103 protein-coding genes and 1 pseudogene (1 of these 104 running past the window's edge) are annotated in these 115,343 nt (G+C 34.6%); 56 read left to right on the top strand and 48 right to left on the bottom strand.

Features of this window, described 5'->3' with window-relative positions:
- From ACSV4D_RS13925 to ACSV4D_RS13910, 4 genes are all read right to left on the bottom strand, one after another.
- Window positions 1–913, bottom strand: the 5' portion of a protein-coding gene (locus ACSV4D_RS13925) for an RsmB/NOP family class I SAM-dependent RNA methyltransferase (protein WP_439228730.1). Its footprint begins 347 nt before the window's first position; the window shows 913 of its 1,260 coding nt (coding positions 1–913); it begins with the start codon at window positions 911–913; its stop codon lies off the left edge, out of view.
- 187 nt (window positions 914–1,100) lie between these two features.
- Window positions 1,101–1,988 carry a dienelactone hydrolase family protein gene (locus ACSV4D_RS13920; protein ID WP_439228729.1) on the bottom strand — a complete coding sequence of 296 codons (888 nt, stop codon included), beginning with the start codon at window positions 1,986–1,988 and terminating at the stop codon, window positions 1,101–1,103.
- Window positions 1,989–2,100: 112 nt separating this feature from the next.
- Complete coding sequence (locus ACSV4D_RS13915) at window positions 2,101–4,344, bottom strand: TonB-dependent siderophore receptor (protein ID WP_439228728.1); 2,244 nt, start codon at window positions 4,342–4,344, stop codon at window positions 2,101–2,103.
- Between the two features lie 176 nt (window positions 4,345–4,520).
- Window positions 4,521–5,906 (bottom strand): alpha/beta hydrolase family protein, encoded by a 1,386-nt coding sequence (locus ACSV4D_RS13910; RefSeq protein WP_439228727.1) that lies wholly within the window; start codon window positions 5,904–5,906, stop codon window positions 4,521–4,523.
- Between the two features lie 216 nt (window positions 5,907–6,122).
- On the opposite strand from ACSV4D_RS13910, the gene pafA reads away from it, so the two are divergent.
- Window positions 6,123–7,736, top strand: a complete 1,614-nt coding sequence (gene pafA, locus ACSV4D_RS13905) for an alkaline phosphatase PafA (RefSeq protein ID WP_439228726.1) — start codon at window positions 6,123–6,125, stop codon at window positions 7,734–7,736.
- Window positions 7,737–7,795: 59 nt separating this feature from the next.
- Here pafA and lysA read toward each other — a convergent pair whose 3' ends face one another.
- From lysA to gltB, 3 genes are all read right to left on the bottom strand, one after another.
- Window positions 7,796–9,016, bottom strand: coding sequence for a diaminopimelate decarboxylase (gene lysA, locus ACSV4D_RS13900; RefSeq protein WP_408082560.1), 1,221 nt, complete (start codon window positions 9,014–9,016; stop codon window positions 7,796–7,798).
- A 209-nt stretch (window positions 9,017–9,225) separates the two neighbouring features.
- A complete protein-coding gene (locus tag ACSV4D_RS13895; RefSeq protein ID WP_408082559.1) occupies window positions 9,226–10,680 on the bottom strand; it encodes a glutamate synthase subunit beta in 1,455 nt (484 codons plus the stop codon).
- 4 nt (window positions 10,681–10,684) lie between these two features.
- Complete coding sequence (gene gltB / locus ACSV4D_RS13890; RefSeq protein WP_439228725.1) at window positions 10,685–15,199, bottom strand: glutamate synthase large subunit; 4,515 nt, start codon at window positions 15,197–15,199, stop codon at window positions 10,685–10,687.
- A gap of 423 nt (window positions 15,200–15,622) precedes the next feature.
- Between gltB and sucC the strand changes: the two genes are divergently transcribed.
- From sucC to ACSV4D_RS13875, 3 genes are all read left to right on the top strand, one after another.
- Window positions 15,623–16,816 (top strand): ADP-forming succinate--CoA ligase subunit beta, encoded by a 1,194-nt coding sequence (sucC, locus tag ACSV4D_RS13885; RefSeq protein WP_408082557.1) that lies wholly within the window; start codon window positions 15,623–15,625, stop codon window positions 16,814–16,816.
- A gap of 323 nt (window positions 16,817–17,139) precedes the next feature.
- Window positions 17,140–17,478: a hypothetical protein gene (locus ACSV4D_RS13880; RefSeq protein ID WP_408082556.1), complete on the top strand. Its 339-nt coding sequence runs from the start codon at window positions 17,140–17,142 to the stop codon at window positions 17,476–17,478.
- Window positions 17,479–17,801: 323 nt separating this feature from the next.
- On the top strand, window positions 17,802–18,143 hold the full coding sequence (locus ACSV4D_RS13875) for a hypothetical protein (RefSeq protein WP_408082555.1): 342 nt from the start codon (window positions 17,802–17,804) through the stop codon (window positions 18,141–18,143).
- Window positions 18,144–18,223: 80 nt separating this feature from the next.
- On the opposite strand, the gene ACSV4D_RS13870 is transcribed toward ACSV4D_RS13875, so the two are convergent.
- Genes ACSV4D_RS13870 through ACSV4D_RS13860 form a run of 3 tightly spaced genes read right to left on the bottom strand, consistent with a single transcriptional unit; the run spans window position 18,224 to window position 20,788 of the window.
- Complete coding sequence (locus tag ACSV4D_RS13870; RefSeq protein WP_439228724.1) at window positions 18,224–18,694, bottom strand: DUF1456 family protein; 471 nt, start codon at window positions 18,692–18,694, stop codon at window positions 18,224–18,226.
- Between the two features lie 54 nt (window positions 18,695–18,748).
- Window positions 18,749–19,771, bottom strand: coding sequence for an aminotransferase class I/II-fold pyridoxal phosphate-dependent enzyme (locus ACSV4D_RS13865; RefSeq protein ID WP_439228723.1), 1,023 nt, complete (start codon window positions 19,769–19,771; stop codon window positions 18,749–18,751).
- A gap of 6 nt (window positions 19,772–19,777) precedes the next feature.
- Complete coding sequence (locus ACSV4D_RS13860) at window positions 19,778–20,788, bottom strand: dipeptide epimerase (protein WP_439228722.1); 1,011 nt, start codon at window positions 20,786–20,788, stop codon at window positions 19,778–19,780.
- A 320-nt stretch (window positions 20,789–21,108) separates the two neighbouring features.
- On the opposite strand from ACSV4D_RS13860, the gene ACSV4D_RS13855 reads away from it, so the two are divergent.
- The gene (locus tag ACSV4D_RS13855) at window positions 21,109–21,513 is read left to right on the top strand and encodes an excinuclease ABC subunit B (RefSeq protein ID WP_439228721.1); all 405 of its coding nucleotides are present in this window, start codon (window positions 21,109–21,111) and stop codon (window positions 21,511–21,513) included.
- Here ACSV4D_RS13855 and uvrB read toward each other — a convergent pair.
- The 13 genes and pseudogenes from uvrB to trmD form a co-directional block, all read right to left on the bottom strand.
- Window positions 21,510–23,501: an excinuclease ABC subunit UvrB gene (uvrB, locus tag ACSV4D_RS13850; protein ID WP_408082550.1), complete on the bottom strand. Its 1,992-nt coding sequence runs from the start codon at window positions 23,499–23,501 to the stop codon at window positions 21,510–21,512. The genes ACSV4D_RS13855 and uvrB overlap by 4 nt on opposite strands.
- Before the next feature lie 115 nt (window positions 23,502–23,616).
- Window positions 23,617–24,198 (bottom strand): YdeI/OmpD-associated family protein, encoded by a 582-nt coding sequence (locus tag ACSV4D_RS13845; protein WP_439228720.1) that lies wholly within the window; start codon window positions 24,196–24,198, stop codon window positions 23,617–23,619.
- 51 nt (window positions 24,199–24,249) lie between these two features.
- Entirely contained in the window at window positions 24,250–25,539 is a 1,290-nt protein-coding gene (locus tag ACSV4D_RS13840; RefSeq protein ID WP_439228719.1) for a nucleoside hydrolase-like domain-containing protein, read from the bottom strand.
- Between the two features lie 165 nt (window positions 25,540–25,704).
- Window positions 25,705–26,679 (bottom strand): 23S rRNA (adenine(1618)-N(6))-methyltransferase RlmF, encoded by a 975-nt coding sequence (rlmF, locus tag ACSV4D_RS13835; protein ID WP_439228718.1) that lies wholly within the window; start codon window positions 26,677–26,679, stop codon window positions 25,705–25,707.
- A gap of 136 nt (window positions 26,680–26,815) precedes the next feature.
- Window positions 26,816–27,478, bottom strand: coding sequence for a thiamine diphosphokinase (locus ACSV4D_RS13830; protein WP_439228717.1), 663 nt, complete (start codon window positions 27,476–27,478; stop codon window positions 26,816–26,818).
- Between the two features lie 199 nt (window positions 27,479–27,677).
- A complete protein-coding gene (locus ACSV4D_RS13825) occupies window positions 27,678–28,496 on the bottom strand; it encodes a DUF4249 domain-containing protein (protein WP_439228716.1) in 819 nt (272 codons plus the stop codon).
- An 18-nt stretch (window positions 28,497–28,514) separates the two neighbouring features.
- Window positions 28,515–30,896 carry a TonB-dependent receptor gene (locus ACSV4D_RS13820; protein ID WP_439228715.1) on the bottom strand — a complete coding sequence of 794 codons (2,382 nt, stop codon included), beginning with the start codon at window positions 30,894–30,896 and terminating at the stop codon, window positions 28,515–28,517.
- A gap of 74 nt (window positions 30,897–30,970) precedes the next feature.
- A pseudogene (locus ACSV4D_RS13815) lies at window positions 30,971–31,213 on the bottom strand (hypothetical protein); the annotation flags it as partial.
- Window positions 31,214–31,215: 2 nt separating this feature from the next.
- Complete coding sequence (locus tag ACSV4D_RS13810) at window positions 31,216–31,440, bottom strand: hypothetical protein (RefSeq protein ID WP_439228714.1); 225 nt, start codon at window positions 31,438–31,440, stop codon at window positions 31,216–31,218.
- A gap of 11 nt (window positions 31,441–31,451) precedes the next feature.
- Window positions 31,452–32,045: a TetR/AcrR family transcriptional regulator gene (locus ACSV4D_RS13805; RefSeq protein WP_439228713.1), complete on the bottom strand. Its 594-nt coding sequence runs from the start codon at window positions 32,043–32,045 to the stop codon at window positions 31,452–31,454.
- A 123-nt stretch (window positions 32,046–32,168) separates the two neighbouring features.
- Window positions 32,169–34,406, bottom strand: coding sequence for an NADP-dependent isocitrate dehydrogenase (locus ACSV4D_RS13800; RefSeq protein WP_439228712.1), 2,238 nt, complete (start codon window positions 34,404–34,406; stop codon window positions 32,169–32,171).
- 282 nt (window positions 34,407–34,688) lie between these two features.
- Window positions 34,689–35,039 (bottom strand): 50S ribosomal protein L19, encoded by a 351-nt coding sequence (rplS, locus tag ACSV4D_RS13795; protein WP_408082540.1) that lies wholly within the window; start codon window positions 35,037–35,039, stop codon window positions 34,689–34,691.
- A gap of 218 nt (window positions 35,040–35,257) precedes the next feature.
- On the bottom strand, window positions 35,258–35,935 hold the full coding sequence (gene trmD, locus ACSV4D_RS13790; protein ID WP_408082539.1) for a tRNA (guanosine(37)-N1)-methyltransferase TrmD: 678 nt from the start codon (window positions 35,933–35,935) through the stop codon (window positions 35,258–35,260).
- Between the two features lie 199 nt (window positions 35,936–36,134).
- Here trmD and ACSV4D_RS13785 point away from each other — a divergent pair, with 199 nt between their 5' ends.
- From ACSV4D_RS13785 to ACSV4D_RS13775, 3 genes are read left to right on the top strand one after another with little or no spacing between them, the layout of a single operon-like run.
- The gene (locus ACSV4D_RS13785) at window positions 36,135–37,142 is read left to right on the top strand and encodes an alpha/beta fold hydrolase (RefSeq protein WP_439228711.1); all 1,008 of its coding nucleotides are present in this window, start codon (window positions 36,135–36,137) and stop codon (window positions 37,140–37,142) included.
- A 43-nt stretch (window positions 37,143–37,185) separates the two neighbouring features.
- Window positions 37,186–38,370, top strand: a complete 1,185-nt coding sequence (locus ACSV4D_RS13780) for an MFS transporter (protein ID WP_439228710.1) — start codon at window positions 37,186–37,188, stop codon at window positions 38,368–38,370.
- A gap of 44 nt (window positions 38,371–38,414) precedes the next feature.
- Window positions 38,415–39,347 (top strand): peptidylprolyl isomerase, encoded by a 933-nt coding sequence (locus ACSV4D_RS13775; protein ID WP_439228709.1) that lies wholly within the window; start codon window positions 38,415–38,417, stop codon window positions 39,345–39,347.
- Between the two features lie 123 nt (window positions 39,348–39,470).
- Here the strand turns inward: ACSV4D_RS13775 and ACSV4D_RS13770 are convergent, their stop codons facing one another.
- Window positions 39,471–40,034 carry a thioredoxin family protein gene (locus ACSV4D_RS13770; RefSeq protein WP_439228708.1) on the bottom strand — a complete coding sequence of 188 codons (564 nt, stop codon included), beginning with the start codon at window positions 40,032–40,034 and terminating at the stop codon, window positions 39,471–39,473.
- An 81-nt stretch (window positions 40,035–40,115) separates the two neighbouring features.
- On the opposite strand from ACSV4D_RS13770, the gene ACSV4D_RS13765 reads away from it, so the two are divergent.
- Window positions 40,116–40,457 (top strand): tRNA-binding protein, encoded by a 342-nt coding sequence (locus tag ACSV4D_RS13765; protein ID WP_408082534.1) that lies wholly within the window; start codon window positions 40,116–40,118, stop codon window positions 40,455–40,457.
- A gap of 86 nt (window positions 40,458–40,543) precedes the next feature.
- Here ACSV4D_RS13765 and ACSV4D_RS13760 read toward each other — a convergent pair whose 3' ends face one another.
- The 4 genes from ACSV4D_RS13760 to ACSV4D_RS13745 form a co-directional block, all read right to left on the bottom strand.
- Window positions 40,544–41,347 (bottom strand): sulfurtransferase, encoded by an 804-nt coding sequence (locus ACSV4D_RS13760; RefSeq protein ID WP_439228707.1) that lies wholly within the window; start codon window positions 41,345–41,347, stop codon window positions 40,544–40,546.
- A 41-nt stretch (window positions 41,348–41,388) separates the two neighbouring features.
- Window positions 41,389–42,312 (bottom strand): mechanosensitive ion channel family protein, encoded by a 924-nt coding sequence (locus tag ACSV4D_RS13755; RefSeq protein ID WP_439228706.1) that lies wholly within the window; start codon window positions 42,310–42,312, stop codon window positions 41,389–41,391.
- 95 nt (window positions 42,313–42,407) lie between these two features.
- Window positions 42,408–42,791 carry a PUR family DNA/RNA-binding protein gene (locus tag ACSV4D_RS13750; RefSeq protein WP_408082531.1) on the bottom strand — a complete coding sequence of 128 codons (384 nt, stop codon included), beginning with the start codon at window positions 42,789–42,791 and terminating at the stop codon, window positions 42,408–42,410.
- A gap of 72 nt (window positions 42,792–42,863) precedes the next feature.
- Window positions 42,864–44,624, bottom strand: a complete 1,761-nt coding sequence (locus ACSV4D_RS13745) for an ABC transporter ATP-binding protein (protein ID WP_439228705.1) — start codon at window positions 44,622–44,624, stop codon at window positions 42,864–42,866.
- Window positions 44,625–44,885: 261 nt separating this feature from the next.
- Here ACSV4D_RS13745 and nusB point away from each other — a divergent pair, with 261 nt between their 5' ends.
- Together nusB and yajC are read left to right on the top strand one after the other, a co-directional pair.
- A complete protein-coding gene (gene nusB / locus ACSV4D_RS13740; RefSeq protein WP_408082529.1) occupies window positions 44,886–45,797 on the top strand; it encodes a transcription antitermination factor NusB in 912 nt (303 codons plus the stop codon).
- Window positions 45,798–45,829: 32 nt separating this feature from the next.
- A complete protein-coding gene (gene yajC / locus ACSV4D_RS13735) occupies window positions 45,830–46,102 on the top strand; it encodes a preprotein translocase subunit YajC (protein WP_408082528.1) in 273 nt (90 codons plus the stop codon).
- A 72-nt stretch (window positions 46,103–46,174) separates the two neighbouring features.
- Here the strand turns inward: yajC and ACSV4D_RS13730 are convergent, their stop codons facing one another.
- From ACSV4D_RS13730 to ACSV4D_RS13715, 4 genes are all read right to left on the bottom strand, one after another.
- The gene (locus ACSV4D_RS13730) at window positions 46,175–46,777 is read right to left on the bottom strand and encodes a hypothetical protein (protein ID WP_439228704.1); all 603 of its coding nucleotides are present in this window, start codon (window positions 46,775–46,777) and stop codon (window positions 46,175–46,177) included.
- A gap of 200 nt (window positions 46,778–46,977) precedes the next feature.
- Window positions 46,978–48,255 carry a peptidase T gene (pepT, locus tag ACSV4D_RS13725; protein ID WP_408082526.1) on the bottom strand — a complete coding sequence of 426 codons (1,278 nt, stop codon included), beginning with the start codon at window positions 48,253–48,255 and terminating at the stop codon, window positions 46,978–46,980.
- Window positions 48,256–48,407: 152 nt separating this feature from the next.
- On the bottom strand, window positions 48,408–50,858 hold the full coding sequence (locus ACSV4D_RS13720) for a TonB-dependent siderophore receptor (protein ID WP_439228703.1): 2,451 nt from the start codon (window positions 50,856–50,858) through the stop codon (window positions 48,408–48,410).
- A gap of 188 nt (window positions 50,859–51,046) precedes the next feature.
- On the bottom strand, window positions 51,047–51,454 hold the full coding sequence (locus ACSV4D_RS13715) for a DUF1003 domain-containing protein (RefSeq protein WP_408082524.1): 408 nt from the start codon (window positions 51,452–51,454) through the stop codon (window positions 51,047–51,049).
- Window positions 51,455–51,627: 173 nt separating this feature from the next.
- Here ACSV4D_RS13715 and ACSV4D_RS13710 point away from each other — a divergent pair, with 173 nt between their 5' ends.
- The 5 genes from ACSV4D_RS13710 (at window position 51,628) to guaB (ending at window position 57,210) form a co-directional block, all read left to right on the top strand.
- A complete protein-coding gene (locus tag ACSV4D_RS13710) occupies window positions 51,628–52,647 on the top strand; it encodes a quinone-dependent dihydroorotate dehydrogenase (protein ID WP_439228702.1) in 1,020 nt (339 codons plus the stop codon).
- Between the two features lie 108 nt (window positions 52,648–52,755).
- On the top strand, window positions 52,756–53,619 hold the full coding sequence (locus ACSV4D_RS13705; protein ID WP_439228701.1) for a hydroxymethylglutaryl-CoA lyase: 864 nt from the start codon (window positions 52,756–52,758) through the stop codon (window positions 53,617–53,619).
- A 116-nt stretch (window positions 53,620–53,735) separates the two neighbouring features.
- Window positions 53,736–54,242: a hypothetical protein gene (locus ACSV4D_RS13700; RefSeq protein WP_439228700.1), complete on the top strand. Its 507-nt coding sequence runs from the start codon at window positions 53,736–53,738 to the stop codon at window positions 54,240–54,242.
- Entirely contained in the window at window positions 54,239–55,639 is a 1,401-nt protein-coding gene (locus tag ACSV4D_RS13695) for a DUF5723 family protein (RefSeq protein WP_439228699.1), read from the top strand. Before ACSV4D_RS13700 ends, ACSV4D_RS13695 begins: the two co-directional genes overlap by 4 nt.
- Window positions 55,640–55,737: 98 nt before the next feature.
- Window positions 55,738–57,210 carry an IMP dehydrogenase gene (gene guaB / locus ACSV4D_RS13690; RefSeq protein ID WP_439228698.1) on the top strand — a complete coding sequence of 491 codons (1,473 nt, stop codon included), beginning with the start codon at window positions 55,738–55,740 and terminating at the stop codon, window positions 57,208–57,210.
- A 90-nt stretch (window positions 57,211–57,300) separates the two neighbouring features.
- Here the strand turns inward: guaB and ACSV4D_RS13685 are convergent, their stop codons facing one another.
- Together ACSV4D_RS13685 and ACSV4D_RS13680 are read right to left on the bottom strand one after the other, a co-directional pair.
- The gene (locus ACSV4D_RS13685) at window positions 57,301–57,681 is read right to left on the bottom strand and encodes a PH domain-containing protein (RefSeq protein ID WP_408082518.1); all 381 of its coding nucleotides are present in this window, start codon (window positions 57,679–57,681) and stop codon (window positions 57,301–57,303) included.
- A 64-nt stretch (window positions 57,682–57,745) separates the two neighbouring features.
- Entirely contained in the window at window positions 57,746–58,351 is a 606-nt protein-coding gene (locus tag ACSV4D_RS13680) for an NUDIX hydrolase (protein WP_439228697.1), read from the bottom strand.
- A gap of 7 nt (window positions 58,352–58,358) precedes the next feature.
- Here ACSV4D_RS13680 and pyrE point away from each other — a divergent pair, with 7 nt between their 5' ends.
- The 19 genes from pyrE (at window position 58,359) to ACSV4D_RS13585 (ending at window position 77,425) form a co-directional block, all read left to right on the top strand.
- Entirely contained in the window at window positions 58,359–59,012 is a 654-nt protein-coding gene (gene pyrE / locus ACSV4D_RS13675) for an orotate phosphoribosyltransferase (protein ID WP_408082516.1), read from the top strand.
- A 10-nt stretch (window positions 59,013–59,022) separates the two neighbouring features.
- Window positions 59,023–59,415: an SRPBCC family protein gene (locus ACSV4D_RS13670; RefSeq protein ID WP_439228696.1), complete on the top strand. Its 393-nt coding sequence runs from the start codon at window positions 59,023–59,025 to the stop codon at window positions 59,413–59,415.
- A gap of 755 nt (window positions 59,416–60,170) precedes the next feature.
- Window positions 60,171–60,509, top strand: a complete 339-nt coding sequence (locus tag ACSV4D_RS13665) for a P-II family nitrogen regulator (RefSeq protein ID WP_408082514.1) — start codon at window positions 60,171–60,173, stop codon at window positions 60,507–60,509.
- A 36-nt stretch (window positions 60,510–60,545) separates the two neighbouring features.
- Window positions 60,546–61,748 carry an ammonium transporter gene (locus ACSV4D_RS13660; RefSeq protein ID WP_408082513.1) on the top strand — a complete coding sequence of 401 codons (1,203 nt, stop codon included), beginning with the start codon at window positions 60,546–60,548 and terminating at the stop codon, window positions 61,746–61,748.
- A gap of 228 nt (window positions 61,749–61,976) precedes the next feature.
- The gene (locus tag ACSV4D_RS13655) at window positions 61,977–62,231 is read left to right on the top strand and encodes a heavy-metal-associated domain-containing protein (RefSeq protein WP_408082512.1); all 255 of its coding nucleotides are present in this window, start codon (window positions 61,977–61,979) and stop codon (window positions 62,229–62,231) included.
- 109 nt (window positions 62,232–62,340) lie between these two features.
- Complete coding sequence (locus ACSV4D_RS13650; protein ID WP_408082511.1) at window positions 62,341–62,670, top strand: ArsR/SmtB family transcription factor; 330 nt, start codon at window positions 62,341–62,343, stop codon at window positions 62,668–62,670.
- Window positions 62,671–62,688: 18 nt separating this feature from the next.
- Window positions 62,689–63,159 carry a DUF6428 family protein gene (locus ACSV4D_RS13645; RefSeq protein ID WP_439228695.1) on the top strand — a complete coding sequence of 157 codons (471 nt, stop codon included), beginning with the start codon at window positions 62,689–62,691 and terminating at the stop codon, window positions 63,157–63,159.
- 31 nt (window positions 63,160–63,190) lie between these two features.
- Window positions 63,191–63,823 (top strand): low molecular weight phosphatase family protein, encoded by a 633-nt coding sequence (locus ACSV4D_RS13640; protein ID WP_439228694.1) that lies wholly within the window; start codon window positions 63,191–63,193, stop codon window positions 63,821–63,823.
- Window position 63,824: 1 nt separating this feature from the next.
- On the top strand, window positions 63,825–64,892 hold the full coding sequence (gene arsB / locus ACSV4D_RS13635; protein WP_439228693.1) for an ACR3 family arsenite efflux transporter: 1,068 nt from the start codon (window positions 63,825–63,827) through the stop codon (window positions 64,890–64,892).
- Between the two features lie 335 nt (window positions 64,893–65,227).
- Window positions 65,228–67,735 carry a nitrite reductase large subunit NirB gene (nirB, locus tag ACSV4D_RS13630; RefSeq protein ID WP_439228692.1) on the top strand — a complete coding sequence of 836 codons (2,508 nt, stop codon included), beginning with the start codon at window positions 65,228–65,230 and terminating at the stop codon, window positions 67,733–67,735.
- Between the two features lie 90 nt (window positions 67,736–67,825).
- Window positions 67,826–68,203 carry a nitrite reductase small subunit NirD gene (gene nirD, locus ACSV4D_RS13625; protein WP_408082506.1) on the top strand — a complete coding sequence of 126 codons (378 nt, stop codon included), beginning with the start codon at window positions 67,826–67,828 and terminating at the stop codon, window positions 68,201–68,203.
- A gap of 33 nt (window positions 68,204–68,236) precedes the next feature.
- The gene (locus ACSV4D_RS13620; protein WP_439228691.1) at window positions 68,237–68,824 is read left to right on the top strand and encodes a DUF4202 domain-containing protein; all 588 of its coding nucleotides are present in this window, start codon (window positions 68,237–68,239) and stop codon (window positions 68,822–68,824) included.
- A 12-nt stretch (window positions 68,825–68,836) separates the two neighbouring features.
- Complete coding sequence (locus ACSV4D_RS13615) at window positions 68,837–70,648, top strand: ATP-binding protein (protein ID WP_439228690.1); 1,812 nt, start codon at window positions 68,837–68,839, stop codon at window positions 70,646–70,648.
- Between the two features lie 84 nt (window positions 70,649–70,732).
- Window positions 70,733–71,392: a response regulator gene (locus ACSV4D_RS13610; protein ID WP_439228689.1), complete on the top strand. Its 660-nt coding sequence runs from the start codon at window positions 70,733–70,735 to the stop codon at window positions 71,390–71,392.
- 364 nt (window positions 71,393–71,756) lie between these two features.
- Window positions 71,757–73,241: an MFS transporter gene (locus ACSV4D_RS13605; RefSeq protein WP_439228688.1), complete on the top strand. Its 1,485-nt coding sequence runs from the start codon at window positions 71,757–71,759 to the stop codon at window positions 73,239–73,241.
- Between the two features lie 382 nt (window positions 73,242–73,623).
- A complete protein-coding gene (locus ACSV4D_RS13600; RefSeq protein WP_439228687.1) occupies window positions 73,624–74,214 on the top strand; it encodes a hypothetical protein in 591 nt (196 codons plus the stop codon).
- Between the two features lie 175 nt (window positions 74,215–74,389).
- On the top strand, window positions 74,390–75,190 hold the full coding sequence (locus tag ACSV4D_RS13595) for a hypothetical protein (RefSeq protein ID WP_408082498.1): 801 nt from the start codon (window positions 74,390–74,392) through the stop codon (window positions 75,188–75,190).
- A 168-nt stretch (window positions 75,191–75,358) separates the two neighbouring features.
- Window positions 75,359–75,964 (top strand): hypothetical protein, encoded by a 606-nt coding sequence (locus ACSV4D_RS13590; protein ID WP_439228686.1) that lies wholly within the window; start codon window positions 75,359–75,361, stop codon window positions 75,962–75,964.
- A 111-nt stretch (window positions 75,965–76,075) separates the two neighbouring features.
- A complete protein-coding gene (locus ACSV4D_RS13585) occupies window positions 76,076–77,425 on the top strand; it encodes a DEAD/DEAH box helicase (protein ID WP_439228685.1) in 1,350 nt (449 codons plus the stop codon).
- 132 nt (window positions 77,426–77,557) lie between these two features.
- Here the strand turns inward: ACSV4D_RS13585 and ACSV4D_RS13580 are convergent, their stop codons facing one another.
- The 6 genes from ACSV4D_RS13580 to ACSV4D_RS13555 form a co-directional block, all read right to left on the bottom strand.
- On the bottom strand, window positions 77,558–78,136 hold the full coding sequence (locus ACSV4D_RS13580) for a PhnA domain-containing protein (protein ID WP_439228684.1): 579 nt from the start codon (window positions 78,134–78,136) through the stop codon (window positions 77,558–77,560).
- A 145-nt stretch (window positions 78,137–78,281) separates the two neighbouring features.
- Window positions 78,282–78,737 (bottom strand): pantetheine-phosphate adenylyltransferase, encoded by a 456-nt coding sequence (coaD, locus tag ACSV4D_RS13575; RefSeq protein WP_073246388.1) that lies wholly within the window; start codon window positions 78,735–78,737, stop codon window positions 78,282–78,284.
- Window positions 78,738–78,775: 38 nt separating this feature from the next.
- Window positions 78,776–79,468: a DUF421 domain-containing protein gene (locus ACSV4D_RS13570; RefSeq protein WP_408082491.1), complete on the bottom strand. Its 693-nt coding sequence runs from the start codon at window positions 79,466–79,468 to the stop codon at window positions 78,776–78,778.
- A 252-nt stretch (window positions 79,469–79,720) separates the two neighbouring features.
- Window positions 79,721–80,062, bottom strand: coding sequence for a DUF5615 family PIN-like protein (locus ACSV4D_RS13565; protein ID WP_439228683.1), 342 nt, complete (start codon window positions 80,060–80,062; stop codon window positions 79,721–79,723).
- Complete coding sequence (locus ACSV4D_RS13560; protein ID WP_026714493.1) at window positions 80,059–80,283, bottom strand: DUF433 domain-containing protein; 225 nt, start codon at window positions 80,281–80,283, stop codon at window positions 80,059–80,061. The genes ACSV4D_RS13565 and ACSV4D_RS13560 overlap by 4 nt, the downstream gene beginning before the upstream one ends.
- A gap of 215 nt (window positions 80,284–80,498) precedes the next feature.
- The gene (locus ACSV4D_RS13555; protein ID WP_439228682.1) at window positions 80,499–81,470 is read right to left on the bottom strand and encodes a D-alanine--D-alanine ligase; all 972 of its coding nucleotides are present in this window, start codon (window positions 81,468–81,470) and stop codon (window positions 80,499–80,501) included.
- Window positions 81,471–81,631: 161 nt separating this feature from the next.
- Here ACSV4D_RS13555 and ACSV4D_RS13550 point away from each other — a divergent pair, with 161 nt between their 5' ends.
- Window positions 81,632–82,252, top strand: a complete 621-nt coding sequence (locus ACSV4D_RS13550; protein WP_408082488.1) for a PASTA domain-containing protein — start codon at window positions 81,632–81,634, stop codon at window positions 82,250–82,252.
- On the top strand, window positions 82,242–83,285 hold the full coding sequence (locus tag ACSV4D_RS13545; RefSeq protein WP_439228681.1) for an RluA family pseudouridine synthase: 1,044 nt from the start codon (window positions 82,242–82,244) through the stop codon (window positions 83,283–83,285). The genes ACSV4D_RS13550 and ACSV4D_RS13545 overlap by 11 nt, the downstream gene beginning before the upstream one ends.
- A 78-nt stretch (window positions 83,286–83,363) precedes the next feature.
- Here the strand turns inward: ACSV4D_RS13545 and ACSV4D_RS13540 are convergent, their stop codons facing one another.
- From ACSV4D_RS13540 to ACSV4D_RS13525, 4 genes are all read right to left on the bottom strand, one after another.
- Complete coding sequence (locus tag ACSV4D_RS13540; RefSeq protein WP_408082486.1) at window positions 83,364–83,798, bottom strand: carboxymuconolactone decarboxylase family protein; 435 nt, start codon at window positions 83,796–83,798, stop codon at window positions 83,364–83,366.
- Window positions 83,799–83,866: 68 nt separating this feature from the next.
- Window positions 83,867–84,442 (bottom strand): Crp/Fnr family transcriptional regulator, encoded by a 576-nt coding sequence (locus ACSV4D_RS13535; RefSeq protein WP_408082485.1) that lies wholly within the window; start codon window positions 84,440–84,442, stop codon window positions 83,867–83,869.
- A 120-nt stretch (window positions 84,443–84,562) separates the two neighbouring features.
- A complete protein-coding gene (gene trxA / locus ACSV4D_RS13530; RefSeq protein ID WP_439228680.1) occupies window positions 84,563–84,868 on the bottom strand; it encodes a thioredoxin in 306 nt (101 codons plus the stop codon).
- A 14-nt stretch (window positions 84,869–84,882) separates the two neighbouring features.
- The gene (locus tag ACSV4D_RS13525) at window positions 84,883–86,301 is read right to left on the bottom strand and encodes an MBL fold metallo-hydrolase (protein WP_439228679.1); all 1,419 of its coding nucleotides are present in this window, start codon (window positions 86,299–86,301) and stop codon (window positions 84,883–84,885) included.
- Window positions 86,302–86,492: 191 nt separating this feature from the next.
- Between ACSV4D_RS13525 and ACSV4D_RS13520 the strand changes: the two genes are divergently transcribed.
- From ACSV4D_RS13520 to ACSV4D_RS13505, 4 genes are read left to right on the top strand one after another with little or no spacing between them, the layout of a single operon-like run.
- On the top strand, window positions 86,493–87,824 hold the full coding sequence (locus ACSV4D_RS13520) for a cytochrome ubiquinol oxidase subunit I (RefSeq protein WP_439228678.1): 1,332 nt from the start codon (window positions 86,493–86,495) through the stop codon (window positions 87,822–87,824).
- Between the two features lie 3 nt (window positions 87,825–87,827).
- A complete protein-coding gene (gene cydB / locus ACSV4D_RS13515) occupies window positions 87,828–88,904 on the top strand; it encodes a cytochrome d ubiquinol oxidase subunit II (RefSeq protein ID WP_408082481.1) in 1,077 nt (358 codons plus the stop codon).
- Between the two features lie 59 nt (window positions 88,905–88,963).
- Window positions 88,964–89,182 (top strand): hypothetical protein, encoded by a 219-nt coding sequence (locus ACSV4D_RS13510; RefSeq protein ID WP_439228677.1) that lies wholly within the window; start codon window positions 88,964–88,966, stop codon window positions 89,180–89,182.
- The gene (locus ACSV4D_RS13505) at window positions 89,183–89,488 is read left to right on the top strand and encodes a type II toxin-antitoxin system RelE/ParE family toxin (RefSeq protein ID WP_439228676.1); all 306 of its coding nucleotides are present in this window, start codon (window positions 89,183–89,185) and stop codon (window positions 89,486–89,488) included. It abuts the gene before it with no gap.
- Window positions 89,489–89,613: 125 nt separating this feature from the next.
- Here ACSV4D_RS13505 and ACSV4D_RS13500 read toward each other — a convergent pair whose 3' ends face one another.
- Window positions 89,614–90,399, bottom strand: coding sequence for a sulfite exporter TauE/SafE family protein (locus ACSV4D_RS13500; RefSeq protein ID WP_439228675.1), 786 nt, complete (start codon window positions 90,397–90,399; stop codon window positions 89,614–89,616).
- Window positions 90,400–90,469: 70 nt separating this feature from the next.
- Window positions 90,470–91,105, bottom strand: coding sequence for a Crp/Fnr family transcriptional regulator (locus tag ACSV4D_RS13495; protein WP_439228674.1), 636 nt, complete (start codon window positions 91,103–91,105; stop codon window positions 90,470–90,472).
- A 325-nt stretch (window positions 91,106–91,430) separates the two neighbouring features.
- On the opposite strand from ACSV4D_RS13495, the gene ACSV4D_RS13490 reads away from it, so the two are divergent.
- Both ACSV4D_RS13490 and ACSV4D_RS13485 read left to right on the top strand, forming a co-directional pair.
- Window positions 91,431–91,742, top strand: coding sequence for a rhodanese-like domain-containing protein (locus tag ACSV4D_RS13490; RefSeq protein WP_439228673.1), 312 nt, complete (start codon window positions 91,431–91,433; stop codon window positions 91,740–91,742).
- Window positions 91,743–91,783: 41 nt separating this feature from the next.
- A complete protein-coding gene (locus ACSV4D_RS13485) occupies window positions 91,784–93,364 on the top strand; it encodes an NADP-dependent glyceraldehyde-3-phosphate dehydrogenase (protein ID WP_439228672.1) in 1,581 nt (526 codons plus the stop codon).
- A gap of 82 nt (window positions 93,365–93,446) precedes the next feature.
- Here ACSV4D_RS13485 and ACSV4D_RS13480 read toward each other — a convergent pair whose 3' ends face one another.
- Both ACSV4D_RS13480 and ACSV4D_RS13475 read right to left on the bottom strand, forming a co-directional pair.
- Window positions 93,447–94,136, bottom strand: coding sequence for an NUDIX hydrolase (locus ACSV4D_RS13480; RefSeq protein WP_408082474.1), 690 nt, complete (start codon window positions 94,134–94,136; stop codon window positions 93,447–93,449).
- A 162-nt stretch (window positions 94,137–94,298) separates the two neighbouring features.
- Window positions 94,299–94,883 (bottom strand): RNA polymerase sigma factor, encoded by a 585-nt coding sequence (locus ACSV4D_RS13475; protein WP_439228671.1) that lies wholly within the window; start codon window positions 94,881–94,883, stop codon window positions 94,299–94,301.
- A gap of 111 nt (window positions 94,884–94,994) precedes the next feature.
- On the opposite strand from ACSV4D_RS13475, the gene ACSV4D_RS13470 reads away from it, so the two are divergent.
- From ACSV4D_RS13470 to ACSV4D_RS13410, 13 genes are all read left to right on the top strand, one after another.
- Window positions 94,995–96,164, top strand: coding sequence for a FecR family protein (locus tag ACSV4D_RS13470; protein WP_439228670.1), 1,170 nt, complete (start codon window positions 94,995–94,997; stop codon window positions 96,162–96,164).
- A 153-nt stretch (window positions 96,165–96,317) separates the two neighbouring features.
- Window positions 96,318–99,611, top strand: coding sequence for a SusC/RagA family TonB-linked outer membrane protein (locus ACSV4D_RS13465; RefSeq protein WP_439228669.1), 3,294 nt, complete (start codon window positions 96,318–96,320; stop codon window positions 99,609–99,611).
- A 27-nt stretch (window positions 99,612–99,638) separates the two neighbouring features.
- On the top strand, window positions 99,639–101,201 hold the full coding sequence (locus ACSV4D_RS13460) for a RagB/SusD family nutrient uptake outer membrane protein (RefSeq protein ID WP_439228668.1): 1,563 nt from the start codon (window positions 99,639–99,641) through the stop codon (window positions 101,199–101,201).
- A gap of 95 nt (window positions 101,202–101,296) precedes the next feature.
- Window positions 101,297–102,916, top strand: coding sequence for an arabinan endo-1,5-alpha-L-arabinosidase (locus tag ACSV4D_RS13455; protein ID WP_439228667.1), 1,620 nt, complete (start codon window positions 101,297–101,299; stop codon window positions 102,914–102,916).
- Between the two features lie 146 nt (window positions 102,917–103,062).
- Complete coding sequence (locus ACSV4D_RS13450) at window positions 103,063–104,610, top strand: alpha-N-arabinofuranosidase (protein ID WP_439228666.1); 1,548 nt, start codon at window positions 103,063–103,065, stop codon at window positions 104,608–104,610.
- A gap of 9 nt (window positions 104,611–104,619) precedes the next feature.
- Complete coding sequence (locus tag ACSV4D_RS13445) at window positions 104,620–105,612, top strand: glycoside hydrolase family 43 protein (RefSeq protein WP_439228665.1); 993 nt, start codon at window positions 104,620–104,622, stop codon at window positions 105,610–105,612.
- Between the two features lie 6 nt (window positions 105,613–105,618).
- Window positions 105,619–106,587 carry an arabinan endo-1,5-alpha-L-arabinosidase gene (locus tag ACSV4D_RS13440; RefSeq protein WP_439228664.1) on the top strand — a complete coding sequence of 323 codons (969 nt, stop codon included), beginning with the start codon at window positions 105,619–105,621 and terminating at the stop codon, window positions 106,585–106,587.
- Window positions 106,588–106,681: 94 nt separating this feature from the next.
- On the top strand, window positions 106,682–107,800 hold the full coding sequence (locus tag ACSV4D_RS13435) for a glycoside hydrolase family 43 protein (protein ID WP_439228663.1): 1,119 nt from the start codon (window positions 106,682–106,684) through the stop codon (window positions 107,798–107,800).
- Between the two features lie 58 nt (window positions 107,801–107,858).
- Window positions 107,859–109,844 carry an alpha-L-arabinofuranosidase C-terminal domain-containing protein gene (locus ACSV4D_RS13430; protein WP_439228662.1) on the top strand — a complete coding sequence of 662 codons (1,986 nt, stop codon included), beginning with the start codon at window positions 107,859–107,861 and terminating at the stop codon, window positions 109,842–109,844.
- 124 nt (window positions 109,845–109,968) lie between these two features.
- The gene (locus ACSV4D_RS13425) at window positions 109,969–111,636 is read left to right on the top strand and encodes a ribulokinase (RefSeq protein WP_408082463.1); all 1,668 of its coding nucleotides are present in this window, start codon (window positions 109,969–109,971) and stop codon (window positions 111,634–111,636) included.
- A 9-nt stretch (window positions 111,637–111,645) separates the two neighbouring features.
- Window positions 111,646–112,344: an L-ribulose-5-phosphate 4-epimerase gene (locus ACSV4D_RS13420; protein ID WP_408082462.1), complete on the top strand. Its 699-nt coding sequence runs from the start codon at window positions 111,646–111,648 to the stop codon at window positions 112,342–112,344.
- A 28-nt stretch (window positions 112,345–112,372) separates the two neighbouring features.
- Window positions 112,373–113,881, top strand: a complete 1,509-nt coding sequence (araA, locus tag ACSV4D_RS13415; RefSeq protein ID WP_439228661.1) for an L-arabinose isomerase — start codon at window positions 112,373–112,375, stop codon at window positions 113,879–113,881.
- Window positions 113,882–113,976: 95 nt separating this feature from the next.
- Entirely contained in the window at window positions 113,977–115,155 is a 1,179-nt protein-coding gene (locus ACSV4D_RS13410; RefSeq protein WP_408082460.1) for an aldose epimerase family protein, read from the top strand.
- Window positions 115,156–115,343 lie beyond the last annotated feature (188 nt).

Here is a 115,343-nt window from a genome sequence, read left to right as displayed (position 1 = left end):
TACAAGGAGCATCAATCAATACGCGATCTGCTTTTTCATGTAGTTTTTTAATCACTTTTGTAGTGTCTATAATGCGGTATTCGATGTTGAAGGCACCGTCACGTTTGGCTCTTAATTTTAATTGCTTTAATTTACTTTCATATAAATCCATTGCAATTAATTGACCTTTATTTTCCATTAAGGCTGCCATGTGTAATGTTTTTCCACCCGCCCCGGCGCAAGTGTCTACCACCCGCATTCCGGGCTTTACATCAAGAAAAGCAGCGACTAACTGGGAATTAGCGTCCTGAACTTCAAATAAACCCTGTTTAAAAGCATCGGTCATAAAAACATTTGCACGTTCTTTTAAAACCAAAGCATCTGGTTGGTCTTTTAAATATTCGGTTTCGATATCTAAATCCATCAAAGTAGCTCTAAGACTTTCTTTATTGGTTTTTAGGGTGTTGGTTCGCAGGATAACTTTGGCAGGTTGGTTTTGCGCAGCGATTTCTTTAGCCCATACTTTTTCGCCTAATTCTTTAACGCCCAGCTCATCCATCCAGTCCGGAATCGATTCTTTAAGCGGTCTTATTTTTGAAAGTTCGTCAAAACGGCCTTTAATTTTTCTCTCCGGAGTGCCTTCTAATTGGCGCCAGTCAGGTATTGGATAACCTCTTAAAACCGCCCAAACAGCAAACATTCTCCAAAGATTATCTCTGTCAAAAGGTTCTTTTACTTCGGCAATTTCAGCGTATAATCTTTTCCAGCGAACAATTTCGTAAATGGTTTCAGCAACAAATTTCCTGTCGGAGCTTCCCCAACGCTTGTCTTTTTTTAATGCTCTTGCTACTACTTTATCCGCATATTCTCCTTCGTTAAATATTGCATTTAGAGAATCGATAGTAGTATATACTAAGTTTCTGTGTAATCTCATTGTATTTATTTGAGCTGCAAAGGTACTATTAAATGATTTGAAATTAAATTAATACCATTTATTATTTCAAATTAGTAGATTAATTTCGATAGATTGGGAGAATTAAAAAATTACCGCAAATTCGCAAATTATTTAAGAATAACTATTCTATAAAATTTGCGAATTTGCGGTAAAAAGCAGGTGTATTTTATTTTAAATTTTCTTTAAAAAAATCAATGGTTCGTGCCCATGCTAATGTTGCTGCTTTTTCATCATATCTCGGTGTAGTGTTATTGTGAAATCCATGATTAACATTCGGGTAAATATGTGCGGTGTTTTCGACTTTATTCTGATTCAGTATGGTTTCGAAAGCTGGCCAGCCTGCATTGACTCTGGTGTCTAAACCTGCATATTGTAATAATAAAGGTGTTTTAATCTGTTCGGCTTCTTCGGCTGTAGGTTGTCCCCCGTAAAAAGGAACTGCCGCTTTTAAGCTTGGTATTTTTACTGCCATTAAATTAGCAATCCATCCGCCGAAACAAAATCCCACCACACCAATGTTACCATCGCAATCCTGATGATTTTTTAAATAATAATAAGCAGCAATAAAATCTTCGAGCATTTCATAACGGTCTCTTTTTTTCTGCATTTCCCTTCCTTCGTCATCATTGCCGGGATAGCCACCTAACGGAGTCAGGGCATCCGGTGCCAAACTGATAAAACCATCCACAGCAGTGCGACGTCCCACATCTTCTATGTAGGGATTTAAACCACGGTTTTCGTGAACCACGATTACTCCGGGTAATTTTTTATTTATTTTAGCCGGTTTAGAAAGTAAACCTTTGATTTTTCCTCCGCCTTTTGGTGATTCGTAAGTAATGTAATCCGAATCGATTCTGGGATCATCAGGCTGAATTGTGATTGAATTCACATAATCGGGTGTTATAAAACTCAATAATGACGGAAGTGTAAGTGTACCAACAGCAAATACAGATAGTTTTTCTATAAACTGTCTTCTTTCGATTTTGTTATGAGCATAATCATCGTATAAGTCAAATATTTCCTGACTGATGTCTTCTTTGGTTATTTTCTTCATTTCTGTTGTGGTTGATTTAGAATAGTTTAAATATAAGTAATATTTTAATTACTCTTAAAACAAAAAAAGCTCCTGGATTAAGAGGAGCTTTTAGAAAATAACCGGAAAGGTTTTATAATTTGTATTTTAAACTAGCCATTATTTGACGAGGAGCGATTGGATTTACACTGTAATTTTCGTGTACGGTATAGTTCAATTCGTTAGTAATATTTGATAATTTGCATAAAACGGAGATTTTTTTCCATTCATAACCTACAGAGGCATCTACTGTAGCATAACCTTTTAACGGAATGTCTCTGTCTTCAATAGTTACTGTATATGTTTTCGGAGTGGTTGCGGGTTTATTTTCTGTCCAGACATAACGGTCATTCCATCCTCCGGTTCTGTCTCCGATATAATTTGCGATAGCTCCAAAACTTAATCCTTTTAACATACCCCCAGGGAGTTTGTAGAAAAAGCTTAAATTAGCAGTGTGTTTTGGTGTTCGGGCTAAAATATCACCTACTACAAGACTCCCGTTGGTTCCTGAAGATTTAGAAATTTTTGTTTCATTAAAACTATAACCTGCCAGAATGTTTAACCCTTCAACAGGTTTAGCAGTAACATCAATCTCGAAACCTTTTCCTTTTGTAGCTCCTACTAATTCTTTTAAGTTGTTGTTTACGTTCAGTGTCACTCCGTCGGCCTGAAATTGAGCTGTCTGAGCTAAATTATTGTTGGTTATTTGGTATAAAGTAACATTTGTACTTAAAATTCCTTTCCAGAAATCTTTTTTGATTCCCACTTCATATTGATCAATAATTGTAGGTTCTAATGGTTGTAAATCAACTGTTGTCCCTGTATTTGGAGTAAAAGAATTCGAATAACTGGCAAATAAGGATGTTTCTTTATCAGGTTGAATAACCAGTCCTCCTTTTGGAGAATAAGCTCTGTTGAATGTTTTAGCACTAGTTGTTGTAACTCCGGTAGCATAAACTTCGGTATCAACTTCTGCTTCTTGCCAAGACCAACGAATGCCTCCCAAAACTTTAATATAATCAGTAATTGATATTAAATCCTGTGCATATGCTCCAAAACGCTGTGTATTAGTAGTCGCTAGTTGTGTAGATTGTGAGAAAGGAATGTCGGTACTTTGTGTGCTGTAATCATAATCAAAAAGATTAATTGTACCATAATCTGCTAAAGCAAAAGCAAAGCTATAACTTGGTGCAATCGAATTTTCATAATCAACGCCTGTAAATATTTGGTGTTTGATGCTTCCTGTGTAAAATGTTCCTTGTAAGCTTAATTGATCTCCAAAAATTCTTTCGGCTGCATCGGCTTGAGTTAATCCACGTTTCCAGTCTCCACTAGAAGTGACACCATTCATCTGAGCTGTAGATTTTTGTGTTCTTCTGTACGATTGAAATGAACTGTTGAAACTTAATTTCCAGTTTTTATTAAAATCATGATTGAATAATATAGAAGCACTGGCTGACTTCGTATTTCCGGTTGACCATAATGCTCCAAAGTAAATGTTTCGCGGAAGATCTAAAACAGTTTCTCCAATAATTCCGGTACCAAAATCAGGAGTCCAATCGGCACTTAAATAATCTCCCTGAACTGTAATATGTGTTTTTTCAGAGATGTTAAATAAAAAGGAAGGGTTAAAATAGATACGATCGTTTTTCACGTAATCTCTAAAACTTTTTGAGTTTTCATAAGATCCGTTAAAACGATAAGCAATATGCTTATTCAACGGACCATAAAAATCAATGGAAGGCTTGTAGAAATCATAGCTTCCAATCTGCATGGAAATCTCACCGCCTTTTGTAAATTGAGGGGTTTTAGTAACTAGATTTAAAATCCCTCCAGGGGCAACATTACCATACAATAATGCAGAGCCTCCTTTTAAGAATTCTACTCTTTCTAACGATGAAACCTCCGGAATTGAACCGGCATTATAACGAAATCCATTTTTAAACATATTATTGGCTCCCATATCATAACCTCTTGACCAAAAAGATTCCTGAGTTCCGCCACGTGCAGAACCTACATAGACACCATTGGCATTTTTAATCACCTCACTTAAGCGGATAGCCTGTTGTTGTGTGATGATTTGATTGTCTATGACCTGAACACTTTGTGGTAAGTCCATAGGTTTAATTCCAGATCTTGCTGCTGATACCGGTTTTTGTGGTTTGTTTCCGGTAACGATAATCTCATTTAAGATTTCTCCTTTTTTGTTTTTAATAGTGTCAAAAGGAGTAGAGTTAATTTGTATTGAACTTTGATGTTCCTGTGCAGAAGCTACTTCCTGAGCTTGAGCAGATAGAGAAAATAATAGTGTTATTGAAGGCAGAAAAAATCTTTTCATTATTATTTGGATTTATTTAAAATAACGGTGCAAATGTATGAGCTAAATTTGGTTTTACAATGTGTTATTTGGAATAAATTAAAATAATAATTAACAAAATAGTTAGAAGTTGTTTGGTTTTTTTTAACGGTGTTTTTGGACTTAAAAAAAGACAGAATTTTTTTATATGTCTCAATTTACTCATTCTGGTTTTTTATCAACCTTGGAGGGTTCAGATAATTTTTAAAGAAACTGTAAAGAGTGTTTAAAGCAAAAGCTGTTTCCGGTACAGCATGTCCTTTTCCGTAATTTACTAATGTAGCAGTGGGAACATTCAGCTTGTCTAATTTATTTTTAAGATGTGCTATCTGATCCTGATAATAAAGGTCGTCATCAGTATTGTAAAAAAACAGCGTAGGAGCAGTGGCAGCTGTTTCAACCAAAGAATAAGATCCCATAGACTCCCATAGTTCACGGTTTTTTTCTAAAGATCCCCAAATCCAGGGACATCTTAATTCCATATTTTTATCCCCGTCATTGGTTTTGTCGTAAATAAGTGTGTAATCAAAAACTCCGGGACCCAGCGCTGCAGCTTGTACAGCATCTGAAACACCAACATTAAATCCGGCATTTTCCAGTGCTGGTACTTCTTTGTCGCCAATAGCCATAGAACCTGCAGTAGAACCTCTTGAAAAACCGAAAATACCTATTTTGTCCGAAAGTCCCATTTTATTAGTAAAAGCACGTAAGGTTCTGACGGCTGATTTAACTTTTTGAGCTGCGTCAGGGTTAGTTTGATATGATTTATAAGTGTCATTAGCCCCATTAATTGGTTTCCCTTTGCCCCACGGACAATATTTAGGATGATCGGCAATAGCCCAGGCCATCCCATGAGCAGGAGTTCCTTCAAGAAAAGAGTCATTAAATCCTCCAAACGTGTAAGCAAGATTTACTCTTTGATCTTTGTACGCATCGGTTAATTTTCCTTTTTCCTGATCGTAATTTGCATAGCTGTTGCTGTAAGAAAAGGATAAAATAGTAGGTACTTTTACCTTTGGATTCGCCGGATAAATAATATCCATATGCAATGAATCTCCAACTGTATATTGTTCCGGTGTATTATAAACAGTTGGGTCATCAACAAAATAGCTGACATCTCTGGCTATACGATAACCTTCAAATAAAACATATGATTTGTATTGTGAGCAGTTTTTTAAATTACAAAAACTTCCTGCCGAAATAGAGTCATTTATAGCAATAATGTCTTCGTTTATTTTTAAAGCTTTTGCATTTTTATTTTTTTTATAATCCAGTTCGATTACACGGTATCCCTGAGAGAGTAACCACTGAACATCTTTTTTTATGCTGTTTTGTCCAATTTTTTTAAAAGAAAGATTTTTTAAATACACTACTGTTACATAATTGCCGGCGTAATCTTTTATTGGATTTTTGGATTCGGTTGCTTTGTATGCAATAGTAGTCGCTGTAGCCTTGCTATTCCATTTACCGGTAGCAGCACAGGAACTAAAGCTTATCAGAATACCAAATAAAATTATAAAAAATAGTGGATAAGGGTATTTCATTATATGCTTGTTTCGATTTTTTTTTTTTAATCTCAGAGGATTATCACTTTTATAATTACAAAAATAACTTTTTAAAACATGATTTGTATAAGCAAGCGTATAATTTGGTTCCATATTACTGTTGTTTTTTTTCTTCATTTAATGGTTTCCATAACTATTTGATAATATTAGCTCTTGGTTTAATTTGTATTTTTGCTTTTATATCTAAATTTTATTATGAAAAGAATATTTTTACTTTTTGCCTCACTGGCAATATTTAATGGCTCTGCGCAGCAAAGACCCAAACTGGTAGTAGGAATTGTGGTGGACCAGATGAAGATGGAATACCTCTATCGTTTCTCGGATGATTTTTCAGCGAATGGTTTTAAGAGATTAATGAATGATGGTTATGTATTTCATAATACGCATTATAATTATATGCCTACTTATACAGGTCCGGGTCATGCATCAATTTATACCGGAACAACTCCGGCAATACACGGGATTGTTGGGAATACCTGGTTTGATAAATCTATTGGAAAATCAAGATATTGTACAGATGATGCTTCGGTTACAATTTTAGGAACCGGAGATTCAGATGAAGGTAAAATGTCTCCGCTTAATTTAGAAAGCACAACCGTAACGGATGAATTAAGGATGGCTACTAATTTTAAAGGAAAAGTTATCGGCATCAGTGTTAAAGATCGTGGGGCAATACTTCCTGCGGGACATTTTGCTAACTGGGCTTTTTGGATGAGTGATTCAGGAAATTTTATTTCCAGTACTTTCTACGGAAAACAACTACCTGATTGGGTTTCTGAATTCAATGCAAAAAAGACGTATGAAACTTATTTAAGTAATGAATGGACTTTGTTTAAACCGGAATCTGTTTACAGCAAAAGTTTAGCAGATGATAATCCGTATGAAGGTCTTTTGTACGGAAGTAAAAAACCGGTTTTTCCTTATAATCTAAAAGCAATGTATGCTGAAAAAGGAGCAAAAGTGATTAAATCTACTCCTTTTGGAAACAATATCGTTGCTGACTTTGCCAAAGAAGCCATTGCAAAAGAGAATTTAGGTCTGGATAACGATACTGATTTTTTAGCTGTTAGCTTTTCTTCAACGGATTATATCGGGCATTTAACCGGACCACGTTCCAGAGAAGTTCAGGATACTTATTTGCGTTTGGATGAAACTATTGCCGATTTTCTGGCTTATTTGGATAAAAAAGTGGGTAAAGATAATTACCTGTTGTTTTTGACAGCTGACCATGCGGCTGCAGAAAATGTGAATTTCTTAAAAGACAATAAATATGCAGTTGAAGCTGTAGACTATAAAAAGTTATCCACTCAATTACGTGAATTCTCACAAGCTACTTTTGGAACTGATTTGGTTTTGAATTACTCTAATTTTAATCTGTTTTTCGATCAGAAACAAATTCAGGAAAAAGGACTTTCATTAGATAAAGTGAAAGTAGCTTTTAAAGATTTTTTAATGAAAATGCCACAGGTAAAACGTGTATATACCGAAGAAGAAATTCTGGCAGGAACAACTGCAGATTATTTTTTAAATTATATTACTAAAGGTTATGATCCTAAACAAAATGGAGATTTGGTTATTTTAGATAAGCCGGGTTATATTGAACATGAAGGAAAAGGAACTTCTCACGGAACTCCTTATAGCTATGATACGCATGTACCTTTGTTATTTTATGGCTGGAATATTAAAAAAGGTGAATCTTTTGATAAAAAAGTAATTACTCAGATAGCACCAACCATTGCTCAGAAGATTAAAATTGATTTTCCTAATGGTACAGAAGCGAATTTGCTCACAGAGGTTTTAGGAAACTAAAAGACATGAAAAAAGGGGATTTTAAAGTCCCCTTTTTTTTATGATTTTAATTCTTGTATTTACTGTTTTGTTACAGATTCCGGCAATGGAATTTGATTTTTTAATAAATCTTCAAATGTTTCATGAGCTCTGATTAAGTGACCTTCTCCGTTAATCCATAAAACCTCTGCTGGTTTGTATCTGGAATTGTAGTTAGAAGACATAGAATAACAGTATGCTCCGGCATTTCTGAAACAAAGAATGTCGCCTTCGGCAATTTCCTGAATTCTGCGGTTGCTTGCAAAAGTATCGGTTTCACAGATGTATCCTACTACAGAGTAAAAACGCTCTTTTCCTTTTGGATTCGAAATGTTTTCGATATGGTGCTGTGAACCGTAAAACATAGGACGAATTAAATGATTGAAACCAGAATCAATTCCTGCAAAAACAGTGGATGTAGTTTGTTTTACTACGTTTACCTTAGCCAGAAAATAACCTGCCTCACTCACTAAAAATTTCCCTGGTTCAAAAATCAATGTTAATTCTTTACCGTATTCATCACAAAAAGCATTGAATCTTTTCGATAATTTCTTTCCTAATTCTTCGATATCGGTCTCAATATCATCTTTTTTGTAAGGCACTTTAAATCCACTACCAAAATCTAAGAACTCAAGATTTTTGAAATTTCTTGCAGCATCAAATAAAATTTCAGCAGCATACAAAAATACTTCGATATCTAAAATATCAGATCCGGTATGCATGTGAATACCCACAATGTTCATATTGGTGTTTTCAACAATGCGTACTAAGTGTGGCAATTGGTGTACTGAAATACCAAATTTACTGTCAATGTGTCCTACTGAAATGTTTTCGTTACCACCCGCCATAACGTGAGGGTTAATTCGGATACACACAGGAACTGTTGGGTGTTTTGTACCAAATTGTTCCAGAATAGATAAATTATCAATATTAATTTGAACTCCTAAAGCGTGTACTTCTTCAATTTCTTCAAGAGAAACACCATTTGGAGTAAAGAATATCTGATCCGGAGAATAACCTGCATGAAGTCCTAATTGTACTTCCTGAATAGAAACAGCATCCAGACATGATCCCAATTCTCTCAACAATTGAAGAATAGAAACGTTAGACAATGCCTTCATAGCATAATTGATACGTAGTTTTTCTACTTTAGAAAAAGCTTTTGTTAATCTATTGTACTGTGATTTTATTTTTTCAGCATCATACACATATAATGGGCTGCCAAATTGTTCTGCTAATTGAAGTAAGTCTTTTGATTGCATTGTTGTTATTTTTACACAAATTTATTATTCTTTATTGATACCACAATAGATAAAAATATTTCTAACAAATTGTAACAAATTGTTTTAAAATAAACATACAACGTTGTAATTATTACTATTTAAACAAAAGGAGAGTTTGAATTATCACAAAAACAAAAAAGGCTATCTGAAATTGCTTTCGGATAGCCTTTTTTAAAGATTTATAAGTATTATAATGGAGGTAAATCTCCACCTTCTTTAGTAGGAAGGTTAGTAGTTCCCATTAAATACAAATCAACTTCTCTTGCAGCCTCACGACCTTCAGAGATTGCCCATACAATTAATGATTGTCCTCTTCTCATATCTCCCGCAGTAAATATGTTAGGAACATTTGTTTGGTAATTGTTTGCTTTGTAATTGCTTCTGAAATCAGTTTCAAGACCTAATTGTTCTGCTAAGTTTTTCTCTGGTCCTGTAAATCCAAGTGCTAATAAAGCTAAATCACAAGGCCATGTTTTTTCAGAACCTTCAATTTCGATTAATTCAGGACGTTGTCCCGGAACCATTTTCCATTCTACATTAACCGTTTTTAAAGCGATTAATTTACCATTAGCATCCTTAATGAATTCTTTAGTATTGATTAACCAGTTTCTTTCAACACCTTCTTTGTGAGAAGAAGAAGTTTTTAACTGTAACGGCCAGAAAGGCCATGGAGTAGATTCGCTTCTTCCCACTGGTGGTTTAGGCATAATCTCAAAGTTAGTTACTGATTTTGCTCCGTGACGGTTAGATGTACCCACACAGTCAGAACCTGTATCTCCACCACCAATAACGATCACATCTTTACCGGTAGCCATAACTTGGTTTTCAATTTTTTCACCAAAAACTACTTTAGTCTGTTGTGTTAAGAAATCCATCGCCTGAACCACTCCGTCAGCATCTGCTCCAGGAGTAGGTAAGCTTCTTCTTTCAGTAGCTCCACCGCAAAGAACGATAGAATCAAATGCTTTTAAATCTTCTATTGAGTAGTTAACCCCAACATTTGTATTTACTTTAAATGTGATTCCTTCTGCTTCCAGAATGGCAACTCTACGGTCGATAATTTCCTTTTCCATTTTGAAGTTAGGAATTCCGTAACGAAGTAGTCCACCAATTGCATTATCTCTTTCAAAAACAGTAACAGTATGACCTGCTCTGTTTAATTGTTGTGCAGCAGCTAAACCTGCAGGACCTGATCCTACTACAGCAACTGTTTTTCCGGTTCTTACTTTTGGTGGTTGAGGTTTAATCCATCCTTCAGCAAAAGCACGCTCCACAATATTTTTTTCTATATTTTCAATAGAAATCGGATCAGCAATAATTCCTAATACACATGCTTTTTCACATGGTGCCGGACATAAGCGTCCTGTAAATTCAGGGAAGTTATTTGTTGAATGTAGTATCCAGGAAGCTTTTTGCCATTCACCCTGGTGTACCATGTGGTTGAAATCAGGAATTAAATTCCCTAATGGACATCCACTGTGGCAAAAAGGAATACCACAATCCATACAACGTGATCCTTGTTCAGTAATTTCAGCTTCACTCAAAGGAACTGTAAATTCTTTATAATGTCCTACACGCTCTTGTACTGCTGTGTATGATTCATCTTTTCTTTCGAATTCTTTAAAACCTGTTACTTTTCCCATTGTATTATGCTGTTAATTCTTCTACCATTTGTACCTCTGTTTCCAAACGCTTTAATGCTTTTTTGTACTCTGTAGGCATTACTTTTACAAAATTTTCTAAGCTTGTATTCCAATCATTTAATAATTCGATACCCTTTGTACTGTTTGTGTACGCCACGTGTCTTTCAATTAAATGTTTTAATTCATCAGCTTCGTTTCCTTCAACTGTTTCAAATTCGATGGTTTCAGTATTACATAAACCATTTTTGAATTTGTGTTCAGGATCATAGATATAAGCGATACCTCCACTCATACCTGCAGCAAAGTTTCTTCCTGTTTTACCCAGAACAACTACTTTTCCACCAGTCATGTATTCACATCCGTGGTCTCCAACTCCCTCAACTACAGCTACTGCTCCTGAGTTACGAACTGCAAAACGCTCTCCGGCAATACCGTTGATGAAAGCTTCTCCTTCAATTGCTCCAAATAGACAAACGTTTCCTACGATGATGTTTTCAGAGGCAACAAATGTTGCTTTTGCAGGTTTTTTGATGATTAATTTAGCTCCGGATAAACCTTTTCCTAAATAATCATTCGTATTTCCTTCAACAGTGAAAGTTAATCCATGAGCACTAAATGCTCCTAAACTTTGTCCTGCAGATCCTGTAAAATGAATATTTAAAGTGTCTTCTGGTAGACCTAAATGACCATATATTTTTGAAATCTCGTTACTAACAATAGCTCCCACTGAACGGTCGGTATTTTTAATAGGATATTCTAAAGACATTTTTTCTTTTCTGTATAAAGCACGGTGAGAATCTTTTAAGATTTGGAAATCCATCACGTTGTCTAATCCATGATCTTGTTTCTCAGTGTTACGAACGGTCATTTCTTTGTAAGATGCCGGACGGTGCAGGATAGATGATAAATCTAGACCTCTTGCTTTATAGTGTGTAATGGCTTTGTTAGAGTTGATTTTGTGAGTCTGGCCAATCATTTCTTCCATAGTTCTGAAACCTAAAGAAGCCATAATTCCTCTTAATTCTTCCGCTACATAGTAGAAGAAGTTAATTACGTGCTCAGGAGTTCCTTTAAAGTTTTTACGCAATTCTTTATCCTGAGTTGCAATACCTACCGGACAAGTGTTCAAGTGGCATTTACGCATCATGATACATCCGGAAGCTACAAGTGGAGCAGTGGCAAAACCAAATTCTTCAGCTCCTAATAAAGCTGCAATAGCTACATCACGACCTGTTTTTAACTGTCCGTCACATTCTACAACAATACGGCTTCTTAAGTTATTTAATACCAAAGTTTGTTGTGCTTCGGCTAATCCAAGTTCCCAAGGAAGACCTGCGTGTTTCAATGAAGTTAATGGAGAAGCTCCGGTACCACCATCATAACCAGCAATTAATACTACGTCAGCTTTTGCTTTAGCAACACCGGCAGCAATTGTTCCAACACCAACTTCAGAAACCAGTTTCACGTTGATACGTGCTTCTCTGTTAGCATTTTTCAAGTCGAAGATTAATTGTGCTAAATCTTCAATTGAGTAGATATCGTGGTGTGGCGGAGGTGAAATCAATCCTACGAAAGGAGTGGAGTTACGAGCCGATGCAATCCAAGGCAATACTTTTTCACCTGGTAATTGTCCACCTTCTCCAGGTTTTGCGCCCTGAGCCATTTTAATCTGAATCTCTTTTGCACTGGATAAGTAGTGAGAAGTTACTCCAAAACGTCCCGAAGCTACTTGTTTGATAGCTGAGTTACGGCTGTCTCCGTTTACATCTGGCTGGAAACGGGTTCTGTCTTCTCCCCCTTCACCTGAATTAGATTTACCTCCAATACGGTTCATAGCGATAGCTAAGTTCTCATGTGCTTCTCTGGAAATAGATCCGTAAGACATCGCTCCGGTTTTGAAACGTTTTACGATATCAGTCCATGGTTCTACTTCGTCTAATGGAATTGGATCCAGATTATCGAATTCAAATAGACCACGGATAGTCATTAAACTCTTAGCCTGATCGTTTACGCTTTTTGAATAAACATCATAACTGTCCTGATCACTTAAACGTACTGCCTGTTGCAATTTAGCAATAGTAGTAGGATTGAACATATGTCTTTCCCCATTACGTCTCCATCTGTATTCTCCTCCAATGTTTAATCCCAAACGGTTTGGAACTAATACATCCGGATAAGCATATTTATATCTTTCGTTTATTTCTTTTTCAATTTCGTACAATCCAATACCTTCAATTCTTGAAGCTGTATAAGGGAAGTATTTTTCAACAAATTTAGAGTTGAAACCAACGATTTCAAAAATTTGAGAACCTCTGTAAGAATGTAACGTAGAGATTCCAATTTTATTCATGATTTTTAAAATACCTGAACCAATAGCTTTGTTGAAGTTATCAACTGCTTTTTGTTCGCTAATTCCGGTAATAAATCCTTCCTGTACCTGTACGCGAATGATTTCATTAACCATGTAAGGGTTAATCGCACTGGCTCCATATCCGAACAATGTGGCAAAATGATGTGGCTCACGTGGTTCAGCTGATTCGATGATGATATCAAAATAAGAACGTTTGCGTAGACGGTTCATCTGATGATTTACATAAGAACAAGCTAATAATGCAGGGATTGGGGCAAACTCTTTGTTTACACCTCTGTCTGATAAGATTATTAAGTTTGTTCCTCTTTCTACAGCTTTTGTAATCTGGATAATAATATCTTCTAAGGCATTTTCTAAACCATTTAAACCTTTGTCTTTTGCATAAAGGATTTCAATAGTTTCTGCTTTGAAGTGATCGATATCAATATTTCTGATTTTTTCTAAGTCGTCGTTAGAAATAACCGGATTCTGAATTCTTAATTTTCTGCATTGTTTGCTGGAAATATCAAAAATATTTCTGTCTTGACCTAATGCTAAACTAATATCAGTTACAATTTCTTCACGGATACCATCCAAAGGTGGGTTAGTTACCTGCGCAAATAATTGTTTGAAATAGTTAGGGATTAATTGAGGTCTGTCTGATAATACAGCAAGAGGAGTGTCGATACCCATAGAACCCAAAGCTTCTTTTCCAGCTTGAGCCATTGGAGTAATCATATCCTGAATATCCTCTAATGTATAGTTGAATAAACGCTCTCTGGTCTTTAAATCGATAGTTTCAATTGGACAAGCTTTAGTTGTAGTAGGAACGTCTTTTAGGTTCAAACGATATTGTTTCAACCATTCTTGGTAAGGTCTTTCAGAAACAATTTTGCTTTTAATTTCCTCATCATTAATAATACGTCCTTCGTTCATGTCAACCAGGAACATTTTACCAGGTTCTAATCTACCGTGGCTTTCTACATCTTCAGGATCAACTGTTACAACACCAATTTCTGATGCCATAATCAATTTACCACTTTTAGTAACAGTATAACGGGAAGGTCTTAAACCATTACGGTCTAATAAAGCTCCTACGTAATCTCCGTCAGAGAATGGTACAGATGCTGGTCCGTCCCATGGCTCCATGATACAGGCATTGTATTCGTAGAAAGCTTTTCTTTCGTCAGACATGGTTTTATGTTTTTCCCATGCTTCAGGAATCATCATCATCATTACTTCCGGTAATGAACGTCCGGTGTGAGTTAATAACTCCACAACCATATCCATAGAAGCAGAATCTGATTTTCCTGGAAGAATGATTGGGAATAATTTTTCTATTTGTGGACCAAAGACATCACTTTTCATGATTTCTTCACGTACACGCATTCTACTCACGTTACCTCTTAAAGTGTTAATCTCACCATTTTGACACATATATCTAAATGGTTGGGATAACTCCCATGTAGGCATTGTATTCGTAGAGAAACGCTGGTGTACCAATGCAAGACGGGTAACCAAATCCGTTTGTTGTAAGTCAGTATAATATGGACCAATATCCTCAGGCATGATAATACCCTTATATATTAAGGTAGTAGTAGATAAACTTGGAACATAAAAATAAGAACTTTGCGATATTTTTGAATTAGCAATAGTGTGTTCTGTAATTTTACGGGCTGCATATAATTTAGCTTTAAAAGTAGCCTCATCTATAGATTCACTCTGACCAACAAAAATTTGTTCGATAGTAGGTTCAGATGCTAAAGCAATCTCTCCTAACTGAGAAGAATCTACAGGAACTTCTCTCCATCCTAAAATAGTAAGTCCTTGTGCTTTAATTTCTTTTTCAAATATGTCTTTACAAAAAACGTACTGATTCTGGATTTTAGGCAAAAACACCATTCCTACAGCATATTCACGTGGAGCAGGCAATTTGAAATCACAAACTCTGTTGAAATATTCGTGAGGAATGTCAATCAAAAGTCCAGCTCCATCTCCCGTTTTTCCGTCAGCACTTACACCACCACGGTGCTCTAGTTTTACTAGAATTTCTAATGCGTCGTGTATAATTTGATTCGTTTTCTCACCTTTAAGGTTGCAAATAAAACCAGCTCCACAGTTTTCATGCTCGAATTCTGGCAAATAAAGGCCTTGTTCTTTAAGTTTCATGCTTGATAATTTTTTCTACAAAAATAGATATTTCATTAAATATAATCCATCCATTGAGGCTATTATGGGCTACTTTTACAGGAATAATAGAAAAATGTATAATAAATAATAATAATTGCATTATTTACCTCATGTATTAACAAATCGTTAATATAGTCTTGTTTTTTGGGTGATATTTTGACAATTATTTCTGATTTTTTTAAATTGAATATTGTAAAATTCCATGTAAAAACGTCAGTTTGCTTCTTTTTTCGCTACAAAATCTTTTTTTTGCTGAAAAAATGAACGCAAAAGCATTTTTTTTTAACTTTATTTATAAGATATTTTAAATCGCTAAAAAGATTTCAGATTTAAGTTCATTTTTGCTACTTTTGTCGCACTCATATTTTGAAATAACTTCAGAATCCAGACAAATTCTATATTATGAACATACACGAATATCAAGGAAAAGAGATTTTAGCAAGCTACGGAGTTCGCGTTCAACGCGGAATCGTTGCCAATAATGCGGTTGAAGCTGTTGCTGCTGCAAAACAATTAACTACCGAAACAGGAACAAGTTGGTACGTTGTAAAAGCCCAAATTCACGCAGGTGGACGTGGTAAAGGCGGCGGGGTGAAACTTGCTAAAGGAATCGATAAAGTGGAAGGAATTGCTAGCGAAATTATCGGAATGCAATTAATCACTCCTCAAACTTCTGCAGAGGGTAAAAAAGTACATAAAGTTTTAATTGCTGAAGATGTGTACTACCCTGGAGAATCTGAAACTTCTGAGTTTTATGTATCTGTTTTGTTAAACAGAGCTACAGGACGTAACATGATTATGTATTCTACTGAAGGTGGAATGGATATTGAAGAAGTTGCTGAGCATACACCTCATTTAATTTTTACTGAAGAAATTGACCCGACTGTTGGACTACAAGGTTTTCAGGCAAGAAGAGTTGCTTTTAACTTAGGTCTTTCAGGAAACGCATTCAAAGAAATGGTGAAATTCATCGATGCATTATACAAAGCTTATATTGGTTCTGATGCTTCAATGTTTGAAATTAACCCGGTATTAAAAACATCTGATAATAAAATTTTAGCGGTTGATGCTAAAGTAAATATTGATGATAACGCATTATACAGACAAAAAGCTTATGCTGAAATGCGTGATATTCTTGAAGAAAATCCAATTGAAGTAGAAGCTAAAGAAGTAGGATTGAACTATGTAGATCTTGACGGTACTGTAGGTTGTATGGTGAATGGTGCGGGTCTTGCTATGGCAACTATGGATTTAATTAAATATGCAGGTTTTGAACCGGCTAACTTCCTTGACGTAGGAGGAACTGCTGATGCTAAACGTGTGGAAACGGCTTTCCGTATTATTCTTAAAGATCCAAACGTAAAAGCGATTTTAATTAACATCTTTGGAGGAATCGTTCGTTGTGACCGTGTTGCTCAGGGTGTAGTTGATGCTTATAAAAACATGGGTGATGCTATTAAAGTACCAATCATTGTTCGTTTACAAGGTACGAATGCTGAAATTGCAAAAGAATTAATTGACAACTCTGGTATGCCAATTTTATCTGCAGTGCAATTCCAGGAAGCTGCTGATCAGGTACAGGCTGCACTTTCTTAATAAAGAAACTTAGTTATATATTAGAATCCTGTCTCGTTGCAAAACGAGACAGGATTTTTTTTTGTTTAATCATTTATAATTGTGTTAATTTAATATTATCAGGCTAATTAGTATTTTTTATTTACTGTTTTTTCTGTTTTTATGAGATTAATTAAAAATTAGTTCTCCATTTTTATAGAGCTCCTATTTTTTAAGCGGATAGTTTTCATACTTGATAAAAAGTAAAAAATAAAGGTTTTTATGATTGGGTTAAGTAATTGTTTTTGTGGTTTTTATGTTGATAAACAGTAGTAATTTTGAACTGTAATTAAAAACTAAAAATCATGAAAAAATTATTTTTATCTGTTATTGTTGCTTTGTTTATGAGTACAGCATTTGCTGCTAATAAGTCTCCCAATACAGCAAAAAATTTTGATGAGACTTACAGAGAACTAACTAGAATGTTAAATACGTATCCAAACTTTGGAGGATTAGATCAGGATGTTGTTGTAAAAGTAAAAATTGCTATTAATGAGAAACATGAAATTGTAGTGATGAGTACGAATACAACAAATGAAGAGTTAAACTACTACATCAAGAATACTTTAAATTATCAAAAGTTGTTAGCTGATGAATTAGAAGTAGGGAAAGGACTTGTTTTTCTGGTGAAGTTTACCAAGTAAATTTTTAAACTAAAAAAAGCAAAAATCCCGGGTTCATATCCAGGATTTTTTTGTTTTAGACGTTTTTTTAGATAAATTATTCGCAAATTTTTGTTTGTTTTGGCTGTTTTAACTAATTTTTTTTCGTAGAAAAAGCTTTTTTTATATGAATAATGAAAAATAAGATATTTTTTTTTATCGGACTTCTATTTTTTGTGCTGTAATATTTTGTGTCTCGTAAAACTTACTATATCAGTCAATTAGGTATTTTTTGTACAACGCTTTTTTTTACTTTTACAATGAAATCTTGAAACAATTTAATTCTAATTAAAAACTAAGAAATCATGAAAAAACTAATTCTATCAGTTGTTGTTACTTTATTTTTAACAACAGCATTTGCAGCAGAAAAATCACCTAATAACTCAACAGCTTCTTTAAGTGAAACTTACAAGGAAATAACTAAGATGCTTAATAGTTATCCAACATTTACAGGGTTGGATCAGGATGTTTTGGTAAAAGTAAGAATTGCAATTAATGAAAATCACGAAATTGTAGTGATGAGTACTAATACCTCTAATGAAAGTTTAAATTATTTTATTAAAAACACCTTAAATTATCGAAAATTATCTACAGATGAACTGGAAGTTGGTAAAGGACTTGTTTTTCTGGTTAAATTCACTAAATAAATGAAAATACATAGAAAATAAAATCCCGGATGCTGTCCGGGATTTTTGTTTTAAGTTACTTAAAGAATTATAAAAAAACTTTATTTAGTTTTTTTATTTTTACCGTTATTGAACTTTACTTTTTCTACAATCTGTACTTTTGGAGTCGCTTTTGAATTGTTGTTCTTAAAAGGTTTTTTAGCTGTCGAAACTGATTTGGCAGGCTTTTGATCTGCTCTTCCTTTTTCGGCATCTTTAGCAGCAGCTTTAAATTCAGTTCGCTCTTTAGTACTTTCTTTTTTAGGAATCTGTGCTTTATGTTTTGCTAAAATATCATTTGGGTTTTTAGGATTTTCTTTTGTTCCACGCAAATGAATAACTAGTCCATTTAAGAAATTGCGTAATACCTGATCGCCACATTCCATATAATTGGGGTGTTTTTCATCACGAAAAAAAGCTCCTAATTCTGATTTGGAAATTCTGAAATCAACTAATTCCAGTATTTCTACAATTTGGTCATCACGCAACATTAATGCCACGCGTAATTTTTTAAAGATATCGTTGTTTGTCATTGATGTGTTTTTTACAAATGTACGTTTTTATGACATTAGCTTATCAATTTCGTTTTAGTATTGATTGAGGATTTTTATTATTCTGTCTAAATCTTTCTTTTTATGATTTGCTGTAATTATTATCCGGTTCAAATCTGTATCAGAAGTATATTTGAAATGCGTAATAATAATTTTATTTGAAACTAAAACTGAATTGATATTTTCAATGCGTGGATAAATCACAGGGTAATTTTTATCAAAAAGAATATTAATATTTGAAATCAATTTTGAATCCAGATAATCCAGGTTTTGTTTTAATTTTTTGTTTTGGGCAAAATAGAGTTTTTTTGCATCAACGATAGTTTTTACAAATGCAGGATTCATTCCGGCACTGGATACAAAAATATCATTTTCTTTCAGTTCCGAAATAAAACTGGAATCAGCAGCAATTACGCCACCGGATAATCCCATGGCTTTTCCCAGCGAAGCAAGCGAAATTTTGCGTTTAATGTTGGGGTGATGTAACATCGAAAAAATTCCGCTGCCATTATTACCTAAGATTCCGAGTGAATGTGACTCATCAATAACAACGGTTATTTCTTTATGCGCCGGAATTTGTTTTAAAACAGAAAAATTTACGGGAGTAACAGCATTAGCATTTACTGCATCTGTAAGAATGGTTATTTTTTCAGGTTTTTCGTCTGATAAACGCGGATTTAATTGGTTATTTATAAAAAAAGGGAGACTTTTTTTGTGGCTTATTGCGACGTGTGTATCAGGAAAATGAAAAAAAACATCCGTTTGAGATTCTAAAGTTTTAAGTACTAATTGTCCGGCAAGCATTCCGGATGAAACTGTAAGAGCTGCTTCGGCCTGAATATACTGAGCTAAAAAACGTTCTCCTTTCTCATAAGCGGTTAATTGAATATTGGCATTTCGCGAACTTCCGTATGCCGTTCCCCAGCGGGCAATATTTTTAAAAAGTATTTTTTGAAATTTTTTATTTGGCGGTAAACCTAAATAAGCCGTACCGCCAAAATACAAATAGTTATCACCATTAACTTTTAATATCCGGTTCGGAAATTGTGTTACTTTCATTAATTGTTATTTAAGAACAACTCCTGTTCCATTTAAATTAGAGTATCCAATGACTCCTTTTTCAATCTGTACACCGTTTGCAATATCTTCAGATAAAAGTAATGCTCCATCCATGTCTACATAATCCAATTGTGGTAATAAATGGGCAATTGCCGAAATACCAACAGAGGATTCTGTCATGCAGCCTACCATTGTTTTCAATCCTAATTTTTTGGCTTGTTGTATCATTCTTCGTGCAGGTGTCAGCCCGCCGCATTTTACTAATTTAATATTCACACCATGAAAATGATTGTAGCATTTGGAGATATCCTGTTCAACAATACAGCTTTCATCAGCTATAACAGGTAATACGGAATGCTTAAAGATAATTTCATGTCCTTTCCAGTCATCGGCTTTTAGTGGCTGTTCCAAAAATTCGACCCCAAGCTTTTTTAATTCTACTGCATTAGTCAGTGTTTCTTCTATACCCCATCCGCAATTTGCATCGATTCTAAAAACAGCATCAGTATGTTCTCTTAGAGCTTTAACAATAGCTATATCTTCGCTGGTGCCTAATTTGATTTTATATATTGGCCACGGTAATTCTTTCATTTTTGATACCATTTTATCGATAGAATCAATTCCTATGGTATAATTTGTTAATGGATTTTTCTCAATATTATAATCCCATAGTTCGTGGAGTTTTTGTCCTTTTTTTCGGGCGTATAAATCGGTGTAAGCCATATCTAGTGCACATAAAGCAAACATATCGTGCTTTAAATAAGGATATATTTTTGCCCAAAAATCTTCAGGAGTTTCTTCAGTGGTAGTTTCTATTAGGTTTCGGATTGCTTCTAAATCCTGTTTCATCATAGAGACACTGATGTTGTAATAAGGATTAGAGGTTGCTTCGCCATATCCTGAGAATCCGCCATTTTTTAACTGTACAATTAAGGAAGGCTGAATATCAATAGATTCTCTGGAAATTGTGAAAGTATGCTTTAATTGTAGCTCGTATTCTTTAATAATCAATTCCATAATAGCGCGTTTGATGATAAAATTAAGCTATAAAAATGAATATTTTTTCACGATATAGCAGAATTTTGATTTTCTGATTTTTTTAATCTCATTTTGCTTATATGATAAAAAAGGATATTGATAAAAGTGTTATCTGTAAAAGAGGGTTTTTCAGATTGACTTTTTTTAAACTAAAAGTTAAAATATTTCAATATATGAATGTTTTTTAACTTTTTTACTGTATGAAAAAAATGTGATTTTTCAATTAAATTGTTTAATAAAGGAGTTTTCTTTGGGTTATTATCATAAAAAATGATATTTTAGCTAAAATTATTTATGATATGGATACTTGTGAACAAAAGAAGAAATTGCTTTTAGAAATGATCGCCTTCGCTTCAGTTGATGGTCAATTGAGTAAAAAAGGGTATGATTTTTTATTTTTGATAGCCAATGAACTCAATTTTGAAAAAGGAGGATTTATAGATTTATTAAGTCATGAATTGCCTCCATTGCCGGATAATTTAAAGCTGCACAGAATCAAGCAATTTTATCAGCTGGTGTTATTTTTTCAGGATGACGGTATTTTATACAAGCAGGATCCGGATTTAATTATCCATATTGCCATTAGTATGAGCTTAGATACAGATGCTGTAAGGATTTTGTTGAAAAAAATGAAAAATGCACCTAATACCATCATTACGGATGATGCTTTATGGAATATTTTTCATGATGAATCTGTGTATTAAACCAGCTGTTCTTGTAATTTTTTTATTTCATCTCGTAATTTTGCGGCTTGCATAAAGTCGAGTTCTTTTGCGGCTTTTTCCATTGATTTTCGTTTTTCACGAATTCGTTTTTCTATTTCGTCTTTGGATAAATATTCGTTTACCGGTTCTGCTGCCGTATTTAGCGTGTGTCCCAATTCGTATTCCACCAGTGGGTTTTTGGTAAAGGCACTGTCTATTTTCTTATTCAATGCCTGCGGAATTATGTTATTAGCGGTATTGAAATTAATCTGTTTTGTTCTGCGATAATTGGTTTCGTCAATCGTTTTTTGCATGCTATCTGTAATTTTATCGGCATACATAATAGCTTTTCCATTTAAGTTACGTGCTGCACGACCAATAGTTTGCGTTAACGAACGATGACTGCGCAAGAATCCTTCTTTATCAGCATCTAAAATAGCTACAAGCGAAACTTCAGGTAAATCCAAGCCTTCACGCAATAAGTTGACACCGATGAGAACATCAAAAATTCCTTTTCGTAAATCCTGCATGATTTCAATTCGCTCCAGCGTATCGACATCAGAGTGAATATAGCGGCAACGAATACTGACTTTAGTTAAGTATTTTGCTAATTCTTCAGCCATTCTTTTGGTTAAAGTGGTCACTAAAACACGTTCATCCAGTTCGCATCGTTGCTGAATTTCTTCAATTAAATCATCAATTTGATTCAAACTGGGACGAATTTCGATAATAGGATCTAATAATCCCGTAGGACGAATCACTTGTTCTACATATACACCATCGCTTTTTTGTAATTCATAATCAGCCGGAGTTGCCGATACATATATGACTTGGTTTTGCATGGCCTCAAATTCCTCAAACTTTAAAGGACGGTTGTCCATAGCGGCCGGAAGTCTGAAACCGTATTCCACTAAATTTTCTTTCCGGCTTCTGTCGCCTCCATACATAGCATGAACCTGAGAAAGCGTTACGTGACTTTCGTCAACTACCATTAAATAATCTTTTGGGAAATAATCCAATAAACAGAAAGGACGCGTTCCTGCCAATCTGCCGTCCAGATAACGGGAATAATTTTCGATACCGGAACAATAACCCAATTCGCGAATCATTTCTAAGTCGAAATTAGTTCGTTCTTCCAGTCTTTTGGCTTCCAGATGTTTGCCTATTTCTTTAAAATAATCTACTTGTTTAACTAAATCTTGCTGAATTTCCCAAATAGCGCCTTGTAGCACATCCGGAGAAGTCACGAACATATTAGCCGGATAAATAGTGAGTTTGTCAAATCGTTCAATCACTTGAGCCGTTTGAACATCAAAGCTTTCAATTTCCTCGATTTCATCACCAAAAAAGTGAATCCGATAGGCGTCATCTGCATAACTTGGGAAAATTTCCACAGTATCCCCTTTGATTCTGAAATTACCAGGTGTAAAATCGGCTTCGGTTCTGGAATACAAACTTTGCACCAAGCTATGCAATAATTTGGTTCTGGAAATTTCCTGATCTCTTTCTAAAGCAATGACATTTTTTTGAAATTCGACAGGGTTTCCGATACCATACAAACAAGAAACAGAAGCTACCACAAGAATGTCTCTACGACCAGAAAGTAGGGAAGAAGTGGTGCTTAAACGCATTTTTTCCAACTCTTCGTTGATAGATAAATCTTTTTCGATAAAAACCCCTGTAACCGGCATAAATGCTTCGGGTTGGTAATAATCGTAGTAGGAAACGAAATATTCTACTGCATTATTAGGGAAAAACTGTTTGAATTCCGAATACAACTGAGCCGCCAGGGTTTTGTTGTGTGCCAAAACTAAAGTTGGACGTTGTACTTCCTGAATAACATTGGCTACTGTAAAGGTTTTTCCGGAACCCGTAACCCCTAAAAGCGTTTGAAACTTTTCGCCATCTATGATACCTTGCGAGAGTTTGTCAATAGCCTGGGGTTGGTCTCCCATTGGTTTGTAATCCGATACGACTTGGAAATTCATTTGTTTTTTGTTGCAAAGTTTTTGAAGTTGCAAAGTTACAAAGTTTATTGGCAATCTGTTTTAATTGTCGTTAAAGCTATGTTGAAGTTTAAAAGAAACAAATATAGTATGCTTGTTAATCATCATCTAATCCCTTTCCATTAAGAATTTTTTCAAGATACTTTTCAATTCGGGCTTCACGGGTTTTAGCTTGTTTTGCCGAAGAAAAATATAATAAATAGGCTTTTTGACGACCAGGAGTTAAAGTTTGGAACGCTTTTTTTAGTTCGGGCATATCTTCTAAAACAGTCTGGAATTCTTCCGGCATATTGAATTCTGCGGTGGTTTTCATTACGACTTTTAAACCTGCTTTTTCTATAGCAATCGCTTCCTGTATGTAAGCTTTGATAACTGATTCTAATTTTTCAATTTCTGCTACATTTTTAAACCGAAGTTGTCTTCGATCCTGAACATTCTCCGTTTGTTGAATCAGAATTTTTTTTTCGTCCTTCATTAAAACCCCTTTGAAAAATAGTAAGGCGCAATAGTCTTTGAAACCGTGAATTAATACCACGTTAGCATTGTCTAAGGTATAACAGGGATGCATCCATTTGAAATCTTCCTCTAGTTTGCATTCTGTAATTATTTCTCTTAACAGTGTCATTTCATCCTGCCACTTTTTTGCTTTGCTTAAAAATTGGGCTACTTTAGGATTCATATTTTTTTTATGTAAGAGTTACTATTCAGGTACGAAAAAAATATTATTCCATTATTTTAACCAATCCCAACGTTTAGTCCAATCTTCCAGAATGGCATTGCGCCATTTTAAAATGGTTTTTCCACCTTGAATTTTTCCATCAAATAAAGAGCTGTCTGATTTGTCACTGTACCAGTTGTTGCCTAAAATATAACTGTCTTTTTGTTGTTTTCCAGGCCATAAATTAGTCACTACAATATCGCCTTCAAGACCATTGAGTTCGGCAATTTCGGAACGAATTTGATAATGTATGTTTTCTGCTTTTTTAGGAATGTATCTTATGGCATAATCGCCATTTCCTAAATAGTAACCAGACCATTTTTGGATATTATTTCCGTATGGTATTTCCATGGTAAAACAAACAGTATTGATAGGGAGTTCTTTTTTTGGGCCTTTTAAATGCATTTCAATAATGGAACAATAAGCGACAGTGTCTTTTAGAGTTGTTGTACCGTGGTAGATAGTTCTAGGGCTATGTGTTATTTTTTCAAAGCTGCCTCCCCAGCTTTCTCTGCCTGGATTATCAGGATTTCCATCCATCAGGTAAAATAGAGAAGGAGAGTCACCCATTTTGATTTCTCCGTCATAATAGCTTTTAAAGTCTTTTCCAAGATGACCTGCACCCTGAATGGCAGTATCAAAATAGTCAGAGGTTTTAACAGTATCGGGTTCGTTATTGTGAGAAAAGAATCCGTAATAACTAGAGTTTACTTCGATAAAGAACAAATTAGGAAAGTTTTTTACGATGTAGGCATAGCTGTTAGCGCTCCATTTTTTGTTGGGTCCGCCTATCCAGTATATTTTGATTTTATTCTGAATTTCAGGTGCATCGTGCAAAGCTTGTGCAATATCTTCAAGACCGCCCCAGCCTAAAACCCATAAAGGTTGATCGCTTTGTTTTTTGGCACATTTAATAATCCAGTCGGAACCTTCGGTTGCTTTGGTGAATCCTGAAAAAGAAGCGTTGCCTTTAAGCCCCTGTTTGGTAATGGAGCGTAAATATTTTGGCTGAGCCAGCTTTTTATTGTGTTTTTTTAGTTTTGGAAGATCTTTTTCATAAAGGTCAATCATTCTAAGAATTTCTTCTTTATTTCCGTCGCCATAGGAAGGAGATGAAACCAGACCTTCTAATTGAAACAAATCACTGTACATAAGTAAATGCGTCATAGACTGATTGTCATCAGGATCAGTACCTCCTATATCAGTACTTATAAGAACCCTGGGCTTTGTAGGTGTTGGATTTTGTGCTACAATTGAAAATTGTACAAAACAAATAAATGTCAGTAAAAACAGCTTTTTCATATTTTTTTGTTTATAATCGATGTTGGTTTTTTTTCTAGCTGACTAATATTTCAATTAAAAACTGTTTAATTGAAAAAAAAGATGCGTTAAAGATATTTTTTTTTGATAAAAAAAACAAGTAAAAGAAAATAAAAGAAAACAAAAGAAAATAATAAAAAGAATTTTTTAAAAAACAGAGGGTTTTATTTCAAATTCCCAATCCTGTTGTTGAGTTTCGGTTAGGAAAGACCAGGCCAGAATACGGCTTATTTTTTGCCCTTGAGTCATATCTATGGTTCTTATCTGGGCAGCATTAACTTTGTTTAAAGTTTTGTATAAACTTTTCAGATGTGATTGTTTTGAAACAAGTGTGGTAAACCAAAGACACTGCATGGGGTAACGGGCGCTTTCATAAATCATTTGGGTAATAAAACCCAGTTCGCCGCCTTCGCACCACAGCTCTGTATTTTGTCCACCAAAATTTAAAACGGCTTTGGTGTTTTTTTTATCTTCCAGATTATTTACTTTTCGCAGACTGCCTTTGCCGGCCTCTTCGGCTGATTTATGAAAAGGTGGGTTACAAATCGTGAAAGCAAATTTATCTTCGGGAGTGATGATGTTTTTAAAGATATAACGTGATTCTAATTGTTGCTGTAGACTAATTGCATCAGTCAGTTCAGGATTTGCTTCGATTATTTTAGTACAATTGTTCAGCGCATTGTCATCAATATCGGTTCCTACAAAACTCCAGTCATAGACTGCATTACCAATTATAGGATAAATACAATTAGCTCCCACACCAATATCTAAACCTTCTACTTCATTTCCTGTTGGTATGATTCCGTTATTGCTTTCGGCTAATAAGTCCGCTATGTAATGAATGTAATCTGCTCGTCCGGGGATGGGAGGACAAAGGTAATCCTGAGGGATATCCCAGTTTTGAATATTATAATAAGTATGTAATAATGCTTTGTTTAATGCCTTTACCGCTTTCGGATTGCTAAAATCAATAGTTTCTCCCAAAGTGCCGGGATGATGTTCATTGCGATGGACAAAAGATTTTAGTTCGGGACAATTTTCAATCAGCAACATAAAATCATAGCGTGATCGATGTTGGTTTCTGGGATGTAAATTGATTTTCTCCTTGATTGCTTTAGACATCTTTATTTTTTAATTTCGGTGCAAAGGTACAATTTTCAAATTTGTTTTCGCTTTCCAAAGTGTTATTTTAGAATGAATTAGCTGTTAAATTTTTGCAATCTGAATTTAAGGTAAATAAAAAAGTTTTCTCTGTGTATTAATCCGTACATTCCATTAATAACAAATCGCCTTGTTGGTGTTCTATCATTACTAAGCCATCCTGAGCCACATGATTGCTGCTTCCGGTTCGGTACCCAATAGTGAGACTGTCTCCTTTAAGCGGATAGAATAAATTTTCAGAATAAATTCCGCTTACATGACCTATAGGGATTAATGAAATAGGTGTATTGGCTGTATACCATTTTTCGAATTTACGGGGTAATAAAAACACTTTAGAATGATCGTCTAATATGACGATTTTTAGTTTGTCACGATAGCGTACAATATTAGTTATATTTGTAATGGTGTGATCAGTACGTTTTCCTGTTGCCCAAACTACATTAACAGCCGTAAAGTTTTTTTCATACAAATAATCAAAAGCTTTTTCTAAGTCGGTCTTATCCTGATCCGGAGTATGTACAATTTCCAGCGGATATTGTTTTTCTTTGTAATGGTCAGGGTCAAAATCCCTATCGAAATCCCCCAATAAAACATCAATTTTTATGTCGAGTTGCATTACCCTGTCAATGGCTGAATCTAATACAATTACCAGCGGCGACCATTCCAGTAACTGACCTAAGAGCTCAGGGCTGCAGGAAGCGCCATTGGCAATAATTAAAGCCGGTTCCTGATCGTCGCGAACAATATGGTGTGATGACAAAAGAATGTAGATTTAAATTTATGAGTGAACAAATATAACTAATTTTTTTTGCCACAGCTTATAAGCTTTATACAGATTAATTGTTGAAAATCTGTGTAATCAGCGGTAAAAAAGTATTTGCTGTTAGTATAATTTTATTGGTGTGAATCAATTGCTTTTGGCTTTAGCCAATTGCATTTTGCTTTTAGATTAAAACCTGTTACTGAATTACAAATCTGCGTAAATCAGCTTCGCCTAAGTAAAAATAACCCAAAGGATAATTTTCAGGATTCGTTATGTTTTTGATATTTCCTCTTACTGTTGCCGGAGGTGTCTGAAAAGGACCTCCGGAATTTCCTCCAATAATCCCAATTAAGATATTCATGTAATTGTAATATTGCTTAGAAATACCAAAATGTGTTAATTCGATCTCATCTCCTGCTTTTAAATCATCTTTTTGGGAACGGCTGAAAAATTCGTTGCCCTGAAAAAATTTATCTTCATCAACGTTATAATCAACTGTAGCTTCATTAGAATAAATGTATTTGTAGAGATAATAATTATCTTCATTGGCAGGATCAGTAAAATAGGTTTTTATTTCAATGTCTTTTCCGGTGAAGCCGCCTTCATTGTTTTGTTCAATCCGGTTAATTAGAGCCAGCGACTGAAATACTTCCGATCCTGTATATGTTTCGCCATTATTTATGATAGTGAGTGTATATGTTTCTCCTATTTTAGGAATAAAACTGGTACAGGCATATTCTCCGGTTTCCGGAATTTCTTCAAAAATAAAAGTAGTATTCTGACTATTAGTTATTGAAACATTTGCTCCTGTTACAATGGGAACTTCGGTATCATAATATCCGGTGGTGGTAGTAAGTTTGATTTTTTGAGCATTTCCGCTACTGCCTTTTGCCCATACAATTGAAGCATCAATTACTAATTTAGGAGCTGCTGTGTCTAATTTTAAATCCACTACTTCTTCGCAGCTGCTTAGCAAACTGATTAAAATTAGAAAAGGGAAGAGTATTTTTTTCATGATGTTTTTTTATTAACCTTAGAATTTAAAATTATAAGTTACAGCCGGTACAATACCAAAAATAGAAGTCTTTACCGCTTCATTCATTGCAGTATCTGTATTTTGTCTGAAAGCGATGGAAGCCGCATTTTGGCGGTTGTATATATTGTAAATACTAAAAACCCATTCGCCTTTCCAGTTTCGGTTATTGTTTTTTGAAGGGGTTAAAGTTGCTGAAAGGTCCAGATGATGGTAAACAGGGAGAAGATTTCCATTTCGCAAGCCGTAACTTGGGACAAAAACATCTCCATAGCTGTATTTACTGTCCGGATACGTAACGGGTTGTCCGGATTGCAGCATAAAATTAGCTCCAAAATCCCATTTTTTATTCAGCTGATAAGCAGCAGTGATGGCTAAATTATGTGTTTTATCATAAGCAGAATTATACCATTTACCATAATTAATACCTATTTCTTCAGGTGTTCTTCCCGGAGTTTGTTGTTCAGACTTGGATAAAGTATATGAAATCCATCCGTTTAACCGGCCTGCATTTTTTTTGAACATCATTTCTAAACCATACGCACGCATCCGTCCATTTAGAACGACTTGCTCTATAGCATCATTGGCAATCAAATCGGCACCATCAATATAATCCATCCGGTTTTGGATTTTCTTGTAAAAACTTTCTATTTCAACAGAATAATCGCCGTTGCGAATGTTTTTAAAATACCCCAGTGCAACCTGATCAGCAATTTGCGGTTTGATATATGTATCACTCGGCATCCAAACGTCCAAAGGAGTAGGAGAAGAGGTGTTAGAAACTAATTGCAGGTATTGTACCATGCGGTTGTAGCTGGCTTTAATAGCCTGGTTTTCTTTTAACTGATAAGAAACAGAAAATCTCGGCTCAAAATTGTTGAAGCTTTTTATAGTTTTATTTTTACCATAATATTTGCTGCCTGTGGGAATAGCTTTTTCATAAATCTGAAAATCAGAATTAAAAACTACCGGATTATCATTTTCATATAAATTAATAGTGGAATTTCCTAAGCGGTAAAACATGCTGTAGCGCAATCCATAGTTAACAGCGATTTTTTTAGTCAGTTTGTTTTCTGCTTCTATATAAAGAGAGGGTTCAAAAGCATATTTTCGGTCTAACTGATCCGGATTAATTCCGGAATCAGTATCTGATGGTTTAATCGTTCCGGGATTAAAGTTGTAATAAATGGCATTGGCACCATAACTTAATTTGAAATTATCAGAAATGTAATTCTTAAAATCATATTTGATATTGTAATTTTTAATTCCAGAATCCCAGGTGAAACCTACAAAGTCTAAATCCAGTCCGTAATAATAATCACTGTAGATAAGAGATAGGTTTGAAAATAATTTATCTGAAAACAAGTGATTCCAGCGTAAATTTAAAGTTGTATTTCCGTAGGTATTACTGAAAGTTTTGTTAATAGCAAAAACGTCACGACCAAAATATCCTGATAAATAGATATTGTTATTGTCGTTAATCTTATAACTCAGCTTGGTGTTTAAGTCATAAAAATAAGCGGAATTGTCTTTTTGTTCAGGTGAAAGTTTTAGGAATAAATGCGCATAAGAAGCTCTGCCTCCAATTAAAAAAGAACCACGATCTTTTACAAGAGGTCCTTCGGCAAGAATACGGCTCGAAATCAATCCGATTCCTCCATTCATATGAAAATCATTGCTGTTTCCTTCTTTTTGATAAATATCTAAAACCGAAGAAGCTCTCCCTCCAAAACGTGCCGGAATTCCGCCTTTATATAATTTTAAATCCTTAATAGCATCAGGATTAAATACGGAGAAGAATCCAAAAACATGTGAAGAATTATAAATGGTAGCTTCGTCAAGAAGAATCAAATTTTGATCAGCACCGCCGCCACGCACATTAAATCCTGAGGCACCTTCACCTGCATTCGTAACTCCGGGTAAAAGTAAAATGGATTTTATTACATCGACTTCTCCAAGAACAACAGGCATTTTTTTTATAGCCGAAATTGACAATCTGTTAACGCTCATTTCCGGAGTTCTGGTATTGGCTTTTCCCTGATTATCGGTAATGATAACTTCATTCAGTAATTCTCCGTTTTCAGTAAGTTCCCAGTTCATTTTGGTACTCTGAGTCAGTGAAATATTTTTTTCAATACTTTGATACCCAATGTAACTAATAGTTAAATTATGGTTTCCCTGCGGGATACTTATCGAATAAAATCCATATTCATTAGTGGTTGTTCCTGTTTTTAAATCAGGGAAATAAATATTCACACCAATCAGGGTTTCGTTATTTTTAAGATCTGTAACAATTCCGCTCAGGGTAAATTTGCCCTGCGAAAAAACAGAGAAGCTGATGAGAAGAAGGATAAAAAGATAACTGTTTTTTTTTGAAATCATTAGAGAGAGTTTGTGATACAAATGTCTATTATTTGTAAAAGAATAGCAATTGAACAACTGTTAATTAATGTTTATATTGTATCCATGACACGACCGCGTTGCTGTATTGAAAACAAATCAGTTACAATTGCCATTGAAATAGAACCAATAACTCCAAAGTGAGAAGGTTTAAGTTGCATGCTTTTTATTAGTATATCTCCCAATGGCGACATAACCATAAAATCCAGAATAACTGTAAATTGGGTAATTGCTAAAATAAAAACAGCAAATTTTTGATAAGAAGTAAAAGGAATTACTTTGGATTCTTTGTTTTTCATTATTAGCTTAATTCAGTGCATTTATAATCCTGTTCAGCTATTATTTTTATGATGTCCTCTGTATTGAGAGTTTTAGTCTCAATGCGTAAAACCGAATCGATATCTTCTAAATCAATATTCCATTTTTCAATTTTGGGATGTGCATTCAATACGGGGCTTACCAGCTTTTTGTCTTTCTCTGTTTTAATGTTAGTTGCAAAAATCAAAATGTTGCTATTCGTTTCCATAAGTTTTTAGTTTAGGGCGTTAATGCTTTTATCACGAACTGAAATGCTTCGTCTGTAATTTTTTTATTGAGTTTAAAGGGGCCTCCGCCAAAATTTTTACCGTCTCTTTCAAATCGGAGTAAGGAATATAATGGACCATAGGCAATACTCCAGAATACTTCTTTAGAAATAGTAGGTATAAGTTCTTTTCTTTGTATGGCATTGTTAAAAAATTCTCCCATTGTAATTTTAAATTCAGTCAGACTTTCATTTAAAATGGTTTCACCGTAACTGGAATGAGTCAATACTTCCCAGCAATTTACTTCAAGTGGTTTTTCTTGCGTAAAACGACTTCTGTTTTCCCATTGTTTGTATAATCCTTCTTTAAAAGGCATTGATGGTGAAAAATCTTTAGACATTTCAGCAAAGAATTCTTTTCCAATTTCGATGCCTATTTTTTTTATCAATTCCTCTTTGTCGGAATAATAAATGTATAAAGTAGCTACCGAAATGTTACTTTCCTTTGCCAGACGGTTCATGCTAAAACCTTCAATACCTTTTTCAACTAGAAGCGCTATGGCTTTTTGTTTTACAATTTCCTCTTTATTGGTGTCTCTGGTTCTCATCTTTATTATTTGTCACAGCAAAAATATAGATTATAAATGAATGTTCGTTTATTTATAGATAAAAAAGCAAAAAAAAGACAACCCTGTCGAGTTGTCTTTTTTAATATTTATAAAATAAGATAATTAAGCAGTTTTTAAAGCAGCAATTTTATCTAAAATTGTATTTAAAGTTGCGCTTGGACGCATTGCTTTACTTACTAAAGCAGGGTTTGGCTGGTAGTAACCTCCAATTTCCTGCGCTTTACCCTGAGCACCAATTAACTCAGCATCAATTTTAGCTTCGTTTTCAGTCAATTCTTTAGCGATAGGAGTAAAGATAGCTTTTAAATCAGCATCTTTATCCTGAGCAGCTAAAGCCTGAGCCCAGTATAAAGCTAAATAAAAGTGAGAACCACGGTTGTCAATTTGGCCTACTTTTCTAGCCGGAGATTTATCGTTTTGCAAGAAAGCATCGTTAGCCTGATCTAAAGTTTCAGAAAGAACGATTGCTTTTTCATTGTTTAAACTTTGTCCTAAATGTTCCAAAGATGCACCTAAAGCTAAAAATTCTCCTAAGGAATCCCAACGTAAGTAACCTTCTTGAGTAAATTGCTCCACGTGTTTAGGAGCTGATCCACCTGCACCCGTTTCGAACAATCCGCCACCGTTCATTAATGGAACGATAGATAACATTTTAGCAGAAGTACCAACTTCTAAAATAGGGAATAAATCAGTAAGGTAATCACGCAATACGTTTCCGGTTACTGAGATAGTATCTAAACCTTTAATAATTCTTTCTAATGTAAATTGAGTTGCAGCAATCGGATTTAAGATACGGATGTCTAATCCGGTTGTATCGTAATCTTTCAAGTAAGTGTTTACTTTTTCGATTAATTGTCTGTCGTGAGCTCTGTTTTCATCTAACCAGAATACGGCAGGAGTATCAGATAAACGTGCTCTGTTTACAGCCAGTTTTACCCAGTCTTGGATAGGAGCATCCTTAGCCTGACACATTCTGAAAATATCATTTGCTTCAACAGCTTGTTCCATTAAAACAGTTCCGTTTGTATCAACAACACGAACAACTCCGTTAGCTGACATTTGGAATGTTTTATCATGAGAACCATATTCTTCTGCTTTTTGAGCCATCAGACCTACGTTTGGAACACTTCCCATTGTAGTTGGGTCAAAAGCACCGTGTTTTTTACAGAAATCAATTGTAGCTGTATAAACTCCGGCATAAGAACGGTCTGGGATAATAGCGATAGTATCTTGTGGTTTTCCTTCTTTGTTCCACATTTGTCCGGAAGTACGAATCATTGCCGGCATAGAAGCATCTACAATTACATCTGATGGTACGTGAAGGTTAGTAATTCCTTTATCAGAGTTTACCATAGCAAGGGCTGGTCCGTTTGCAATTGCCTGATTGATAGTGGCTTTTACTTCAGCTTCTTGTGCATTACCTGCAATTTTAGCATAGACATCACCTAAACCATTTTTAGTGTTTACTCCTAATTCAGCAAATAAAGCAGCGTATTTTTCGAAAACATCTTTGAAGTAAACTTCAACGATAGCGCCAAAGATGATTGGGTCAGAAACCTTCATCATAGTCGCTTTCAGGTGAACAGAAAGTAAAACTCCCTGAGCTTTAGCTTCAGCGATTGTTTTAGCAACAAAAGATTTTAAAGCGTTTAAGTGCATTACGGAACTGTCAATAATTTCACCTGCTTTAAGCGGAGTACTTGCTTTAAGGACAGTAGTTGTTCCGTCTTGTCCAACAAATTCGATTTTTACATCAGTAGCATCAGCTACCGTAAGTGATTGCTCGCTTCCGTAGAAATCACCACTTTCCATAGAAGCAACTGCTGTTTTTGAATCAGCAGACCAGGCTCCCATTGAATGTGGGTTTGCTTTAGCGTAGTTTTTTACAGCTTTCGGTGCTCTACGGTCAGAGTTTCCTTCACGTAAAACCGGGTTTACAGCCGAACCTAATATTTTAGCATATTTTGCTTTTATTGCTGCATCAGCATCGTTTTGTGGAGCCTCCGGGTAGTTAGGAACCGCATATCCGTGTGCTTGTAATTCAGCAATAGCTCCTTTTAATTGAGGAACAGATGCAGAAACGTTTGGTAATTTGATAATGTTTGCTTCTGGAGCAGTAGCTAGTTTTCCTAATTCAGCCAATGAATCTTTTACTCTTTGCTCCTCAGTTAAAAACTCAGGAAAATTAGCAAGAATACGAGCGGCAACTGAAATGTCTTCTGTTTCAATTTCGATTCCTGCAGTAGCAGTAAAAGCTTCAACGATAGGTAAAAACGAATAAGTAGCTAACAAAGGTGCTTCGTCAGTTAATGTGTAAACAATCTTTGATTTTTGTGTCATTTTTTTAATTTTATAATCGTAATTCTTTAATAAAGAATGTGAAATGTATTGTTTGCTTTGAATAAAGCGGTGCAAAGATATGTAAATCAGACTAAAATACAGTCCCGTTTGTTATAGAAATACCCGAATTATGGGATAACTAACGACAAGGCTGTAAAATGTTATTTTTTTAAAAGAATATTTCTTTCTTTAATAATGATGATAGTGTTAGGCACAGTCAAAAAAAAATCCCGTCTGTTATAAGTTAACGAGACGAGACTTTTATTGTAAAGAGATAATAAATTATCTTCTTTTGTCTTTAATTTTAGCTTTTTTACCAGTAAGTTCTCTGAAGTAGAAAATTCTAGCTCTACGTACAGCACCTTTCTTGTTGATTTCAATTTTTTGTAAAGCTGGTAAGTTGATAGGGAAGATACGCTCTACACCTACTGAGCCTGACATTTTACGAATTGTAAAAGTTTCAGTAGTTCCAGTACCTCTTCTTTGGATTACCACTCCTTTAAAGAACTGAGTTCTTGTTTTTTCACCCTCTTTAATTTCGTAGTAAACTGTGATTGTGTCTCCAGCTCCGAATTCAGGGAAATCTTTTTTTGTAACAAATTCGCTATTAACGAAATCTACTAAATTTGCCATTTTAATTGCTAATTATGGTTTAAAAATCTAATCAACATTCACGGGTATCGCCAGAGGTTAATTAAATGTGGGTGCAAAAGTAAAAAATAATTATGAATTATGAATTATAAATTGCTTTTTTTTAAAGAGAAGAAAGAACCAAGAAGAAAGAGGCAAAATAAAAAAAGAGCAATACAGATGAAGTCACTATCTTTTCTCTTGTTTCTTTATTCTATTTTCTATTCTTCCAATAAATCCGGACGACGATTTTTAGTGTGTTCGTAGGCCATGTCTTCATTCCATTTGTCTATTTTAGCAAAGTTTCCGCTGGTTAGAACTTCAGGAACTTTCCAACCTTTATAGTCGGCAGGTCTGGTGTAAATAGGTCCTGATAGTAAACCATCCTGAAAACTATCAGTCAATGCAGAGGTTTCATCGCTTAAAACTCCCGGGATTAATCGGATTAAAGCATCTGATAAAACTAAAGCACCCAGTTCACCACCGCTTAAAACATAATCACCAATCGATATTTCCTTTGTAATGAAATGATCGCGAACTCTTTGATCTACTCCTTTATAATGTCCGCATAAAATAATTATGTTTTCGTACATGGACATGGTGTTAGCCATTTTTTGATTTAACGTTTCGCCATCCGGAGACATATATATGATTTCATCATAAGTTCGCTGACCTTTTAAATGTGTAATACAATCGTCAATAGGTTGTACAGTCATCACCATTCCTGCTCCTCCGCCATAGGGATAATCGTCCACACTTTTTTGTCTGTTTGTGGTGTAATCTCTTAAATTATGAATGTGAACTTCTACCAGACCTTTGTCAATGGCGCGTTTCATAATAGAACCCTCAAAGGGACTGCGTAATAATTCAGGTAAAACAGTAATAATATCAATTCGCATGGTAAATCTTCCAAATAGTTAGGCGGCAAAGATACAATTTGAAACTGTTTTTAGAAGTACATTCTGCAATAATGAATTTTAACATGGATGAACTGCTTTTTTTAATATAAAGTCAAAGAAATTGTAAAGTTTTATAAATAGTTTCCTTGTGCAATTCTTTATAACTAAATTTACTTTTCCCAAATAAAAATAATTTAAAATGAAAAAGATGAAATATAAATTTAGCCTTCTGTTGTTTTTAGTCGCTTTATTTTCGTTTGCACAACAAGACCAATTAAAAGAATTAGATATTAATTTAAAGAATTATACTTATCCGTATCCTGTACATTTTATCCGTTTCTCTGTTCAGCAACAGCAGTTACAAATGGGATATATGGATGTTAAACCGGCTAATTATAATGGTAAAAATATAATGTTGCTGCATGGTAAAAATTTTAATGGAGCCTATTGGAAAACTACAATTGCAGCTTTAACAAAGCAGGGTTTCAGGGTCATTGTTCCCGATCAGATTGGTTTTGGTAAATCAGATAAGCCTTTACGTTTTCAGTATACTTTTCAGCAATTAGCCGAAAATACCAAACGTATTCTGGATACTTTAAAGATTCAGAAAACAGCAGTTTTAGGACATTCCATGGGAGGAATGCTGGCCACCCGTTTTACTTTGATGTATCCTAAAATGGTAGAAAAGCTGATTCTGGAAAATCCAATAGGTTTAGAAGACTGGAAATTAAAAGTGCCTTATAAAAATATTGACTGGTGGTATAAAAATGAACTGAATCAGTCTTATGAAAAAATAAAAAAATATCAGATGGAAAGTTATTATGACGGCAAATGGAAATCGGAATATAATGAATGGGTAAACTTATTGGCAGGCTGGACGTTGAATCCTGATTTTAAAAGATATGCCTGGAATGCAGCGTTGACTTATGATATGATTTTCACTCAGCCAGTAGTTTATGAATTTCAAAATATAAAATGTCCTACTTTATTAATTATAGGAACAAGAGACAGAACGGCTTTAGGCAAACCATTAGTGACTGAAGAGGTCAGAAAAACAATGGGATTGTATGAGCATCTAGGTAAAGCTACACAGCAAAAAATAGCAGGTTCTAAATTAGTCGAAATTCCAAATATTGGTCACATGCCTCACATAGAGAGTTTTAATTTGTTTGTAAAACCACTGATTGCTTTTTTAGAAGCTAAATAAGTTTTTTAAAATGCATTTTAATTTATGTTAGTATTTTTGCAAAATGAATTTATCTCAAAAAAATGTCCTTTTTATGGCGGTAGCCACAGGACTAATCGTGGCTAATTTATATTATTGTCAGCCTTTAATTGTTCTTATTGCTAATGAATTTAATATTAAGGATGCCGATGCAGGAACCATTACTTATTTAACTCAGGCGGGTTATGCTATTGGTTTATTTTTTATGGTGCCATTAGGTGATAAAATAGAACGAAAAACCCAAATATTGGCCACTACTTTTGCTACAGTAGTTGCTTTGATTATTGCTGCAACAGCGCAGAGTTTTTTTATTTTAGAACTGGCTTCTCTTTTAATAGGAATCACTTCGATTGTGCCACAGCTTATTTTGCCTTTGGCAGCTTCCCTGAGCGAACCGGAACAAAGAGGAAAAGTAGTGGGAACTATTATGAGTGGTTTATTGGTAGGGATTTTGCTTTCGCGAACATTGAGCGGATTTATTGGAGAAGTTTGGGGCTGGCGTGCTATGTTCTGGATTGCTTCCGGTTTATGTTTGTTGTTGTTTTTTATTATTCAAAAACAGTTCCCATATAATAAACCTGATTTTAAAGGAACTTACGGGCAGTTAATAACTTCTCTTTTTAGCTTAATAAAAGAACAGCCTTTGTTGCGAGAAGCTACTTTAATCAATGTATTTTCTTTTGCTCAGTTTGGTGCTTTCTGGACCACCATGGTTTTATTGCTTTCGGCTGAACCTTTTTCGTTTAATAGTGCTACTATTGGTCTTTTTGGTATTGTTGGTGCTTCGGGAGCTTTAGCTGCTCCGCTGGTAGGAAAGTTAGGGGATAAAGGAAATTCAAGAATTGCGGTAGGTTATGGCTGCTTACTGATTGCTTTGAGTTTTATGATTTTTTATTTTTCTTCAACGAATATTACAGGGATCGTTATTGGTATTGTATTTATTGATATCGGATTACAGGGAGTTCATATTTCCAATCAGACCAGAGTTTATTCTATTGTACCTGAAGCCAGAAACAGAATGAATACGGTTTTTATGTCCTTTAGTTTTTTAGGTACAGCCGCAGGATCTGCTTATGGATTGTTTTTGTGGGAACTTGGTGGATGGTTTGCAGTTACTTCAGGCTGTTTGTTGTTATCTGTTTTGGCTTTTACGGTTTATGGATTGACTTATAAATCCGGACGGAAAGCATTAGAAAGCATCAATGGATAAAAAATTAATTTGTAAATTTGCGCTTCAATAAAAAATTTAAAAGAATGGAAAACGGAATATACGCTAAATTCAATACCTCTAAAGGGAGTGTTTTAGTAAAATTAACTCATGATTTAACTCCAGGAACTGTTGGTAACTTTGTAGCATTAGCTGAAGGGAACTTAGAAAATAAAGTAAAACCGCAAGGAACAAAATATTATGACGGATTAACTTTTCACAGAGTAATTCCTGATTTTATGATTCAGGGAGGTTGTCCTCTTGGTTCAGGAACAGGAGATCCGGGGTATAAGTTTGATGATGAGTTTCATCCAAGTTTGAAACACGATCGTCCGGGTGTTTTGGCTATGGCCAATGCAGGTCCGGGGACTAATGGCTCTCAATTTTACATTACACATGTACCTACTTCCTGGTTAGACGGAAAACATACTGTTTTTGGTCATGTTGTAGAAGGTCAGGATGTAGTTGATGCGGTAGCTCAGGGAGATGCTTTAGAAACTTTAGAGATTATAAGAGTAGGTGAAGAAGCTCAAAAATGGAATGCTGTTGAAGCGTTTAGAGTTTTTGAAGGAAACAGAAAAAAACGTTTAGAAGCAGAGAAAGCAGCTGCTGAAGAAGCAATGGAAAAATTAGCTGCCGGATTTGAGAAAACAGAAAGCGGATTGCGTTACCAGTTTATTCAGAGAGGTGAAGGTAAAAAAGCTGAAAACGGAAAAACAGTTTCTGTACATTATACAGGACAACTTCCTGACGGAAAAGTTTTTGACAGTTCTTATCCGCGTAAAAAACCAATCGAATTTCCTTTAGGTCAAGGAAATGTAATTGAAGGATGGGATGAAGGTATTGCTTTGTTACAGGTAGGAGATAAAGCCCGTTTTGTAATTCCGTCTCATTTAGGATACGGTTCCCGCGGAGCTGGAGGAGTAATTCCGCCAAATGCTACTTTGATTTTTGACGTTGAATTAATGGACGTTAAGTAATTATAGATTTTAAATCTCAGATTGCAGATTTAGATTGCATTATTGATGATATAAAAAAGCGATTTTCAATTTGAAAATCGCTTTTTTTTGTCTAAACTCTTTTATTCTAAATTCTAAATTCTTCTAAACTGTTTTCCATTTAATATTACAGCCGATACTTGGTTTTTGATCCGGATTGATGCTACGGTTGTATAAAATTCCGTCAATAGCGCCACGTAAATCGCTACCGCTTAAAGGAATTCCGTTTCCTGGACGGCTATCATCCAGTTGACCGCGATATACTAATTTGTTTTGATTATCAAATAAATAAAAATCAGGTGTACAGGCTGCGTCATAAGCTTTGGCAACTTCCTGCGTTATGTCGAATAGATATGGAAATTCAAAGTTGTTTTCGAACGCAAATTCGGTCATCAATTCTGGACCATCCTGCGGATAATTTACTACATCATTACTTGAAATAGCAATGATTCCGATTCCCTGAACCCTGTAATCATTGGCTATTCTGACGACTTCTTCAATTACATGATGAACAAAAGGGCAGTGATTGCATATAAAAAATACCAGTGTACCTTTTTCTCCTTTTAAATCAGCAAAAGTGAACCATTTTTTGTTATAAGTAGTGTCTTTTAAATAAAATTCAGGAGCGGTAGTTCCTAATTTCAGCATGTTTGACGGAGTGCGTGCCATTTTTTTTGTTTTAGAGTTTAAAGTTACTAAAATTGCGTCTATATAAACGGCAAAAGTTTTTGAATTAAAAAGATTAAAAATATGGAGAACAATTTAAGTTGGTCTGAATTTGAGAAAGTCGCTATGCATGTTGGTACAATTATAGCGGTTAATGATTTTCCCGAAGCCCGAAAACCAGCACTTCAATTGATTGTTGATTTTGGAAAAATTATTGGAATCAGAAAAACTTCGGCTCAGATTACTAAGAGATATACTAAAGAACAACTATTGAATCGTCAAATTGTTGCCGTTATCAATTTTCCTAAAAAACAAATCGGTAAATTTAGGAGTGAATGTCTGGTTTTAGGTGCTGTAGGTAACGAAGGAGATGTGGTTCTACTGGCTCCCGATTTTCCTGTTGAAAATGGTTTACGGATAGGATGATTATTTGTGCTGTCGAAAAAAAGCCGTAAATGAAGAATTTGAATGCATATCTCATTTACGGCTAACTTTATATTAAGAGTAAATTTTTACTTTTCTATCGGTAAATCATGATCCTGACCCCATTCTGTCCACGAGCCGTCATATACTGCTTTCGGTGTATCAGGAGCAACCAGTTCGTAGGCGATTAAATCAATACAGGCTGTGATACCGGATCCACAGGAAAAATATAAGGGCTGATTCTGGACTGGTAAAATTTGTTCCAGTTCTTCCTTTGATAAAAATTGCCCGTCTTTTAAGACTTTCGAAAAAGGAAGATTTACAGCTCCGGGAATGTGTCCGCTTCTTAAGCCTTCTCTGGGTTCTTCAGTCTCTGCGTGAAAACGATCAGAAGAACGTGCGTCGATAACAACTGCTTCTTTTGAACTGATGTTTTCTAAAAGCTGGGTTTTGTTTTTGAACATTTCAGGATTAAAACGGGCTTCAAAGTTTCCTTTCGGATAACTTTTTTCAACTACTTTTTCTGTTGGCAATTTTGCTTGTGTCCAGGCGGGAAATCCACCGTCAAGAACCCAGACGTTTTCATGTCCCATACTTTTAAATAAATACCAGGCTCTGGGGCTTGAGTAGATTCCTTTGGTATCATACACGACAATTTTACTGTTTTTATTTATGCCTAATTTTTGTGCTTCTGCGGCAAATGCTTCGGGCTTTGGCAATGTATTAGGTAATGGATTTGAAGTATCACTGAATTTATTTTTGATATCAAAGCTGCGGGCACCAGCAATTTGTAAATCATGTGGCGGTGTGTCCAGCACCGCATCCAGAATAATTAATTCAGGATCTTGAAGATTTTCTTTAAGCCATTCTACGGATACAATTGGAGTTGTCATATTGCTTTTTTTAGAAGTTAGTTTCTTGAAAAATAAATAAATTATGAAGTTGTCTCAGTTAATTTTTTATCGATTGCTTCAACAGCATTATGAACCACTAATTGCGGGAAAGGAATTTCGATGCCTTCTTTATCAAAAGTGATTTTGATTCTTTTTCTGAGTTCCCCCGTTACATCCCATTGTTTGCTAGGTTGTGTCTCTCCTAAAATTTTGATGATAATTGAAGAGTCAGCAAATTCATCCACTCTTAAAAACTGAGGTGCCTTTATGATAAATCTGCCTAATTCTTTATCGGTAGCGAGCTCATTACCAATTTTGTTGATTACTGCAATAACATTTTCAATATCACAATTGTAAGAAACTCCAATGTTTAAATTAATTCTTGAGTATTCAGTAGAAAGGTTGGAGACTTTTTTAATTTCGCCATGGGGGATATGATGTACCGTTCCGTCAAGATCCCGTAAAGTTGTTTTTCTTAAACTAATTTGTTCTACAGCTCCCGCAGCAATATCAAAATTGACAACATCCCCCACGCGATACTGGTTTTCAAGGATAATGAATAATCCGGAAATGATATCCCGGATAAGGTATTGTCCACCAAAACCAAAAGCCAGACCTACAATTCCTGCTGCAGCTAAAATAGGTCCTATTTCGATGCCAAACTCTCCCAATATCATTAGAAGGATAATGCATAAAATAGCAATTTTTGAAGTAGTTGTGAAAATCTGAATTAAGGTGTTTTCTCTTTTTTCTTCTGCTTCTTTAGACGAATATCTGTCTGATCTGATAGCTATGCGGACTGCTTTTTCAATAAAACGGTTGAGTACTTTGTTCAGTATAAAAGCAGCAATGAGAATAAAAATTATTTTCACCCCACTTGTTAAAAGCCATGGGACTATTAACTCACTGTATTCAGTTAAATATTTATTAGTAGTTTCCTGCCAGTCGATTGCTGTTAAAGTCATAGTTTACTTGTTTAAAAATTAATAAAAAAAAAGTCCAAAAACCGAACCGATTTTTGGACTTAAAATATTGTTTTAACCTGTTTTGTTTGAAACAATTAAATGTCATCAAAATCAATATCGGTAAAATTTGATATTCCTGTAACTGAACTTTCTGTACTTACTCTTTCAGTAGCGTATTCTTTCTTAAAATCTTTCTGATGTCTTTCAGAGATTACTTCTTCTCCTTTGTGGTTTAAAACATAAGAAGTCATTTCTTCAAGTATTTCTGAAAAAGCAGCAAAATCCTCTTTGTACAAATATATTTTGTGTTTTTTAAAATGAAAAGAACCGTCTTCTTCAGTGAATTTTTTGCTTTCGGTAATGGTAATGTAATAATCATCCGCTTTTGTAGCTCTCACATCAAAGAAATAAGTTCTTCTTCCTGCACGTAAAACTTTAGAAAAGATTTCTTCTTTTTCTAACATGTCATTTTCTCTCATAATCCGTTCTATACAATAATATGGTTGTTAATTGAAACCAAAAATGATAAAAATATATGTATTAAGCAAGATTTAAAGTAATTCTTTTTCAGAAAGTTGTTTTAAATATAACGATGCATAATAGCCTTCCTCATTTATTAACTGGTTATGAGAACCTTGTTGAATAATTCTTCCGTCTTCAAGGATAATAATCTTATCAGCATTTTTGGCTGAGGAAACTCTGTGGCTGACAATGATTGTTGTCTTGTCTTTACAAATAGCATTTAAATTGTTTAAAATAGTTTCTTCGGTCTCTGTATCAACAGCTGATAAGCAGTCGTCAAACAATAAGATAGGAGGGTTTTTTATAATGGCTCTGGCTATAGAAACCCGTTGTTTTTGTCCGCCCGAAAGTGTAATTCCTCTTTCTCCTAAAATGGTATCATATTGTTTGTTGAATCCCATAATGTTGTCATGAACTACAGCGTTTTTGGCTGCGGCCATAACTTCTTCAATCTGTGCATCTTCTTTACCAAATTTTATATTGTTTTTAATACTGTCAGAAAATAAAAAGGCATCCTGAGGTACAATACCAATGCTGTTACGCAGATCAAACAAGTTAAGTTTACTGATTTCCTGTTTATCTATTTTTATAGTACCATCGCTTACATCGTACATTCTGGAAATTAACGAAAGTATGGTTGATTTTCCGGAGCCGGTTTTTCCAAGAATAGCAAGTGTTTCTCCTTTGTTTACCGTAAATGAAACGTTATGAAGTGCTGTAATGTGAGTGTCTTCATAAGTAAAACTAACATTTTCGAATGCTATGGCTCCTGCAATAGTTGATTGTTCAGGATTGTTATTTTTTATTTCAGGTTTTATTTTTAAAAACTCGTTGAGTCTTTTCTGAGAAGCTTCGGCTTCCTGAACCATTGAGGAAACCCAGCCTAAGGATGCAACTGGCCAGGTCAGCATGTTTACATAAAGAATAAATTCGGCAATGGTTCCAATGCTCTCGATACTTCCGTTAATGTACATCAATCCGCCAAAATAAATCACAACAAGGTTACTGATTCCAATCAGAGCCAACATCAATGGGCCAAATAACGATTGTACTTTAGCTAAATCCAAACTTTTACTTTTGCTTTCTAAGGCTAAATCAACCATATTGTTCTGGTGCTGGTTTTCCAGCGAATAAGCTTTTATGACACGAACTCCCGAAAATATTTCCTGTGTAAAACTCGAAACTTTAGAAAGATATTGTTGAAAAGTAGTACTTCGGATATTAATTTCAGTGCTTAATTTAAAAATAGCATACGACAATATCGGTAAAGGTAAAATAGTATATAAAGTTAGTAACGGCGATACTCTGTACATGAAAATAATCACAATTGCAAACCGAATCACGGTATTAATGGTGTACATTACGGCCGGCCCCACATACATTCTAACTTTAGAAACATCTTCACTTATCCGGTTCATTAAATCTCCGGTGCGGTTCTTTTTGTAGAAATTCTGAGACAGGTTTTCATATTGTCTGAATACTTCATTTTTAAGGTCAAATTCAACATGACGCGACATTACAATCAAAGTTTGACGCATCAGGAAAGTTAAAAATCCCGCAATGATAGTAGTAGCGATAATGAGCAGAATATTATTTACTAACTCATCCTGAATAACCGAATTAGGAACTGATTTGTCTTTTGCGAAATTTTCAATAGCAGCAAAAGATTTACTGATTAATTTAGGAGTAAAAAGAGAAAATATCTGAGCGACAATCGTAAATACAATTCCTAAAATAAAACGGTATTTGTATTTAATGAAATATTTATTGAGATAGAGTAATTCTTTCATTTCTGGGCTAGGCTGTATTTAAAAAAACAAAGATAAACTTTAAAAGTAATAATTGTTAGCAATCTGTTTGCTGTTAAGTTGGATTTAACGTTTCATTAATGAAAGTTAAAAAAGAGGAATAAAAACACAAATCAGTGTTATGTTTCTTCTGCTTTTTATAGCTTTAAATTTTATTTTAAAAAAGGAAATCCTTATTTTTGCAGCCTAATTTTATAAAGTTCTTACAAGGTGGTAAATAGAAGACACATTCGCGTTAAAGTTATGCAAACCATTTATGCGATGCATCAAAACGGCTCTGATAACTTGGAAAAGGAAGAAAAATTCCTTTTTTACAGTATCGATAATATTCAGGATTTATACCTTACAATGATTTCTTCTTTGTTGGAAATATGTAAAAAAGAAGCTCAGTTTCTGCATTTATCCAGCCAAAAACATTTAGCTACTGCAGCCGAACGTAATCCCAATGAAAAGTTTATTAAGAACAGTATTTTCGAAATCCTTGCCGAAAACAATTCTTTAAGTATTGCTTTAGAAACCAGAAAAATTGATGCCTGGCATTTACATGAGGATTACATAGCCTTATTATTAGCAGCTATAAAAGAAAGTTCTTATTACCAAAAATATATGAGTAATCCAACTCGTTCTTTTGAAGAAGACCGACAGTTGATTGTTGATTTGTTTACAGAAGTCATTGTTCCAAATGAGAAATTATACGAGTTCTTAGAAGATGATAAATTAACCTGGATTGATGATATTCCAATGGTGAATACGCAAATTATCAAACAATTGAAAGCCATGAAACCTGTCGAAAACGATAATTTTAAAGTGCCAAAATTGTACAAAGACAATGAAGACAGGGATTTTGCTAAAGATTTGTTTCGAAAAACAGTTTTAAATGAAGCTGCATTAGCTAAAGAGTTTGAAGATAAAACTCCTAATTGGGACAGTGAAAGAATTGCTGAGGTAGACACTATTATTTTAAAAATGGCTATTTGCGAATTTTTGAAATTTCCATCCATCCCTGTAAAAGTAACACTGAACGAATATTTAGAATTAGCCAAAGAATATTCTACTCCTAAAAGTAGTATTTTTATCAATGGAATTTTAGATAATCTGGTTAAAGAATTAGAGTCCAGTAAAAAAATGATTAAAGCCGGTCGCGGTTTAATGTAATATTATTAATAAATTAAAAAAGAAGACTAGTTATGGGTCAGTTAAGTCAGTTTGCACCGTTTATTTTAATGTTTGTGGTTATTTATTTCTTTATGATCAGACCACAACAAAAGAGAGCAAAACAGGAAAAAGAATTTGAAGCCAGTTTAAAAGTAGGTGATAAAATCATTACTAAAAGTGGTCTTCACGGCAGAGTAGCAGAATTAGCTGAAACTACTGTAGTTGTGGAAACCATGGCTGGTAAGTTAAAAATGGAACGTTCAGCAATTTCTATGGAAATGAGTGCTTCTTTAGCTAAAAAATAAGATTACAATAAAAATATTGTATAAAAAAGTCCCTCATGCAGGGACTTTTTTTTAGGACTAAAATGGCAGAAATTATTTCTTTTTATTCTTTTTCTTGCTCTTCGCTTTTTTAGCTTTTGCCTTGGCTTTTTTCTCTTTGAGTTTGGCTTTTTCTTTTGCTTTTTTAGCTTTTTCTTTTTTTACCTTCTTGGCTTTGGCTAACTTTTTTTTCTCCTTAAGTTTCGCCTTTGCCTTTTTCTCTTTTTCTTTCTTTTTATCCTTAGCCTTTTTTTTCTTCTTCTTTTTAGTTTTAGAAACTTCTTCGGTATTTGTGGCAGTTACTTCTTTCGGTTCCGGCGTAGCGACAGTTTCATTTTTTACGGTCTGATCCGGATTCATGTCTGGTAAGTCCTTTTTTTCCGGATTTTCAGCAGTTACGGTTTTTTTTTGTCTGACGGTTTTCGGTTCTTCCGGTGTTGTAGTAGCAGCCGTAGTCTTTGTTGCTCTTTGTCTGACAGTTTTAGGTTTATCAGGAGTTACTCTTGTAGCTGCCGGTTTTGTAGCTCTCTGTCTTGCAGTTTTCTGTTCAGAAGGAGTTTCTTTTTTAGCTGTGGGTTTTGTGGTTCTTTGTCTTACTGGCTTTGGGTTTTCAACGTTTTCAGGAACTTTATTTGGTTCTTCTTGTTTTTCATTCATAATAGTACGATTTGGTTATTGTAAATACACTTTTAATACCTCATTGAGTTATCAGAGTAATAAGGTATTGTATTTAAATTTACACAAAATTTACATACCGGAATGTTAAGTTTTTCTATACAAGTACTTAAAAGATTATAAAGAGATAAAAAAAAGCCCCAGATTTTGGGACTTTTTGCTTGAAATAAATGTAATTCTGATTATTTTCTTTTTTTTGTTTTTGTATCTTCCAGTCCATAATCAGGAAGAGCGGTTAGCTCTGCAATTTTTACAATTACAGATACAGCTTTTTGCATACTTTCAACCGGAACATATTCGTATTTACCATGAAAGTTGTGTCCGCCGGCAAAAATGTTGGGACATGGTAATCCCATATACGATAATTGAGAACCATCGGTTCCGCCACGAATAGGTTTTATAATAGGTTTGATCTTTAAATCTCGCATGGCCTTTTCAGCAATATCAACAATGTGTTTTACAGGAAGTACTTTTTCCTTCATGTTGTAATATTGATCTTTGATTTCAGCAATAACAATATCTTCTCCTAATTGTTTTGCATATTGTTTATTGATTTTACGGACTATCTTATTGATTTTTTCTTTTCTTTTTTCGAATTTTTTTCTGTTGTGATCTCTGATGATTAATTCAACAATTGTTTCTTCGATGCTTCCTGTAACATGATGTACATGATAGAATCCCTGATATCCTTTGGTTTTTTCAGGTACTTCGTCAGAAGGTAATTCATTAAGAAAACTATTGGCGACTAACATGGAATTAATCATTTTGCCTTTGGCATAACCGGGATGAACACTTTTTCCTTTGAACGTAATTTTTGCTCCTGCGGCATTAAAGTTTTCATATTCTAATTCGCCTACCTGACTTCCATCCATAGTGTAAGCCCACTGAGCACCAAATTTTTCTACGTCAAAATGATGTGCTCCGCGACCAATTTCTTCATCCGGTGTAAATCCAATTCTGATTTTGCCATGTTTAATATCCGGATTTTTAATCAGGTATTCCATCGCAGTTACAATTTCGGTAATCCCGGCTTTATCATCTGCGCCAAGTAGAGTTGTTCCGTCTGTAGTAATTAAGGTTTGTCCTTTATATTGTAATAAATCTTTGAAATAATTAGGGGATAACACGATGTTTTGTTCTGCATTTAGTACAATATCTTTTCCGTCATAATCTTTCAAGATTTGTGGTTTTACATTAGCTCCGCAAAAATCAGGGGAAGTGTCAAAATGAGAAATAAAACCTATTGTTGGAACTTCATGATCTACATTACCAGGCAATGTCGCCATGATGTATGCTTTATCATCGATGGTTACATCCTGCATTCCTATGGCTTTTAATTCTTCAACTAATTTATGGGCTAAAATCCATTGTTTTTCGGTACTTGGAGTTGTTTCGGAATTTGGGTCAGATTCCGTATCAATAGTTACATAACTAATAAAGCGATCAATGATATCTTGCATAAAGTGGTATTTTTTTATTGGGATGCAAAGATAGAGTAATTTTAAAGCATAAGAAGTCAAACCTAATATTCAAGCTGATTTTTATTTTTTTAAGATATAAAAACACCACTAGTTTGAATTGAACTAGTGGTGTAATTATGATGGTTTGAAAATTAAAATTTAATTGTAAGACCCGCAACGACGGTTCTTGGTGGTTGCGCTGTCAATGTTCCCTGGCCTGTAAAATAAAGTTCATCAGTAAGGTTGTCTACTTTTAATCCAATTCGATATCTGGGTCTGTCATAAAATACGGTAGCAGTTAGTAAAGTATAACTTGGTAAAGTAAATACACCTGTAGTTGCGGAGTTTCCGGTTAGATGTTTTCCAATATAATTTATACCTGTACCGATACCAAGACCTTGAATTTTTCCTTTATGAAAAGCATAACTAACCCATGAATTAACTAAAGTAGCTGGACCTGCTGATGCCGGACGTCTTCCCTCAAGTGCCGTTGTAGATTTTGTAAGTTTACTATCGTTATAACTGTAACCCGCAATTATATTTAATCCTTCAATAGGATTTGCAATCAATTCCAGTTCTACTCCTTTGCTTTTTTGTGTTCCGTTTTGCACCGTAACCACATAATTTTGTCCTCCAATATTTATTTCTTCAGGACGAGTCATATTACTTACCGAAATATCATAATAACTCGCTGTAAAACTCAATTTTCCTTGAAAAAGATCGGTTTTGATACCTCCTTCATATTGATTGGCGTGCTGTGGTTTAAAAGTTCCTGAAACGTTTGGTGCAGTTTGCGTTACTGGTGGTACGTTTGCAAATCCATTCATGTAATTTCCAAATAAGGAAATACGATCCGGAAGGATTTGGTAAACCAAACCAAATTTAGGTGATACAGCAGTTTGCATGTATTCAGAATTCGTCAAAAGAGTTGCAGTTGCTTGATTAATAGTTCCACGATTTTGAAAACGGTCCACTCTAAGACTCAGCATTCCCATTAATCTATCGGTAATATTTAATACATCTGAAGCATATACACTGTAAATATTAGCCTTAGTGTTGTTTTTAGTTGGTGTTGCTGTAGATGTTGCTAGTCTGCTCTCAACAGCTGCTTTAGATATTTTAGTATAGTTTGCATCTTGTGGATTCAAACCACTTACATTGTCAAAAACGATATACGGAGAATTATCATTATTAATAGTTTGATTTAAATAATCAAGACCAATTACCATTCTGTTACGTAATCCTAATAATTTAAAGTCTCCAATAAAATTTTGCTGTAAATCTGTTGCGGTATTAACCGTATTTTGTAATGATACATTGCGTTCTAACATTTCATCGCTTGCAGCTCCTCTTAAGAAAGAATAAAGATAAAATCCGTTTGATCTACGGCTGTTAGCTGAATAAATAGTTTGTGAGTTCCAATTATCTGAAAGTTTATAATTGATTTGCCCTTTGATGTTTACCGTTGGGTTCTTCATAACTAAATCATTACTGGTGAATGATCTTTTCCAGTTAAAATTTAATTCTGCCGGAGTAGTGGCTATATAGGGGCGTACTCTGTTTAGGAATATAGTAGCAGGACTTGTTCCTTCCAGCGAATAAAAGCTTGCAGTTAAACTCAGATTTAAACGCTCGCTGGAACGATATTCCAGCGTAGGAGCTACAAAAAAAGATCTTTTAAAACCGGCATCCTGAAAACTACTTTGATTTTGATAAGCAGTATTGATACGGAAAAATAATTTCTTTTCATTGTTAACAGGTCCGTATACATCAGCACTCAAACGGTTTAATCCATAACTGCCTGTAGTAAAATTAGCTTCTCCACCTAAAGTATCCAAAGGTTTCTTTGTTACGATATTAATTAATCCGCCAAAAGAAACTACTGCACCTCCAAAAAGTGTTCCGGATGGTCCTTTGATTAATTCAACACGCTCAATGTTAGCAGGTTCTATTTCTCCATTAGTTTGCGATGGTACTCCGTCAACAAAAGCGGCTTCTGTTCTGAATCCACGCATGGCATAAAAGGAAGCCCCATCACTGTTAATCCCTCTGTTATTTTGAAGTTTATAGACTCCCGGAGAATTTTTAAGGGATAAACTAAACTCTGTAACCATTTGTTCTGTTAAAAGGGTTTTAGGGATAGTGGTATAAATTTGAGGGTTTTCTAAATTGCTTAAAGGCATTTTAGCGGAAGTAGTGGTTTTTTTGACAGAGAATTTGTTGGTTCGTCCACCATTAATTACTACTTCTTCTAATTGTTGATTGTTTTCTGAAAGAATAAAATCCTGTATTTGATTTTCTCCTTCCTTTAAAATTATTTCACGTTTCTGTTCTTCTAAACCTACATAATTTACTATAAGTACATAATTACCTGCTTGAATATCTTTAAGGATATATTTACCTTTAGTATCTACCTGAGCAGATTTACCTCCTTCGATAGTAACATTTACAAATTCTGCCGGCTTGCCATCCTTTGTCGTAACAGTTCCTCTAATACTACTATTCCTGTGTTGAGCCAGGATAGTCAAATGTCCCATTATAATACTAATGGTTAATGCTAATTTAAATACTTTCTTTGTATTTATAAGACATACTCTTTTCATGTTTTTGTGAAATATTAATTACTATAAAAATACTTGTTAATGATTTCACAAAACTACAGTTTTTATTTAGACTTGTTTTAAATAATATGGTAAATTTTTTAATTTTTTTTATACTAAAAAACTGAAAGAATTAAATTTTCAATTCAATCCCGATATTACCCGATATTATTAAAAGGAAGTAATCAGATTCATGAATTGTTTTCTAACATTTTGATTATCTTATCTAATTTTTCCACTTCAATAGAATTAAGTTTTGCAGCCAATGCCTCAATTTCTATTTTAGCCTCTTTATTTGTTTGGTAATCTTCCTGAGCCTGGATACGGTCTCTTTCGTTTTGGCGGTTTTGCGCCATCATAATTATGGGAGCCGCATAAGCGGCTTGTGTGGAGAATAAAAGATTTAGTAATATAAAAGGATAGGGATCCCAATGTTTGCAATAAGCAATAAGATTAAGTCCCATCCATATCATTACAAATACGGTTTGAATGATTATAAAACTCCAGGAGCCCATTCCTTTTGCCACGCTGTCTGCAATTCTGCTGCCCCAGCTTAGATTATCACTATGTTTTTGATGCCAGTTTTTATTGATGTTCATTCTGTAATATTTTTATTTAAAAGTACTGAAAGTTTTGTTTGAAAACACATTCTGGTTGTTTCAGATCGTTAATTTTAATTTAAAAAATAGTAGAATGAGTTCTTAAAAAAAGCAGACCAATTATTTCTTATTCGTTTATATAATTCTATTTTTGCACCACAAATTAAAATCCTATGTATAAACAGCTTATCCGACCGCTATTTTTTTGTTTTGATCCGGAAAAAATACATCATTTTACATTCTCATTAGTTCGTATTACTTCTAAAATCCCTGGTTTTTCGGCTATTTATAAATCATTGTATGTTGTTAATGACAAAAGATTAGAAACGGAAGTCTTTGGTTTAAAATTTAAAAATCCTGTTGGACTTGCAGCGGGTTTTGATAAGGATGCCAAATTATACAAGGAATTGTCTCATTTTGGTTTTGGTTTTATTGAAATTGGTACCTTAACGCCAAAAGGTCAGGAAGGAAATCCTAAAAAACGCTTGTTCAGACTAAGAGAAGATTCAGCAATTATCAACCGTATGGGATTTAATAACGGTGGCGTAATGGAAGCCGTAGAACGATTAAAATCAAATCCGGGAGTTTTAATAGGGGGGAATATTGGTAAAAATAAAGTAACTCCTAATGAAGAAGCTACTTCGGATTACGAAATCTGTTTTGATGCGCTGTATAATTATGTGGATTATTTTGTGGTAAACGTAAGTTCGCCTAATACGCCAAATTTACGTGCCTTGCAAGACAAAGAGCCACTGACACAGCTGTTGCAGACTTTACAAAATAAAAATCTGGCTAAGCCAAAACAAAAACCAATTTTGCTTAAAATTGCTCCTGATTTGACCGATGAGCAATTATTGGATATCATAGATATTGTAAAAGAAACTCAAATTGCAGGTGTAATTGCAACCAATACGACTATTTCGCGTGAGGGTTTACAGTCAGAAAATAAAGCCGAAATGGGCGGATTATCAGGAAAACCGTTAAGCAAACGTTCTACTGAAGTAATTCGTTTTCTTTCTCAAAAAAGCAATAAAGCCTTTCCAATTATTGGAGTGGGAGGAATTCATTCGGCTGAAGATGCTATTGAAAAGTTAGATGCAGGCGCCAGCTTAGTACAGCTTTACACCGGTTTTATTTATGAAGGTCCGGCCTTAGTAAAAGCTATCAATAAAAAGATTTTGAGCAGGATGTAAACTAACTCAAAAAAAGATAAAAGTAAAAGCGTAATTCTTAATAAGGTTACGCTTTTTTTATGAGTTCTAAATTTTGCCACTTTGCAAGTTTTAGTATCTTTGAAATCTATGGAACCAATAAAAATTATAGAATGTCCACGTGATGCCATGCAGGGCATTAAAACTTTTATTCCTACCGAGAAGAAAGTGGCGTACATTCAGTCTTTATTGCGAGTGGGGTTTGATACCATTGATTTTGGAAGTTTTGTTTCTCCAAAAGCCATTCCGCAAATGCAGGATACCGCGGCGGTTTTAGATCAATTGGATTTGTCAGAAACTAAAAGTAAATTATTAGCAATTATTGCTAATACAAAAGGGGCTGAGATAGCAGCGCAATTTGAAGCAATTCAGTATTTAGGTTTTCCTTTTTCTATTTCCGAAAATTTTCAGATGCGTAATACTCATAAAACCATAGCAGAATCAATTGTGAGTTTACAGGAAATTCTGGAAATAGCATCTAAGAACAATAAAGAGGTTGTTGCTTATTTATCTATGGGGTTTGGGAATCCTTATGGAGATCCATGGAATGTGAATATTGTAGGGGAGTGGACAGAAAAATTAGCCGCAATGGGAGTTAAAATACTTTCGCTGTCCGACACAATTGGAAGTTCAACTCCGGAAGTTATACGGTACTTGTTTTCGAATTTAATACCGGCATATCCTCAGATGGAATTTGGAGCTCATTTACATACTACTTATGATAAATGGTTTGAAAAAATTGAAGCCGCTCATCAATCGGGATGTCGTCGATTTGATGGTGCAATTCAGGGTTTTGGTGGATGCCCTATGGCTAAAGATGAACTGACAGGGAATATGCCAACAGAAAAATTATTATCTTATTTTACCGCTAATAAGGAAAATATAAAACTGAATCCTCTGAGTTTTGAAAGTGCTTATAATGAGGCTTCAAAGTTATTTGGTTCTTTTTATTAATTATGAATTTTTATAATAAAACTTTCTGATTTTCGTTCTCTTAGTCTGAAAGTATTTGAATTCTTATGCTGAAAAAATATTATCTCTTTCAAATAACGTGTTGGGCATTTTTGATAATGTGCTCTTTTTCCTGTTCAAGTGATTTAAATTTTGATCAGGCTAATGATTTGAAATTAGAACCTGTAGTCGAAGGAAATCTGAGCTATTTTAATGTGGCAGCTACTGATTTTCTGGCTGATGATGGTTCAGAATATGATTTGGTTTTTGACTCTCAGGATTTTGATATTTTCAGAGACAGGTATCTCAATGATTATTTACAAAAAGCAGATTGTTATTTTGAAATTACAAATACTATAAACAGGCCTTTTAAAGCCGATATTGTTATGCTGAATAATGATGATAAGGTTTTGTACACTATCCCTTTTAATATTCCTGCTTCAACAGCAGCGCCAATTATAGTCAGCAAAACGGAGATTTTTGAAAATGCTAAATTACAATTGCTCAAAAATACCCGAAAACTTCAATTTGCATTGTCGGTAAAGTCCGGTCAGGCTTTTACCCCAAATACCACAGGAAATTTACAGTTACGTTCCAGTGCAACCGTATATTTAGAAATAGAATGAGAAAAATTGTTGTGGTTGGTTTCTTTTTAATTTCGCTAAATTGTTTCTCACAAAACAAACAATTATTATATAATTTTACGTCAGTTCCGCAATCGTTAATGACAAATCCCGGCGCCGATTTTAAATACAAATATTATTTTGGTATCCCTTTACTTTCCGGTTTTTCCTTTAAAGCCGCTTCATCCGGATTTTCAGCGTATGATTTGTTTGCCAATGACGGAGTCGATTTCAATCAGAAATTAAGAAATGTGGTGTATTCAACCAGCCGACGCGATCATGCAGCGGTAAACGAACAAATAGAAATTCTTAATGGTGGAATAAAACTTGGAGACTGGCTGGATAATAAAGGATATCTTTCTTTTGGTTTGTATCAGGAGTTTGATTTGTTTGCTTATATGCCAAAAGATCTGGCTATTTTAGCTTTAGACGGTAATCAGAATTATATTGGGAAATCTTTTAATCTGGCTGATTTAAGTGTAAAAGCTGAAGTCCTTACCGTTTTGCATTTGGGATTTCATAAAAATGTTTCCGATAAATTAACAGTAGGAGCAAGAGGTAAAATTTATTTTAGCAGTTTTAATGCAACTTCTACACAAAATTCAGGTTCCATAATTACTACTAATTCGAATACCACGGTTTATAATCAGATAATTAATTCAAATCTGGAATTGAAAACTTCAGGAATTTCAAAATATATAGCAGATGAATATGAGGGAGATATAGCCAGAGATATTCAGAAACAAGTATTGTTTGGCGGAGATATGGGTTTAGGTTTTGACTTAGGTTTTACTTATTATCCTAAAAAGAATACTCAGATTACAGCCAGTATTCTTGATGTAGGATTTGTAAATCATAGCAAAGACATTGAAAATTATACCTTGAAAGGGTATTACAACTACGAAGGGATTAATCCTGATTTCTCAAATACCAATGATCCGGAGAGCGTTTATGATGATTTTAGAGAAGCGATTCCTTTAGATACTTTATACAATAAATATACTACCTGGCGTCCTGTAAAATTAAATGCTTCTTATCAATACTCTTTTGGAAGAGCTGCTGATGAAGATTGTCTTTGTGTATCCGGAGAAAAAACATATAAGGATGCTGTAGGGGCTCAGCTTTTTGTGATGAGTACACCCCGAACTCCTATAACTGCATTGACGGGATTTTATCAGCGGCATATTTCTGATCAATTACATCTTAAAGCAACTTATACCTTAGACTCATATTCTTATACGAATGTAGGATTGGGACTGTCAGCTAATTTAGGAAAGTTCAATATGTATTTTATGGCTGATAATTTATTAGAATATCGTGATGTTTCTAAGGCGAATAGTCTTTCGTTCCAATTTGGATTTAATTTTATTTTCAAAGACAGTAATGAACCCCCTTATTGATAATAAGTATAAGCAACTGTTAAATAAATTGGATTTTGAATTATAAAAAGTCAAAATAATTTGCTATATTTGCACGCAATTCAACTAGAAATTGCAACATGATAGCACACAACTCAAAGATTATCGGAGAAGGTTTAACTTACGATGATGTATTATTAGTTCCTAATTACTCGCATGTGCTTCCTCGCGAAGTGAGTATCAAAACAAAATTTTCAAGAAACATAACGCTTAACGTTCCTATTGTATCTGCAGCTATGGATACCGTGACCGAAAGTTCTATGGCAATTGCTATGGCTCAAGAAGGAGGAATTGGTGTTTTACATAAAAACATGACTATTGAGCAGCAAGCTGCTAAAGTAAGAAAAGTAAAGCGTGCCGAATCAGGTATGATTATCGATCCGGTTACTTTGCCACTTAGCGCTACTGTAGCGGATGCTAAATCAGCAATGAAGGAATACGGTATTGGTGGAATCCCGGTTGTTGATGAAAATCAAAAATTAAAAGGAATTGTTACCAATCGTGATTTGCGTTTCGAAAAAAACAGTACCCGACCAATTATTGAAGTTATGACCAGTGAAAATCTGGTTACGGTTGCCGAAGGAACTTCATTGGAGCAGGCAGAAGTTGTTTTACAGGGACATAAAATTGAAAAACTTCCTGTTATAGATAAAGATAACACATTAGTAGGTCTGATTACGTTTAGAGATATTACTAAATTAAATCAACGACCAAATGCTAATAAAGATAAATTTGGACGTTTACGTGTAGCTGCAGCTTTAGGTGTTACTGCCGATGCCGTTGAAAGAGCTACAGCCTTAGTAAATGCTGGTGTTGATGCTGTTATTATTGATACCGCTCATGGACATACTAAAGGTGTGGTAGATGTTTTGAAATTAGTTAAAGCACAATTTCCGGATTTAGATGTTATTGTTGGAAACATTGCTACACCGGAAGCTGCCAAATATTTAGTTGAAAATGGAGCCGATGGAGTAAAAGTAGGAATCGGACCTGGTTCTATTTGTACTACCCGTATTGTGGCAGGTGTTGGATTCCCTCAGTTTTCTGCTGTTTTAGAAGTAGCAGCAGCTATTAAAGGCTCAGGTGTTCCTGTAATTGCTGATGGTGGAATTCGTTATACAGGAGATATTCCTAAAGCGATAGCGGCAGGAGCTGATTGTGTAATGTTAGGTTCGCTTTTAGCCGGTACTAAAGAATCTCCGGGAGAAACAATTATTTTTGAAGGAAGAAAATTCAAATCTTACAGAGGAATGGGTTCTGTGGAAGCAATGCAAACAGGTTCTAAAGACCGTTATTTCCAGGATGTAGAAGATGATGTGAAGAAACTAGTTCCGGAAGGAATTGTAGGTCGTGTACCTTACAAAGGGGAATTAAACGAAAGCATGCTGCAGTTTATTGGTGGACTTCGTGCCGGAATGGGGTATTGTGGTGCTAAAGATATTGCTACATTACAGGAAACGGGACGTTTTGTTCGTTTGACTTCAAGCGGAATTTCTGAAAGTCACCCTCATAATGTTACGATTACTAAAGAAGCTCCAAATTATTCCAGATAATCAGGCTTAAATTATACAAAAAGCTATCTTGAAGTGAGTAACTTTAAGATAGCTTTTTCATTTTCTGTAAAAAAAAAATATCAGAAGTCTTTATTTTAAAACGTGTGTTGCTAAAACATTGTGAACATCATACACATTCACTGATTTGTTGAATTGTTTTCTGATGCTTGGAACTTGTTCACTGGAAACCCAGATTTTCAATTCGGCTTCTAAATCAAAAGTCCCGGCGGTTTCAATGCTAAATCTTGAAATGCTTTTATAACTAATTGATTTGTATTCGACTTTACTTGCTGTTAAACCTTGTTTGTCAACTAAAATAAGCCTTTTGTTGGTGAAAATAAATACGTCCCGGATAAGTTTAAAACCCAGTTCAATTTCTTCGCCATTAATTAATAATTTTCCGTAATCTTTTAGTAAATCTTCCTGGCTGACCGTTCCTGCGTTTCCAAGTAATGCTGAAAATAATCCCATAGTTAAATATATTTAATCGTTAGTTGAAATCATTTATTTGGCAATCTGCTTTGTCCTGATAAAATTACAATTTTAATTCTTCTTCTTTTTCAAATAATAGTTTGATGTTTTCATAGGAGTTTTTCAGGATCTCGGGAATTGCATCAGGATGAATCCAGGCTACTTTTTCAATGCCTTCATCGAGTTGTCCCTGTGGTGTTCCTTCAAAATCAGAATGCATTTCAAACCAATGGGTAACTTTTAATTTATAAACACCATTACGTTTAAAAACATGATAGGTTTTTTGTAATTTATTGGTAATTCGTAACTGATTCACTCCGGTTTCTTCTTCTACTTCACGCATAGCGGTCTGTTCGATTTCTTCCTTTTTTTCGACACCGCCTTTAGGTAAATCCCATTTTCCATTTCGAAAGATAAATAAAACCTCTCCCTTTTTATTATAAACTAAGCCTCCGCCGGCTTTGTTTACAGGGATTTTAGATTTTAGAGTTTTCATAATCTCTTTCTCATCAGGATGGTAGAGATAGGCTTTTTGAATTTTATTTTGAAAGATTTTGATTATAATTTGCTTGATATCAATACTTTCTAATAAAAACAACTGAAAATCTGTCTCTCTGGAGATTTTATTTGTCAAAAAAAGTGGTTTGTCGTTAACAAAAACTTTATACATTTGTACTATGATTTTTAATAAAGATACAGCCGAAAAAACAGCCGAATTGCTTTTACAAATAAATGCAATTAAATTGAATCCTGAAAATTCTTTTACATGGGCTTCCGGATGGAAATCACCGATTTATTGTGATAACCGTCTAATTCTTTCATTTCCAAGCATACGAAATTATGTCAGAGATGAATTTGCAAAAAATATTGAGAAACAATTTGGGAAACCAGATGTAATTGCCGGTGTTGCTACAGGAGCTATCGGTATAGGTATGCTCGTTGCCGAAAGCATGGGGTTGCCTTTTGTGTATGTTCGTCCTGAACCTAAAAAACACGGTCGCCAGAATCAGGTGGAAGGCTTCCTGCAAAAAGGGCAGAATGTTGTAGTGGTTGAAGATTTAATTAGTACCGGGAACAGTAGTTTACTGGCTGTTGAAGCTTTACGTGCAGCAGGAGCAAATATTAAAGGTATGGCGGCTATATTTACGTATGGATTTGATGTTGCTGAAGAAAATTTTAAAAAAGCAAAATTAGATTTATATACATTAAGTAATTATCAGAATCTACTGAATTTGGCTGTGGCTAAAAGTTACATTACTGAAAAAGAAGAAAAAACTTTAAGAGAATGGAGTGTTACTCCTTCGACTTGGGGACAAGTAGAGACTAAATAATAAAACAATCATGAACTTAGAAAGTCCAAAAGTTAACGTTGAAAAATCGGCAGAGGAATTGTTTGAATTGTTGACTGACATGAAGAATTTTGAAAAACTGATGCCGGAAAACATTGCTAAGTTTGAAGTTATCGGAGAAGATTCTTTTTTGTTTGGATTAAAAGGGATGCCTGAAATTCAATTGAAGATTAAAGAAAAGATGGCTCCCAATAAAATTGTCTTTGGTTCTGCATCTGATAAAGTGCCTTTTACTCTTATAACTGTTATTGATCGTGTTTCTGCTAATTCAAGTGCTGTAAAATTAGATTTCGAAGGAAGTTTTAATCCCATGATGGCCATGATGGTAAAAGGTCCTATCAGTAAGTTTATTGAAACGCTGGTTACCAATATGCCAAAACTATAATTTCATTTTTTTAAATAATTTACACAACCCTTTTAGTCTCTGACTGAAAGGGTTTCTTTTTTTTGTAATAAATTAAAGAGATTAAAAAAACGGAAATCAATTCTCTGTTTGTATCGATTACTCTGTAATATGTTTTTTTGCTTTTATTGTTTGCTTCTTAAACAAACTGCTTTTAAAAACGTTTTCTTATATGAGCATTTTTTTTGTTTTTATATACAGAGCTGCTCTTTTTTTTGCTTTAATAGAAAAGCTTGTTTTTTTAAATATTTTGCTCTGTACCCTATTTTTTTTGACTCAAAACGTGTTTTTATGTTTAAAATTGTATTTTTTGCTCTTTTTTAAGTGTTAAAATTATATAATACCCCTATTTTTTAAGGGTGTCTATTCAAAATATATTGTGAATAAATCAAAATACATAAGTTGAAATTAAATTTTATCTATTATTTTGATTTGATTTTCGGTTATTGATAATTCTTTCGGATTTTGAGCAAAAAATATTAATTCTTTGACTTTTTTAAACCAAAAGTTAATAAATTCGCCATTATCAATAACAAAACAACAAAATATTAACAATATTCCAAAAAAGACAAAGCAGTAAAAATTAAAAAACATTCAACCAAAACTAAATTACAAATGAGAAAACAAGCTAATCCGAAAAACAAGTAGAAAATTTAAACCAAAATTTATAATTGAAAGACTATAAATAAATAAACAATAAAAAACTTTTACCATAAATCAATTTAAATCCACTTATTATGAAAAAAATCGAAGCAGTGATACGAAAATCAAAATTTGATGAAGTAAAAAAAGCTTTACACCAAATTGAGGTTAACTTTTTTACCTACTGGGATGTTACCGGTGTTGGTAATGAAAAAGAAGGACATGTATACCGAGGAATTACTTACAGTACTTCTGATATCCAAAGAAGATACATTTCTATTGTTGTTTCTGATCCTTTTTTAGAAAGAACTGTCGATGCTATTTTAAATGCTGCCGGTACCGGAATGGTAGGGGACGGAAAAGTATTCGTTTCTGATGTTATTGAGACATACCGAATCAGAACTAAAGAAAAAGGAACAGACGCTGTTAACTAAAACATTTTTTAAAATTAACTAATAAAAATATATATTATGGATACGAATGCTGTATTAGACTTAATGTGGGTATTGATCTGCGGAATTTTAGTGTTTTTCATGCAAGCTGGTTTTACTTTGGTAGAAGCTGGTTTTACAAGATCTAAAAACACAGGAAATATTATAATGAAAAATTTAATGGATTTCTGTATTGGTAGTGTTGCTTTCTGGGCAATAGGTTACTCTTTAATGTACGGAGATTCAATTAGTGGTTTTATAGGGACACCAAGTTTGTTCTTTGATTCTGCTGCTGATATGCACAGTTTATTCTTTCAGACTGTTTTTGCTGCAACTGCTGCAACTATCGTTTCAGGAGCGATTGCTGAAAGAACAAAATTTACAACATACTTATTTTTCTCTTTATTGATGACATTAGTAATCTATCCTATCTCAGGAAGCTGGGTTTGGAACGGAGGCGGATGGTTAGCTGAAATGGGCTTTACTGATTTTGCGGGATCAACTGTTGTGCACTCTTTAGGAGGATGGGCTTCTTTGGTTGCTGCTGCAATGGTAGGACCTAGAATTGGAAAATATAATGCAGACGGATCTTCAAACGCAATACCTGGGCACAATATTGTTTTAGGTGCTTTGGGAGTGTTTATTCTTTGGTTAGGCTGGTTCGGATTTAATCCGGGTTCTCAGTTAGCTATTTCTGGAGACAATGCTTTAGCAGTTGCAGGAGTATTCATTACAACAAATTTAGCAGGTGCAGCCGGAGCTTTAGCAGCAATGTTTGTTACTTGGATTATTTATAAAAAACCGGATGTTTCAATGACGTTAAACGGTGTTTTAGCAGGACTTGTAGGTGTAACTGCTGGATGTGCTGCTGTAAGTGCGATGGGAGCTTTCTGGATTGGATTGATTTGTGGTATAGCCGTTGTATTCTCTATTGAATTTATTGATAAAAAACTTAAAATTGACGATCCTGTAGGAGCTGTTTCTGTACACGGTGTATGTGGTGCTTTAGGTACTATCCTAGTAGGTGTGTTTGCTACCGATGGAGGTTTGCTTTATGGTGGTGGATTTGAGAAATTAGGTGTTCAGGTAACTGGGGTAGTTGCAATAGGTGCATGGGCGATGGTGACTACTTTTATTATCCTTTTTATCCTTAAAAAATTAATGGGACTAAGAGTTACTAAAGAAGAAGAAATTGACGGATTAGATATTCACGAACATGGTTCAAATGTTTACAATGACTAAAAAGTAATTCCTTTTTAAATACTAAAAAAACCATAACATTTTTATGTTGTGGTTTTTTTATTTTAGAGCAGTTCCTAAGTATAGAAACAGAAAAGAATGTTAATATAACTCGAAAAATTCACAAAAATTTGAGACTGTAATTAAAAGTTAATCCGTGATAAATGTTTAAATTTAACTGATACAAACTATGTCACTACGATAATAGTACTAATTTAAAATATAAAAATCATGAGTTTATTGACAGATAATGTTATTCCCGGAGAACACGGAAAAGTGTTTGGTACTGATGCTAAAGAAGACAGCGAATTAAAGGCAATCAGAGAAAATCTTTTAAAATTGGATGGAATCACTGAGGTACAACTTAATAATTCCATTTTTCCCAGAGAATTTACCGTACTTACAAACAAAGTAATTAGTATTGATGAGATTGAAAAACGCGTTAAATCAATTGGTTTTCATGCCATTCCTAAACAAGTAATCTAACATATACAAACTCCTTTAAAGAATTCATTTTAAAGGAGTTTTTTTATTTTAAAAATTAAAATTGCAGTTTGATTTTATTATCGTAATATTGCAATATAAAAATATAACGATGGGTATTACTAAAAGTGAAAATTTTACAGAAGAGCAAAATCAATTGTCCGGCTTGGCTAAAGCTATTGGTCATCCGGCCAGAATAGCCATTATACAGTATTTAATTAAAGTGAGGAGTTGTATTTGCGGAGATATTGTAAATGAACTGCCACTGGCTCAGCCTACAGTATCCCAACATTTGAAAGAACTGAAAAATGCAGGTTTGATTAAAGGAAATCTTGAAGGAAATGCTATTTGTTATTGTCTGGACGAAGAAGGTTTTAGAAAAATAAAATCTTTTTTTGAAAGCTTAGACAGTTATTTTGATAATACTAATCAATGTTGTTAAATTTAAAATTATAAAGTCATGAACTTATCAGAAATCAAGCATATATTAGGCAGTATAAATCATGTTGATTTTGTGTTAGAAAATGGAACTGCTGTTCCGGAACATTTTCATGTAACTGAAATAGGACTAATAAATAAAAAATTTATTGACTGTGGAGGTATAGTCAGAAATGAAAAGAAAGTTAATTTTCAGCTTTGGGATGCTAATGATTTTGAGCATCGTTTAAAACCTGCGAAACTTTTAAATATTATTGCATTATCTGAAAAGATATTGGGAATTGAAGATTCTGAAATAGAAGTCGAATACCAATCAACTACAATCGGCAAGTACGATTTAGACTTTGATGGAAAAAACTTTATTCTGTTAAACAAAAAGACTGCCTGTTTAGCTGTAGAGCAATGTGGGATTCCTCAGGAAAAACAAAAAGTAAAAGTAGGCGAAATTACAATTCAATCTCAGAGTTGTACACCTGGAGGCAGTTGTTGCTAAATAAATTCACTTTAAACTCAAAACATTAAAAATGACTGCAACTCAAACGGAGCTCTTTTCAAAAATTGAAAAAGTAATTCAGAATTTTAATTTCGAAAATATAGCTGAAGATCGAAAATTGGTATTACAACCTTTGGTAGATTTTATCCAGAATAAAGTAAACAACAATCAGGAAATAAGACTAAATTTAATATGTACCCATAATTCCAGAAGAAGCCATTTATCGCAAGTCTGGGCACAAACAGCTGCGGCTTATTATGATGTTAAAAATGTATTTTGCTATTCCGGCGGAACCGAGGCTACTGCTTTATTCCCAATGGTAGCTCAAACCTTGACCAATCAAGGATTCCAAATTACGATTATTGAAGAAGGAGTGAATCCTGTTTATAGTATTAAATTTTCAGAAAATGCGCATCCCGTTATAGGATTTTCTAAAACCTATGATGATAGCTTTAATCCGCAATCTCAATTTGCTGCAATTATGACCTGTTCTCAGGCCGACGGAGGTTGTCCTTTTATTGCAGGTGCAGAAAAACGTATTCCAATAACTTTTGAAGATCCCAAAGCTTTTGATAATATACCGCAACAGGCTGAGAAGTACGAAGAAAGAAGTATTCAGATTGGTACCGAGCTCTTTTATGTTTTTTCACAAATAAAAAAATAATATGTCAGTTACAAATTGTGCTCCGGCATTTAAAAGAAAAAAACTTAGCTTTTTAGACCGTTATCTGACTCTTTGGATTTTCTTGGCGATGGTTTCTGGGGTTCTTATTGGTAATTTTTTTCCTTCCAGCGGATCGTTTATTAATTTCTTTTCCAGCGGAACAACTAATATTCCGCTGGCTGTCGGATTGATTCTTATGATGTATCCTCCGTTAGCCAAAGTAAAATACGAAGAAATGGGAGCTGTCTTTAAAAATATCAAAATATTGACTGCTTCGCTGTTTCTCAATTGGATTATAGGTCCTGTTTTGATGTTTCTACTGGCACTTGTTTTTCTAAAAGACTATCCGGAATATAGGATTGGTGTCATCTTAATTGGTTTGGCCCGATGTATCGCTATGGTGGTGGTGTGGAATGACCTTGCTGAAGGAAATCGCGAATATGCAGCAGGCCTTATTGCTTTAAACAGTATTTTTCAGGTGGTGCTGTATAGTGTTTATGCCTATGTATTTATCACGGTTTTGCCTCCTTATTTTGGTTTTTCAGGATTTGAAGTTGCTATTAGTATTGCTCAGATTGCCGAAAGTGTTGCTGTTTATTTAGGGATTCCGTTTGCCTTAGGAATCATTAGTCGTTATAGTCTGATTTACTTTAAAGGTAGTGAATGGTTTCAACAGAAATTTATACCTATGATTTCTCCAATAACATTAATCGCTTTGTTGTTTACTATTGTAATTATGTTTAGTTTAAAAGGAGTATTAATTGTTCAGATTCCGATGGATGTGGTTCGAATTGCAATTCCATTGGTGATTTATTTTGTAATTATGTTTATCATAAGTTTTTTTACAGGAAAATATTTTGGAGCCGATTATTCTAAAAGTACCGCTATTGCCTTTACGGCGACGGGAAATAATTTTGAATTGGCTATAGCAGTGGCTATTGGTGTATTTGGTATCAATAGCGGACAGGCTTTTGCAGGTGTTATAGGACCTTTGGTGGAAGTTCCGGCTTTAATCGCATTGGTAAATGTAGCATTCTGGTTCCAAAAGAAATATTTTGTTACCAATTAAGTAGTCGTACTTAATCAGATTTATTTCAGTTATAATAAAAGCATTCGTTAATAAGTATTTTTAGGAGCTTATTTCGAATGCTTTTTGTGTGAAAGTGTTTTTTTAAAGCATTTTTAGGTTTTATTCTTTTGTGAAATCATAAAAACAGCTATACATACAGGATAAACAGCTTTGAATCATTAGAAAATTAAAAAAACAACCACCCTTTTTTACATATTTTATATTTTAACACCTTCCTTTTCATAATATCTTAATTCAGAGCAAAAAATAAAAATTAAGTATATTAGTTAAGTATTTATACGTATATTTGCTTCGTAATACTTAATAATGATATTATGATAAAAATAATTGTAGTCGGAAACGGCATGGTGGGTTTCAAGTTTTGCGAAAAATTCGTTTCAAAATCTGGACAGGAAAAATATCAAATTACCGTATTTGGTGAAGAGCCTAGACGTGCTTATGACCGTGTTCACCTTAGTGAATACTTTGCAGGAAAGTCAGCTGATGATTTATCAATGTCAACTGCAGCATGGTACGAAGAAAATAATATCATATTAAATACCTCTGAATTAGTTACTGATATTCATAAAGAAAACAAAACTATTACAACGCATCTGGAGAAAACGCATTCTTATGATTATCTGGTATTGGCTACCGGTTCAGCTGCTTTTGTTCCGCCAATTGAAGGTGTGGAGAAAGAAGGTGTTTTTGTTTACAGAACAATAGAAGATCTGGATGCTATTATGGCTTACGCCAAAAAAATAAAGCAAAACGGTGCGACTGAAGCTGCGGTTTTAGGAGGAGGCTTGCTTGGACTGGAAGCTGCAAAGGCAGTACGTGATTTAGGATTGAATCCTCACGTGGTGGAATTTGCTCCGCGTTTGATGCCAAGACAATTAGATAAAGGTGCCAGTAATATGCTTCGTTCTAAAATTGAAGAACTGAATATTAAAATACATCTAAGTAAATCTACTCAGTTTATTGACGGTGATGATTACATTACCGGAATGATGTTTGAAGAAGAAGAACTTTTAAAAGTGGATATGCTTGTGATTTCAGCAGGTATCAAACCACGTGATGAACTGGGAAGAGGAGCAGGTCTTGAAGTTGGTGTTCGTGGCGGAGTTGTGGTAAACAACAAAATGCAGACTTCCGACCCAAATATTTTTGCTATTGGAGAAGTTGCTCTATACAACCACATGATTTACGGACTTGTTGCTCCGGGTTATGAAATGGCCGATGTGGCTGCTGAGCAAATTTTGCAAGGAGAGAAAACCATGAGAGAGAGTATTGATATGTCGACTCAGTTAAAATTAATTGGCGTTGAGGTAGCAAGCTTTGGTGATCCATTTATAGAACATCAGGAAGGAACCCCTATTGTTTATGAAAATAAACTAAACGGAATCTACAAAAGAATCAATATTTCTAAAGACGGAACGAAACTTTTGGGTGGGATTTTAGTAGGTGATTCAAGCGATTACAATACTTTATTTCAGATTTACAGCAACGGAATGGCGATTCCTAAAAACCCGGAAGATTTAATTCTGGGTGCCAGAGGAGGAGAGTCTTCTTCTATGGGAAGCGCTATGGATTTGCCGGATACAGCCGTAATCTGTTCTTGTGAGAATGTTACTAAAGGTGCTATTTGCTGTTCTATTACTGACGGAAGCTGTGAAACTTTTGGTGATGTGGTAAAAGCAACCAAAGCAACTTCGGGTTGTGGTGGTTGTAAGCCAATGGTTGCCGACTTAGTAAAAGAAGCTCAGAAATCATTAGGAAAAGAGGTGAAAGATGTAGTTTGTGAGCATTTTGCTTACAGCCGTCAGGAATTATTTGATATTGTAAAAATCAATAAATTCACCAATCATAACGAAGTGTTAGGGACTATAGGAAAAGGAGATGGTTGTGAAATTTGCCGTCCTGTATTATCATCTATTTTCTCCAGTATTTATAATGATACTGCTAACAAACACGTAACTTCTCAGGATTCCAACGATAGATTTTTAGCTAATATTCAAAGAAACGGAACCTATTCTGTTGTGCCAAGAATGGCTGGTGGTGAAGTAACTGCCGAGAAATTAATCGCAATAGGTGAAGTAGCGAAAGAATACAATTTATATACTAAAATAACCGGAGCACAACGTGTGGATTTATTTGGTGCCGAACTAAATGATTTGCCGGCTATCTGGAAAAAATTAATTGACAAAGGTTTCGAAAGTGGTCATGCTTATGGGAAATCTTTAAGAGCAGTAAAAAGTTGTGTAGGAAACGCCTGGTGCCGTTACGGTATGGACGACAGTACCACATTGGCCATCGAACTGGAAAACCGTTACAGAGGAATTCGTTCTCCGCATAAATTAAAAGGAGGTGTTTCTGCCTGTATCAGAGAATGTGCAGAAGCCAGAGGGAAAGATTTTGGAGTGATTGCGGTTGAAGGCGGGTGGAATCTTTATATCTGCGGAAATGGTGGAGCTAACCCAAAGCACGCAGTACTTTTAGCAGAACAAATTGACAAAGAAACTGTCTTTAAATACATGGATCGTTTTCTTATGTACTACATCCGTACTGCGGGACCACTGGTTAGAACTTCTACCTGGTTAGAAAAACTGGAAGGCGGACTTGATTATCTTAAAAATGTAATCATCAACGACAGTCTGGGAATCAACGAAACGCTGGAAGCTGAAATGCAACAATTAGTAGATACTTTCGAATGTGAGTGGAAGCAGGCAATCGAAGATCCGGAAATGATGAAACGTTTCAGACATTTTACAAATTCAGATGATCGTGATGAGACAATTGAATACATCCCGCTTAGAGATCAAAAAATGCCTGTAGCCTGGTAATATTTTCAAAAGAGTAGTTTATAATTTAAGGAATTATTTGTTTTCCTGATGCATTTAAAATCAGGAAAATAAAATCAAAAATAAGATGACATGGAAAATATATTAAACAAATATGAATCAGTAACTCCGGATAATGTAAAAGTATGGTTTAACGCCGGAAAAACTGCCGATTTTCCAGCTGATGGAGGTGGATGTGTGAAATACAAAGACAAACAAATTGCTGTGATAAACTTTGAAAGAAGAAATGAATGGTATGCCTGTCAGAATTTGTGTCCTCATAAAATGGAGATGGTACTTTCAAGAGGAATGATAGGTTCAGTTGATGAATTGCCTAAAATTGCCTGTCCCATCCACAAGAAAACTTTCTCTTTGAAGGACGGAAGTAACTTAAGCGGTGATGATTTAAAAATTGCAACCTACCCTGTGAAAATTGTGGAAGACGAAGTATTGATTGGGTTTATGGATTAAATATGTATCTTTGAAATATCAAAAATACACCAAATGACAACTACACCATTTCAACAGGCAAGCCAATGGATTGATGCCGAAAATGCACAGGATCCAAACATAGAAACACACGAATCCATAAGTTTTCCTAAAGAACTGTTATACTCTGACAGGATGTATAAAAGACTTATGGATTTTTGTCCTGATGCTTCTGAAGAGGTTCAGATTGCTGCCAAAGCGCAACACATTTGCCGTTGGAAAATAGCCAGAGAATCTTACCCTATGGATCGAGTGGGCTATTTAAAATGGCGAGAGGATTTAAAAAAATTCCATGCTAAAACTACAGCAGGAATTCTGGAAAAAGCGGGATACAATGCTGAATTTATTGCCAGGGTTTCTTTCTTAATCGAAAAAAAATTACTTAAAAAAGACGAGGAAACACAATTACTGGAAGATGTAATCTGCCTGGTTTTTTTAGAGTTTTATCTTGAACCTTTTGTCGAAAAACACGATACCGAAAAACTCAAAAATATTATTCTGAAAACCTGGAATAAAATGTCGGACAAAGGACATCAGGCCGCCCTGAAAATTAATTACACTCCTTCTAATCTTCAATTAATTAAAGACGCTCTGGGATTGTAATTAGACTCCATTATGACAAAAGAAGTAAAAGCATTATCGGATAAACTTAATTTTAAAAAACTAAAGCAGATGTATTTGTTTGCATTAGTTACGATTGCTGTTACGGTACTTTTAAGTCAGCTGCTCATCCAGCATAATATCAGCAGTCAGATTAATGATTCCCGGCTGATTAATATTTCCGGAAAACAGCGTATGCTGAGTCAGAAACTGGCTAAAGAAGTATTGATATTACATTCTTTTTCAAAAGATTCCAATCGTGAGGTACAGATTTCGAATATAAAGAAAACGCTGGCACTCTGGAAATTTACGCATCTTGCTTTAGAAAAAGGAAACGACAGTCTTAATTTTCCAAAAGAGAAAAGCACTACACTGCTGTCCTTATTTAAAAATATAAAGTCAAATGTCGATCTTATTGACAGTGCTACAATCCGGTATCTGAACAATAGAAACAACGCTGATTTTCGGTCAGAAAACAATAAAGAAGTACAAATAATTCTTGACAATGTAGCCGTTTTTATTGCTAAAATGAACCGTATTGTAGGGCAGTATGAACATGAAGCTTTAGATAAAGTAACCCGTCAGCGTAATATTGAATACGGAATTCTGAGTTTTACGTTGTTTGTCTTATTTTTAGAGTTTCTTTTTATTTTTAAGCCTACCAATAAAAAAATTGAATTGCTGATTTCTAAATTACTCGTTTCAGAAAGAAGAGCTATCAAGCTGGCACGGGATACAGAAGCGATTAGTATTATTAAAGAAAACTCCGTAAAAGAATTGAAATCGCTCAATTTTGCAATGGAAAATACTTTATTGTATTGCCGCATTACTCCACAGGGAAAAATTATCCACATGGGAGAAAAATTTGCAAAGCTGCTGCAATACAATCCCTCTTTTGATACAGATAAAAGTTTTTCTAAAGCCATTACAGCCGTTGAAAAAGAACAGCAGGCAATTGATCAGATTATAACAGATAAGCAAAGAGGAGGCTGGCAGGGGGAACTCAATACAACTGACAGAAACGGAGATACGCTCTGGCTGGATATGTCTATGATTCCGGTTCGGATTAGAAAGGAAGAGTCTGAATTACTGGTGATATGTTTTAATATTACTGTTAGGAAAAATGCCGAATTAGAAGTAGAGCGACTGAATCGGGAAAATATTGTAGAACGGATTAATCAGCAAAAAATCATTTCGAGCAAAATTGTTGAAAATCAGGAGAACGAGCAAAACCGAATTGCCCGCGAAATACACGACGGAATAGGTCAGATGCTTACCGGATTGAAATTCAGTTTGGAAAGTATCAATTTAGACGATAAAGAAAAATCGACGCAGAAGATAGAATACCTTAAAAAGTTGTCTCTGGATATTATCAAAGGCGTACGTACGGCAACTTTTAATCTGATGCCGCCCGAATTGAGTGATCATGGCATTGTTCCGTCTATTTCTAAACTAGCTTTAGAACTCACTAAGCTTACCGGAAAAAACATTCAGTTCTACAATAAAACCGAATTTGATCAGCGTTTAGACTCTTTAATCGAAATCAATATCTATCGTTTAACACAGGAAGCGATTAATAATGCTATAAAATATGCGGAGTCTTCTCATATTATTGTACAACTTTCACACAGTAATAAAATACTAAGTATTACGGTGGATGATAACGGTAAAGGATTTGATGTTGCCTCTGTAGAAAAAAAGAGAAACAGCGAGTCAGGAATGGGATTATTGTTTATGAAAGAACGGGTAAGGTACATTAACGGAAGGGTGTTTATCAACTCTATTCCGGGCGAAGGTACCCGTATAACCTTTAATATTCCGATATAATTTTAAAATAAAATACGTAAAAAACACGTATATTGCACTACTTTAAACTAAGTAGGTAATTTAATTTATTAAACGCAGTAAGTTATGAACGATACAATTCGAGTGGTACTGGCAGACGATCATTTTTTTGTGAGAGATGGTATTAAATCACTTTTAGAAAGCGAAAAAAACATTGAAGTAGTAGGCGAAGCGACCGATGGATTAGAAGCTTTAGAGGTAGTAACCGCTACTAAGCCTGACTTATTAATTGTGGATATCAGAATGCCGCATCATACCGGTATTGACGTGGTGGAAAAACTGCGCAATCAGAATAACACGGTCAAAATTATTGTGTTATCGATGCATGAATCAGAAGAATATGTGCTGAAATCAATTAAGGCAGGTGCCGATGGTTATTTGTTGAAAGGTTCGAGCAAAGAAGAATTTATGAAAGCTTTGCATGCTGTGGCAAACGGAGGAAAGTATTTCACCGGAGATATTTCTTCTATATTAATCAATCAGTTAACCAGTGCAGCCAGCACATTAGAGCCTAAACCTGTTCTAGCCGAAGATTTAACCATTACCAAAAGAGAAAAAGAAATCCTGACGCTGTTATTATCCGGAAAAGGAAATAAAGAAATAGCCGAAGCTCTGGAAATCAGTAAACGTACTGCCGAAGTACATCGTTTTAACCTGATGAAGAAACTGAAAGTGAAAAACCTGATGGAACTTTCTAATAAAGCCACTGAATATTCATTGATATAAAAATCTAAATAAAAGGATAATTTACCCTTCTGTTTTGAATCCTGTTTTTAGTTACGGCTAAGGACAGGATTTTTTATTACCGTCTTTTTAACCGTAAAGAACACAAAGATTACCGCAAAGAGCATAAAGATTAATCTGTGCTAACTTGCGCAATCTGCGGTGATTTTAACCCTAAAGTTTACAAAGTTTTGGAAGGGGCAAAGATAAATCCTTTTAAATCAGCGTGATCAGCGGTCAAAAAAAAGCATAAGTAATAAATACGTATATAAATACGTATTTTTACTTAATTATTTTGTAAAACCTGCGTTTTCGCAACTTTTTAACCGATGATACTACTTAAATTTGTCAAAAAATATAAGTAGTTATGAAAAACGCAAACTCATTATCCAAATCGCACCGAATGTTATTTCTTAATACATTAGCCTTCACAGTATGTTTTGCCTGCTGGACGCTTAATGGGGTGCTGGTAACTTATTTAGTAGAAAAAGGAATTTTCAACTGGAGTGTTATTCAGGTAGGCTGGCTGCTTGGAATTCCTATTTTAACAGGAGCCGTAATGCGTTTGCCTGTGGGTATTTTAACCGATAAGTTCGGCGGTAAGTATGTTTTTTCATTATTGCTGTTATTGTGTTCCATTCCGTTGTTTTTATTGCCTTTTGCCAGCAGTTTTACCATGTTTGCTCTTTTAAGCTTTTTATTTGGTATGGTAGGAACCAGTTTTGCGGTAGGAGTGGGCTATACCTCGCTGTTGTATCCCAAGGAATGGCAGGGCAGGGCACTGGGGATTTTTGGTATGGGAAATGCCGGAGCCGCAATTACCACCTTTATAGCACCTTCATTACTGAATCAGTTCTCAGCTACTGATCCTGAAAACGGCTGGAAATTATTACCCGTGATTTATGGAGCAGTCTTATTAATTATCGGAGTACTCTTTTTGTTTTTTGCAGAAAATAGAAAAATGGAAAAATCAACTAAGACCATTCCGCAAATGTTAACCACCTTAGGCTGTGTGCGTGTATGGCGCTTTGGTGCTTACTATTTCCTGGTATTTGGCTGTTTTGTGGCTTACTCGCAATGGTTGTTACCTAATTTTATGAATGTGTACCAAACGAGCTTAGTGATGGGCGGAATGTTTGCTACCTTATTCAGTTTACCATCCGGAGTAATTCGTGCTTTTGGAGGTTATTTATCCGATAAGTACGGAGCCCGAAAAGTAATGTACTGGGTACTGGGTTCTTCAGTGGTGTTAAGTGCTTTACTGATGGTTCCTAAAATGGAAGTAACTACTGCAGGTGCGGGAATCATGGCCAAACAAGCCGGTGTTGTTACGGCAGTGTCTCCTACAAATATTAAAATTGACGGCACCGCTATAGCTGTTGAAGCCAAAAAAGAAATTACAAGCGATGGCAGCGGTATTTTTCCAACTAAAACTTCATGGCAGGAAGTAATCGTGGCCGAAAATCAAAGTGTAGCCAAGAAAGAACTGCTGGCCAGAGGAATTACTAAAATCAGGTTTGATGCTAATATGTGGGTATATCTGGTATTGGTAGTGTTAATTGGTATTTCCTGGGGAATAGGTAAGGCAGCGGTGTACAAACACATTCCTGAATATTTCCCAAACGAAGTAGGTATCGTGGGAGGAATGGTAGGATTATTAGGAGGTCTGGGCGGGTTCTTTTGCCCAATTATCTTTAGTTACCTGCTTAATTTCACCGGACTCTGGTCCAGCTCGTGGATGTTTGTATTGTTATTCTCGATAATCTGTCTGATATGGATGCATATCACCATCACTAAGATGATGAATAAAAACGAACCCACTTTATCCAAACAAATCGAAACTAAAAACTAAATTCTAATTTCTATACACAACCGGAAACCATCCTTTTCAATAAGGGTGGTTTTTTTTATGGAGCTATTTCCCGCTGTCCGCTATATCTTTCCTGCCAAACCCTGGCAGGAAAGGATGCCGCTACCATCAGGGCTAGGAGCATCTATTTTCAAAAGAAAAATAAACTCCAAATCCAGCTCCAATCTTTAAAGAAATAATTGACAAATAAAAAGGTTTACAGAAAATATTTGTAAGATTTATTTATATATTAGCTAAAAAAGTAAATTCTGATTTTGTCAGACAAAGCAACCCGATTTGAGGGTAATAAGTCTGATTTTGTCAGACCTATATACTAGTTATGCCTCAGTTTAGAGCTTAACGTAAAACAACAGAAAATATGAATATGAAAATTACAATACTATTACTTTTAGTTTCAATAAATTATGCTTTTTCTCAAGGAAATGGAAAAATAGAAAAGGGAAATTATGTCTGCAACAGATTTGAATGGAAAATAAATATTCCTAAAAACTATAATCTTACCAAAGTGCAAGAACTTGAAACATTAGAAAAAAAAGGAAATACAGAACTCAAAAAAAACCTTCCAAATAATGTAACAATTCAAAATAGAACTCATTTAATTGGATTTTATTTAGACAGTAAAAACACATTTTCCGCAAGTTTTAACCCATTTAATAATAAGAAAATTACGTTTGAAGAAAACGAAAAAATGACTCTTAACCTTTTAAAACAATCTTGCTCAAAAATTAATAATGCAAAGTTTGATTTTAAAACTTCAAATGTTAAAATTGGAAAATATAATTTTCACAAAATAAAAGTAGAGGGATATAATGCAAGTAATAATCAATTAGTCTTAACTCAAATTTATTACAATAGTCTTATTAAAGATCATTTATTTGGAGTCTTAATTAGCTATAATAATGAAAAGGAGGGCAAATTATTAGAAAACAATTTTTTGAATTCATTGAAAAAATAAAAACCGAAGGCATAACAGCCACTACAACGGATTTGGGCATTGGGTTAATGGAAAGATGGTTTTGTATTTGGGCTGATTTGGCAAACCCGAAAATAGGGCTTAATTTAGTCCCAAACCCGCTGTAGTGCCAGAACGTTGGGTGATATATAGCCGTAAAGAACTAAAAATGAAACAAATGAAACCACTTTTAATAATATTTCTATTTAGCATCTCTTCTTGCTTCGGTCAAAACTATTCATTAAATGACTTTGAAGAATGCAAAATTCCCGAAATGGATAGCAAAGAGTGGTATGATTTTAATCATTCATCAAACAAAGAGTTTATTTTTACTTTAGAATCTGGTAAAATAAAAATATCAAAACACAAGAATGAAGCTTCGGTCGAATATGATATTCCTAACGGAAAATTGATTGGTATCGATATGGGAGAATTTGGAGGTGGATTATACTATAGACCAAAAGACTCAACTAAAATATATTATGTTAATGGGAAAAATGGAAAAGATATCAAACCGAGGTGGTTTGGCGGTCTAATGACTAACGAAACGGATCCAATTAATAAGGTTCTTAAAGATTCTAAATTACTGAAAAGCGGGAATGTAAAATTTATTTTTGGGATTAAAGATTCAATTTATTTGCTTGGAGGCTTATCACATATGGCATTAAATTCTGGAGGACTTTATACAATTAATTTCAAGGATAATAATTTTCTTATTTCGGGAGCTTTAAATCTTGAAGACGCTCCTTCTGCTATGTCTATCTATAAAGATTGCATTTATTTAGCAGGTAATAAAGGATTTTATGTAATTGATAAAAACTTGAAGTTAAAGACAATTTTTGACAATTTATTTTGGTATGGACTTTATCCAGCTTCCGTACTTGTAATTGATAAAGAGAATGTATTTGTAACAATTAGAGGTGGCTACGTAAAAATAAATCCTGAAAAGAAAACGATAAAACTTTATAAAGCAAAATAATACATCGCCCAACACACGTCTTGCGCCATTTGCGAATTTAGTGGAATTACCGTTTTTTTTATCGTATTTTCGCTTAGCCGAAAATTGATCGTTTACGCACTTCCAGCCATCTCAAAGCAGCGACACGTTAGTTTTTAACTCATAATGCTAATGAAGCTTTTAAGAAAAATGAAAAAACTAATCTTATTACCATTACTACTGATTTGCGTAAATACATTTTCACAAACTAAAAGTAAAAAAGATACTTTCACTTTATTGGTAACTAAAGTACACGGAGATTTAAACAAAGACAATTTAGAAGATAAGGTTGTAGTTACTCAGGATACAATTAATGAAAATGCTCCCTATAAACTTCAGATATTTTTTGCTCAACCCAACGGTCAATTTAAATTAATTGCAACATCCACTAAAATAATCGCACCACAATATCCTGACGTAAGAGATGGTTATCGAACAGGAGATGGATTTCTGGATGTTACAATTAGTAAAGGAATAGTTAGTGTGAATTTTGGTTTACTAAGAGGACATTTTGAACATAAATTCAGATTCCAAAACGGGAACTTTGAATTAATTGGGTTCTCCTCTGTATCATCTGATGGACACGGAAAAATGTACACTACTGATTTTAATCTTTCTACCGGAATAAGAATTGAAAAAATAGAAAATTATGGTGAAGATGACGATGGAGTTTCATGCAATATAAAAAAGAAAATACTCATAAGACCTTTGCCGAAAATTCAAGACGTTGAACCTTATGAAAACGAATTATACTAAAAAAAAGCAAATTGATAGCATACTTAAAATAAATGAAAATCCCGTTTTGGGAACTTAATTCTACTAAAATCCTACTCTTCATGCTGAAAACTTTTTAATTACCTTTGCCGCATGAATAAGAAACAACATTCCAACAATATACTTTTAAATTTAGGCATCGACAGCCTGAATGAAATGCAGCAGGCAGCACAGGAAACCATCTTAAATGATTCTAATGTTTTGCTTTTATCGCCTACAGGTTCGGGTAAAACACTCGCTTTTTTAATACCCGTTTTAGAAATGTTACAGCCGGAATTTCTTTCGGTGCAATGTTTAATTCTGGTGCCTTCACGAGAATTAGGATTGCAGATTGAACAGGTGTGGAAAAAAATGGGAACTGATTACAAAGTAAATGTCTGCTACGGCGGACATTCGATTGAGACCGAAATTAAGAACTTAAGCAATCCGCCTGCCGTTTTGATAGGAACGCCGGGAAGAATCGCTGATCATATCGAGCGGGGAACTTTCAGAGTCGATAAAATCCAGACGCTGGTTTTAGATGAGTTTGATAAATCGTTGCAACTCGGATTCCACGAGCAAATGTCTTTTATTATTGGAAAATTATCCAAAGTAAACAAACGTGTGCTGGTTTCAGCAACTTCAGATATTGAGATTCCCAAATACACCCGTGTGGTGAACCCAACAATCTTAGATTTTATTCCCGAAAATGAAGAAGCATCGAATCTTTCGACCCAATTAGTTGTTTCTAAAGAAAAAGACAAACTCCATACGTTGTTTCAGTTGCTTTGTTCGTTGCAATCGGAATCGGCAATTGTTTTTTGCAACCACCGTGACGCTGCCGAACGCATCAGCGATACTTTGAACGAAAAAGGTATTTATTCTACGTATTACCACGGCGGAATGGATCAGGAAGAACGCGAACGTGCGCTCATTCAGTTTAGAAACGGCAGTGTCAGTTATTTAATTACGACGGATTTAGCCGCCCGCGGACTCGATATTCCTGAAATGAATCATGTAATTCATTATCATTTACCGTTAAAAGAAGACGAATTCACCCATAGAAACGGACGTACAGCACGTATGACGGCTACGGGAACAGCTTATTTAATAGTACATGAATCTGAGAAAAAAATGGATTATGTAGACTATGAAAACACTCCGGTTCTTTCGGTAGAAAATGCTAAATCCTTACCTAAAGCACCTCAATTCCAAACGATTTATATCAGTGGCGGCAAGAAAAATAAGCTTAATAAAATTGATATCGTAGGTTTCTTTTCCCAAAAAGGAAAACTCGAAAAAGGTGATTTAGGTTTGATAGAAGTAAAAGATTTTATTTCGTTTGCCGCCGTAAAATTCAGCAAAGTAAAAGACTTACTGCGCAACATCCAGGACGAAAAAATGAAAGGCAAGAAATATAAAATTCAGGTTGCCCGAAATGTGATTAAGAAAGATGTTGAGTGAATAGTGATTAGTAAAAAGTGATTAGCAATAAAAAAAAATAAATCGTCAACAGCTAGTTGTTGACGATTTATTTTTTTTTATTGCTCTTAAAAAGAAACTAGTTACTAATCACTAATTACTAGGTACTATAAACTAGATTTTCTTAACGTATTGCGTAATGATAACAATCTGCTGACCATCTACTTTTCCTTCAATATATTCGGCATTTTCGTGGTCTAAACGGATGTTTCTGACAGCAGTTCCCTGTTTGGCTACCATGCTGGAACCTTTTACTTTTAAGTCTTTGATTAAAACGACAGAGTCTCCGTGTTCTAAAATTACGCCATTACTGTCGCGGTGAACAATTTTGTTTTCGTCATCTTCGCCTTCGCCGGTTGCTTTTGCCCATTCCAGAACATCTTCTTCAAGATACATCATATCCAGTAATTCCTGAGGCCAGCCAGCACTACGCAAACGGCTTAGCATTCTCCAGGCTACCACTTGCACCGGAGAGTGTTCGCTCCACATACTGTCATTCAAACAGCGCCAGTGGTTTAAATCTTCGTTACCCGGATTTTCTATTTGGTCCACGCAAACAGAACAAGCCATAATAGCTTCGTCAATTCCGCCTTTTTTTGCAGGAAGCACTTCGTACACTTTTAGGTTTTCCGTTGCTCCGCAAAGTTCACATTTGCCACCACTGCGTTTGTTTAATTCTCTGTCTATGCTCATTTTTGATTACAATATTTTTTTGGCGAAAGTACGGTTTTTAGTTATTAGTACCTAGTTCATAGTGCCTGGTCCTTAGTATTTGGTCAGTAGTTTTAAAATAGTCTTAGCAGCAAACTCCTAACTTCCAACTTCCCAACCTCTAACTTCACTTCACTCTTACCGCTTTTGGAACCAGCATTTCGTATTCGCCACCATTTCTTAGTACGTCACGTACAATGCTGGAACTAATGTAAGAAGTGCTTGCTGCTGTTAATAAAAACACAGTTTCTATTTTAGATAAATGTCGATTAGTGTGCGCAATGGCTTTTTCGAATTCAAAATCGGCAGGGTTACGCAGACCACGCAGAATAAAATTTGCGCCAATTTTTTTGCACAGGTCAATCGTCAAACCTTCATAAGTAATCACCGAAATTTTAGGTTCATTCTTGAAAGTTTCTTCAATAAAACGTTTTCTTTCTTCCAGAGGAAACATGTATTTTTTTTCGGCATTTACCCCAATGGCAATCACAATTTCATCAAATAAAGGAATTCCTCGTTTGATGATGTCTTCATGACCTAAGGTTATCGGATCAAAAGATCCCGGAAATATGGCTTTTTTCATTTTTATAAGATTCAGTGTTAAAATAGGAGAGAATAACGTTAGGCTCTCCGGATGGTTTTTATGGCAGTCACCCATTCCTTTTTATTACAGGTTTCGCAACAGACAGTCTGATGATTCAATTCTTGTATGTTTCCGCAAAAGGTACAGGCATAAATACCTGGTTTCGGAATTGTTTTTGATTTTTTATGATAAAGGTCGGGTAAAATGGGCAAACCGTATTTCACCTCATTTTCTGCATAATAAAAGATACTGATATCACCGTTAGGCTCTATAAAGGCTTTTTCAATCTGCCCCAAATGCTCAACAGATTTAACACGGAGTTCTGAAAAAAATTCATCCTGCGCCAGACTTTCTTTCTTAAAACGATGAATAGAAAACTTTCCTTCGTTAATAAGACACTGGGTTTTTCCTTCAATCAGTTCTTCAAATTTTTTACTTTTTGCTGTAAGCCAGGTAACCAGACGGTATAGTGAAATTATCACCAGAAAGACTAATGCTGCCGGAACAATACCTACATCTTCATAAAACATGGGGTCGCCGGCTGCCGAACCCAGAGCAATAATAATCACAGTTTCAAAAATAGATAATTGTTTTACTCCCCGTTTCCCTGCTAATTTTAAAGTGATTAATAAAATTAAAAACATTACAGTGGAACGAAATAGTACTTCCCACAGAAAACTCAGCGGTAAATCGTTAAATAATACTCTGTTCCATTCAAAAATTTCTTTCATGATTTTTAAAGTTATTCGGAGTTGCTAAGGTACAAAGATTTTTAACTGGGAAAGGATATTTTAGAGGAGCTTTTCCTGCTCCTGAAGCTGGGATAAACAGTTTGAATACTTGTTGATTTACTGAATGAGATTGTTTCACCAGTTCGCTATTGCTCGGATAATTCTTTGTTAGGATGTCAAAAATAGGGTAACTATTTTTTAAAACCATACTCTTTTAAAATACAAAAACCACGAAATCTTCGTGGTTTTTGTCTATTTAATTTCTAAACAGGCTATTTTAGCATAGCTGTCAGCGTTGATAAATTCTTCTATAATTTGTTTTTTTGAATTGATAATGTTAGCTAAAAACTCAGTTTTTGTATTGCCAAAGCGAAACCAAATTATTTTAGGAGGATGTCCTTTTAAGTTAGATAAATCAAAAAAATCAGCATCGAATGTTACAATGGTGTATTGATTATTTTTTGCAAATTCCCAAATTTCTATATCAGAGTAATTTTCAACTCCAAGTTGTCTGACTTGTTTTGCTTCAGGAAAATCAGTTTCAATTTTGGAAATAATTCTAAAAGAAATATTTTGATCGAATAATAGTTTCACGATGCAATTTGGATTTTGTGTTCTCTATCGGCAGCATAGGAAAGACAGGCTCTGATTTGGTTTTCGTTAAGTTCCGGAAAATCTTCAATAATATCTTCAAAAGACATTCCGTTTGCTAACCAATTTAAAACATCAAAAACGGTAATTCTGGTGCCGATGATTGTGGGTTTTCCAAATCGGGTTTCAGAATTTATGGTGATATATTGTTTGTAATCAATCATATTGTTTCACTTTTCACAAAGTTAATGAAATAATTAGTTTATTAGTCAGATTTGTAATGTACCTTAAAAGAAAAATAAACAGTTTGAATACTTGTTAATTTACTGGATGAGATTGACACGCTATCGCTTACAATGACATAATTGGGGGGTAAAAAATAAAACCACAGATTTAAAAGATTAATTTGTGTTAATTCTTTAAATCTGCGGTAAAAATATTAAGCTAATGCCAATTCAATGGCATTCGTAAACAAATCAGTTAATGAAATTCCAGCCGCTGCAGCTTGTTGCGGAATCAAACTTTCGGTGGTTAATCCCGGAATAGTGTTCATTTCCAGCATGTGTGGTTCGCCGTTAACGATGATAAATTCAGAACGGGAGAATCCTTTCATTTTCAATACTTCATAAGCACGTTTGGCAATGGTTCCCACTTTTTGAGTCATTTCTTCTGAAAGTCGGGCGGGTGTAATTTCCTGAGATTTTCCCTGATATTTGGCTTCGTAATCAAAGAAATCATTTTCAGAAACGATTTCGGTAATTGGCAAGACAATAATTTCCCCTTTATAATTAATGACACCAACAGAAACTTCGGTTCCGTCAAGGAAACTTTCAATGATAATTTCGTTATCTTCTTTGTAGGCAGTTTCGATTGCCACAGGCAGTTCTGCTTCGGTTTTTACTTTAGAAATTCCAAAACTGGAACCCGCTTTATTGGGTTTTACAAAACAGGGCAATCCTACTTTATTGATAATTTCGGTAGTGTTGATGGCATCACCATTATTTAAATAATATGAAATAGCAGTTTTGATTCCATATGGTTTTAAAACCGACAATAAATCTCGTTTGTTAAAAGTTAATGCGGCCTGGTAATAATCGCAGGAAGTTTGCGGAATACCTAATAATTCAAAATAAGCCTGCATTAAACCATCTTCTCCCGGAGTTCCGTGAATGGCATTGAATACACAGTCAAAGGTGATTTTATTTCCGTTAACGGATACGGAAAAGTCGTTTCTGTCTATTGGGAATTCATTGTCAGCATCATCCACATATACCCATTTTTCTTTAAAAATATGGATTCGGAAACCGTTGTATTTAGTCTGGTCTAAGAATTTGTAAACTACGTTACCGCTAATAAGTGAAATTTTGTATTCACTGGAATAGCCGCCCATGATGATGGCAATGTTTTTCATTTAGTTTCGTTTGTATTTTGAAATTGGTTTTTTTGGCCCCGATAGCTATCGGGATAGCTTCTTGTTTCTGGCATTGCCAAGAGTTAATAAGCATTAAACAAAATTATCATTTTTTTTGAAACGAAATAGCTTTATCTTTGCCACTGATTAAAAATTAATATATGAGTTTACGTAAATATCTTACCAGTCGTACGTTTTTCACACAGCTTTTTATTGCTGCTTTGATTATTGCAGTTTTGGGTTATCTTTTTATGCATTGGCTGACTTTTACCACAGACCATGGAAAAGAAATTACAGTGCCTGATTTGAGTAAATTGACAGAAGAACAGGTGGAAGAGAAACTGGATGAACTGGATTTATCGTATGTTTTGCTGGATAGTGTTGATTATAGAAAAGGATATCCTAAATACAGTGTTGTACAGCAGGATCCTTTACCGGGAGCAAAGGTAAAAGAAGGCAGAAAGGTATATATTAAGATTAACAGTTCCGGCTTTTCATCAGTGAGAATTCCGGATTTAATTGAGAAAACTTATCGAGAGGCAGTGCCAACATTAAGAGCTTTAGGATTGGAAGAAGGAACGATTACTTATATTCCAAATCTGGGTAAAGATATGGTTCTTGAGATGCGTTACAAAGGAAGAAATATAAAACCAGGTGATAAAGTATTGAAATCTTCTAAAATTGATCTGGTTTTAGGTGACGGAAAAGCGAGTTATGAAGAAGATTTTACAACAGATACAATAGCTAACCCTACAGAAGAAGAATTGCCAAATGAACAATAATATTGAGCAGATTGATCTGGACGAAGAGGAATTATTTGAACATTTTAAATTTGAAGTTCCAAAAGGGCAGGCTTTGTTGCGAATAGACAAATATTTAATGGGTCTGATTCCCAATGCCACCCGAAATAAAATACAAAATGCCGCTACCGAAGGTAATATTTTTGTCAATAATGCTACGGTAAAATCCAATTATAAAGTAAAACCTTTTGATATTGTAACGGTGATGTTATCGCATCCTCCGTTTGAAAATCATGTGCTTCCGGAGAATATTCCATTGAATATTGTGTATGAAGACGAGGCTTTATTGTTAGTAAATAAAGAGCCGGGATTAGTAGTGCATCCGGGACACGGAAATTATACAGGAACTTTAGTGAATGCTCTGGCTTTTCATTTTGAAAACTTACCTATGAACAGCAGTGAGCGTCCGGGATTGGTACACCGTATTGATAAAGATACTTCCGGACTATTGGTGATTGCTAAGACTGAAGCGGCGATGACGCATCTGGCTAAGCAATTTGAAGCTAAAACCACCGAAAGGGAGTACGTGGCTTTAGTTTGGGGAAATGTAACCGAAGAAAGTGGTACTATCGAAGGAAACTTAGCCCGCCACCTGAAAGACCGCATGCAAATGGCTGTTTTTGCTGATCCGGAAATTGGTAAGCCGGCAATAACGCATTATAAAGTTTTAGAACGTTTTGGTTATGTAACCCTGGTTTCCTGTATATTGGAGACAGGAAGAACACATCAAATCAGAGCGCACATGAAACACATAGGGCATCCGTTATTTAATGATGAGCGTTATGGAGGTCATTTGATTTTAAAAGGAACTACGTTTACCAAGTATAAGCAGTTTATAGAAAACTGTTTTAAAGCATTGCCACGGCAGGCTTTACATGCAAAAACATTAGGTTTTGTGCATCCAAATACAGGAGAAATGATGCGCTTTGACACCGAATTGCCACAGGATTTTCAGGATTGTATTGAAAAATGGCGCAATTATTCGAAATCGCATGCTACTGACGAAGAAGAATAATTGTTTTTTACAGATAGAAAAAAAATCGGAATAGTATTGAATGCTGTTCCGATTTTTTTATTGAATGCTCCTTGAAATTTAAGAAGCAGGCTCTAATTGTGTACTGATTGCAATTCGGTTCCAGGCATTGATAGTAACCACTGCCATGATAATTTGTGCAATTTGATTTTTATCGAAAAATTGCGCCGCTTTTGCATAAGTTTCATCAGATAATCCTTTGTTTGCAATTAATGTGATTTCTTCTGTAATAGCTAAAAGGGCTTTTTCTTCTTCAGTGAATAACTGAGTGTCATGCCATGCATTTAAAAGGAAAATACGTTGGGTAGTTTCTCCATATTTTAATGCATCTTTAGTATGCATATCAATACAAAATGCACATCCGTTAATTTGTGAAGCACGAATTTTAATTAACTCTTTTTGAATTTTAGACAATTGTACAGTGGCTAAATAACCTTCTAATGCATACATGGCTTTAAATGCCTGTGGTTCTGTTTCGTTGATGTTTACTCTCATTTTTTTATGTTTTTATATATTAACAGAGCAAAGTTCAGCAATAAAAAACAGTAAAAACTTAAACTGGTTTAAGAACGCTTTTTTTTTCTGATTTCACTTAAATATTCGGGTGAAAAACCCAGAAAAGAAGCGATGAGGTATTGTGGAATTCGCTGTACAAATTCAGGCTGTTTTTTGCAAAGCTGTTCATAAAATTCCTCTTTAGTGAAATCATATAAATATTTAATTCTCATTTGCGAAGCGGCATAAGCCCGCTGATAGATAAATCTGAAATAGCGTTCCATTTTTGGGAATTGTTCCAGTAATTGTTCCTGATTTTCCCTGTCAATAATCAGTATTTGAGATTTCTCAACTGCCTGAATATAAAAGCAAGTCGGCAATCCGTGTTCATAAGCTATGTTATCTGTAATCCACCAGTTTTCTATAGCAAACTCAGTCGTTTGTTCTACCCCTTTATCATTGATGAAAAATTTTCTCAAGCAGCCTTCCAGAACAAAAAAATGCAATCTGCATATGGCTCCTTCTGTTTGAAGGTTTTCTTTTTTATGAACAGTTTTAATTTTAAAAAAAGGAACAATTTCCTCAAAATCTTTATCGCTTATTGGAATAAATTTTTCTAAGTGAAGTCTAAAGTTATCTAACATCTTACCGATTTATTAAGGCATTTTCCAAATTTATAAATAATAATTTTTGGTAAGAACTATTAAGGTGAAAACATTGATAAGTATTAACGTTTATTTATTTCAAAAAGTAAAAGACAAATATTAGAGTTGTCTTTTTTCCATGATAATTTTAATAATACTGTTTTTGTCCAGAACTCCTGCCTGTCGCCATAATTGTTTTCCTTTTTGGAATAAAATCATTGTTGGAACACCACGAACCTGATACAATCCGGCGATTTGTTGATTTTTATCCACATCAATTTTGATAATTGAAATTTCGTCTCCCAGTTGTTCTTTTACTTCTTTCAAAACCGGACTGAGCATTTTGCAAGGTCCACACCAGGTGGCAAAAAAATCGACTAAAACGGGTTTCTCAGATTGAATTAGGATGTCAAATTTACTGTTCATCGTATTTTAATTTATTAATTGTTGAATGTTTTGCTCTGGCAAACAAAATTAGTTTTAGGAATAGTTGTTTTTGCAATAGCATTAAAACCACCTTCTATTTCAGCAAAATTTCTAAAACCTCTTGCCTGCAATATGGAAGCAGCAATCATACTGCGGTAACCGCCGGCACAATGCAGATAGAATTTTTCTTTAGGATCAATATCTTTTATCCAGTCATTAATATAAGCCAGTGGTTTGGAAAAAGCCTCTTCTACATGCTCAGCAGCATATTCTGTTTCTTTTCTGACATCGATTATTTTGCTTTCGCCAATTTTAATTTCGCTGTTAAATGCTTCTGCAGAAATTCGGTTAATGGTATCGATTTCTTTACCCGCATTTTTCCAGGCTTCAAAACCACCTTGTAAATGTCCCAGAATATTATCAAATCCAACCCTGCTTAAACGTGTTACTGATTCTTCTTCCTGATTGATTTCAGTAACTAAAATAATAGGCTGTTTTACATCGGCAATTAATGCACCTGCCCAGGGAGCAAAATCACCTTCAATTCCAATATTCACAGATTGTGGAATAAAACCTTTAGCAAAATCAGTGTTTTTACGGGTATCTAAAATTAATGCTCCGGAATCCTTGGCAATAGCTTCGAGATCTTTGACTGCAATAGCTTTCATACCATGGTTTAAAACACTTTCAAAGCTTTCATATCCTTTTTTATTCATAGCCACATTCATTCCAAAATAAGCTGGCGGAGGCAATAACCCATCGGTTACCTCTTTTATAAATTCTGCTTCAGTCATATTGGCTCTTAACGCATAATTTGTTGCTTTTTGATTACCAATAGTAGAGACAGTTTCTTTACTCATGTTTTTTCCACAAGCACTCCCTGCACCGTGAGCAGGATAAACAATAACGTCATCAGGGAGCGTCATAATTTTATCTCTTAACGAATGATATAAGGTTGCGGCTAATTGTTCCTGAGTCATATGAGCCGCTTTTTGAGCCAAATCAGGTCTTCCTACATCGCCAATAAATAAAGTGTCTCCGGAGAATATTGCATGTTTTTTGCCGTTTTTGTCGAGCAATAAATAAGTAGTACTTTCCATTGTATGTCCGGGAGTATGGAGGACTTTTATTTTAATATTTCCTATTTCAAATTCCTGATCATCAGTCGCTATAATAGCATCAAATTTAGGTTTAGCAGTTGGTCCGTAAATAATTGGTGCTCCGGTTTCTTTGCTTAAATCAATATGTCCTGAAACAAAATCGGCATGAAAATGCGTTTCAAAAATGTATTTTAATTTCACTTTATCGCCTTCCAGACGATCCAGGTAAGGCTGAACTTCCCGCAGCGGATCAATAATGGCAGCTTCACCATTGGAAGTTATATAATAAGCTCCCTGAGCAAGACATCCGGTATATATTTGTTCGATTTTCATAACCATTGTTTTTAATTTGTATAACAAAGATAAAGTTTAGATCAGGGGTGTCTGGTGACTAAAGTTACAAAAAGAATTCTAATTGTATTTTTTGTTTAAAACAGTAAAAAAAGCGAATTAAAACCATACTTTTTATAAGGCTTTTCGAAGCATTTGAGTTAAATTTGTAGTATCCAAAAAAACTCCTTTCTATGGAAGAAATGCTCTTTTATGATCGAATGCAATTTGCATTTACCATTACTTTTCACTACTTATTTCCGCAATTAACAATGGGACTTTCGCTAATCATTGTTTATTTTAAATGGAAATTCTTAAAAACAAACGATCCTCATTATAACAAAGCGACTCATTTTTGGATGCGTATTTTTGCACTCAATTTTGCTATGGGGGTGGTTACCGGAATTCCGATGGAATTTCAATTTGGAACCAATTGGGCTAAATTTTCCGAATTAACAGGTGGGATTATAGGGCAGACACTGGCTATGGAAGGAATGTTTTCCTTTTTTCTGGAATCTTCTTTTTTAGGAATGTTTTTGTTTGGTGAAAAAATCCTCGGACACCGATGGCATTTTGTAACCGGATTATTGATTTGTCTGGGTTCATGGGCCAGCGGATTTTTAATAATAGCTACGCATTCCTGGATGCAGCATCCGGTAGGGTTTGAGATTTTAGAAAATGGGAAATTTGCACTGACTAATTTTTCCGCTTTGTTTACTAATGTATGGCTTTGGCCTTCTTATTTACACAATCAGGCGGCTTCTATGGTAACCAGTGCTTTTGTAGTAGCTGGAATAGGCGCTTTTTATATTTTGTTAAACAAAAATGTTTCTTACGGGAAATTATTTCTGAAAACAGGAGTTGTTTTTGGGCTAATTTCAAGTGTTATTGTAGCCATACCAACGGGAGATTTATTGGCTAAAAACGTTGTGAAATACCAGCCGGTAACTTTTGCAGCCATGGAAGGGATTTTTCATACAGAGGAAAAAGGAGCCGAAATTGTTCTTATCGGACAACCAGATGTGAAAGATAAAAAACTGGATAATAAAATCGCAGTACCTAATGTTTTGAGTTTTTTAACTTATGGCAATTGGGATACTGAAGTAAAAGGTTTAGATCAGTTTCCGGAAGACACACATCCCACTAATATTTCCGGATTGTATTATTCTTATCATATCATGGTAGGTTTAGGGACACTTTTCATTGGAGTGATGGTATTAGCGACTTTTCAACTCATCAGAAAACAATTGTTTCAGACCAAATGGCTTTTATGGGCATTTTTATTCCTGATGCCATTTCCATACATCGCTAATATTACAGGTTGGTACACAGCTGAATTAGGACGTCAGCCGTGGTTAGTGTATGATTTATTGCGTACAGCAGATGGTGCTTCTCCTACAGTTTCATCCGGGAATACTTTATTTACATTACTCGGATTTGTAGGATTGTATGCTTTGTTAGGAATGTTATTCGCTATTTTAGTGGGAAAAATTATTTATCACGGTCCGGAACCAGTAAAAAAATAAACTATGGAATTCTTTTGGTATGTTGTTTTAATTGGCGTTTTAGCTACTTATTTAGTGTTAGATGGCTATGATTTTGGAGCTGGAATTATTCATTTGTTTTTCGCCAAAACAGAAAAAGATAAAAAAGTTATTACAAATGCTATTGGTCCTTTTTGGGATGCCAATGAAGTTTGGCTGATTGCCGCCGGAGGTATCTTGTTTTATGCCTTTCCTACTTTATATGCCGCATCTTTCAGTGGTTTTTATTTGCCATTGATGATGATTTTGTGGTTGCTTATTTTTAGAGCAGTGGGATTAGAATTGCGGGGACAGATTCACAATCACATATGGGAAGCCGTTTGGGATAAAGCCTTTGGAATAGCGAGTTTATTGTTGGCTTTGTTTTTTGGTATGGCATTAGGAAACGTTGTCCGTGGTGTAAATCTGGGGATGGTTGAGAATGGTGTTGCTACTCAGGAACCTCATTTTTTCTTTTTGCCGTTGTGGAATTCTACTTTTAGTCCTGTTGACAGCCAACTTGGAATTATCGACTGGTTTACGCTTTTTCTTGGGGTGGTAAGTGTGGTCGCTTTAATGATTCACGGTGCCAATTGGATTGTTTATAAAACCAATTCGTCTTTGAATGCCCAATTAAAACAAATGGTTTACAAAATGAATTTTGTGTTATTGGTATTAGTAATTGTATCGCTTTCAGTTTGGCACATTATTGAAAAAGAACCTTTTCATAATTTCGTTAATAATCCCATTCTCTTTATTTTTCCGTTAATTACGTTTGTGGGTTTGTTTGGTCTTTTCAAAGTCAGAACTTTTAAGAAAGACGGAACAGGATTTTTGTTTTCCAGTCTTTTTCTTGTAGGAGGATTTACTTCTACTACAGCCTCTATTTTTCCTGAAGTATTGCCGTCTACTAACGCTGTTAATCCTTCATTGACGATTTATAATGTTGCCAATGGGGAGTATGCGTTATCTGTTGGCGTGTATTGGTTTGCTGTGGCTCTGGCATTGGTCATTGGGTATTTTATTATTCAATACAAAGTGTTTAAAGGGAAAATGGATGATGTGGGGTATGGAGAGCATTGATTTTTTTAGTGAGAAGTGAAAGTGTTTTTTTGTAACTTTGAAATTAAGAAATATTAGCCATGGATAGTCAAACTTCAAAAATCGAACTAGTAAAAATGATTCTCAATATTGAGAATGAAAAATTCATTGAAAAAATCAAAGATTTTATTCAAAAAGAAGCAGTTGATTTTTGGGATGAGTTAAGCTTGTCAGAGCAAAAGGAAATAGAAAAAGGAATTGAAGAATTGGATAAAGGAAAAAGGGTTGAATTCAATGATTTTTTGAAAAAAATTTCTTAAATGAAAGTGTTTTTATCAGAACTAGCTGAAACTAAACTTTTAGAACTAAACGATTATCTATTGGGAAAATGGAATTTAAAAGTTCGAAATGATTTTATAAAAAAGTTCAGTTCTAAAATTGTTCAGATTTCAAATCAACCTGAAAGTTGTCCTCAATCAACTAAGTTTAAAGGTCTCTATAAATGTGTTGTTACAAAACAAACTACTTTTTATTATAGAATAAATGAACTTAAAAATGAAATTGAGATTATTACTGTTTTTGATACAAGACAAAATCCAAACAAGTTAGATACAGATATAAAATAGATTAGTATAAAAAAATCTTTATAATATTAAGTAGAGGTATTTAAGAAATAATCTGTGCTAGTTTGCATAATTTTCGGTTAAACTTTTACTTTGTGAAAGCTTTGTATTCTTTGTGCTTAAAAACCTTAAAAGAAAATCTCTTTCGTAATTATATAAATTCCCATTACCAATACGAACCATCCAAAAATGGGTTTCAGTTTGTTTCCATCTATTTTTTTAGAAAGCAGGATTCCAATAAACATTCCGGCAAATGCAATAGCAGAAATCAATAACAGAAAACCATAATCAATAGGAGTGTTGAGGTACAAGTCGCCAACAAAACCTATTGCGGAGTTGATGAAAATAATCAATAATGAGGTTCCAACCGCATGTTTCATAGGTAAATTGGCAAAAAACAACAATGCTGGAATAATTAAAAATCCACCACCGGCACCCAGAAATCCGGTTACAATTCCGACTAAAAAACCAACAATAGCCAGTTGGGTATAATTTACTTTGTAGATGGTTTCTGTTGTTTTATTCTTTTTTATCATCGATATCGAAGCAGAAATCATCAGAATGGCAAAAACAATCATGATTAATAAATCCTTAGAAACAGCATAAGAGGCAATTGTAAAAAGAGTGTTGGCAATTTGTGGAAAGATAACTTCTCTAATGATTAATATAGAAATCACCGATGGAACGGCAAAATACAAAGCAGTTTTTAGTTGTAAATTACCAAGTTTGTAATGACTGTAACCACCGTATAAAGCCGTAGTGCCCACAATAAACAAAGAGTAACTGGTAGCCAGTTCCGGTTCTACTTTGAATAAATACACTAAAATAGGAATGGTAAGTATAGAACCACCACCGCCAATTAATCCTAAGGATAGTCCAATAATTATTGAAGCAAAATAACCGATATATTCCATGCTGTAATTTTTTTACAAAGGTTGGAAGTATTTCGACTAGTCACAGTAACATTTGTCACATGAACTGTTTTTAAAACAATAATTTAATTTGGTTCCGGTGCAAATTCACTAACCCACGTTGTTCCATCTTTTTTAATAATCGTGAAACGACTTCTCGGGAAGTATTTAATTCAAGGGCAATTTCCTGATGGGACAAATTGATTTCTTTACAATCGCAGGCTTTTGCATGGCGTTTCAAATAAAATTCCAATCGTTCGTCCATAGCTCTGAAAGCGATATTGTCAATTACTTCTAATACTTCCTCAAATCTTGTGCGATACGTATTAATAACAAATTCGTACCAGGAACGGTGATTCATCATCCATTTATCCATTAAGGCTAGCGGAACAGTTACAGCCTCAACATCTTCGACTACCTTAGCGGTAATCTGACTGGTTTGATTTTTTGTTGAACAAATTAATGAGATAGCACAGGCTTGCCCGGGTTGCAGATAATACATCAGGAATTCTTCACCATCATCACCTTCACGATAAATTTTTAATTGTCCTTTCAGAATCAGAAGAGTGCTTTTAATGTATTGCCCTGTTCGCATAATAACATCGCCTGCTTTAAATATTTGAAAACCGGAGTGGGCTTCAATTTCATGAAGAAGTTCGTTAGAAAAATGAGGAAAGGCTTTTTTAAGTGTGATTTCTCGTTCTGACATGTTTGTTATATTAAAAGAAAAACTTATTAATATGATGATATTTTGGGTAAAATTCTAAGACTTTAGTAAAAGTAATTAAAAAATAAGATAGAAAAGAATTATTTCTGTGGTGATAATTTATCAGAATAAGAGATAGCAGATTACAGATATGGTATTTACAAACGATAAAATCAAACAATCTTTAACAAAATATTAAGGGAATGCGAGTTTTGGTGATTATTGTAATTTCACTAAAACGTTTTCTTTAAAATATTTGCTAAATCAAATTTAGGATGCTTATTTTTTGCAAAAACATCGTAATTTTACAAAAAACACAATATTGATTATGAATTTAACACAAGAAGATTGGATTGCTCAACTCGAAGCAGATGAGAATGCAGTGATTTTAGACGTAAGAACGGAAGACGAATGTGACGAAGGGATTATTCCTAATGCTATAAACATTGATATTCATAAAGGTCAGGGTTTTATTTCTGAAATAGAAGAATTAGATAAAAGTAAAAATTATTATGTCTATTGCCGTTCCGGTGCCAGAAGTGCAAAGGCATGCGAAATTATGAATGAATTAGGATTTGAGAATGCCTATAACTTATTGGGAGGTATGTTAGACTGGGATGGAGAAGTAGTTGCTCCCTAATCACTAATACATTTTTAACACTAACTAAAATATAAAATTAGATGAATTCAATTCCAGAAGAGTTTAAAATAAAAACATTATTGCACCAGGATACTTATTTAGTAAATGGAGAATTAAAAAAATGGACAGGAAAAACTACGGAAGTTTATTCTACTATTTCTTCAACTGATGAATATGCTCCTACTTTATTAGGAACTATTCCGTTTATGGGAGAAGCAGAAGCGGCAGAAGTTGTTGATTCAGCTAGTTTGGCTTATAGTAACGGACAAGGGCTATGGCCAACCATGAAAGTGGTTGACAGGATTAAATGCATGGAGAATTTTGTTTCTCAAATGAAAGCTACCCGTACGGAAGTTGTTAAATTATTAATGTGGGAAATTGGAAAAACCTTAGGTGATTCTGAAAAAGAATTTGACAGAACCGTTGATTATATCTATGATACCATAGAGCATTATAAACAATTAGACCGAAGCAGTGCCCGTTTTACTAAAAGTCAGGGGATTAATGCAATGGTTAGAAGAGGACCTATTGGAGTTGTTTTATGTTTAGGACCTTATAACTATCCTTTAAATGAAACTTTTTCATTGTTAATTCCTGCCCTGATTATGGGGAATCCGGTGATTTTTAAACCTGCTAAGAATGGTGTTTTGTTAATTTCACCATTATTAGAAGCCTTTAAAACCAGTTTCCCAAAAGGAGCTATTAATATTGTTTACGGAAGAGGAAGAGAAATTGCATCCCCTATAATGAAATCAGGGAAAGTAGATATTCTGGCTTTAATTGGGAACAGTAAATCGGCAATTGCATTGCAGGATCAGCATCCTAATAAAAACAGACTGCGTTTGGTTTTAGGTTTAGAAGCTAAAAATCCTGCTATCATTTTACCTGATGCCGACTTAGATTTAGCTATTTCTGAATGTATTACCGGAACCCTGTCATTTAACGGGCAGCGTTGTACGGCATTAAAAATATTATACGTTCATGAATCTATTGCGGAAGAATTTAATAAAAGATTTTCTCAAAAAGTAGATGAGCTTATTTTTGGAAATCCATGGGAGAAATCAGTTTCTTTGACACCGCTTCCTGAGGCAGAAAAACCGGCTTATATCCAGGGATTAATTGATGATGCTACTGCTAATGGAGCTCAAATACTCAATAAAAAAGGAGGAGAGCATTATGAAAATTATATTTTTCCGGCTGTTTTATTCCCTGTAAACAAAGAAATGCGTGTATATCATGAAGAGCAGTTTGGACCTGTTGTGCCAATCATGACTTTCAAAGATATTCAGGAACCGCTTAACGATATGGCAGAATCAAATTACGGTCAGCAAGTGAGTTTATTTGGTAAGAATATTAAAACTATTGCACCACTTATTGATACATTAGTAAACTTAGTCTGCAGAGTGAACTTAAACAGCTCTTGCCAGCGTGGACCGGATGTATATCCGTTTACAGGACGTAAAGATTCAGCAGTAGGGACTTTAAGTGTTAATGATGCTTTACGTTCATTCTCAATCAGAACTTTTGTAGCCTCTAAAGATAATGATTACAATAACGAAATATTACAGGAATTATTGAATAGTAAAGAATCAAATTTTATTAATACCGATTACATCTTGTAGTACTATACTAAAAACAAACTAAAAACAAGAAAACCGTCTCGCAGATATGAGACGGTTTTTTTTATGATGTGTAAAACTGTTTTTATAAGTTTAAGGCAAAGTTATTCAGTAATTTAGCGTCGTATTTTTCTTTGTCAAATTTGTACAGGAAAGAACCTTTTCGAGAGGATAACATATCCTTTTCATTGAGTTTTACCAGAATGTCTAAAGAGTTAATTTTGCTGATAAAATTTCTTTTGTCTAATTCTTTGTCTAAAATAGCTTCGTATAATTCAAGTAATTGACGCATAGTAAATTTTTCCGGTAAAAGTTCAAATCCCACAGGCTTCGTTGAGGTCCTGTAACGCAGTCTTCTTACGGCATGCGCCACCATTTCGTCATGGTCAAAAATTAATTTAGGCATTTTGGATATGTTAAACCATTCAGCGTGATAATTCTTAATCAGTTCAGTATTGTGATTTTCAATGTTGATTAATGCATAGTAGGCAACCGAAATAGTACGTTCTTCGGGATCTCTGTCTACTTCGCTGTAAGCATAAAATTGCTCCATATAGATATTTTGCAATCCGGTATAATGATTTAAAACCCTTATAGCAGCATCATTTAAAGATTCACTTTTCTTCAAAAAACCTCCCATTAAAGACCATTTTCCTTTTTCGGGAGCAAAATCTCTCTTGATTAATAGTATTTTTAAGCCTTCATTGTCAAAACCAAAAATGATACAATCGACAGATAATAAGACTTTGTCTTCAGTGCTATAATTATTTAACATTCTTCATTGTTTATTTTGGGGTAAATATAGTTACTTCCTTAAAAGTATCATAATTTATTAGTGTAGAGTATACACTGACTGATTTTTTTAGAAAAAAAATCAGATTTAAAATCCCCATTAAGAAAAAAATTAAGATAAGAGACTTCTAGTTTTAACGGTTACTCAGCTTAATTTTCTAAACATCAAAAATAAATAAATATTGGCTTTTTCTCCCAGAGAATTTCGTAAAATAGAAAAAGCTTTTGTAATATGGGCTTCCACTGATTTAATAGAAAGATTTTTATATTCTGCAATTTCAATGTTGGTCAACCCTTCTTCTTTACTTAAAAGAAAAATTTCCCTGCATTTAGGCGGAAGATTTTGAATTTCTTTTTTTACCAATGAGATTACGCGTTCCAAAGAATGATCTTCTTCATTTTCTACAATTTCATTCAAAGCATCAATATACTTTTTTTCTAAAGGATAAACCGTTTTTTGACTTCGGTATTGATCGATAAATTCATTATAAACTGATTTGTAAAGAAAGCTGTTGATTGCAAAATCATCTTTTAAATTTTCTCTTTTTTTCCAGATACGCATAAAAACATTCTGCACAATATCTTCAGATAAATTAGGGTCATGAGTAAAACTATAAGCATAAACGCACAGTTTATGATGATAGGTATTTACAAGAAAAGTATAAGCTTTAGGATTTCCCGATTTTAAAGCCTGAATAAGTTGAGTATTGTCAGAATATATCTCTTGCATTGTGTGAAACAGAAATAATTAGCTTAATTTTTATGCAATGTATAAAAAATATATAAAAAAAGTTAGGGTAGTGTAAAAACGACACGTATTAATAAAAAAAACAGTATTGAAATGATAAGTGATAAAACTGAAAATATAATTGTAAAATTTTTAACTAATCAGGCAACTGCTTCTGAATTAGAAGCATTAGAGTCATGGGTTGAAGATGCAAAGAATAAAGAGTTGTTTAAGGAGTATATTAAAATAAATTATGCAGTTGAATACAATATGAAGGAATTTGATTCGCAAAAATTAAGGATGATGCTTTTGGACGCTTTTGCAGGAGAAAAGAAGGAAAAGAAGCGTAATAAGGTGCGTAAAATAATCTCCTACTCAGCTGCTGCCGCTGTTGTTTTGGGAATGTTAACTACTACTTATTTATATACAACTGATTTTTTTGACAAACCAGTTGAAGTTCCTGTAGTTGTAAACAATACCATTTCTGTAGGAACAAATAAGGCCGTATTAACTCTGGAAGACGGTTCTGATGTTACCCTAGAGAAAAATAAAATATACAAGAAAAATAATGTAGTTAGTAATGGAGAAGAGTTAGTATATAATAATGACAGTAAAACCAAATCAGGATTAGTATACAATTATTTGACAATACCCAGAGGAGGTCAGTTCCAAATAAAGTTAGCTGATGGAACAGAAGTTTGGTTGAATTCAGAAACTAAGTTAAAATTTCCGGTTGCTTTTGCAGAAGGTACGCCTCGAGAAGTAGAACTAATTTACGGAGAAGCTTTTTTTGATGTATCACCCAGCACTGAACATAAAGGAGCAAAATTTAAAGTATTAAATAAAAATCAGGAAGTAGAAGTTTTAGGTACAGAGTTTAATATAAAAGCCTATAAAGATGAAGATAAGATATACACCACTTTAGTTGAAGGTAAGGTCTCCATAAGTAATCTTACTTCTAAAAAATACCTGAGCCCTAACCAGCAGGCAATTATCAATCATACTAATACAGATATTATGATTAATACTATTGACGCTTATAATGAAGTGTTATGGACTAAAGGAATTTTTAGTTTTAAAGGAAAAACTTTAAAAGAAATTATGACGGTAATGTCCCGTTGGTATGATGTTGATGTGGTATTTAAAAATGTAAAACTTGAAAAAGAAAAATTTAATGGAGTACTAAGCAAAAATGATGAAATAAGAGAAATATTATCAATAATTAAGAAAACTAATTTTATAAATGACTATGAGATAAAAGACCGAAAAATTACAATAAAATAAAAAAAAGGGGAAGAAAGTAATACCTGGACAGTACGCTACTTTTTCCCCTATGAAGCTTATTAATTAATTACTTAACCAATAAACACCAAATATATGAAAATTGAATTTATTAACCATTTTTTCTTATCCAAGAGAAAATTTTTGCTAACCTGTATGAAAACTTTTATATTGCTTTTTTGTACGACCGTTTTTAGTTTTTCTCCTAATACTGTTTTTACACAAAATGTAAAAATTACAGTAGATAAAGACAAGATTGTAACTATTGATGAAGTGTTTGACCTTTTAAGGGAACAAACTGATTTTATATTTATTTATCAGGAAGATATGTTTAAAAATGTTCCTAAAGTAAAACTTAAAAAAGGGACAATTAGTGCTAATAAGCTGCTGAGTGAAAATCTGATAAATGAAGGTTTTAATTTTGAGCTTACAGGAAAAAATAAAATTATAATAACAAAAGCAGTACAAAAAACACAGCAGCAAATTAAGATTTCAGGAATTGTAAAAGGTGAAAATGGTTCAGCTATTCCGGCAGTAAATGTTGTTGAAAAAGGAACCACAAATGGTGTTCAGACTGATTTTGACGGTAAATTTTCCATAGAGGTATCCGGATCAAATGCTGCACTTGTAATTTCTTATATTGGGTATATAAACCAGGAAATTAAAATTGGTAATCAAACCAATATAACTGTTACGCTTTTAGAGGATTACGCTAAACTGGATGAGGTTGTCGTTGTAGGCTACGGAACACAAAGGAAATCAGACTTAACCGGATCTGTTTCTGTTGTAAATGTAGAAAGTGCTAAAAAAACAGTGACTTATGATGTTGCTAAGATGTTACAAGGTCAGGCGCCGGGTGTTACCGTACAATCTTCAGGTGAACCGGGAGGGTTTGTAAATATCAAAATCAGAGGAATCAATTCTTTTAGTAATAATAACCCTTTATTTGTTATTGATGGTGTAATTGTAGATGCTCCATTTGATTTTGCACCAGGTGATATTGAATCAATGCAGGTTTTAAAAGACGCTTCTTCCGCTGCAATTTATGGAGTCCGAGGTGCTAATGGAGTAGTAATTATTACTACCAAAAAAGGCAAAATAGGCGCAATGGAAATTAAATACAAATCACTTTATGGAGTACAGAATGTAGCCAAACAATGGTCAGTAACCGATAGAGCAGGATACCAAAATATTACTTCAGCTGCCGAAAGAAATGACGGTTTGCCTATAGCTCCGGGAAATGATCCTACAAGTCCTTATTATATCAGTAATGTCAATACCGATTGGCAAAAAGAAGCTTATGGTACCGGAACCGTTCAAAATCATTCCCTTACTTTTAATGGTGGAGCAGAATTTTTAGGATATAATTTAAATGTTGATTATTTCAAGAATACTTCCTATTTGGATACACCACAAGATTATGAAAGATATTCTATGAATTTGAATTTGCATGGCAAAAAAGGAAAATTCAAATACGGTTCAAAAATAGCTTATACAGAATCAGACAAAGAGGCCTTCAATAGCTGGGTAGGAGAATCTGCTATTCAGGCTTTGGTAACTGCTATTCCTACGATGCCTGTTTACGATGAAAATTGGTTAGGAGGATATGGTGGTACTTACAGCGATACACAAAAAGCAATTTCTCTGAATATTATTGGATATAATAATTTAATTTCAAATAGCGGAAAAAGAAATCATTTTATAGGAGATATCTGGGGAGAACTGGAGATATTTAAAGGGTTAAAGTACAAGTTAGATATTAGTTATGATAAATTGCACTGGTTTGACAAAAAATATACACCTGAGTTTGAACTGGGATGGTATTATAAAGTTCCAAGTGAAAGAGCAACGCTTACCATTGCTACCGGAAATCAAATCAAAACTTTTGTAAATAATATTCTTACTTATAATGTAAGTTTAGGAAAACACAACATTGATGCTTTAGTTGGATCTATCGACGAAAGAAATAATCATTACAACCATTTTTCATCAGGTGTAGGATATGATGCTACCGATATTAAAAAATTACAATTTGCTGATAATACCAATACCAATGAATACGAATATACCATTACCGGAAAATCGTATATCAGCAGACTGAATTATGGTTATGACGATCGTTACCTGCTTACAGCCAACTTTAGACAGGATAAAACTTCTTTATTCAGTCAAAAATACAATTCGGCTAATTTCTACTCTTTTTCGGGTGCCTGGAAACTAAGCAATGAAAGTTTTATTCATTTGCCGGAATGGATTAGCAATGCAAAGATAAGAGGTGGATATGGAATTATTGGGAACAATACAATTCCACAATATTTCTTTGCCACTACAATGAACAGTTTTGCCAGCTATAATTTCAATAACGAATTGGCTCCGGGTGCAACAGTTGTAAATTCTTTAGATCCAAATGTACATTGGGAAGAAACTAAAACAACGAATGTGGCTCTCGAATTAGGAATGTTTAACAATGATTTGCAGTTTACAGCGGAGTATTATTTTAAAAAATCAAATGATTTGTTGATTAGAGTTCCGTTGCCTTATTCTTCAGGAGCTTTTCCTGCAGATGTTACCACTAATGCCGGTGCTGTTGAGAACACTGGAGTTGAATTCTCATTGATGTATAATAATAACAAAAATGAATTTAAGTACAGTATTGCAGCTAATATTGGTACTTTAAAAAACAAAGTAACACAAATTGGTTTTTCTGAAAACGGAAATCCCATACCTGGTCTTGCCTCTATGACAGAAGTAGGAAGATCTATAGGCGAAATTTATGCCTATGAAACAGATGGTATTTTTCAATCTCAGGCAGAAATTGATGCAGCACCTTCTCAAACAAATGTTAGCGTAGGAGATGTAAAATTTAAAGATCAGTTAACAGTAGATACTGATAATGATGGAGTTTTTGATGCAGCTGATGGCGTTATAACTGATAGAGACAGAGTGTTTCAGGGAGTAACAATTCCTAAATATAATTATGGTATCAGTCTTAGTGCTTCTTATAAAAACTGGAGTACCAGCATGTTTTGGCAGGGAAGCGGAGGTAATAAAGTCTTTAATGGTTTGTATCGTGACCTGATGGCAGGGAAATACGGTAATCATCATACAGATATGTTAAATTACTGGAGCCCTGATAATACTGATACTAATGTGCCACGACCAACGACACAGGATCCTAACGCAAACGGAAGAGATTCGAATCGCTTTATAGAAAGTGGTAACTACATTAAATTACAAACAGCCGAGATAAGTTATAATATTCCGGTTAGTAAAACTGGTTTTATTCAAAATGCAAGAGTTTATGCTAATGGACAAAACTTATGGATTATTTCCAAATACAAAGGCTATGATCCTGATTTCAATAACGATGGATTATTTTCAAGAGGATATGACGGAGGTTCTTTCCCTAATCCAAGGACGGTATCATTAGGTATAGAAGTGAATTTTTAATCAGGAAACAATTTAAAACAAATCAAGATGAAATATAAAATATATAATTATTTAGCTGGTGTTTTTTCGCTGGTAATAATAACAACAAGTTGTGTTAACGATGATGATTTAATTCAGATAGATCCCAATAATAAAGCAGTAGATTCTTTTTGGAAAACAGATAATGATGCTCTTTTAGGAGTAAATGCAGCTTACGGAAGTTTACTTACTGATGGAACTTACATGCGTTGTACACCATTATTACTGGATTTAAAAGGGGATGATACCCGTAGTAACAGTCCGTGGGGAGCTATGGCTAATGTGGGGAGGTTTAATTCCAATCCGAGTAATGCAGAAATTTACGGCTGGGCTTATGAAACCTATTATCAGGGAATTTTCAGAGCCAATCAGGTTTTAACCAATGTACCGGCTATCAATTTTGAAGATGCGGCATTAAAAAACAGAATTTTAGGTCAGGCTTATTTTTTAAGAGGATTGTATTTGTTTCATGCCGTTAATATGTATAAAAATGTTCCGGTACCTACAGAGTTGGCAGCAATTTATCCACAAAAAACAGAAGCTGAAGGCTGGGCTCAGGTGATTGCGGATTTTAAAATGGCGGCAGAATTATTGCCAAAAAACTATACTGATATTACAGGTTTGGATGCTGGTGAAAAAGGGCGTGCTACTAAAGGAGCTGCATTAGGTTATTTAGGAAAAGCTTATTTGTTTAACAAAGATTTTACTAATGCAAGAGATACTTTTAAAGCTGTTATTGATTTAGGAGTATACTCACTGGTATCCAATTATCGTGATAATTTTACTGAAACCAATGAAAACAACTCAGAATCTTTATTTGAAGTGCAATTTAGCAGAGAAGCCGGAGGAGTTGATTTAGGCTGGGGTGGAGCTCCGGCTTCAGGCTGGGGGAAAACTTCAGCCCGGGCTATTACTTATGGTCCAAGAGGTTTTGGATTTACTGATGTTCAGCCTACATGGGCTTTATATAATGACTATCAGCTGGAAAAAACAAAATCCAATACTGTAGATCCTCGTTTAGATGCTACGATTTTTTATAATAAACCGGGAGGCATGCAACTGTACGGAAAAGATTTTGCTACTACTTATGCTTCAAATACAGGAGATTTAAACGATTTGTTTTGTAGAAAATACCAAAATTCGGATGGACAAAGACCTGATGAATTTGATTGGAGATCGGGAATTAATGAGCGTTTGTTACGTTATGCGGATATTTTATTAATGTATGCTGAAACCTTAAATGAAACAGGCAATACAGCAGATGCTTATACTTATATTCAAATGGTCAGAGACCGCGTTAATTTACCTGATTTAAGTATTGTTAAGCCAAACTTAACAAAAGAGCAAATGAGAGAACAAATTGGACATGAAAGATTCTTAGAATTTCCACTGGAAGGACATCGTTTTGATGATATTCGCCGCTGGGGTTGGTTGCAGGATCCGGTAAAATTGGCCTGGTTAAAATCCAGAGATCCGGAATTTAATTCGTATGCAGCAGGAAGAGAATTTTTCCCAATACCACAATTAGAAAGAGATAATAACCCCGGAACTATTCAGAATGACAGTTATTAAAGTTTGTTGAATCAGTTTTTTTAAAATTAAAATTCTAAATAATTATGTGGTAAATCTTAAAGGGTTTACCACATAATTTTATACCTGAATGAAAGATGAAAAATTTAAATCCTTTTTTTAAAAACACTACTTATTTTATCCTTTTTTTATTGATATCTGGTATAGTAAGCTGTTCAAAAGACGATCCTGCAACTGATGAAACAGATCCTCCGGTTGTAGTAGTTCCTCCAATGGTAACGCCTGCATTTGCTGGGCCAACCTATGCTGATAATTATTCTTCTATTGCTTCTTGGGGTACCAGATCGCAATGGAATTTAGCCAATGTCCATGATCCTACTGTTGAAAAATCAGGAGAATACTATTATATGTACCAGACCGATGCTTCTTATGGGAATGCTCATGACGGACACGGGCATTTTCCCTACAGACGTTCTAAAGATTTAATTACCTGGGAATTTATGGGAACTGCTATGGCACAGGCTCCTGCCTGGGTAAAAGATTCTTTGAATAACAAAAGAGCCAGAATGATTCCTGCTTTGCCTCCAATAACTAATCCCCGCTATGGATATTGGGCTCCTTTTGTAAAAAAAGTAGGCAGTAAATACCGGATGTACTACAGTATTGTAGTAGATGAACCGATAACAGGAACTAGTTTTGACACTTCTTGGTCTGAAAGAGCTTTTATTGGACTGGCAGAATCAGATGATTTGGCATCAAATGTTTGGGTAGACAAAGGAATGGTAGTATGCTCTGAGCCGGATGGGTTAAAACCTTATTCTTACACAGGAACAAGAAACTGGGAAAATGCTTATTTTAAATTTAATGCTATTGACCCCACTTTTATCATTACTCCCGAAGGAGAACATTATTTAATTTATGGTTCCTGGCATTCGGGAATTGTAGCTTTAAAACTGAATCCAGCTACAGGAAAACCGGATCAGTTAAAAACGCTGAGCGATTATGGAACCCGAATTGCTTCCCGTCATCCTACCAGCCGTTGGCAAGCTTCAGAAGGACCTGAAATCATTTACAATCCCGATACGCAATATTATTATTTGTTTTTGGCTTATGATGAACTTTCGGTAGCATATAATACCAGAGTTGCCCGATCCAGAAGTATAACCGGTCCTTTTTTAGGAATAAATGGTGCTAATATTACTAATGGTGCCGACTGCTGGCCAATGCTGACACATCCTTATGGGTTTAATAATCATACCGGCTGGGTAGGTTTTTCACATTGTTCGGTATTTCAAAATCCGGATACCAAGGAATGGTTTTATGCTTCTCAGGCGCGTTTACCTGAAAATGTTCCCGGAATTAATGCTTCTAATGCGGTTATGATGGGACATGTGCGAGCCATCCAATGGACAGAAGACGGCTGGCCAGTAGTAGCTGCCGAACGCTATGCCGGAGTACCAAAAACGACAATAACAGAAGCTTCCTTTATAGGAACATGGGAGCAAATCACGATGAATTATCAATACAAGACTATTCAAAAATCAGTAACGATTACCTTGACTCCTGATAAAAAAGTGAGTGGAGCTATCACCGGAACCTGGTCTTATGATAGTGTGAATAAAACTTTAACCGTAAATGGTATAAAGTGCAAAGTTAGTGATGCTTGGGATTGGGAAGCTTCAACCCGAAAAGTAACGCTGAGTTATTCCGGATTAACAACGGAAGGAAGACCGGTTTGGGGTAAAAAGATAAATTAATAAAATAAATAATCTTTGTCCTCTTTAGAGATATTTTTTGTTAAAATAATAGTTTGTTTGTTTTTTAGCTTGCTTTAATGCTTTTATTTTAATTATATTTACAAATGTTAAACGTACACTTATAACCAATAAAAAATGTAATCAGAATGAAAAAAAATCTGTTCTTATTGTTGATTTTTACTTTTTGTAGTCAACTCACTTTTTCACAAAAAGAAACCACAACTATTAGCATTGAAAAAGCTAAAAATCCAATTGTTATTAATAAAAATATTTATGGTCACTTTGCAGAACATTTGGGGAGATGTATCTACGGAGGCTTTTTTGTGGGAGATACTTCTAAAATTCCAAATACAGCCGGAGTCAGAAACGATATTATTGCCGCCTTAAAAGAATTGAAAATTCCAAATTTAAGATGGCCGGGTGGTTGTTTTGCGGATACCTATCATTGGAAAGACGGTATTGGACCAAAAGAAAACAGACCAACAATTGTAAATCAATGGTGGGGAGGAACAACTGAAGATAACAGTTTTGGAACTCACGATTTTTTAAATTTATGCGAAGTATTAGGAGCTGAACCTTATTTGGCAGGTAATATTGGTAGCGGAACAGTTCAGGAACTGGCCGACTGGGTTCAGTATGTGAACTTTGCGGGGAAAAGTCCGATGAGTGATTTGCGTAAAAAAAATGGAAGAAATGAACCTTGGAAAGTGAAATTCTGGGGTGTTGGTAATGAAGCCTGGGGATGCGGTGGAAATATGACAGCTGAATATTATGCCGGAGAGTATCGCAAATATGCCACTTTTATGTCAGATTGGGAAAATACAGGAGGAATCACTCGTATTGCATCCGGATCGAATGGTGCCGATTACAATTGGACGGAAGTTTTGATGAAAAATATTCCAACTAATATGTTAGGTGGGCTAGGTGTACACCATTATGCGGTTATTAATTGGAAGAAAAAAGGAGATGCAGTAGATTTTAGCGAAGACCAATATTTTGAAACGATGAAATCGGCTTTAAAAATGGAAGAATTGGTTACCAAACATGCTGCTATTATGGACAAATATGATCCTGCGAAAAAAGTAACTATGGCTGTAGATGAATGGGGTGGCTGGTATGAAGTGGAAAAAGGAACTAATCCCGGATTTTTATACCAACAAAATACCATGCGTGATGCTATGATTGCAGGTACTACCTTGAATACTTTTAACAATCATGCCGATAGAGTGCGCATGGCAAATTTAGCGCAATGTGTCAATGTGTTACAAGCAGTGATTTTGACCGATAAGGCTAAAATGATTTTGACACCAACCTATCATGTTATGAAAATGTACCGCGTGCATCAGGATGCAGAGTTGTTGCCGGTTAACTTTACTTCTCCAATGTACACTTTTGAAGGTAAAAGTTTGCCAGCTATTTCTGCTTCGGCTTCAAAAGATAAAAGCGGTTTAGTACATATTTCATTAGTAAATGTTGATTCAAAGAAAGAAAATAAAATCGAAATTGATTTGGCTGAACTTGGTTTAAAAAACGTAACAGGAACTATTTTGACCTCTAAAAAACTTCAGGATTACAACTCATTTGATAAACCAAATGCAATAACACCAAAGGAATTTAAAGGTTTGAAAAATACTAAAGGAAAACTAGAAATTACCATTCCGGCATTTTCTGTAGTAATGTTAGAAGGGAAATAATGTTTTTAAATGAAAATTACCTCATTATTATATAGTGTAAGTATTTTAACAGCAGTTGTTTCTTGTAAAACAGCTGCTGTTAAAGATACAGCTTCGATCCAAAATAATCAGCAAGAGCTGAAAATGAATAACCCGATTATTACCGATAAATACACTGCCGATCCTGCTGCTTTAGTTTATAAAGACAAGGTTTATCTCTATACCGGTCATGATGTTCCGGAAAAAGGAGTCAATACGTATCGAATGAACGATTGGTTGGTTTATTCTTCTTCTGATATGGTTAACTGGAAAGAACATCCGGTGCCATTAAAAACCTCCGATTTTGCATGGGCAAAAGGAGATGCATGGGCAGGACAGGTGATCGAAAGAAATGGGAAATTCTATTGGTTTGTAACAGTTTCACATGGATCCATCCATGGGAAATCTATAGGAATTGCAGTTTCTGATAGTCCAACCGGACCTTTCAAAGATGCTTTAGGAAAGGCATTAATCACTAATGATATGACCACCAAAACTAAAATTAGCTGGGATGATATTGACCCAACAGTGATTGTAGATGATGATGGTCAGGCATATCTTTTTTGGGGAAATACGGTTTGTAATTATGTGAAATTAAAAGAAAATATGATCGAAATGGATGGGCCGATGCAAACTATCGATTTACCTAATTTTACCGAAGCGCCATGGATTCACAAGCGTAAAGACTGGTATTACTTGTCTTATGCTTATCAGTTTCCTGAAAAAATTGCGTACGCCATGAGTAAATCAATCAATGGACCTTGGGAATATAAAGGCATTTTGAACGAAGTGGCAGGTAATTCGAACACTAATCATCAGGCGATCATAGATTTTAAAGGCAAGTCGTATTTTATTTACCACAATGGTTCTATTCCTACTGAAGGAGGAAGTTTTAGAAGATCTGTTTGTGTAGATCGTCTTTTTTATAATGAAGACGGAACCATGAAACGTGTAGTGATGACATCAGAAGGAATTCAAAAATAAACCAAAATGAAATCAAATAAAAAAATACAGCATCTATTTTTGTCGTTAGTAGTTTTGGTTGGTTTTTCATCATTGGCTCAGGATATTAGTGTTCACGACCCAGTGATAATTAAACAAAAAGATACTTATTATTTATATTGTACGGGACGCGGAATTAGTGTTTTTAGTTCTAAAGATTTAAAAAACTGGAAGAAAGAGCCAGCAATATTTAAAGAAAAACCTGTTTGGGCTGATTCTGTTGCGGCTGATTTTAAAAATCATATTTGGGCACCGGACATTTCTTTTCACAATAACACTTATTATTTGTATTATTCGGTTTCGGCTTTTGGAAAAAACACTTCTGCAATAGGGGTTGTAACTAATGTTACTTTAAATGCCAACGATCCTAATTATGAATGGGTAGATCACGGAATTGTTGTTCAATCTTATCCCAACAGAGACGAATGGAATGCCATTGATTCTAATTTAATAATTGACGAAAATAATACGCCTTGGTTATCCTTTGGTTCCTTTTGGGATGGAATCAAAATGGTAAAATTGAATTCGGATTTGCTGTCCATTGCTCAACCCGAAGAATGGTATGCTATTGCAAAAAGAAAAAACACTCCTTTATCAGGAGGAAGTTCGGCAATAGAAGCACCTTTTATTTTTAAGAAAAATGGCTTTTATTATTTGTTTACTTCTTGGGATTTGTGTTGCAAAGGCAAGGACAGTACTTATAAAATTGCCGTGGGACGAGCTACTTCTGTTACGGGTCCTTATGTTGATAGGGATGGTAATTTATTGAGCCAGGGTGGCGGAACTATTTTGGCAAAGGGCGATGAGAATTTTTTTGGCGTAGGCCATAATAGTGCTTACACTTTTGACGGAGTAGATTATTTAGTTTATCATGGCTATGATGCAAAACAGAATGGGAAATCTGTTTTGGTCATTAAAGAATTGAAATGGGATGCTGATTTCTGGCCCTATTTGTAATACTTGTTTCTGATTCAATAAAGCCAAAAAGTTATAAAAGAGCGACTGCTTAATTCTTCCCGAATAAATTTTATTCAAACTAACAAAGTATAAGATGCAAACAAACAGATTAATCAACCTGGCATTATCAGCCCTTGTTTTGGCTAGTGTCACTTCTTGTAATGATAAAAAAGTGCAAAATGATAAACCAACAAATGAAGAGGCTACTCATTCAAAAACAAGCTTATCTAACAAACCGATTGTATTGCAAAGAGCAGATCCGTTTATCTACAAACATACGGATGGCTATTACTATTTTACAGGGTCAATACCCACTTATGATGCCATAGAGTTAAGACGTGCCAAATCTATTGAGGAACTTCAAAATGCTGAAACCTTTAGAGTTTGGGAAAAACATAAAAGCGGACCAATGAGTCGCCATGTCTGGGCTCCGGAAATTCATTATTTGGATGATAAATGGTACGTGTATTTTGCAGCAAGTGAGGAAGAAGATATTTGGAAATTAAGACCCTATGTTTTGGAATGTACCGGTCAGGATCCTTTGCATGACAAATGGATTGAGCTGGGACAAATGCAGGCAGCTGATGCTGATCCAAAAAGCTTTACCGATTTTTCTCTGGACGGTACTGTTTTTGAGCATAACAATAAACGTTATTTCTGTTGGGCAGAAAAAACGGGAGGACAGTTTGCGGCTTCTAATTTGTATTTAGCCGAAATGGAATCACCTGTAAAACTAAAAACAGTTCAGTTTATGCTGACGACTCCAGATTATGATTGGGAGCGTATTGGATTTTGGGTGAATGAAGGTCCGGCAGTTATTAAAAACAAAGGGAAAATTTACATTACTTATTCGGCAAGCGCTACAGGTGCCTGTTACGCTATGGGGATGATGGAGGCAGATGAAAATTTAGATTTACTCGATAGAAATTCATGGAAAAAATCCAGATATCCGGTATTAAAAACCAATGAAGCAAAAAAAATCTATGGTCCTGGACATAATTCTTTTACAGTTGATGAAAATGGTGAACCTTTAGTAATATATCATGCAAGGGATTACGAAAAAGCGGTTGGTAATCCAAAAGTAGTGCCAGCGACAGACAAAAGACCCTTGAAAGAAATTATTGCAGACCCGCTCTATGATCCTAATCGTCATGCGAGAATGATGAAATTGAAATTTGATGAGAACGGTAAACCCGTATTCGAATTTAATTAAAAGTATCAAGTAAAGTTTTCTATCTTAATTATCGACGAATAAAAAGAAAAATTAAAAAATGAAATTCAAATTAATTACAAAAAGTACTGTTTGTGGTTTATTACTGAGCAGTTTTTTAGTAACTGCTCAAAGAACAAATTTAGAAGTTGATTTGACTAAATCAATCACCAAAATTCAACCAACAATGTATGGTGTTTTTTTCGAAGATATCAATTTTGCTGCTGATGGAGGTTTGTATGCCGAAATGGTTAAAAACAGAACTTTTGGTTTTGATTCACCTCTTATGGGATGGCTGCAACCCAATAGTAATACGCATTCTTTTAATAAAGAATCGGGTATTGCTACTCCGATGCGTACTTCGGAAAATCCTAATAATCCTGATTTTTGCAGAATTATCATCAACAATGATAAAGGCTACCAAATTATTAATGAAGGCTTCAGAGGAATGGGAATTCAGAAAGAGGCGAAATACAATCTTTCCTTAAAAGCGGCAAATCATAATAATGCTATCAAAAAAATAATTATCCAATTTATAGACGCTAATAAAAATGTTTTAGGAGAAACTTCAATCGTTCCTTCATCAACAAGTTGGAAAGATTATTCAGCCCAAATTATTGCTACCGGAACAGAAGCTAAAGCGCAGTTGAAGATTACATTTGAAGGAACCGGAACAATCGATTTGGATATGATTTCCTTATTTCCTCAGGACACCTGGAATAACAGAAAAAATGGTTTGCGTAAAGACATTGTTCAGTTATTATATGATTTAAAACCGGGATTTATCCGTTTTCCGGGCGGATGTATCGTCGAGGGAAGAACCTTGGACAACAGATACCAATGGAAAAAAACCGTTGGTGCTGTTGAAAACAGAGAAACCATGATTAACAGATGGAATGTGGAGTTCAAGAATAAACAAGCTCCTGATTATTTCCAGTCTTTTGGTTTAGGCTTTTTCGAATATTTTCAATTATCTGAAGATGTAGGAGCAGAGCCGTTGCCTATTTTAAGCTGTGGAATTGCTTGTCAGTACAATACAGGAGAATTGGTTCCAATGGAAGAATTAGAACCTTATGTTCAGGATGCTTTGGATTTGATTGAATTTGCTAATGGTGCTGTAACTACTAAATGGGGAAAATTAAGATCAGATATGGGACATCCAAAACCATTTAATCTTAAGTTTATTGGTGTTGGAAACGAGCAATGGGGACCACAATATATTGAAAGATATAAAGTTTTTGCAAAAGCAATAAAAGAAAAATACCCAAACATAACGATTGTTTCAGGTTCAGGACCTTCGCCTGATGGAGCAATGTTTGATTACGGATGGGATGAATTGAAGAAATTGAATGCAGAAATTGTTGATGAGCATTATTATAAAAATCCGGAGTGGTTTAAAGAAAATGCAGCACGTTATGACAATTACGACAGAAAAGGACCAAAGATTTTTGCCGGAGAATATGCAGCGCACCCAAAAGGGGTAGAAGACGGTTTAAAAGAGAATAATTGGTTGTCAGCACTTTCTGAATCGGCCTTTATGACCGGTTTAGAGCGTAATGCTGATATCGTTCATTTAACTTCTTATGCACCTTTGATGGCTCACGTAGATGCTTTTCAATGGGCTCCGGATATGATTTGGTTTGATAATTTGAATTCGTATGGAACAGCTAATTATTATGTTCAAAAAATGTATTCCAATAATAAAGGAACAGATGTTTTAGAAATTACAAAAGATGGAAAACCATTGACAGGGCAAAATGAACTGTATGCAACTGCTGCAAAAGATGTTACTACTAATGAATTGATTTTAAAACTCGTTAATACCTCTGGAAAAGTTCAGGATCTTACGATTAATTTGTCAGGAAAAGGAGTGGAGTCTAAAGGAAAATTGATTGTATTGACTCATGATAAACTTGATGATTATAATACTCTGGCTGAGCCAACCAAAATTCTTCCTGTTGAAAAAGAGTATAAATTAAACGGAAAAAAAGCGTCTGTAAATTTACCGGCCTATTCTTTTGTAATATTGAAATTAAAGATAAAATAAAATCCCATAAAAAAAGTTTTTATATAACTAAATAAATCAAAAATTAATAAAATTATATGAAGTGTGAGTGTTACACTTCATGTAATTTTGTGCTATCTTTGTAGCCATATTTTAAAAAATGAAGATGAAAAATTATGTAATAGGTTTGGATTACGGATCAGATTCAGTTCGTGCCGTATTAATTGATACCGAAAACGGGCAGGAATTGGCCTCAGATGTTTGTCATTACAAGAGATGGAAAAACAAACAATATTGTAATCCATCCATCAATCAATTCCGTCAACATCCTTTGGATCATATCGAAGGATTGGAATCCACAATTAAAAATATTGTAACAGCAAGTAAGGTTGATCCTTCTTTGATAAAAAGTATCTGTATTGATACTACAGGATCTTCACCTGTACCTGTTACAGCAGATGGAACTCCATTAGCATTGACAGCTGAATTTGCAGAAAACCCAAATGCAATGATGGTTTTGTGGAAAGATCACACTGCTATTAATGAAGCGAATGAAATCAATGAACTTGCCGCTACTTGGGGAGGTGAAGATTTCACCAAATACGAAGGAGGAATTTATTCTTCGGAGTGGTTTTGGGCAAAAATTTTACATATTGCCCGTGAGGACGAAGCGGTTAGAAATGCAGCTTACACCTGGTTAGAGCACTGTGATTTAATGACTTATTTGTTAATTGACGATAAAGATTTAAAAACATTCAAAAGAAGCCGTTGTGCAGCAGGACATAAAGCCATGTGGCACGAAGACTGGAATGGTTTGCCTCCAGTAGAATTTTTAGAAAAATTGCACCCTTACTTAGCACAGCTAAGAGGAAAATTATATGATGAAACCTATACATCAGATGTGGTTGCCGGAACTTTAAATCAGGAATGGGCAACAAGATTAGGGTTGACTACTGATACTATTATTGCTGTTGGAACTTTTGATGCACATTCAGGAGCTGTTGGTGCTAAAATTGACGAGTATGCTTTGGTTCGTGTAATGGGAACTTCAACTTGTGATATTATTGTTTCTGCTAAAGAAAACGTAGGAAGCAAAACGGTTAAAGGTATTTGTGGACAAGTGGATGGTTCTGTAATTCCGGGATACATTGGTCTTGAAGCGGGACAATCTGCTTTTGGAGATGTTTTGGCCTGGTTCAAAGATACTTTGTCTTGGCCATTAGATAATTTGGTGTACAATTCAGCTATTTTATCTGATGAGCAAAAAGCCCAATTAAAAGAGGAGGTTGAATCTAATTTCATTAAAACTTTAACCGAACAAGCCGAAGCTATTCCATTGTCTGAAAGTATTCCAACGGCTTTGGACTGGGTTAACGGTCGTAGAACTCCGGATGCAAATCAAGGGTTAAAAAGTGCGATGACTAATTTATCGTTAGGAACAAAAGCACCACATATTTTCAAAGCTTTAATCAACTCAATTTGTTTTGGTTCTAAGAAAATTGTAGACCGTTTTGAGGAAGAAGGGGTTCGTATTGATAGTGTGATTGGAATTGGTGGTGTGGCCAGAAAATCACCTTTTATCATGCAGACTTTAGCAAATGTATTGAATAAACCAATTAAAGTTTGCGCTTCTGACCAGGCACCGGCTTTAGGAGCTGCGATTTATGCTGCTGTTGCTGCCGGAATTTATCCAAACGTAATTGAAGCGGCTAAGAAAATGGGAAGTGATTTTGAAAGCGAATATTTCCCTCAAGCTGATAAAATTGAAAAATACCATGAATTGATGGATTCTTATTCTGAATTGGCTCAATTTGTAGAATCTATAACAAAATAATTAAGTAGTATGTCAAAATACCAAGCGTTAAAACAAGAATGTTACGAAGCTAATATGCAACTAAACGAATTGAATTTAGTGGTATATACATTTGGAAATGTAAGTGCTGTTGATAGAGAGAATGGAGTTTTCGCTATTAAACCAAGCGGAGTGCCTTACGAAGAATTAAAAGCAGAAGATATCGTAATTGTTGACTTTGATAATAACATTATTGAAGGAGACAAACGTCCTTCTTCTGATACAAAAACACATGCTTATTTGTACAAGCATTGGCCAAATATTGGAGGAATTGCGCATACACACGCCACTTACTCTGTAGCATGGTCTCAGGCACAAAGAGATATACCTATTTTTGGAACTACTCATGCAGATCACTTAACTGCTGATATTCCTTGTGCTGCTCCAATGGCTGATAACTTAATCGAAGGAAACTACGAGCACAATACTGGAATCCAAATCTTGGATTGTTTCAAAGAGAAAAATCTTTCATACGAAGAAGTAGAAATGGTTTTGTTAGGAAATCATGGTCCGTTTGCCTGGGGAAAAAATGCAGCTAAAGCGGTTTATAACTCTAAAGTATTAGAGGTTTGTGCTGAAATGGCATACTTAACGTTGCAAATTAATCCGGCTGCTCCAAGATTGAAGGATTCTTTGATTAAAAAACATTACGAACGTAAACACGGTAAAGATTCGTATTACGGACAATAAATAGCAATAAATAATAAAATAAATAAAAATGATAGATATTTCAAAAAAAGAAGTTTGGTTTGTAGTTGGAAGCCAAAACCTATATGGAGAAGAAACTTTAAGACAAGTTGCTGTGCATTCTCAGGAAATTGCAAAAGGAATTGATGCTTCTTCTCATGTTCCTGTAAAAGTAGTTTACAAGTCGGTGGCAAAATCACCTAGCGAAATCATAGATATTTGTTTGGAAGCAAATACAAACAAAAACTGTATTGGTATTATCGCTTGGATGCATACTTTCTCGCCAGCTAAAATGTGGATTAATGGTTTAAGTATTCTTAAAAAACCATTATGTCACTTACATACACAATACAATGCTGAAATTCCATGGGCTTCAATCGATATGGATTTCATGAACTTGAATCAATCAGCTCATGGAGACAGAGAGTTTGGTTACATCATGTCAAGAATGCGTAAAAAACGTAAAGTGGTTGTAGGTCACTGGGAAGATGTGCGTGTTCAGCAAAAATTAGGAAACTGGTCCAGAGTAGCTTTAGGTTGGGATGAAATGCAAAACTTAAAAGTAGCGCGTTTTGGAGATAACATGCGTGAAGTTGCTGTAACTTGTGGAGATAAAGTAGAGGCTCAAATTCGTTTTGGAATGTCTGTAAACGGATATGACTCTTCTGATATTGTTAATAAAATGAAATTGGTTACTGATGCGCAGGTTGATGCTTTAGTAGCAGTTTATGAAGAATCATACAATTTAGCTCCAAAATTACAAAAAGGAGGAGAGCAAAGACAATCCTTATTAGATGCTGCTAAAATCGAATTAGGTTTAAGAGCTTTCTTAGAAGAAGGTGGTTTTGGTGCTTTCACGGATACTTTTGAAAACTTAGGAGAATTAAAACAATTACCGGGTATTGCTACACAACGTTTAATGGCTGATGGTTACGGTTTTGGTGGAGAAGGTGACTGGAAAACAGCTGCTATGGTTCGTGTTATGAAAGTAATGAACATCGGTCTTGAAGGAGGAACTTCTTTTATGGAAGATTATACATACCACTTTACACCTGAAAAATCATATGTATTAGGTTCTCATATGTTGGAAATCTGTCCTTCTATTACTGACGGAAAACCTTCTTGCGAAATTCACCCATTAGGAATTGGTGGAAAAGAAGATCCTGTTCGTTTGGTATTTAATTCACCTGCCGGAGATGCTATCAACGTATCTTTAGTAGACATGGGAACTCGTTTCCGTTTAATCGTAAACGAAGTAACTGCTGTAAAACCAATGGCTGATTTACCAAAATTACCGGTTGCACGTGTACTTTGGGATTGTAAACCTAATTTAGACATTGCTGCTACAGCTTGGATTTTAGCTGGTGGAGCGCACCATACTGTTTACAGTCAAGCAGTAACTACTGAGTTCATGGAAGATTTTGCTGATATTGCCGGAATCGAATTAGTTGTTATTGATAACGATACTAAAATCCGTAATTTTAAAGATACATTAAATGCAAATGAAGCATATTACCATTTGTTTCAAACGGGATTATAATCTTTTTTAAATAATAATTTACCAAGTCATAAAGTCAGAAGTTAAGTTAGCTTTTGGCTTTATGATTTTTCTATTAACCAATAAAATAAAAAAATATGAAATTATTAAAAAGTTGTGTTCTTGGATTGGCTGTTATTGCTACAGCAGGACTTTCTGTTCAGTGCAAAGGGGATAAGAAAGAAAATCAGGAACAAAATGTTGTTCAAAAGGACAGTGTTACTATTGAGAAATCAGAGTACGGGACTACCGCCAAAGGGGAGAAGATTGACAGCTACAAACTGAAAAATCAAAAAGGAATGGAAGTGGATATTATGACTTATGGCGGAATTATTACTTCTTTAAAAGTGCCTAATAAAGCCGGTGTTTCTGAAGATGTGGTGCTTGGATTTGATAATTTTGAACAGTATACTAAGGATAATCCGTTTTTTGGTGCCCTAATCGGAAGATACGGAAATCGTATTGGAAAAGCTAAATTCTCTTTGGATGGAGTAGAGTATAAATTGACTGCTAATGATGGACCAAATAGTTTGCATGGTGGTCCAATGGGTTTTCATAAAGCAGTTTGGACTGCCGAAGAAGCTAAAGGCGGTGAAAATGCTACTTTGAAATTAAAATATGTCAGCAAGGATATGGAGGAAGGATTTCCAGGAAATTTAACTGTTTTTGTTACCTATACATTAACTGCTGATAATAGCTTAGAGGTGTTGTATGAAGCGACTACAGATAAGAAAACCGTTGTGAATTTAACGCAGCACTCTTATTTTAATCTTTCAGGTGATTTTACAAAAACAATTTTGGATAACGTAGTAACAATTGACGCTGATAAATTAGTTCCAGTTGATGAAACATTGATTCCAACTGGGAAATTAGAAGATGTGGCTAATACACCATTTGATTTCAGAAAACCAAAAGCAATTGGTAAAGAAATTGAAGTAGCTAATGAACAGTTGAAAAGAGGTAAAGGGTACGATCACTGCTGGGTTTTGAACAATCAGGACAAAGGATTTCGTTTTGCGGCTTCAGTTTATGAGCCAACCAGCGGAAGAGTTATGGAGGTGTATACTGATGAACCGGGAATCCAGTTGTATACAGGAAACTTCTTGGATGGTACATTGCCTACAAGAGATGGGAAAACCTATGCGCACAGAACAGGGCTTTGTTTAGAAACACAGCATTATCCGGATTCTCCAAACCAAAAAGATTTCCCGACAACGGTTTTAAACCCGGGAGAAACCTATAAAACAAAAACCGCTTTTAAATTTTCTACTAAATAATTCGAAAGACAGTTTAATCTATAAAGCTCGTACTATAATATAGTGCGAGTTTTTTTTATGTAGCATTCTCCTGCTATTCGCTACAATCTTGTTTTCTGAACGCCAGAAAACAAGGGTTTCCGCTGCTATCAGGGCTAGGGGATGGTGCTTACAAGAAAAATGTTCATCATTAATATATAGTAAAGAGT

Source organism: Flavobacterium sp. ARAG 55.4, assembly GCF_051846875.1.
GTDB lineage: Bacteria > Bacteroidota > Bacteroidia > Flavobacteriales > Flavobacteriaceae > Flavobacterium > Flavobacterium plantiphilum.
This window is presented reverse-complemented; position numbering and strand designations above follow the sequence as displayed.

What these genes read in the sequence shown, in the direction of transcription:
- guaB (WP_439228698.1), top strand. Translation starts at nt 55,738, where the DNA reads ATGATAGCACACAACTCAAAGATTATCGGAGAAGGTTTAACTTACGAT.
- trxA (WP_439228680.1), bottom strand. Translation starts at nt 84,868, where the DNA reads ATGAACAGTAAATTTGACATCCTAATTCAATCTGAGAAACCCGTTTTA.
- ACSV4D_RS13710 (WP_439228702.1), top strand. Translation starts at nt 51,628, where the DNA reads ATGTATAAACAGCTTATCCGACCGCTATTTTTTTGTTTTGATCCGGAA.
- ACSV4D_RS13500 (WP_439228675.1), bottom strand. Translation starts at nt 90,399, where the DNA reads ATGGAATATATCGGTTATTTTGCTTCAATAATTATTGGACTATCCTTA.
- ACSV4D_RS13855 (WP_439228721.1), top strand. Translation starts at nt 21,109, where the DNA reads ATGGATACTTGTGAACAAAAGAAGAAATTGCTTTTAGAAATGATCGCC.
- ACSV4D_RS13700 (WP_439228700.1), top strand. Translation starts at nt 53,736, where the DNA reads ATGTGCTCTTTTTCCTGTTCAAGTGATTTAAATTTTGATCAGGCTAAT.
- ACSV4D_RS13620 (WP_439228691.1), top strand. Translation starts at nt 68,237, where the DNA reads ATGACAACTACACCATTTCAACAGGCAAGCCAATGGATTGATGCCGAA.
- pepT (WP_408082526.1), bottom strand. Translation starts at nt 48,255, where the DNA reads ATGCAAGATATCATTGATCGCTTTATTAGTTATGTAACTATTGATACG.
- pafA (WP_439228726.1), top strand. Translation starts at nt 6,123, where the DNA reads ATGAAAAGAATATTTTTACTTTTTGCCTCACTGGCAATATTTAATGGC.
- ACSV4D_RS13685 (WP_408082518.1), bottom strand. Translation starts at nt 57,681, where the DNA reads ATGGGATTATTTTCAGCATTACTTGGAAACGCAGGAACGGTCAGCCAG.
- ACSV4D_RS13570 (WP_408082491.1), bottom strand. Translation starts at nt 79,468, where the DNA reads ATGAAAGAAATTTTTGAATGGAACAGAGTATTATTTAACGATTTACCG.
- ACSV4D_RS13615 (WP_439228690.1), top strand. Translation starts at nt 68,837, where the DNA reads ATGACAAAAGAAGTAAAAGCATTATCGGATAAACTTAATTTTAAAAAA.
- ACSV4D_RS13440 (WP_439228664.1), top strand. Translation starts at nt 105,619, where the DNA reads ATGAAATCAAATAAAAAAATACAGCATCTATTTTTGTCGTTAGTAGTT.
- rlmF (WP_439228718.1), bottom strand. Translation starts at nt 26,679, where the DNA reads ATGTCTAAAGCAATCAAGGAGAAAATCAATTTACATCCCAGAAACCAA.
- ACSV4D_RS13805 (WP_439228713.1), bottom strand. Translation starts at nt 32,045, where the DNA reads ATGAGAACCAGAGACACCAATAAAGAGGAAATTGTAAAACAAAAAGCC.
- ACSV4D_RS13480 (WP_408082474.1), bottom strand. Translation starts at nt 94,136, where the DNA reads ATGTTAAATAATTATAGCACTGAAGACAAAGTCTTATTATCTGTCGAT.
- ACSV4D_RS13420 (WP_408082462.1), top strand. Translation starts at nt 111,646, where the DNA reads ATGTCAAAATACCAAGCGTTAAAACAAGAATGTTACGAAGCTAATATG.
- ACSV4D_RS13705 (WP_439228701.1), top strand. Translation starts at nt 52,756, where the DNA reads ATGGAACCAATAAAAATTATAGAATGTCCACGTGATGCCATGCAGGGC.
- sucC (WP_408082557.1), top strand. Translation starts at nt 15,623, where the DNA reads ATGAACATACACGAATATCAAGGAAAAGAGATTTTAGCAAGCTACGGA.
- ACSV4D_RS13715 (WP_408082524.1), bottom strand. Translation starts at nt 51,454, where the DNA reads ATGAACATCAATAAAAACTGGCATCAAAAACATAGTGATAATCTAAGC.
- ACSV4D_RS13545 (WP_439228681.1), top strand. Translation starts at nt 82,242, where the DNA reads ATGAACAATAATATTGAGCAGATTGATCTGGACGAAGAGGAATTATTT.
- yajC (WP_408082528.1), top strand. Translation starts at nt 45,830, where the DNA reads ATGGGTCAGTTAAGTCAGTTTGCACCGTTTATTTTAATGTTTGTGGTT.
- ACSV4D_RS13665 (WP_408082514.1), top strand. Translation starts at nt 60,171, where the DNA reads ATGAAAAAAATCGAAGCAGTGATACGAAAATCAAAATTTGATGAAGTA.
- coaD (WP_073246388.1), bottom strand. Translation starts at nt 78,737, where the DNA reads ATGAAAAAAGCCATATTTCCGGGATCTTTTGATCCGATAACCTTAGGT.
- ACSV4D_RS13915 (WP_439228728.1), bottom strand. Translation starts at nt 4,344, where the DNA reads ATGAAAAGATTTTTTCTGCCTTCAATAACACTATTATTTTCTCTATCT.
- ACSV4D_RS13720 (WP_439228703.1), bottom strand. Translation starts at nt 50,858, where the DNA reads ATGAAAAGAGTATGTCTTATAAATACAAAGAAAGTATTTAAATTAGCA.
- ACSV4D_RS13475 (WP_439228671.1), bottom strand. Translation starts at nt 94,883, where the DNA reads ATGCAAGAGATATATTCTGACAATACTCAACTTATTCAGGCTTTAAAA.
- ACSV4D_RS13585 (WP_439228685.1), top strand. Translation starts at nt 76,076, where the DNA reads ATGAATAAGAAACAACATTCCAACAATATACTTTTAAATTTAGGCATC.
- ACSV4D_RS13535 (WP_408082485.1), bottom strand. Translation starts at nt 84,442, where the DNA reads ATGTTAGATAACTTTAGACTTCACTTAGAAAAATTTATTCCAATAAGC.
- ACSV4D_RS13505 (WP_439228676.1), top strand. Translation starts at nt 89,183, where the DNA reads ATGAAAGTGTTTTTATCAGAACTAGCTGAAACTAAACTTTTAGAACTA.
- ACSV4D_RS13840 (WP_439228719.1), bottom strand. Translation starts at nt 25,539, where the DNA reads ATGAAAAAGCTGTTTTTACTGACATTTATTTGTTTTGTACAATTTTCA.
- ACSV4D_RS13780 (WP_439228710.1), top strand. Translation starts at nt 37,186, where the DNA reads ATGAATTTATCTCAAAAAAATGTCCTTTTTATGGCGGTAGCCACAGGA.
- ACSV4D_RS13460 (WP_439228668.1), top strand. Translation starts at nt 99,639, where the DNA reads ATGAAATATAAAATATATAATTATTTAGCTGGTGTTTTTTCGCTGGTA.
- ACSV4D_RS13410 (WP_408082460.1), top strand. Translation starts at nt 113,977, where the DNA reads ATGAAATTATTAAAAAGTTGTGTTCTTGGATTGGCTGTTATTGCTACA.
- ACSV4D_RS13845 (WP_439228720.1), bottom strand. Translation starts at nt 24,198, where the DNA reads ATGAATCCTAAAGTAGCCCAATTTTTAAGCAAAGCAAAAAAGTGGCAG.
- ACSV4D_RS13450 (WP_439228666.1), top strand. Translation starts at nt 103,063, where the DNA reads ATGAAAAAAAATCTGTTCTTATTGTTGATTTTTACTTTTTGTAGTCAA.
- trmD (WP_408082539.1), bottom strand. Translation starts at nt 35,935, where the DNA reads ATGCGAATTGATATTATTACTGTTTTACCTGAATTATTACGCAGTCCC.
- ACSV4D_RS13750 (WP_408082531.1), bottom strand. Translation starts at nt 42,791, where the DNA reads ATGAGAGAAAATGACATGTTAGAAAAAGAAGAAATCTTTTCTAAAGTT.
- ACSV4D_RS13550 (WP_408082488.1), top strand. Translation starts at nt 81,632, where the DNA reads ATGAGTTTACGTAAATATCTTACCAGTCGTACGTTTTTCACACAGCTT.
- ACSV4D_RS13875 (WP_408082555.1), top strand. Translation starts at nt 17,802, where the DNA reads ATGAAAAAACTAATTCTATCAGTTGTTGTTACTTTATTTTTAACAACA.
- nirD (WP_408082506.1), top strand. Translation starts at nt 67,826, where the DNA reads ATGGAAAATATATTAAACAAATATGAATCAGTAACTCCGGATAATGTA.
- ACSV4D_RS13680 (WP_439228697.1), bottom strand. Translation starts at nt 58,351, where the DNA reads ATGTATAAAGTTTTTGTTAACGACAAACCACTTTTTTTGACAAATAAA.
- ACSV4D_RS13540 (WP_408082486.1), bottom strand. Translation starts at nt 83,798, where the DNA reads ATGAGAGTAAACATCAACGAAACAGAACCACAGGCATTTAAAGCCATG.
- ACSV4D_RS13765 (WP_408082534.1), top strand. Translation starts at nt 40,116, where the DNA reads ATGGAGAACAATTTAAGTTGGTCTGAATTTGAGAAAGTCGCTATGCAT.
- ACSV4D_RS13655 (WP_408082512.1), top strand. Translation starts at nt 61,977, where the DNA reads ATGAGTTTATTGACAGATAATGTTATTCCCGGAGAACACGGAAAAGTG.
- ACSV4D_RS13485 (WP_439228672.1), top strand. Translation starts at nt 91,784, where the DNA reads ATGAATTCAATTCCAGAAGAGTTTAAAATAAAAACATTATTGCACCAG.
- ACSV4D_RS13590 (WP_439228686.1), top strand. Translation starts at nt 75,359, where the DNA reads ATGAAAAAACTAATCTTATTACCATTACTACTGATTTGCGTAAATACA.
- ACSV4D_RS13555 (WP_439228682.1), bottom strand. Translation starts at nt 81,470, where the DNA reads ATGAAAAACATTGCCATCATCATGGGCGGCTATTCCAGTGAATACAAA.
- pyrE (WP_408082516.1), top strand. Translation starts at nt 58,359, where the DNA reads ATGATTTTTAATAAAGATACAGCCGAAAAAACAGCCGAATTGCTTTTA.
- ACSV4D_RS13670 (WP_439228696.1), top strand. Translation starts at nt 59,023, where the DNA reads ATGAACTTAGAAAGTCCAAAAGTTAACGTTGAAAAATCGGCAGAGGAA.
- ACSV4D_RS13470 (WP_439228670.1), top strand. Translation starts at nt 94,995, where the DNA reads ATGATAAGTGATAAAACTGAAAATATAATTGTAAAATTTTTAACTAAT.
- ACSV4D_RS13490 (WP_439228673.1), top strand. Translation starts at nt 91,431, where the DNA reads ATGAATTTAACACAAGAAGATTGGATTGCTCAACTCGAAGCAGATGAG.
- ACSV4D_RS13660 (WP_408082513.1), top strand. Translation starts at nt 60,546, where the DNA reads ATGGATACGAATGCTGTATTAGACTTAATGTGGGTATTGATCTGCGGA.
- ACSV4D_RS13600 (WP_439228687.1), top strand. Translation starts at nt 73,624, where the DNA reads ATGAAAATTACAATACTATTACTTTTAGTTTCAATAAATTATGCTTTT.
- ACSV4D_RS13860 (WP_439228722.1), bottom strand. Translation starts at nt 20,788, where the DNA reads ATGGAATTGATTATTAAAGAATACGAGCTACAATTAAAGCATACTTTC.
- gltB (WP_439228725.1), bottom strand. Translation starts at nt 15,199, where the DNA reads ATGAAACTTAAAGAACAAGGCCTTTATTTGCCAGAATTCGAGCATGAA.
- ACSV4D_RS13800 (WP_439228712.1), bottom strand. Translation starts at nt 34,406, where the DNA reads ATGACACAAAAATCAAAGATTGTTTACACATTAACTGACGAAGCACCT.
- ACSV4D_RS13610 (WP_439228689.1), top strand. Translation starts at nt 70,733, where the DNA reads ATGAACGATACAATTCGAGTGGTACTGGCAGACGATCATTTTTTTGTG.
- ACSV4D_RS13645 (WP_439228695.1), top strand. Translation starts at nt 62,689, where the DNA reads ATGAACTTATCAGAAATCAAGCATATATTAGGCAGTATAAATCATGTT.
- ACSV4D_RS13580 (WP_439228684.1), bottom strand. Translation starts at nt 78,136, where the DNA reads ATGAGCATAGACAGAGAATTAAACAAACGCAGTGGTGGCAAATGTGAA.
- cydB (WP_408082481.1), top strand. Translation starts at nt 87,828, where the DNA reads ATGGAATTCTTTTGGTATGTTGTTTTAATTGGCGTTTTAGCTACTTAT.
- ACSV4D_RS13560 (WP_026714493.1), bottom strand. Translation starts at nt 80,283, where the DNA reads ATGATTGATTACAAACAATATATCACCATAAATTCTGAAACCCGATTT.
- ACSV4D_RS13445 (WP_439228665.1), top strand. Translation starts at nt 104,620, where the DNA reads ATGAAAATTACCTCATTATTATATAGTGTAAGTATTTTAACAGCAGTT.
- nirB (WP_439228692.1), top strand. Translation starts at nt 65,228, where the DNA reads ATGATAAAAATAATTGTAGTCGGAAACGGCATGGTGGGTTTCAAGTTT.
- ACSV4D_RS13910 (WP_439228727.1), bottom strand. Translation starts at nt 5,906, where the DNA reads ATGAAATACCCTTATCCACTATTTTTTATAATTTTATTTGGTATTCTG.
- nusB (WP_408082529.1), top strand. Translation starts at nt 44,886, where the DNA reads ATGCAAACCATTTATGCGATGCATCAAAACGGCTCTGATAACTTGGAA.
- ACSV4D_RS13640 (WP_439228694.1), top strand. Translation starts at nt 63,191, where the DNA reads ATGACTGCAACTCAAACGGAGCTCTTTTCAAAAATTGAAAAAGTAATT.
- lysA (WP_408082560.1), bottom strand. Translation starts at nt 9,016, where the DNA reads ATGCAATCAAAAGACTTACTTCAATTAGCAGAACAATTTGGCAGCCCA.
- uvrB (WP_408082550.1), bottom strand. Translation starts at nt 23,501, where the DNA reads ATGAATTTCCAAGTCGTATCGGATTACAAACCAATGGGAGACCAACCC.
- araA (WP_439228661.1), top strand. Translation starts at nt 112,373, where the DNA reads ATGATAGATATTTCAAAAAAAGAAGTTTGGTTTGTAGTTGGAAGCCAA.
- ACSV4D_RS13865 (WP_439228723.1), bottom strand. Translation starts at nt 19,771, where the DNA reads ATGAAAGTAACACAATTTCCGAACCGGATATTAAAAGTTAATGGTGAT.
- ACSV4D_RS13810 (WP_439228714.1), bottom strand. Translation starts at nt 31,440, where the DNA reads ATGGAAACGAATAGCAACATTTTGATTTTTGCAACTAACATTAAAACA.
- ACSV4D_RS13730 (WP_439228704.1), bottom strand. Translation starts at nt 46,777, where the DNA reads ATGAATGAAAAACAAGAAGAACCAAATAAAGTTCCTGAAAACGTTGAA.
- ACSV4D_RS13695 (WP_439228699.1), top strand. Translation starts at nt 54,239, where the DNA reads ATGAGAAAAATTGTTGTGGTTGGTTTCTTTTTAATTTCGCTAAATTGT.
- ACSV4D_RS13435 (WP_439228663.1), top strand. Translation starts at nt 106,682, where the DNA reads ATGCAAACAAACAGATTAATCAACCTGGCATTATCAGCCCTTGTTTTG.
- ACSV4D_RS13595 (WP_408082498.1), top strand. Translation starts at nt 74,390, where the DNA reads ATGAAACCACTTTTAATAATATTTCTATTTAGCATCTCTTCTTGCTTC.
- ACSV4D_RS13820 (WP_439228715.1), bottom strand. Translation starts at nt 30,896, where the DNA reads ATGATTTCAAAAAAAAACAGTTATCTTTTTATCCTTCTTCTCATCAGC.
- ACSV4D_RS13510 (WP_439228677.1), top strand. Translation starts at nt 88,964, where the DNA reads ATGGATAGTCAAACTTCAAAAATCGAACTAGTAAAAATGATTCTCAAT.
- ACSV4D_RS13465 (WP_439228669.1), top strand. Translation starts at nt 96,318, where the DNA reads ATGAAAACTTTTATATTGCTTTTTTGTACGACCGTTTTTAGTTTTTCT.
- ACSV4D_RS13755 (WP_439228706.1), bottom strand. Translation starts at nt 42,312, where the DNA reads ATGACTTTAACAGCAATCGACTGGCAGGAAACTACTAATAAATATTTA.
- ACSV4D_RS13745 (WP_439228705.1), bottom strand. Translation starts at nt 44,624, where the DNA reads ATGAAAGAATTACTCTATCTCAATAAATATTTCATTAAATACAAATAC.
- ACSV4D_RS13880 (WP_408082556.1), top strand. Translation starts at nt 17,140, where the DNA reads ATGAAAAAATTATTTTTATCTGTTATTGTTGCTTTGTTTATGAGTACA.
- ACSV4D_RS13920 (WP_439228729.1), bottom strand. Translation starts at nt 1,988, where the DNA reads ATGAAGAAAATAACCAAAGAAGACATCAGTCAGGAAATATTTGACTTA.
- ACSV4D_RS13650 (WP_408082511.1), top strand. Translation starts at nt 62,341, where the DNA reads ATGGGTATTACTAAAAGTGAAAATTTTACAGAAGAGCAAAATCAATTG.
- ACSV4D_RS13520 (WP_439228678.1), top strand. Translation starts at nt 86,493, where the DNA reads ATGGAAGAAATGCTCTTTTATGATCGAATGCAATTTGCATTTACCATT.
- ACSV4D_RS13525 (WP_439228679.1), bottom strand. Translation starts at nt 86,301, where the DNA reads ATGAAAATCGAACAAATATATACCGGATGTCTTGCTCAGGGAGCTTAT.
- arsB (WP_439228693.1), top strand. Translation starts at nt 63,825, where the DNA reads ATGTCAGTTACAAATTGTGCTCCGGCATTTAAAAGAAAAAAACTTAGC.
- rplS (WP_408082540.1), bottom strand. Translation starts at nt 35,039, where the DNA reads ATGGCAAATTTAGTAGATTTCGTTAATAGCGAATTTGTTACAAAAAAA.
- ACSV4D_RS13455 (WP_439228667.1), top strand. Translation starts at nt 101,297, where the DNA reads ATGAAAAATTTAAATCCTTTTTTTAAAAACACTACTTATTTTATCCTT.
- ACSV4D_RS13495 (WP_439228674.1), bottom strand. Translation starts at nt 91,105, where the DNA reads ATGTCAGAACGAGAAATCACACTTAAAAAAGCCTTTCCTCATTTTTCT.
- ACSV4D_RS13430 (WP_439228662.1), top strand. Translation starts at nt 107,859, where the DNA reads ATGAAATTCAAATTAATTACAAAAAGTACTGTTTGTGGTTTATTACTG.
- ACSV4D_RS13825 (WP_439228716.1), bottom strand. Translation starts at nt 28,496, where the DNA reads ATGAAAAAAATACTCTTCCCTTTTCTAATTTTAATCAGTTTGCTAAGC.
- ACSV4D_RS13760 (WP_439228707.1), bottom strand. Translation starts at nt 41,347, where the DNA reads ATGACAACTCCAATTGTATCCGTAGAATGGCTTAAAGAAAATCTTCAA.
- ACSV4D_RS13785 (WP_439228711.1), top strand. Translation starts at nt 36,135, where the DNA reads ATGAAAAAGATGAAATATAAATTTAGCCTTCTGTTGTTTTTAGTCGCT.
- ACSV4D_RS13425 (WP_408082463.1), top strand. Translation starts at nt 109,969, where the DNA reads ATGAAAAATTATGTAATAGGTTTGGATTACGGATCAGATTCAGTTCGT.
- ACSV4D_RS13895 (WP_408082559.1), bottom strand. Translation starts at nt 10,680, where the DNA reads ATGGGAAAAGTAACAGGTTTTAAAGAATTCGAAAGAAAAGATGAATCA.
- ACSV4D_RS13870 (WP_439228724.1), bottom strand. Translation starts at nt 18,694, where the DNA reads ATGACAAACAACGATATCTTTAAAAAATTACGCGTGGCATTAATGTTG.
- ACSV4D_RS13775 (WP_439228709.1), top strand. Translation starts at nt 38,415, where the DNA reads ATGGAAAACGGAATATACGCTAAATTCAATACCTCTAAAGGGAGTGTT.
- ACSV4D_RS13605 (WP_439228688.1), top strand. Translation starts at nt 71,757, where the DNA reads ATGAAAAACGCAAACTCATTATCCAAATCGCACCGAATGTTATTTCTT.
- ACSV4D_RS13770 (WP_439228708.1), bottom strand. Translation starts at nt 40,034, where the DNA reads ATGGCACGCACTCCGTCAAACATGCTGAAATTAGGAACTACCGCTCCT.